Raw genomic sequence first — 105,327 nt, forward strand, 5'->3', positions numbered from 1 at the left:
ACTGCCTTCGCCGCGATGAAATGGCAGTCCGACCCCCTCATCGTCGTCCTTGGCGCGATCGGCATGGCGCTGGTGTTCCTGTTCATACGGGTTTTCCTGGCGCGCAATCCGGTCAGGGAAGACGCTCACGACCATCACTAAAAAGAGCTTGAGCTTCCAACGGCTGGAGGCCGCAAGCTGAAACGAGAGACCGAAAGGCTGGCAGACCATGGAGCATGATCATCATCACGCGGCACCCGACATTCCGGCGGGGACAGAGACGGCGAAGGATCCGGTGTGCGGGATGACAGTCACGGTCAAGCCGGACGGGAGGCACGCGGAGTTCCAGGACAAAACCTTCCATTTCTGCTCGGAGAAGTGCCAGACGAAGTTCAAGGCGGATCCGTGGTTCTATGCCTCGGGTCGCGCCGCCGGGCAGAAGAAGGCCGCTCCGGCCAACGTCCAGTACACCTGTCCGATGCATCCCGAGATCGTGCGTGACGCGCCGGGGGCCTGCCCGATCTGCGGCATGGCGCTGGAGCCGATGGTGCCTTCGGATGAGCCTAGCGAGGAGCTAACCGACTTCACGCGGCGGATGTGGATCTCGGCGGCTGCGGCTGTGCCGCTCATCATACTCACGATGGGCGAGCTGGTCGCCCTGCCGGTGCGCGACTGGATCGGGCACCAGACCGCAAGCTATCTCGAGTTCTTACTGGCCACACCCATTGTGCTCTGGGCGGCGCTGCCCTTCTTCAAGCGCGGCTGGGAGTCCATCGTGAACCGCAGCCCCAACATGTGGACGCTCATCAGCCTTGGCGTGGGGGCAGCCTATCTCTATTCGATCGTCGCCACCTTCCTGCCGGGTGTTTTTCCGGAACAGTACCGGATGGGCCATGGCGTCGGGACCTACTTCGAGGCGTCCGTGGTGATCGTGGCGCTGGTCTTCGTGGGCCAGGTGCTGGAACTGCGGGCGCGTGAACGCACCGGTGACGCGATCCGCGCGCTTCTCGATCTCGCGCCCAAGACCGCGCGGCGCATTCTGCCAGATGGCACAGAATACGACGCGCCGCTGGAGAACATCATGGAGGGCGACCGGCTCCGGGTACGACCGGGCGACGCGGTCCCGGTCGACGGCACGGTGATCGAGGGCCGCTCGTCTCTGGACGAAAGCATGTTGACCGGCGAGTCGATGCCAGTCGAAAAAGGCCCTGGCGACGCAGTGACCGGGGCCACCATCAACAAGAACGGCTCTTTGGTCATGGAGGCGGGCAAGGTCGGGGCCGATACGGTGCTGGCACAGATCGTGACCATGGTGTCGAACGCGCGCCGCTCGCGCGCACCGATCCAGGGACTGGCGGACCGGGTCTCAGCCATATTCGTGCCGACGGTGGTGGGCACCGCGATCTTTGCCTTCATCGTCTGGATGATCTTCGGTCCGGAACCGGCGCTGGTCTTCGCCATCGCCTCGGCGGTTTCGGTGCTGATTATCGCCTGCCCCTGCGCACTGGGTCTCGCGACACCGATCTCGATCACCACGGCGGCGGGACGCGGAGCGCAGGCGGGCGTGCTGATAAAGGACGCCGAGGCGCTGGAACGTATGGCGTCTGTCGATACGCTGATCGTGGACAAGACCGGCACGCTGACGATGGGCAAGCCGAAGCTGACGGATACGGTGACGCTGGGGGATGTGGCAGAGGCGGACCTGCTGTCGTTGGCCGCTGCGCTGGAACGCGGGTCCGAGCATCCTCTGGCCGAAGCGATCGTGGAGGGGGCCGAAGCGGCGGGCGCCGCCCGGCAGGAGGCCACCGAGTTCGAGGCGGTCACTGGCAAGGGTGTGCGCGGACAGATTGGCGGGCGCGCCGTCGCGCTCGGCAACACGGCGATGATGCAGGAGCTGGGCCTGGACGCGACGGAGGCCGAAGCAAGGGCGGATACCCTGCGCGCCGAGGGCAAGACGGCGATGTTCATCGCGGTTGATGGGGCGCTGGCGGGCATCGTGGCGGTTGCCGACCCGATCAAGGACAGCACCGCGCAGGCAATCAAGGAACTGCATGCCCAAGGGCTGCGAGTGATCATGGCGACAGGCGACAACGAGCGTACGGCGCAGGCGGTCGCGGGCAAGCTCGGTATCGACGAGGTGCGCGCGGGCATCCTGCCCGAGGCCAAGAAGGACCTGATCGACCAGTTGCGCCGTGACGGCCACAAGATCGCCATGGCAGGTGATGGCGTGAACGACGCCCCCGCGCTGGCCGCCGCCGATGTCGGCATCGCCATGGGCACCGGGGCCGACGTCGCGATGGAAAGCGCCGGGATCACCCTCTTGGGCGGCGACCTGATGGGCATCGTGCGGGCGCGCAAACTGGCCCGCGCCACGCTGCGCAACATCAAGCAGAACCTGTTTTTCGCCTTCGCCTACAATTCCCTCGGCGTGCCGATCGCAGCGGGGCTACTCTACCCTGTCACCGGACTTCTGCTCTCGCCGATGATCGCGGCGGCGGCGATGAGCCTGTCATCTGTGTCGGTAATCACGAACGCGCTGCGGCTAAGGCGCTTGGATCTCTGACCTGCCTTCCACAATGCAAACTCGAAAGGATAAATAGATGAACCAAGACACTTTTTCCCGCCGCACGCTTCTGGTCGGCGCAGCTGCGCTGGTGGCTGCGTCGCCCCTGAGGGCTCTGGCGCAAGGCGCCGGACCGGCGATCCACGTGATGAAGGACCCCAACTGCGGCTGCTGCTCGGCCTGGATCGAAATCCTCGAGAACGACGGTTTCTCCGTCACGACCGAGGCGAGCGCCGGGACGCTTCTGATGCGCTACAAGCTGGACAACGAAATCCCGCAGGAGATGGCCTCCTGCCATACAGGCCGCATCGAAGGCTACATGATCGAGGGCCACGTCCCCGCTGCCGATATCCGGCGTCTTCTGGAAGAGCGTGCGGACGCGGTCGGCCTCGCAGTGCCCGGCATGCCCTACGGCTCGCCCGGAATGGGACCGGAAAGCGAGCGAGAGGCCTTTAACGTGTTTCTGATCCGAGGCGACGGATCGACCGAGGTCTTCACCAGCTATGCTTCTGCGTGACGTTGAGGCTGCAATTCGGTTCTTGATCAGTGGCGAGAAGATATACGCGCCTGATCCCGCATTACAGCGTAGTCCGCCAGCATCTCCGCGACCGCCGACCCCTCCGGCAGCAGTGCCAGTTCCTCAGCCGCTCGCGCCTGGAACTCCCGGCTGTACTCGACGACGGGCGGACACGCCCCGAGGCTGCCGACGTCAGAAGCGCCCGTCGCGCAGCCGCTCAGCCAGATCGTTGCGAGAACGAGGGCGACGCGTCGCGGCCTCGAGCATCTTGCGTTGGACATCATTGGCCTTCTCCGTAGTCTCAAGGCGTTCGGCGAGGCGTCCCACTCGCTCACCGGACCCCCGGAGCGAAAGCAGGAACAGGAGCACGGCGAGCGCGATGGCGCCGTAGCGCAGCGCCACCCGCATCCACGGGCTGGCGGCAATTCCGCCGAGCAAGACGGCTATCATCGCTGGCCCCGGCGCCAGTCATCGAGGCGGGCGTAGATCGTGACCGCGATGCCGCCGAGCGCGACGGCGATGAAGACCCAGCGAAGCGTGTCGAGATACGGCACCAGCGGCAGGATGGCGGATTGGGTCTCGGCCAGGACGCCCTGCGCGACCTCCACCCCGGCCGCACCCAGCGTCGCCACGCCTGCCGCGCCGCCGCCCTTCATCGTGCGGCTGTTGGCCAGCACTTCGCGCGCGGGCGGCGTCTCGGGTGCAAATGCCGTCGCCCGGACCGGGAACCGCTGGCCCCACTGACGCGCGGGGCCGATGTCGACATGGATGAACCCCGAGCGCGGGTAGAACCCGAAGCCGAGGAACCCGACCTCTCGCGCCGCCGCCTCGAAGGCCACGGGGTCTTGGTTCGCCATGCCGATGTCGAAGGCGGCGCCGTCGAGATGCTTCGACCGCGTGGCACCGCCGACGGCGCGGTTGTGCTCGGGGCTGCGATAGGCCGAGCGGACGATCAGCGGCTTTTCTCCGTGAGATGAGGTGATCGAGGAGGCGCATCACGCGGCCTCGCGGACGTCGGGCGCGGGCTCGGCGACGTAGATCGCCAGCAGTGGCGTCCCGTCGGCGTGGGCGCCGGCGTCCTCGATCTGATAGTTGCGGTTGGGCTCGCAGACCTCGGTCAGCTCCCAGCGGCGATAGAGCCCCGGAAGACGCCTGAAATCCTCGAGCGACAGATCGGCAGTGCGGTTCATGCGTGTCTGCTTTCGGTTGGAGGGAAGGCGCTCTGGGCGCTCGATTGGGAAAAGCCACAAGCGGCACAGGATCGGGACATCGGTTCAGGGGATTTCATCGAGGGCGTCGTTCAGCCGGCGGATGGCGCGCTGGTAACGCTTGCGGGCGGCGGCCTCGGTCAGACCCAGTTCGACCGCGACCTCGGCCTGCGAGAAGCCCTCGATCGCCACGCGGATCACCAGCAGGGCGTCATCGCCGAGAAGCTTCCGCACCGCGCCGTTCAGCCGTGCGTACCCGGTCTCGCCGATCCCGCTGTCGCTGCTGTCCGCAACCTCGTCGGGATCGGCGCCGCTGGCGAGATGTTCGCGTGCCTGGTCGCGCTGGCGCACGCGGATCATGTCGCGCTCGACATTCCGCAGCACCGTGGCCGCGATCCAGTTGACGCGCCCGAGGTCGAGGCCGCGGACAGCCTCGGTGGTGCGCGCCAGAACGTCGGACGCGACCTCGTCGGCGGTGCCGAGCCTGCGCCAGATCGACCGGCGCCGGATCGCGTCGAGGCCGGGCCAGAGCGCCAGCAACAGCAGCGTCAGGGCGCAGTCGGACGCGGGCCCGCCGCCCTGCGCCGCCCTGACCAGCGCGGCGAGGATCACGTTCTTCCGGGCCGGATCGCCGGTCGTGCGATGCAGCCCGTCCAGCAGGGCCGCCGGATCCCGGAACGGCGCGAGGGGGGCCTGCGCCCGCCGGACGGCGTCGAAACTGCGCTGGAAGTGAAGGTTCGTGGATGAATGCATGAGGTGATCACGGATCTCGTGCCACGCGAAGGACATCGGACGCCTGCCTTGCGGCCAGGCGTCCGGCGCCTTCTCGTGGCCAGGTCAGGACGTCGCGCGTCTCTGCGATTTCAGGGGGTTGGGTGAATGCGCGCGTCAGCGCGCGGGCGCGGTCGCGTGGTTCAGCGTGCCGCAGCCGCGGCAGGTGGCCTGGACCGGGAAGCCCACGAGATACTCGTGCCCCCGCGCGAAGCGCAGGTGCATGCGGCCGTCCCGGCAGACGCCGAGCAGCTTGTCACAGCGCGTGCAGCGCCATTCCGAGTTGAGGGTGGTGGGCTTGGTCTTCGCGGCGCCGGACCAGCTCGTCTGGGCTGCCTGGCGCGAGGGGAAGGGAGTCGGCATCGAAGTGCTCCTCTGATGTGGAGCACTCCCATTGGCCCGGAGAATCGGAGCTAGTCAGACCCCCCAATCGGAGCCGGATCGGAGCCAGCCGTCAGATGGCGATCTCCCATTGCCCTTTTCCGGGGCTTCGCAGGAAGTCGGCCGTCAGCTTTTTCCAGAGAGGCTGCTTGAAAATGTTCGCCAACGACTGGTCCTCCGCGATCCCGCTGATCAGGTCTGCTGTCGCCATTCGCATCGGGCCGGCGTTGTGCGCATCGACCAGCCGCTGGATGACATCAATGCGGTTCTCGCCCTTGATGTCGATGCTGCCTTTCCCCGGAACAAACAGAGTTGCCATGTTGTCCCCGACCCGGGTGAGTTCGACAGCCTGGCCGCCGCGGGCCAGTATCCGATGGCGTCGAAGCACGGACCGGAGCTTGTCTCCGACCAAAGCGATTTCGGCTTGCTGCGTGTCGATCTGATCAACAAGCGGCGTCAGAACATTGGCCGCCAGGCACGGTCCGGGAGCGCTGCCGGCCTGCAGGACAAGACCTATTCCGAGGTTGTGGCGCGCCCGAAGCTCAGTATCGACGGCCGAGCGGACCTTCTCCCGGTCGAGACCGCGCGCGAGATAAATCGGGACGTCCCCGCCATCGACATTGAGCGTTCCAAGGTAGAGAAGGTGGTCGGTCAGCTTCTCGATTGCAGGCGCATCGAGCACTTGTTCGAGACGTTCCTTCAGGTGTTGCACGACCCAGCCGTCGCGCACCCGATATATCCTGTAGCGATCCGGGTTGCCCGCAGACGTCACCTGTCCCTCGGCGACCTTGAGGTCGGCCACCTTTCGGTGACTTTCCTCCGCATCTCCCTCATCGACCCGAACGACCACTTCGGCTGCGACCGGTCCGACCTCGTCTTCATCGTCGATCAGGTCGTCCCCCTCCCAGCCGGCGGGCACGAGGAAACCCAGATCGGTCAGGAGGCCAGGATCGACACCACGAGCTTGGAGCCATGCACCGGTCACCCTCTCAGCTCCGATGTCCCAGATGGCCAGCAAGGCGGGCATGACCGCCATGCTCTCCTCATCGCCCGGTGCGCGACCATCACGAAGGATGTTCCAGTGTCTGAGCAAGCGATGCCCCAGAACGCGCTCGAACGGGTCGTCGATGCTGAGAAGGCTGCTCGTGTTGCGGTCGGTGAGCGTGAAGTTGAGGGTTTGCGCCTCATCCCGTCCCGCGCGGGAGTACCGGACCGCAATCTCGACAAAACGGATTGCGAGCGCTCGCTCGAAAATCCTTGGAAGGCCCGGCTGGTTGTCGATGATCTCTGAGATGTCCTGGTCGATCGTGGTGGAAAGCGAGAGACGGTTGGCCAGATTACCGATGCTGATGTCAGCGCGGATCACCTGTGCGCGGTCGATCACGACGTCGTCGAGTTCCGGCGGTTCAAGATCGAGTCCTTGCAGGAACTGCGAAATGTCGTAGGCCTGAAAGTCTACGGGCTGGTTGGAGTAGGTCTGCTCGAGAGCAGTCTCGATGAAGCGTTCGGCGACCGTGTGCCTGAGCTTTCGGTTGCCAGCGCGGACATGGACCCGCCCGGTCGATGGCGTGTAGACGATCATCGCCTCTCCGGGCGGCCGAAAATAGATGCTCGACCGATTGCCATCGTCATCGATCTCCCGAACGCTCGTGGGGGGATCGGGATGGAACAGCAGGTACATCTCCGCCGCCGGTTCATCTCCGTCCTTGGGGATGTCGAACTTGTCGATGCTGTAGCCGTCGCCGCGATCGAGACGCTTGTTGAGGTCGACCAGAAGCTCGTCGAGCAATGCACTGCCGGCGTCGGGGCCCCCGTCGACCGAAGGCTCGGCCATGAAGGTCTGGTAGTGCTTGTCGTAGCGCCGGTAGAGACGCAGGTGCAGGCTGTTCTCCGCCGCTTCAAATAAGCCGTGTTCGTTGGCGTAAGCCCACAGGCTTCGCGCGAGCTTGTCCCGCCGGTTCAGAAGTTCCTTGGCGCGGTCCGGTTCAAGCGTAGTCGTGGCGAGACCTTGGAGGACATATTCGCCGCGGTCGCTCGCAATTGTGACGATCCGGGCTGCTTCAGCTTCGAGCGGGCCCAGCCGGTCCTTCTTTTCCTTCGGCAGCATATTCCTCGCTGCTGTCGGACCGTCCGGATCGTCGGGGTCGAACTTGTAGGTCGCAAGCCAGGCCAACCTCTCGAAAGCCTTGCTGTTGAGAAATCCGGACAGCAATTCGGGCTCTGCATCATCGAAAAGCCGAGAAAGATTGGGGCAGGTTTTAGCCGGGACGCGTACCATTGAAGTCTCCGAGAGTTTTGACTTGCGCTACTGAAGGCGATCGTGGCGCCGTGCTCAGAGCTTGATACCGCGATGTCGCCTCTGGAGACCGAGGGCGACGCCGCCATTTCGCCGGAAAGTTACGTCCACAGAGGCGAGAACCACGCGCGCGTCCTCGATCTGCTCCAGGAGATTGGGACCGATCGGAGTTGCTTTGCGCGTCATGAACTTACCTCAATGAACTACTGCTCTCGACTGATTCAACTGGCGATTGTCGCGGACAAATCGGTGATCGGCAAGTCCCGATGTTCTCCACCTGTTCGCAACCCTGAATCCTGTAGGGAGTGATGTCCCGTCACGGCCAGTGGGGTGGCTTTTGATCGGTAAGTACCACCGATCACGGCTACCGAAACATGAAGCGCCCGAATCCGCTGCCGCCCGACCAGATGACGCCCGCAGAGCGCCGCACTGAGCTGTGCGGCCTGCTGGCGCTCGGGCTGGTTCGGTTGCGGATGCGAAAGACGGACGAAGTATCTGACGATACTGGAGAACGTTGCCTACACTATCCGCCCGACCAATGCCGTCATGCAACTCCAACTCACCGGAGAAATGCATGAACAAGCCCGATCCCATCCCCGCGCGCCTGGCCGCGCTGAAGACCACGCCAACGCCGGACCTGAAGAAACAGTGGCGCGACCTGTTCGACAGCGAGCCGCCCCCGTTCAACCGACGCTACCTCGAATCCCGGCTGGCGTACCGCATCCAGGAACTCGCCTATGGCGGGCTGAAACCGGAGACAATCCGGCGGCTGGAACGGCTGGGCGAGGAACTGGACGGCGGCGACACGACGAAACGCAGGATCCGCGCCGACCGCGACCGCCCGATCAACGGCACGCGGCTGCTGCGCGAGTGGCAGGGCGTCGAACAGGTCGTCACCGTCACCGCCGATGGCTTCGAGTGGCAGGGTCGGCCGTACAAGTCGTTGTCCGCCATCGCGCGGGCCATCACCGGCACGCGCTGGAACGGCTGGGTGTTCTTCGGGCTCAAGAACCACAGGGGGCGGAGATGATGAAGCCGCCGGATAAAACGAAGCTCGTCCGCAAGCTGCGCTGCGCGGTCTACACCCGGAAATCCTCCGAGGAAGGGCTGGAGCAGGAGTTCAACAGCCTCCACGCTCAGCGCGAGGCCTGCGAGGCGTACATCGCCAGCCAGCGTTCCGAGGGCTGGGTGCTGGTCCGCGATCAGTATGACGACGGCGGCATCTCCGGCGGCACGCTGGAACGGCCCGGACTGAAGCGGCTGCTTGAAGACATCGAGGACGGGCTGGTCGACGTGGTGGTGGTCTACAAGATCGACCGCCTGTCGCGCTCGCTCGCCGACTTCGCCAAGCTGGTCGAGGTGTTCGACCGGAACGGCGTGACGTTCGTCTCGGTCACGCAGTCGTTCAACACCACCACGTCCATGGGGCGGCTGACGCTGAACATCCTTCTCAGCTTCGCCCAGTTCGAGCGGGAGGTGACAGCCGAACGCATCCGCGACAAGGTCGCCGCCAGTCGGAAGAAGGGCATGTGGATGGGCGGGGTGCCGCCCTACGGCTATAGGGTCGAGAAACGGAAGCTGGTGGTCGACGAAGAAACCGCTGCGCATGTGCGCTGGATCTTCGCCCGCTTCCTCGAGATCGGGTCCTGCACGGAACTGGCGCGGGAGGTTGACAACGCTTCGATCAATACCAAGTACAACAAGGAGGAGGTCACAACCACAAATAGGTTGATCCGGGAGCTTCTGAACATTTTTCACCGGAGTTGCTATGTCGGCTACACCGCAACTCCTTTCGCGAATATCTTCATCGACCCTGATCAAGACGATGAAATGCTGGCGGAAGACTTGTTTCCGAAGGACTTCATCATCGGCCTCGATGCGCCATCCAATTATTTCGGCGGCAAAAAGGTCTTTGTCGAAGGCTTGCCCGATGATGAGGAGCCAACTTGGTTGAGGTATGTCGACGACAATGAAGATGTGCTTCCCGTTAAACATCCACAAGACTTTGTCGTGGAAGCACTCCCGGACTCGTTGGTGAAAGCTGTTCGCGCCTTCGTGCTGACTGCGGCTACCCTCATGCAGATGGGGCGTTGGTTCGGGTATCGGACCGGATACGAAGATCTTTGCCGTATCTGGATGCCAACCGAAGCTATTGGATGGTACGCATACATTGCGAACGCGACAGAGGAATTGCACTCAGAAATTCACGAAATGGCGGCTGTTCCGACAGCCACTCCCAGGGATTTCGGTCTGGCGGTGCGAAGTCATCCAGCTTCGTTGCTCATCACAGCACGCAACAAGATGGGATCGGGAACAAAGGTCACGACGCTGATCGGACTCTCCAACAAATTTGTCGAGACATCGAGAGTAAGCATTAGATCAGGCGATCTTTCTGCAAATATTGATGCGGCCAAGTCTTTGTTTTTAAAGCTCAAGGGCGCGGGCTTGGAGGAGGAGCGCTCGTCTTGGGGAGCGTTGTATCGCGGCGTACCGGTCCAGTTCATAGACGAATTTCTTGCCGTGTGGCGAAACGCCGAGCAGAGCGTAACGACTGACCCGGACCCGGTCAGAAAATACATAAATGCGCGAAGTGCAGACGAGTTGCAAACTTGGGACGTATTAGTGCCCAGCCTAACCAAAGGCGAGTCCGACAGAACGCTACCCGGACGGCACGAAGTTCGTAGTGATGGGCGTGACCCGTGCCGAGCGAGGACAGATCCTCCATCAGCATCTCGAAGACCAGTCGGCTCTCGACTGTGGACGAAAGCATGCCCTTGACGTTTTCCATGACGAAGGCGGCCGGGCGAAGCTTGTCAAGGACCCGGATGTATTCGCGAAAGAGGTAGTGCCGCGCATCCTCCTCCGGGACATAGCCGACCTTGCCTCTGGAGCGGACGCGCCCCACGAGGGAATAGGCCTGACAAGGCGGACCGCCGATCAGTATCGTGTCGTCGTACTTTTGTTTCAGCGTCGCGATGGCGCCATCAATGGCGGTTGCCGCAGCCTCGGTGCCGAGCTCCAGCGCGCGAGCTTCGTCGATGGCATGCTGCCACGCTTCGGCGTCGACGGCTGACCAGTCCGGTTCGGATACCAGCCCGGCATGGAAATCGACGAACTCTTTCGGCAAGACGCAATGACGCGCAACGTAGTCGCGGAGGAACGCGCGCAACGTCAGGGTCCGATGGGCCGACGCCTCCTTCTCGACCGAAATGCCGATCCGGAACGGCGCACGACCGTCCTCGACGAGGGAAGCGAACCCCTCGCCAAGTCCGCCCGGGCCGGCAAACAGATCGACAATGCCGAAAGTGGAAGGCAAATCAGGCTCCTGACGAATTTCATTCAGCCGGTGTATACTAGGTTCAAGGACGAAAACCAGGGCGGATGTGACCGATATCGTGGACCAACAGACCCGTTCCCGGATGATGTCGGGAATAAGGGGAAAGAACACCAAGCCCGAGCTGGCTCTCAGGCGGGCATTGCACGCGCGCGGTTTCCGCTTCCGGCTTCATTCCAGCAAGGTTCACGGTCGACCGGACCTTGTTCTTCCGAAGCACTGCGCTGTTGTCTTCGTACATGGCTGCTTCTGGCATCGACACGAAGGGTGCCGCTACACGACCGTCCCGGCAACCCGGCCGGAGTTCTGGCGGGCGAAGTTCGATGCGAACGTCGCTCGAGACAGCGCCGTTCGCAAAAAACTCCTCGAAGACGGGTGGCGCGTGGCGACGGTATGGGAGTGCGCCCTGCGGAAAACGGGTCAGGTTAGCGCCACGACTGATCGTCTCGCGGCCTGGCTGTTCTTGGGTTCGGTCAGCATGGAGATCGGTGAAAGCGATATACTGCAAAGCGGGATCGTCGCTACCCACTAGAACGCGGCGGCTGAACCGTAACCCCACCGCTTTACCGACATGGACATTGTTCGATTTCAGTCCCTTCTCGAAGCGCGTCCCTGAAATCGAAGTGTTCAGCGGAGCAAGCAATAAGTTTATTTGGTTTCAGATGCTTGGCAAGACTTCACCAAATCCGCGCAGTCCTCAGGTCCGGAGAATATCGGCCCTCAGAGACCACTTCTGGGCCGCCTGGCGCCGCCGCCGGTGCTCAGTCCCTCCCGCATAACCCTCGAAAACAACGGAAAAATCCGGCCGCAGCCGGATGGGGAGAACGCTTTCGCAGGGGCAAGTGGCGGAGAGACAGCCCGCCATGATAGACGCTTTTCCGTTTACAATCATATGCATGCGATATCATGTCGCCTTGGAAATAAGGCGCCTACCCCACATCATACACATGCAACCTTGTACAATCCGATGCGCCCAGATACTCTTTTGATGTGGGGTAGTATGTTGGATCGTCGTCATGCCCAAGATCGCCGAAGAACTTAGCGCGCTCGACGTGAAGCGCCTGGCGCATCCGGGCGGCAAGCGGAATGTGCTGTTCTCGGTCGGGGGCGTTCCGGGGCTACACATGCAGATCACGCCCAACGGCGGGCGGTCATGGGTCTTGCGTGCTAAGGTCGGCACACTGCGCCGCGATATCGGGCTGGGGGGCTTTCCGGGGGTGACGTTATCTCAGGCCCGCGACAAGGCCCGTGAAGCCCGCGCCAAGATTGAAAGCGGCGTCGACCCCGTAGAGGAACGCAAGGCCGCCAAGGCAGCACTGGTGGCCGCACAGCGTCGGGGCCTAACCTTCGCCAAGGCGGTGGAGAAATGCCTTGCGGCCAAGCTTGATGCCTTCAAGAACGCTAAGCACCGCCAGCAATGGGAAAACACCCTTGCCGCCTATGCCACCCCCGAATTGGGCAAGATGCTGGTGCAGGATATCACGACGCAGGACGTCTTGCGGGTTCTGCAACCCCTCTGGGCCGACCGGACAGAAACGGCCAATCGGTTGCGCGGGCGCATCGAGGCGGTTCTGAGCTGGGCCACGGTCGCGGGGCATCGGCACGGCGACAACCCGGCGCGCTGGGCGGGGAACTTGAAAGAGCTTCTGCCCGCGCCGTCAAAAGTCGCCTCCGGAGACAATCACCCCGCCTTGGCCTTGGATGATGCGCCCCGGTGGTTTGCAGCCTTGCAGTCGCGGGAAGGGTCCGGCGCGCGGGCGCTGGAGCTTCTGGCCCTGACCGCCACCCGGTCGCAAGAGGTTCGGGGCGCACTCTGGGAAGAAATCGACTTGGACAATGCGCTATGGGTCATTCCAGGCGCGCGCATGAAGATGGGCAAGGAACATCGCGTGCCGCTGTCCAACAGGGCTATGGCGCTGTTGCAGGCGCTTCCCCGGCTGGAGGGCAACCCGCTGGTGTTTCCGGCTGCACGTGGCGGGATGCTTTCCGACATGACGCTTTCCGCCGCCATGAAGCGGATGCACGAGGCCGAGGCTGCGCAAGGCCGCTCCGGGTTCATTGACCGCACATCCAAGCGCCCTGCCGTGCCGCACGGTCTGCGCTCGACCTTCCGCGATTGGGTAGCCGAGCGGACTGCCTATCCCGGCGACATGGCAGAGGTCGCGCTGGCTCATAAAATCAGCAATGCGGTGGAGGCAAGCTATCGGCGCGGCGATATGATTGAAAAACGGCGGCGGATGATGGCGGATTGGTCCAATTTTATGGATGGCAAGGTTTGGGGCGGTCAGGTTGTGAGGATTGGATAATGGAGTTTGAAGACGATGACTTTTGGCGACTCTATGAACACAATGCTGATCACTGGCGTCTGAGCGAAAGTCTATCGGTAACAAACGCGGCGATGCTGGCCGCAGGGATTGATCCCGGTTCAACGGAATCGACCGACCCAGATGCGCCGCACCACGGGCACTTTCATCGCCGAGGAGCCTCCAATGGAGTCAAAAACTACACTCAGTCGGGTTCGTTCATCGCGGTCTTCTCGGCGATCCGAAACGCTATTCTTGAAGACCGGATTCGGGCCAATATAACGCACCTCGCCAGGAATGCATCGTATGTTTGGTATGGCAGTGACGCGGTTCCGGAGGCGCCAAGAGACGACGAAACTGAAGTTCCATACACCGCACTTTTTAGAACTGAGGGTATGAGCATTAAGACAAATGCTGGAAATAGATTTTGGGAGCAATATAGCAAAATCTATATCATCAAGGAGCCTGCTTGGAGCCAGACCACGGTAATGGTTGAAGACCTTAGGGAGTGGATGGCGAGTAGGAACTTTCTACCCCCTTTCTTTTTTCCTGAGGTGAAGCCGCAAGAGTTCATGGACAAAGAGCATAAACGGTATTCTGCTAAACTTGCGGCTGCCGTCTCGGCTTGGGAGGCAATTCAGGAGGCAGCCCCTAACCGGACAGTAAAACAAACGCTGGAAAGATGGTTGAACGCCAATGCCGCAGCTTTCGGTCTGATTGACGATGACGGTCGCCCGCGTTCAACTGTGGTGGAGTCCCTTTCTGAAGTTGCCAACTGGGAGACACGCGGCGGAGCGCCAAAGACTAGCGCGCCAAAAGACGAGATTCAGCAGGTCGAACGCAAGCCGATTAGTAACTTTCACGCGCTGATCGCTCCGTCGATGCCCCCTGATGATTCAGAAATTCCGTTCTAGGGGGTAGATTCAAAGAATCTGCGGGGAGGTTTAAGGCATTGTTATATAATAGCTTTCTTTCTAATTTCTTCCTGTATGCGGTTATCGTCTGTGAACTGACAGTGGTCAGATGAACTACTCGGGCGGGAGTTTTTCCAACCTGGTTGAGTTTTCTTGCTCTACGGCAGAGGTCCAAAATGCACTCAATCGTAACCCGATGGAGTTCACTCGATGGCCCTGCATTTATCCGAAACCTACCTGACTGATCGCCAAATTGGCGAACGCTTTGGTGTTCATCATCTGACCCCGCGTCGCTGGGTGCGTGAAGATCCGTCATTTCCGCGCCCGGTAAAACTCTCGCCGGGCTGTACGCGCTGGAAACTCTCTGAGATCGAAGCTTGGGAAGCCCTCAAGTCCCAAGGCAAGGGCGAGTGATCGTGCCCCATTGCTGCCCTTTTTTAGCGGGGCTTGGCCATGGCTAAACGGCCCAGCGCCCGTCGAATCCGCGCCGCACGGACTTACACGATAGAGGAAGCCGCGCAGGCGCTGGGCGTATCTACAGGGACGATCCGCGCTTGGGTCAGGGACGGCCTGCCCCTGATGAAGGCGCGGCGGCCATTTCTGATACTTGGCGATGCGTTGCGCCAATTCCTCACTGCACGGGCCACGGGAGCGAAGGTCGCGCTGCAACCGGGGCAGCTCTATTGCTTCAGCTGCAAAGTCGGGCGGGAACCGATGGGGCGTATGGTCGATTGCATCCCGCAAACGGCCAGAACCGCCCGCCTAGTGGGCCTGTGCGCCCACTGCGGAGGCACCTGCAACCGGATGGTGAGCCGCACGAAAATCGACCAATTGGCGGGAATCTTCGACCTCGCCTTGAAGGACGGAAGCGAACCCTAAGGGATACCTGCAACCCCCTCTGAAATCATCACTTCGAAAGGGCATCCTGATGGTGCGGAAACACAACGAAGAAAACGAGCGGATAAAGAGGCGCTACCTGCTATTTCTGCGGGAAGCTAAGCGCAGCGATCCGGCGACGGTGGACAAGGTCGCAGAGGCGATTCTGCGGTTCGAGAGCGGCACCGGATTCAGGCCGTTTAAGCGGTTCCACATTGAACAGGCGGTGAAGTTCAAGGCTCAACTCGCGGCGGCGAAAAACGAGCGGACGGGCGCGCCACTGTCGAAGGCCACGATTGACGGTACGCTGCGCGCGGTGAAGGCGTTTGTCCTCTGGCTGGCGGGGCAGCCCGGCTATCGCTCGCGCATCGCCTATGCCGACGCCGAGTATTTCAACCTTAATGCGAAGGACGTGCGCATTGCTCATGCTCAGCGCGATATGCCGTTCCCAAGCATGGAACAATGCCGCCACGCCTTCAGCCTGATGCCCGAAGCCACGCCGCTGGAACGTCGCGACCGGGCGCTCTTTGCCTTCCTGATGCTGACCGGGGCACGGGACGGGGCGATAGCGTCCTTGAGACTGCGGCACATCGACCTTTTTCAGGGCTGCGTCTATCAAGACGCCCGCGATGTGAAGACGAAATTTGCCAAGACCTTCACCACCTGGTTCTTCCCCGTCGATGCCGTCTACTTGCAATGCTTCCACGACTGGGTGGAGTATCTGCGCACCGATCAGCTTTTCGGCGCGGCGGACGCCCTTTTCCCCAAGCCCCTGATGGGCCTGAAGGACGGCGGGTTTGCCTGTCTCGGGCTATCGCGCGACACTTACGGCAACGCGGGACGCATCCGTGCGGTAATCAAAGACGCCTTCACTTCTGCGGGCCTGCCGCCCTTCGGCCCCCATAGTTTCCGCAAGACGCTGGGCATTCTGGCGAACGAACATTGCCGCACGCCCGAGGCGTTCAAGGCTTGGTCGATGAACCTTGGCCACGAGAACATTGCCACCACGCTCAGCGCCTATTGCCCGGTTTCGACCACCCGGCAGGGCGAACTGATCCGGGGCATGGCCTGACGCCTACCATGCCGTAATGCCTGCTTGCCCTTCCGGCCCGCAGACTGTCTTATCGCGGCAAAACTGGAGGGTGACCGTGACTGAACTGGTGTTCAAGGGCAAGGAATTCGTCTGGAACCACCACCTTGCGGTGCCGTTCCGGCCTTTGGAGGTGCACGCAGACAAAGGCATTGGCCCAGCGCGGCTGGACGGCAACCTGATCGTGCAGGGCGACAACCTGCACGCGCTGAAGGCACTGTTGCCGATGTATGCGGGCCGCGTGGACTGCATCTTCATCGACCCGCCCTACAATACCGGGAACGAGGGCTGGGCCTACAACGACAACGTGAACGCGCCGATGATCCGGGAATGGCTGGACGCCAACCCCATCGGGATCGAGGACGGGCTGCGCCACGACAAATGGTGCGCGATGATGTGGCCCCGGCTGCGGTTGCTTTTTGACTTGTTGTCAGAAGATGGAATCATTTTTATCTGCATCGATGACAACGAGTTGTATAATCTTCGTCTGATGCTTGACGAGATTTCAGGCGATCCATCCCATTGGATTGGAACAATTATTTGGAAGAATGTCACGGACAACAACCCGACGCGGATTGCCGTGGAACACGAATACATTCTTTGTTTCTCCAAGAACAAGAATTCAGTTGAGAAAATTTGGAAGTCTCAATTTTCGGATGTAAAAGACCTTCTTGTGCGCGTTGGCCAAGAGTTTGCGCGGGATTTTCCCGATCCACACGCGATGCAATCCGCTTACACTCAGTGGTTTCGAGAGCACAAAAGCGAACTATGGCCGCTCGACCGATACAAGTACATCGACAAGGACGGTATCTACACAGGAAGTCAGAGCGTCCACAACCCAGGTCGGGAAGGCTATCGATACGATGTGATACACCCGGAAACCGGCAAGCCCTGCAAACAACCGTTGATGGGATACCGCTTCCCTGAAGAAACGATGCGGGGCCTTCTCGAACAGGACAAAATTTTATTCGGTGATGACCATGACAAGATTATTGAACTGAAGGTCTACGCCAAAGACTTCTTGGATAAACTTCCAAGTGTAATCGAACTTGACGGGCGAACAGCCGCATACGAATTGCGTGATCTTTTTCCTGACAGGAAGAAGGCATTTGATACGCCGAAGCCGACGCAATTGGTCGAAAAGATCCTTTCTTACGCGACACGCCGAGACTCACTCGTTCTCGACAGTTTCGCCGGGTCAGGAACTACGGCACACGCGGTCATGAACCTCAATGCCAAGGACGAAGGTCAGCGACGCTTCATTCTTGTTGAGGGTGAGAGCTACGCGGACGAACTGACGCGCGAGCGAGTGGCGCGGGTCCAAGTAGGTGTTCCGGGGGCAAAAAACGAACCGCTTAAATCTGGACTTGGCGGCGATTTCACCTATTGCACGCTGGGCCAGCCTGTGGAGCTGGACCACATCCTGACCGGCGAAGACCTGCCCGCCTTTGACGCGCTGGCTGGCGTGCTCTTCCACATGGCGACATCGCAACCGTTGAACCCCGCCAAGCTGGACGAGAGCAAGGCTTATGTGGGCGAGGCGAACGGCACCCATGTCTGGCTGATCTACCGCCCCGACCTCGACTGGCTGAAATCGCCCGACGCGGCGCTGACCCTCAGCTTTGCGCGCAAGCTGGCCGAGGCGCAGCCCGACGCGCGCCACCTTGTCTTTGCCCCCGCCCGCTATGTCAGCCAGCGGATGCTGGACGCCGAAGGGTTGCCGGTGGAATTCGTGCCGCTTCCCTTCGCGCTTTACCGGGTGGAACGGACCTGATGCGCACGCTCGATTATCAGGCGCGAGTGCTGGACACGCTGGATGCATATCTGGACGAGTTGAAGGCGCGCAAGGCCGAGGCCGATCAGATCGACGCGCTGCGCGCCTCGAACCCTAACCTGCCCATCCCGGCGATGGACTTCTCCGAAACCGCTTGGGCGAACCTGAAAGGCGCTGGGCGCTTGCCCTCGTCGCGCGCGACCGTGCCCTTTTCCCCGCGCAAGGATGGCGTGGGCCGCGCGGTGCCCAACGTCACGCTGAAGGTGCCCACGGGCGGCGGCAAGACATGGCTGGCGGTCAACGGGGTCAGCCGGATCATGGGGCGGTATCTGGCCAAGAACACCGGCTTTGTCCTGTGGATCGTGCCGAACGAGGCGATCTATTCCCAGACGCTGAAGGCGCTGAAGAACCGCCAGCACCCTTATCGGCAGGCGCTCGACCGGGCGGCGGCGGGGCGCGTGAAGGTGATGGAGAAATCCGACCGGCTGGACGCTCGGGATGTGGACGCGAACCTTTGCGTGATGATTCTGATGCTGCAATCCGCGAACCGGCAGACGCAGGACGCGCTGCGCATGTTCAAGGACCGGGGCGACGTGCACGGGTTCTTTGCCCCCGAAGGCGATCAGGCGGCGCACGCGCGGGAATTCGCGGCGGTGCCGAACCTCGACGGATATGCCGACTTGTTCCCGATGGTGAAGGACTCGCTTGGCAACGCGCTGCGCAAGATCAGGCCGGTTGTGGTGATGGACGAGGGGCAGAAGGCCACGTCCGAGTTGGCGCATGACACGCTTTACGGTTTCAATCCGATCTTCGTTCTGGAACTGACCGCCACGCCCAAGGATGTGGCCGCGAGGGGGGCCAACCCCGGCCGCGCTGCCAACCTGTTGGTGGAGGTGACGGGGCGCGAGTTGCACGCCGAAGACATGATCAAGATGCCGCTGAACCTCGACCCCCGGCAGGGCACAGACTGGCGCGGGACGCTGACGGCGGCGCTGGGCAGGTTGAACACCCTGGACGCCGAGGCACGCGCCTACGGGGCAGACAGGGGGGCGCTGGGCTATATCCGGCCCATCATGCTGGTGCAGGTGGAGCGGACGGGCAAGGATCAGCGCGACGGGCAGCACATTCACGCAGACGATGTGAAGGAATGGCTGCTGGCGGCGGGGCTGGACGACGCCGAAGTGGCGATCAAGACCGCCGAACAGAACGACCTCAATCAACCCGAGAACCAGGACCTGTTGTCGCCCCAGAACCGGGTGCGGGTGATCGTGACCAAGGCGGCGCTGCAAGAGGGCTGGGATTGCCCATTCGCCTATGTGCTGTGTTCGCTGGCGGCGGCGTCCAACCGTTCCGCCATGACGCAGCTTGTGGGGCGCATCCTGCGCCAACCCTATGCGCTGAAGACAGGCGTGGCGGCGCTGGACGAATGCTATGTGGTCACGCATCACGCGGCGACGCGCGACGTGGTGGAGGCGATCAAGACCGGGCTGGAACGCGATGGCCTTGCCGATCTGGTGATCGAGGTGCCGCAAGAGGGCGGGACCACTGGTGGCGGTGAGGCGCGCAAGGTGGAGCGGCGCGCGGCGTTCAAGAGCCTGCAAATCTACCTGCCCAAGGTGCTAAAGGTGGAAGCGGGCGAGGTGCGCGACCTCGATTACGAGACGGACATTTTGGCGGCAATCGACTGGCGGGACTTTTCCCCGGCTGGCGTGGTGGCCGACATACCGGACAACCCGGCCCAGGTGGCGGCACAGTTGCAGCGCATCGCTCTGACCGACGCCGGGGAGGACGAGTATTTCCGGGGCGAGGTTGTCGCGGCTGCGGCGGAAACGCTGCGGTTTGACGCGACCTACGCGGTGCGCGTGATCTCCGATCTGGTACCCAATCCTTTCGTGGCGCGCGGGATCGTGGCCGATCTAGTGAAGGGGCTGGAAGTGCGAGGCTTCGACGCGGCCAAGTTAGGCGCTGCATCGGGCGTCATCATCGACCGGCTGCGGGTGGCGTTGACCAAGGAACGCGATGCTCGAACAGAAGCCCTTTTCCGCGCGGCGGTGAAGGCCGGTGACATTCAGTTCCGGCTGCGGCTGGACGGGAACAACTGGCAGATGCCCGACCACATGCTGACCACGGAACTGGCGAACTCGCCCCACTTGACCGGGGCAGACGGCGGCGCTTTGGAGCGAAGCCTGTTTTCCCCTGTCTTCCGAAACGAGTTGAACGGCGAGGAACAGAACGTCGCCGTGCACCTGGACGGGGATGGAACGGTGAAGTGGTGGCACCGCAACGTGGCCAAGGCCAGCTACGGCATGGGTCTGCAAGGTTGGAAGCGCGGGCGCATTTATCCTGACTTCATCTTCGCCACAGGCGGCAAGGTGGGCGCTGGGCGGATCGTGGTGCTGGAAACCAAGGGGGACCACCTGCAAAACCCCGACACCGACTACAAGCGTGAAGTGCTGGACTTCCTGACTCAGAACTTCTCTTGGGATCAGGCTGTGCCTGCCGGGCAGCTACAGATCGGTATGACCGGCGAGACCGTAGAGTGCGCTTTGGTGCTGATGGAGGACATGCCGATGGAACTACCGAAGCTGATCGCAAGAGCGGTCTAATCGTGCTCCCCGTATGAGCAACGATTCTCAAGCACCAAGCGTTTTTTCTATGTTGGGCTGTTTGTGGGGTGGCGAGCGGCTATTACCATAAAATGGAATAAAATCAAAGGCAAGTGGCGGAGAGACAGGGATTCGAACCCTGGGTGGGCTCACACCCACAACGGTTTTCGAGACCGCCCCGTTCGACCGCTCCGGCACCTCTCCGCATCGGGGGTCGTCGTAGGGCGGGGATTTAGCCTTAGGCGATGGGCAGCGCAACCCCGATTTTCGGCGGGCGGTTTCGGTCGGCAGTGTCGGCGGGCGGGCGCCGTGGGCGCGCGGGGCGACGCTCGGTGCTTGGCAGGGCCGGGCGGGGCGGGTAGGACTGGGGCAGCCGAATTCGGGGATGCCCATGCGCCTGTCTTTTCTTGCCCCCGCCCTTGCCGCCGTGAGCGTGGCCTTCGCCGCGCCGGTCGTCGCCAGCCAGACCGATGAGATCATGTCGGTCCTGCGCCTGCCCGAGGTCTTCAGCGTCCTGAGCGCCGAGGGCGAAAGCTATGGCGAGGAACTGGACGCCAACATGCTCGACGGGGCGGGGGGCGCGGCCTGGACCGAAGCGGTGCGCCAGATCTATCAGCCTGACCGCCTTCTGCCGCAGTTCGAAACCGCGTTGCGCAAGGCTGTCGATGCCTCTGGCACCGATTTCACGCCGGTGCTGGATCGGTTTCGCTCTGACCTTGGCGTGCAGGCGACCTCGCTGGAAATCTCGGCCCGGCGCGCGATGCTTGACCCCGATGTGGAGGATGCAAGCCGCCTGACGCTTGAGGACCTGCGCGCCGAAGAAGCCCCGCGCCTTGCGCTGATCGAGGAGTTTGTCAGCGTCAACAACCTGGTCGAGGATAACGTGACCAGCGGCCTCAACGCCAATCTTGCCTTCTATCAGGGGCTGCGCGACGCGGGCGCCATCGGGCCTGAGATGGGCGAGGGCGACATGCTGGCCGAGGTCTGGTCGCAGGAGGATGCGATCCGGGCCGAGACCGACACCTGGGTCAACGCCTATCTGGCCATGGCCTACGCGCCCTTGTCGGATGATGAGTTGCGCCGCTATACCGACATAACACGCGGGGCAGAGGCGCAGGCGCTGAACCGCGTGATTACAGAGGCTTACAATGCGGTCTTCATGGATGTCTCACGCCAGCTGGGCCGCGCCGCGGGGGCGGTGCTGGCGGGGCAGGACCTGTGACGCGGAAGCGGGCGGCCCTGTTGCGCGGTTGGATGGTGAGGCATGAGGGGTGAGGTGGGCGTGACGGTGCGGCGGCGGGTCTTCTACATTCCCGGCTACGACCCCTTTCCGCCCCGCCGCTACCGTGAGCTTTACCGCAGCGAGGCCGCCGCGCAGGCCGAAATCAGCGGCTACCGGATCGCGGTCACGGCCCGGCCCGGCGGCGATGGTTTTGGCTGGCGCGCGGAGGGCGTGATGGAGGGCGCGCGGGCCGCGGCCGAGATCGAGGTGCTGCTTTGGTCCGACATCGTTCAGCGCTCGATGCGGCAGGGGATCTTCGACACCTACCGGCAACTGGCGCGGACGGCGTGGCACTATGTCGGTTCGGGTGCGATCTTCCGGCTGGTGCGGCTGCGCAAGGGGCCGGCGATCGCGGCGCTTTACCCGATCGCGATGCTTCTCGCGCAGCTTTGTGCCGCGTTGCTGGCGGGCGGGGCGGTCGCGGTGGCACTGGGGATGCTCCTGCCGTCGGGCTGGGCCTTTCGCGGGCTGGCCATCGCGGCGGGGATCGGGGTGCTGTGGGCCGTTCTCTGGCAGTTCCGGCGCTGGGACAACCGGCTTTACGCCTATTACCTGATGCATGACTACGCCTTCTCGGCGCTGGAAAACGGCGCCTATCCGGCGGTGCTTGAGACGCGGATGGACGACTTCGCCGCCCGGATCGCCGGGGCTTTGGCCGAGGATTGGGATGAGGTGCTGGTCGTTGGCCATTCCTCGGGCGCGCATATCGGCGTTTCGGTCCTGTCGGATCTGATACGCGCGGGGCAGGGGCCGCGGCCGGGCGGGCCGGTCCTGTCGCTTCTGACGCTGGGCCATGTCGTGCCGATGGTCAGCTTCCTGCCCCGCGCGCAGCGCTTGCGCGGCGATCTGGCCTATCTCTCGGCGCGCGGCGACCTGACCTGGGTCGACGTGACCGCGCCGGGGGATGGCTGCACCTATGCGCTTTGCGACCCGGTCAAGGTCACGGGCGTCGCGCCGGAGGATCAGCGCTGGCCGCTGATCCTGTCGGCAGCGTTCACGCAAACGCTGAGCGCCGACAGGTGGAAGGCGCTGCGCTGGCGCTTTTTCCGGCTGCATTTCCAATATCTTTGCGCCTTCGACCGGCCGGGGGATTACGACTATTTCCGCATCACCGCCGGGCCGATGACGCTGCCCCGGCGCTTCGCCGGGCGCCAACCCTCGCGCGCCATCATCACCCGCGCGCTCAACGCCTACAGGGATGTTGCATGATCCCGCCAAAGCCGCAGCCCCGGCCCGACAAGGTTTCGCTCTGGCAGTATTTTCGGCTGTTCCGGCGTGACATCCTGTCGGCCCAGCCCGCGCGGCTTTACCGCGCCTGGATGGCCGAATTCCGCACGCCCTTCTTCCGCTCCTACCTTTGCAACGATCCCGACCTGATCGCGAAGGTCCTGACGGAACGCCCCGGCGACTTCCCCAAAAGCGACCGGGTGCGGGAGGGGCTGGCGCCGCTTCTGGGCCGGTCGGTCTTTGTCACCAACGGCGCGGAATGGGCGGCGCAGCGGCGTATCATCGACCCGGCCTTCGCGCGCGGGCGCCTGCATGACGCCTATCCCGCGATGCTGGCGGCCTCGCTCGCCGCGCGCGACCGGCTGCTGGCCTGCACCGGGCAGGAGGTTGAGGTTGAGGCCTTCGCATCCCACGCTGCCGCCGACGTGATCTTTCGCACGCTCTTTTCGATCCCGATCGAGCATGACATCGCCCATCAGGTCTTTGCCGAGTTCCGCGCGTTCCAGCGCGCCCAGCCGCTTTTGAACCTTGCCGCCCTGCTGCCGCTGCCGCGCTGGATGCCGCGTTTCGTGCCGCGCCGGGCGCGCAAATCCGCCGCCGTGATCCGGGGCCTGATCGCCCGGCTGGTCGAAGACCGGCGGGCGGCGATCCAGGGTGGCACCGCGCCCGACGATCTGGCGACCAAGATCATGACGACGCCGGACCCCGAAACCGGCCGCCCCTTCACGCCGGCCGAGATGGTCGATCAGGTGGCGATCTTCTTCCTTGCGGGGCATGAGACTTCGGCTTCCGCGCTTGGTTGGGCGCTTTACCTTCTCGCCCGCGACCCGGACGTTCAGGCGCGCGTAGCGGAGGAGGGCAGGGGCTTTGCCCCGGAAGCGGGGCTTTCCGCGCTTTCCGCCCTGACCCTGACCCGTGATGTCTTCCGCGAGGCGCTGCGGCTTTACCCGCCGGTGCCGATGATGGTGCGCGAGACGACGCAAGCCGAACATTTCCGCGACCGCGACGTCCCCAGGGGCGCGCAGATCGTGCTGTCGCCCTGGCATGTCCAGCGCCACGAACGGCTTTGGCAGGACCCCGACGTCTTCGATCCCGACCGCTGGCGCAGCGAGGCGGGGCGGCAGTCGGCGCGCGGCGCTTACCTGCCATTCTCCGCCGGTCCGCGCGTCTGCCCCGGCGCCGGTTTCGCGATGATCGAGGGGCCGCTGATGCTGGCCGTGCTGCTGCAATCGGTGCGGATCTCGGTGCCGGACGGCGCCGATCCGGTGCCCGTGGCGCAGCTTACGGTGCGCTCAGAGGCCGGCATCCGCCTGAAAATCTGGCAGCGTGACGTGACGTCATTGCCGCAAAAGCAGAGAAATAGCGGGACTCCTGCAACCGGGAATTGATCGCGGATCGGAAACAAGCCAGTTTTGCAAGATGGGAAAAACGATTCGAATTTCCCGTGGCGAGTTTCGGCCATTATCCGCTCATATGGCCATAGTCTGAAGGGGCCGAAGCTGCTCTTGGCCCGTAAGGTTCCTTGGGGGGTGCCTGACCGATGAAAGCACTGGCTGTTTCCCAGTCGTCACTTGGCGCGTCGATCTTTTCGGCGCCCAGCTTCCTGCGCATCGCGATCCCGTCCTGGCGCGCGATCGGCATAGGGTACCGCCCCGATGGGGACGCGACGGAATCCCTGTCGCGTGAGGAAATCCAGCGCCTGTTTCATGGCGATCTTGATCCCTGGGCGCGCAAGCGGCCGCCGCTGACCGATCGCGAAAAGCAGGAAAAGTCGCTGGCCGACAAGATGCGGGCGGCGCTTTACCCCGATCCGGCGTCCCGTCACTGACCCGTCACTGATCGGCGCGCGCCCGGCCCTCGGCCGCGTCAAGCCGCGCTTGCAACCTGTCCAGAACGAACAGGCGTATCGCCGTGGCAAGGCCCGTGTCGGGGTCGCGCGCCGCGTCGATCTCGGCCGCAAGGGCGTTGATCGGGCGGCCCTGATCCTCGGCGATCTGCCGGAACGCGCGCCAGAACGGCGCTTCCAGCGACACGCTGGTGCGGTGGCCGTTCAGCGTCAGCGAGTGTTTGGCCGGGCGGCTCACTCCGCGCCGCCATCGCGGCGATGGGCGTCCAGCCGCGCCGCCTCGCGCGTGTTGCGCGTCTCTTCCAGCGCCTTCAACGCCTTGGACCGCCCGTGACGCGCCGCGTTTTCTTCCCCGGCCGCGCGCTTTTCGGCGCGCGACCGTGTCTTGCGGACCTGCCTGAGATTGATGATCTCGGCCATCGCGCCGCTCAGCCCTTCGGCCCGATCATGTCCTCGGGCCGGACGATCCGGTCGAAGGTTTCGGCATCGACAAGGCCAAGGGCGATCGCCTCTTCCTTCAGCGTGGTGCCGTTCTTGTGCGCGGTCTTGGCGACCTTGGTGGCGTTGTCGTAACCGATGGTGGGCGCCAGCGCCGTGACCAGCATCAGGCTTTCCTTCATCAGCTTGTCGATCCGCGCGGTGTTGGCTTTCGTCCCCACCACCATGTTGTCGGTGAAGCTGCCCGCCGCGTCGCCCAGAAGCTGCATGGATTGCAGGACGTTATAGCTCATCATCGGGTTGTAGACGTTCAATTCGAAATGCCCCTGGCTGCCCGCGAACCCGATGGCGGCGTCATTGCCCATCACATGCGCGCAGACCATGGTCAGCGCCTCGGCCTGGGTCGGGTTGACCTTGCCCGGCATGATCGAGGAACCGGGTTCGTTTTCCGGCAGGATCAGCTCCCCCAACCCCGAACGCGGGCCGGAGCCCAGAAGCCGCAGGTCGTTGGCGATCTTGAAAAGGCTCGCCGCCACGGTCTTCAGCGCGCCCGAGAACATGACCATCGCGTCATGCGCCGCCAGCGCCTCGAACTTGTTCGGCGCGGTGACGAAGGGCAGGCCGGTGATCTTCGCGATCTCCGCCGCGACGCGGGCATCCCAGCCGACGCGGGTGTTCAGCCCCGTGCCGACGGCGGTGCCGCCTTGCGCCAGTTCATAGATGTCGGGCAGGCACATCTTCACCCGCGCGATACCCTTGTCGACCTGGGTCGCGTAGCCGGAAAACTCCTGCCCCAGGGTCAGGGGTGTCGCGTCCTGCGTATGGGTCCGGCCGATCTTGATGATGTCCCTGAACTCCTCCGCCTTGGCCCAGAGCGCTTTCGACAGCTTCTCAAGCCCCGGCAGCAGCACGTCGCGCGCCTGCATCCCGATGGCGACATGCATCGCGGTCGGGAAGGTGTCGTTCGAGGACTGGCCCATGTTGCAATGGTCGTTCGGGTGGACGGGCTTTTTCGTCCCCATCGTCCCGCCCAGCATCTCGATCGCGCGGTTCGAAATCACCTCATTCGCGTTCATGTTCGACTGTGTGCCAGATCCGGTCTGCCAGACCACGAGCGGGAAATTGTCGTCGAACTTGCCCTCGATCACCTCCTGCGCCGCCGCGGCAATGGTCTCGCCCAGCTTCGGGTCGATGTCGCCCTGGGCGATGTTGACCAGCGCGCAGGCCTTCTTGATGACGCCAAGCGCGCGGATGATCGCCACCGGCTGGCGTTCCCAGCCGATCGGGAAATTCATGATCGACCGCTGGGTCTGCGCGCCCCAGTACTTGTCGGCGGGTACGTCTAGCGGGCCGAAGCTGTCGGTCTCGGTGCGGGTCTCGGTCATGGAAAGGGCCTGTCAGTAGCGTGTCTGCGACCCTTCCCTAAGCGATTCCGACCCCTGTCACAAACGCGAAATCGCGGCTTAGTGGCTGGTTGCGCAAACGTCGCCGTCGCGGCGGTAATGGTAGACGCGCGCGGGGGGCAGGTTCTGCCAGACCACCGGCCCGGCTCCGACCGTCAGCTTGAGGCGCCGGGCCAGCGTTTCGGGGACCGGCGGGCGCGGGCCATAGGTGAACTGGACATAGACGCCGCCGGGGCGCAGCACCGCGAAGGCCGCCCTGAGGATCGCGATCTGGATCGCGGGCGGCATCGACAAAAGCGGCAGGCCGCTGATGACGGCGCCCACGCCCGGCGCCTCGGTCGCGGCCTCCTGCGCGGGCGCGTTGACGACGCGGACCCCGTGGAATGTGTCCTTCAGCAACCGGCTGAATTCGGGGTTCATCTCGAACAGCGTCAGGTCCCGCGGCGCCACGCCCCGGTCGAGGATCGCGCGGGTGATCTTGCCGGTGCCGGGGCCGAATTCGATTACCCGGCCGGTCTCCGGCCCGACCTCTTCGGCCATCGCCGCCGCCAGCACGCGCGACGACGGGAACACCGCCGAGATCTCGCGCGGGTTGCGCAAAAGCTGGCTCACGAAGACGGTGAGGTCATTGGCCATGGCATCGGTCCATCCGGGCTTGCGGGCCGGCGACCGGCCACGGGGCTGTGCGTCTGGCGCGGCGCTTACTTGCGCCACTTGTCGAGGCTGACGACCTCGGCCTCGGTACGGGGTTCGGCCGCGTCGATCTCCATCGCGGCGTCTTCGTCCTCATCCTCCTCATCATCGTCGTCGCCTTGCGATTCGAAGCGCAGGCCGAATTCGACCGAAGGATCGACGAAGGTGACGATGGCGGCGAAGGGGATGTAAAGCGGTTCCGGCTGATCGCCGAAGTTCAGCGTCACGGCAAAGCCCTGTTCGTTCACCGACAGGTTGTCGAACCAGTGCTGCATGACCACCGTCATCTCTTCGGGATAGCGTTCTTGCAGCCAGTCGGCCATCTCGACGCCGGGATGGCGGGTGTCGAAGGTGATGAAGAAGTGGTGATCGCCCGGCAGCCCCTCTCTCTCGACGCCGCGCAGGACCTCCATGATAAGGGTCCGCATGGCCTGATGCATCAGCGTGCCGTAGTCGATGGATTTCGTCATTCTGTCGCACTTTCGGGGGCTGTCCGGGGGTGCAGCATAAGCCATTTGCCGGGGATTGAAAGGGGCGTTGGGGCGCTGTTGGCGCAACCCTTCAGCCGGTCGCGACGGCGCGCGCCAGAAGGCCGAAGGCGGCGCTTGCGGCGATCACCGCCACAACCGGCAGGCGCAGGCGGAACAGAAGAAGCGCCGCGAAAGCGGTGGCCGCCAGCGCAAGGGGCGACAGGCTGCCGGGATCGGGCAGCGGAAAGTCGAACGGCCCCCGGATCACGCGGCGCGTTGCGGTGAAGGCGAAATGCAGCGTGAACCAGAGGCCGAGATTGGCGATCACGCCGACCACCGCCGCCGTGATCCCCGCCAGCGCCGAGGACAGCCTTGGCCGCGCGGTCAGCGTTTCGACAAACGGGCCGAAGGCGAAGATCCAGAGGAAACACGGCACGAAACTGACCCAGAGGCAAAGAAGCGCTGCCGCAAGGGCCAGTGGCAACCCGCCTTCGCCTGCCCCCGCGAGGAAGGCGGTGAACTCGGTCACAAGGATCAGCGGGCCGGGTGTCGTTTCCGCCAGCCCCAGCGCGTCCATCATCTGGCCCGAGGTCAGCCAGCCATGGCCCACGACCATCGTCTGCGTCATGTCGCCCAGCACCGCATAGGCGCCGCCGAAGGTCACCACCGCGAGGCGGGAGAAATAAAGCCCGATCGACAGAAGAAAGCCTTGCCCCGTGGCCCAGAGCGCCAGAAGCGGCGCGAGCCAGAGCGTAAGGCCCGTGGCGAAGGTCGCGGCGAGGCTGCCGGGCGTGGCGGCGGGTCTCGCGGGGGCGGGGGCCGCATCCTTGCGGATCAGCCCGACCCCGGCAAGCGCGGCGGCGGCAAGGATCAGCGGGAAGGGCAGGGAAAGGAAGAAGATCGCGACGAAAGCGGCCAGCGCGATCCCCCGCTGCGGCCAGCCGGGCAGGGCGCGGGCGGCCAGCCGGATCAGCGCCTGAAACAGGATCGCGACGACGGCGGCCTTCAGGCCAAGAAGCAACCCCGCCATCAGCGGCAACTGCCCCAGCGTGACATAAAGAAACGCCAGCAGCAGGATCAGCGCGGCGCCGGGCAGGACGAACAGCCCGCCCGCGATCAGCCCGCCGGGAATGCCCCGCAGCCGCCAGCCCGCATAGGTCGCAAGCTGCATCGCCTCCGGCCCCGGCAGAAGCATGCAAAGGCTGAGCGCGCGCAGGAACTCCGCCTCGGTCAGCCAGCGGCGGTCGTCCACCAGCACCCGGTGCATCAGCGCGATCTGCCCGGCCGGCCCGCCGAAGGAGATAAGCCCGATCCGCCCGAAGCTGCGCGTGATGTCGCCAAGATCCGTCATGTCCCGCCCCTGTTTCGCGCCGATCCTAGCCCAGCGGCCTGGCCGTTTCGCGAAGCAGCTTTTCGCGGATCGCGCGGGGGTAGTCCATCAGGCCGCGCGCGGTGACGACAAAGCCCTTGGGCGTGATGACGGCGCGGCGGTAGAATTCGGTGATCGGGATCGACCGGCCGACATCCTCGATCGCGATGGCGTTGATGGTGATGCCCGCCGCCAGCGCGCGCGCGCGTTCGGGGCCAAGCGGGCGGCCTGCGTTCAGCGGCCCGTCGCCGGAAATGTCGATCACGCGGCGGCGGCAGTCAGGGACGGCGGCGAACTGGTCGGTGGCAAAGCCGATCGCCTCACCCACGGCCGTGTCGGAACCGTCGAAGGCGCGGTCCTGATCGCCGGCGGCACGGGCAAAGGCCGCCACCGCGCGCGGGCTGAGCATCCGCTGCCAGCCCAGCGTCACCCGCTGCTGCCCGGCGCCCGACCATTGCACCACGGCCAGCGCGACCTGCCCGCGCACCAGCGCCTCGGCCACGTCCGGGTCGGCCAGCGCATCGGCCAGCCCCTGCACCTGAAGCCGGTATTCCCCCCGGTCGATGGAGCCTGAGGTGTCGATGGACAGCAAAAGCGCGGTCTCGCAGCCAAGCGCCGCGACCGGCGCAAGGCCCAGCGACAGAAGCGCAAGCAGGGGGCGAAGGACGGCTGTCATGCGCCATCATCGCCGCCCGGTCCCGCCCCGGCAAGCCCCGTCAGCCGATCCCGTCCGCCGATCCCGTCAGCCGATTCGTTCACCCGAGAGAAGCAGCAGGAACGCATCCTCGGGCAGAAGCCCCGCCTGTTCGAAGAAGGTGATGAAATCGAAGGCGTTATAGGCCTCGACGATCTTGTCGCCCTCGATCCGCATCATGATCTGTCCGCTGGCGCGGATGTCCTGCACGCCCTGCGCATGGGTCGCATGGACGGTGATCTGCGCCCAGAGCCAGTCGTCGGTCTCGATGCTGCGGTCGACCTCGATGCGCAGGTTGCGCACCAGCGACAGAAGCGCCGGTACCAGCGCGCGAAAATCCTCGGCCGAGACCTGACCGTCGGGCATCAGCCCGTCGGCGCCCGCGCGGGGCGCGAAATAGTCGTCAATCGCGTCAGGGTCGGCCTCGACCCAGACACGGCGGTACCAGTTGCCGAGCAATTCAAGCTTCGTCACCGGAAGTCTCCCATGCCGTCCGTCACGGAGAAGGCTAGGGCGCGATGCTTGATAAAGCGTGAATGGCAAAGGGGAAGTGCAGGCTTCTGTTGCCAGGTGCCTGCGAACCCCGCCTTGCGCGGCTAAGCGCAAGGACTTAGTTTCGGCGACCCGAACTGCTTACGCAGCCAGAGCCATTGCCGGAGCACGGTTGTTATTGGCAACTGTACTTTGCGGACCGATAACGGTGGTACCTCACCGGGACAAAGCAAACCCCTTTAGACGTTCGTCGATCCTGTTTCGGCCCCATGTCCCGCCAATAACGGGTGTTTGGTGGAGCCGCCGGGTACCGCCCCCGGGTCCGATCCGCTTATTACGAGCGCGTTTATGTCCATAGTCCGGGCGAACCCGAACGGGGTGAATATAGGGCCTGGCCGGGGGCGCTGCAAGTTCGGCACGGGCTTTGGCCATGGGTTGTTGAACACCGCCCCGCAGAGTAGCGTAACGGCAGGCAAAAACAGGTTTCCCCATGTCCCGCTCCATCCCGCTTTGGTTCTTTCTTCTGTGCCTGATCCTGTGGCTGGTGGTGATGGTGGGGTTCGGCTGGACCGTCAAATCGGTGATGGCGGGCAGCGACCGGACAGGGGCGGCGGGAACGGTGGCGCTGCGCATCGCGTCCTTCCCGTCGCTGGCCAAGGACGTGTTCAAGACGCTGGGCGCGCAGGCCACCGGCGATGCCGACGATCAGGACGTGCGCACCGCCCGCGACCCCGGCGCGGATTATTCCGCCTATACCCCCATCGCCACGGCGCCCGGCATCGCGCTGGACGGGCTGTTGATCCGGGCCGACGCTGAGGCCATCGCGCCCGGCTGGCGGCTGCTGACCGGCGCCTTCGGGACGCCGGAAGGGATGGAGAACATGGCGCTTCTCCTGTCGCCGGACCTGACTGTCGTGAACCAATGGGTGCTGGATGAGGTCCGGCTGGGCGACACCGAACCCCAGGCGGCGGGGCGAAAGCTGGTCCATGGGGTCGATATCTTGCCCGACGGGTCTATCATCTTCGTCTTCGACGGCGGCGCCTCGATCCAGCGGTTCGACGCTTGCGGCAAGCGCATCTGGGCCACGGCGGGCGATTTCAACCATACCGTCAACCTCGACGATGACCGGGCCTATGCCTGGACCGTGCGGGGCGGAGAGAAGGTGGTGAAGGTCGCCGTCGCCGATGGCACCGTGGCGCGGGAAATCACCATGCAGCAGGTCATCGACGCCAATCCCGAGATCGACATCCTTGAACTCAGGCGCGAACATTCCAACGATCTGGGCGCCAACAGCCGCAATACGCAAGGCAAATGGGGCTTTGACGCCTTCCACCTGAACGACGCGCAACCCTTGCCCGCGGCGATGGCGGCGGCTTTCCCGCAATTCGCGCCGGGCGATCTTCTCATCAGCGCGCGTTCGCTGAACCTGATCTTCGTGATGGACGCCGAGACGCTGAAGGTGAAGTGGTGGCGCATGGGCGTGACCCAGCGCCAGCATGACCCCGACTGGCTGCCCTCGGGCCGGATCATGGCCTTCGACAACCGGATGAGCCGGGACTACAGCCAGATCGTCACCATCGACCCGAAAACCATGGCGGCTGACGTGATCTATGACGGGCGCGCGGACGGGTTCTATTCGCGCATCCGGGGCAAGGTGCAAGAGCTGGACGGCGGCACGCTGGAAATCACCAGCCCGCAACAGGGCGAGGCGTTCGAGGTCGCCCCGGACGGATCGCGGCCCTTGCGGTTGGCCGATACCAAGCCGGGAAGTGCCACGCAGAACTACACCATCTCTGAAATGCGCTGGCTGCCGGTGGATTTCTTCGCCCCCGGCACGGCCTGCATCCCGGCGCCCTAGGCGCGGGGGTCGATCTGCCAAGGCGGGATCGCGCCACCTGACGCCCTTTCGCGGACCCTGTCCGGGCGTGGAAATGGGGTATTCACCTGATATGCCCCCGACGCGGCGGGGGGTAGCATCAGGGCGCGAAACACCTCTTCTCAAGGATTGAACGATGAAAAATTCCTTTAAGGTTCTGGCGCTTGCCGCGATCCCCCTGTCTCTTGCCGGTTGCGTCGATGTCGGCGATCTGATGGATCAGCCGCAATCGCAGGAAAAACCGATCTACGTCCAGAATTCCCTCTCCCTCGGCGGGCAGTCGCAGGCGGTCTCGGTCCAGCGTTCCGGCGGCGCCTATCCCGACCAGGTCGAGGTCTGTCTGTTCAACAGCCGGGGCTGGGACAAGCAGTTCTCGGTCGAAAACTACCCGGCCAAGCGCGCCGCCGCGGGCAGCACTGCCTGCACCAACGTGAACGCCGCCGCCTATACCTTCCACTTCCAGGCGGCCGGTTTCCTTGGCGCGATGGAACACAAGGGCAGCCATGTCATCAACCTGACCAACCTCGAAGGCGGCAAGGTCACGGTAAGCTGGGGAACCGACTGAGGCGGCCGATCTGCCCCGATTCGTGCCGGAAAGCGCGCCTGAAGAGTCGCGGATGGTTGGACAACCTTTCCGTGCAATGTTCTAGTGGCGCCATCGGGCGTCGCAAACGGCGCGTCCGATCGGTGGTCGTTGCGTGTCGGGGGCCCGTTGCCCCGTCCATCCGCGGCCTTGGCCCGGCGGTGCCGCAGGCCGGACCGTCCGCCGGTTCGCCCCTGCGCCCCCGCCGACAGAACAGGAGGGGCAAGTGTTCACGAAAATCATGGTGCCGATAGACCTCAGGCATCTGGAACGGCTTGGCAATGCGCTGGGCGTCGCGGCCGATCTGGCCGGTCATTACAAGGCCGAGGTGGTCTATGTCGCGGTCTCCGGCCGCGAGCCGAGCGATCTCGGCCACAGCGCCGAAGAGGTCGCCGCCCGGCTTGCGGCCTTTGGCAAGGATCAGGCGGCGCGCCACGGCCACGCCGCCACAACCCACCTGTTCGTCAGCCACGACCCTGCCGTCGATCTCGACAAGCAGCTGCTTGCCGCCGAGGGCGACATCGGGGCCGATCTTGTCGTCATGCAAAGCCATGTTCCCAATGTCGCGGATTACATCTGGGCCTCGCATGGCGGGACTCTGGCACAGCATTCCAGGGTCTCGGTGATGCTCGTGCGCGGCTGAAACGCCCGCGCCCGACACAAAATTCCAACAACGCGACAGGAGGTGGCCAGATGGCCGATACCGACGACACCCAGGGCATTCCCTTGCCGGAAGGGGCCGCAGACATCATCGACACCGATTACACGATCGGTCAGGACAACCTTGAAGGCAATCTGGGGCCTTTCGGCTTCGACGTTCACAACCCGGTCTTCCTGATCTCGGCGCTGACCATCGTGGCCTTCGTCTTTTACGCGCTGGCGCTGCCGGAACAGGCGACGGCCTTCTTCGGCTGGCTCAGGCCATGGCTGACCTCGACCTTCGACTGGTTCTTCCTTGGTGCCGCGAACATCTTCGTCCTTTTCTGCCTGTTCCTGATCGTCAGCCCGCTGGGTTCGGTCCGGCTGGGCGGGAAAGAGGCGACACCCGATTACACCTATGTCGGCTGGTTCTCGATGCTCTTCGCGGCCGGGATGGGGATCGGGCTGATGTTCTTCGGGGTGCTTGAGCCGGTCTATCACATGGCAATCTCCCAGCCGCTTGGCGTGCCGTCGCCGATTGCCGAGGATGGCAGCATCATCGCCGCGAATGTGGAGGCGGCAAAGCGGATGGGCCTGGCCGCCACGATCTATCACTGGGCGCTGCACCCCTGGGCGATCTATGCCGTCGTCGCGCTGGCGCTGGCGCTTTTTTCGTTCAACAAGGGGCTTCCGCTGACCATCCGCTCGGCCTTCTACCCGATCTTCGGGGAACGGATCTGGGGCTGGAGCGGGCATGTCATCGACATCCTCGCCGTCTTCGCCACGCTCTTCGGGCTTGCGACATCGCTCGGGTTCGGGGCGCAGCAGGCCAATGCGGGCCTGACCTATGTCTTCGGGGTGCCGACCTCCACCACGGTGCAGATCGTGCTTATCACGGTCATCACCGGCATTGCGCTGGTCTCGGTCCTGCGCGGGCTGGACGGTGGCGTGAAGGTGCTGTCCGAGATCAACATGGGCATCGCGGCGCTGCTTCTGCTGTTCGTGCTGTTCGTCGGGCCGACGATGACGATCTTCAGCGACTTCATCGCCGGTCTTGGCACCTATGTGGCCGAGCTGATCCCGCTGTCGAACCCGTTCGGACGCGCGGATACCGACTACATGCACGGCTGGACCGCCTTCTACTGGGCCTGGTGGATCAGCTGGTCGCCCTTCGTCGGCATGTTCATCGCCCGCGTCTCGCGCGGCCGTTCGGTGCGGGAGTTCATCATCTGCGTGCTGATCATCCCCTCCATCGTCTGCGTGTTGTGGATGGCGGTCTTCGGCGGGACGGCGATTGACCAGGTGCTGTCCGACCCGGCGGCAAGCGCGGTCAAGGCCGAGGTGATCGACAGCTACAACCCGCCCTTGTCGCTGTTCGCGATGCTGGAGGGGCTGCCGCTGGCCTCCATCACCTCTGTCATCGGCGTCGTGCTGGTGATCGTGTTCTTCGTGACCTCGTCGGATTCCGGTTCGCTGGTGATCGACACGATCACGGCGGGCGGCAAGGTCGACGCGCCGGTGCCGCAGCGGGTGTTCTGGTGTACCTTCGAAGGCGCGGTGGCGATCGTCCTTCTGGTCGGCGGGGGCCTTAGCGCCTTGCAGGCGATGGTGATCTCCACCGGCTTGCCCTTCACGGCGGTGCTGCTCTTGATGTGTTGGGCGATCTTCCAGGGGCTGCGGTCCGAGGCGCGCTGACACCTCGGGCGGCGAACGACAAAGGCCCCGGTAGTCCAACCGGGGCCTTTTCGCGTCAGGCGGCCTCGTGCGCGATCAGGCGGCCCAGCCGCGCGATGCCTTCGTCGATCGTCGCCGCATCGGCGCAGGAAAAGCTCAGGCGCAGCGTGTTGCCGTTCGATCCGTCGGCATAGAAGGCGCGGCCCGGCACGAAGGCCACCCGCTCGGCCTCGATGGCGCGGGCCAGAAGCGTGGCGCCGTCCATCCCCCTGGGCAGCGTCACCCAGATGAACATGCCGCCCTCGGGCCGGGTCCATGTCACGCCGCCCGGCATGTGGCGCGCCAGCGCCGCCAGCATCGCATCGCGCCGCGCCTTGTAGGCGGCGCGGATCGTGGCGACATGGGCGTCGAAACAGGCCCGCGCGACGCGGTCGGTGACGATCTGGTTGAAGGTGGCGGAATGCAGGTCGGCGGCCTGTTTCATCAGCACGAGACGCCCGATCACCTCGCGCGCGCCGCAGACCCAGCCGACCCGCAGGCCCGGCGCGAGTGTCTTCGAAAACGACCCGCAGTAAAGCGTGCGCGTATGCTCGATCCCGCCGGACCGCGCGATGTCGAGCGCGAGGATCGGCGGCACCTCCGCGCCGTCATAGCGCAGCGCCTGATAGGCGGCATCCTCGATGATCGCGATGTCGAGGTCGCGGGCGAGGTCCAGAAGCGCCTCGCGCCCCTGAAGGTCCACCGTCTCCCCCGTCGGGTTGGCGAAATCGGCGGAGAGATAGGCGAACTTCACCCGCCCGCCATGCCCTTCGGCGCGGGCGCGGTAGTCCGCGGCGCCCTGATTGCCGTTGACGACAAGCTGGTCATAGACCGGCTCATAGGCGTTGAAGGCGCCAAGCGCGCCCAGATAGGTCGGCCAGCCGACCAGCGCCGTGTCGCCCGGTGACAGGAAGAGCTTGCCGAGATAGTCGAGCGCCTGTTGCGAGCCCGAGGTGATGAGGATGTTGTCGGCGTCGCAGTCGATGCCGTTCCTGCCCATCTCTGCCGCGATCCAGTCGCGCAGTGGCCGGTAACCTTCAGAGATGGAATATTGCAGCGCGGCGGCGGCGGACCCGGCCGAAAGCGCCTCGGCCGCCGCAGTACGAAACGCCTCATCCGGGAAAAGCCGCGCGTCGGGGATGCCACCGGCGAAAGAGATGATATCCGGCCGGTCGAGAAGCTTCAGAAGCTCCCGGATCTCCGATGCCTTCAGCCGCGCGGTGCGATCCGCCAGAACGTCCTGCCACTGCATGCCTGCCTCCTCCGCCTCGATGCGCGGCGGAGGAGGTCATGGGCGTGCAATTAAGTCAATAGTCCTGACCTTGCTGCAATCAACTGTGATTGCACCCGCCTTTCGCCCGTGCCTAACTGGCCCGACCCGTAACCAGAGGTTTCCATGACTGCGCTCGACCTGTCCTTTGTCCGCTCCATGTTCCCCGCCTTTTCCACCCCCGGCCTGGCCGACAAGGCGTTCTTCGAAAACGCCGGCGGCTCTTATGCCTGCGCGCCGGTGATCGACCGGCTGACGCGGTTCTACCGCGAGCGCAAGGTGCAGCCCTACGCGCCCTATGAGGCGGCGACCCTCGGCGGGGCGGAGATGGATGAGGCACGCGCGCGGCTGGCGGCGATGATGGGGGTCAGGACAGAGGAGATCAGCTTTGGCCCCTCGACCACCGCGAACACCTATGTGCTGGCCCAGGCCCTGCGCCGCTGGCTGAAACCGGGTGAGGCGATCGTCGTCACCGATCAGGACCATGAGGCGAATTCCGGCCCCTGGCGGCGGCTGGCCGAGGACGGCGTCGAGGTCCGGGAGTGGAAGATCGACCCGTCGACCGGGCATCTGGACCCCGCGCGGCTTGAGGGCCTGCTGGCCGATGGCAAGGTGCGGCTGGTCTCATTCCCGCATTGTTCCAACGTCGTGGCCGAGATCAACCCGGTGGCAGAGATCGTGGCGCTGGCCCACAAGGCGGGGGCGGCGGCCTGCGTGGACGGCGTCAGCTATGCGCCGCATGGAATACCCGACGTGGGCGCGCTGGGCGCGGATATCTACCTGTTTTCCGCCTACAAGGTCTATGGCCCGCACCAGGGGATCATGGCGATCCGCGAGGAGCTTGGGATGAAACTGCCGAACCAGGGGCATTGGTTCAACGGCGACACGCTTTACAAGCGCTTCACCCCCGCCGGGCCGGATCACGCACAGGTCGCGGCCTCGGCCGGGATCGCCGATTACTTCGACGCCTTGCATGCCCATCATTTCGGCGCGGGGGCAGAGGCCCGTCAGCGCGGGAGGGAGCTGCATGACCTGATCCGCGCGCATGAGGTGGCGATCTGCCAGCCGCTGCTCGATTACCTCGCCGACCGCAACGACCTGCGCCTGATCGGCCCGAAGCAGGCCGCGGCTCGCGCGCCCACCGTGGCGGTCGCGCTGAACCGCGCGGCAGAGCCGGTGTCCGAGGCGCTGGCGGCCGAGGGGATCAACTGCTGGGCGGGGGATTTCTACGCCCTCCGCCCGCTTGAGGCGATGGGCGTGGATCTTTCCGAGGGCGTGCTGCGTTTGTCGATGGTGCATTACACCAGCGCCGAGGATGTGGCGCGGCTGATCGCGGCGCTGGAGGTGGTGCTTTAGCGGCGGGGTGCCGGGGGGCCAGCCCCCCGGACCCCCCGGAGTATTTGGGCCACAATGAAAGGGATGGGATGAGCGCTGCGCCGGTGATCGTGTGGTTTCGCCGGGATTTGCGGCTGGCCGATCATGCCGCGCTGGCTGCGGCGGTGGCGACCGGGCGGCCGGTGCTGCCGGTCTTCATCCATGACGAGACGGTCGCGACGCTGGGTGCTGCGGCGACGTGGCGTCTGGGGGTGGGGCTGGAGGCCTTCGCTGCGGCCCTGTCGGCGGCGGGATCGCGGCTGGTCTTGCGGCGCGGGCAGGCGCTTGAGGTGTTGCGGGCGCTGATTGCCGAAAGCGGGGCCGGGGCTGTCCTCTGGCAACGGGTCTATGATCCGGCGGGCATCGCGCGGGACAGGGCGGTCAAGGCGGCGCTGAAGGCCGACGGGATCGCGGCGGAGAGCCACCCCGGCGCGGTGCTGTTCGAACCCTGGACGGTAAAGACCGGGCAGGGCGGCCCTTACAGCGTTTATTCCCCGTTCTGGAAGGCGGTGCGCGGGCGCGATCCGGGCGGGGTGCTCCCACCGCCCGCGCGGCTGGCGGCGCCTGCGGACTGGCCGGAAAGCGACCGGCTTGGGGACTGGCGGATGGGGGCGGCGATGAACCGGGGCGCGGAGATTGTCGCGCATTACGCGGTGGTGGGCGAGGGGGCGGCGCGGGAGAGGTTGGCGCGCTTTGTCGCCGAAGACCTTCCCCGCTACCGCGAGGGGCGCGATTATCCCTCGCGCGATGTCACCTCGGGCCTCTCCGAAAACCTCGCCTGGGGCGAGATTTCGCCGCGCGGGGTCTGGTGGGCCGGGCGGCAGGCGCTGGAGGCGGGCGTTCCGGGGGCGGAGAAGTTCCTGTCGGAACTCGTCTGGCGCGACTTCGCCTGGCATCTGATGTACCACCACCCGAAGCTGGCGGAGGCGAACTGGCGCGACGGCTGGGACGGTTTCCCCTGGCGCGGCGATAGTGCGGATGCCGCGTGCTGGCGGCGGGGCCGGACCGGGGAGCCGTTCGTCGATGCCGCGATGCGGGAGATGTTCGTGACCGGGCGGATGCACAACCGGGCGCGGATGATCGTGGCCTCCTACCTGACCAAGCATCTGATGACGGACTGGCGCGTCGGGCTGGCGTGGTTTCAGGACTGCCTGACCGACTGGGACCCGGCCTCGAACGCGATGGGCTGGCAATGGGTGGCGGGGTCGGGGCCGGATGCCGCCCCCTATTTCCGCATCTTCAACCCCGCCACGCAGGCCGAAAAGTTCGATCCCGACGGCGCCTATCGCGCCCGCTGGATCGCCGAGGGGCAGGCGGAGCCGCCGGACACCGCGCGCGACTATTTCCGCGCCGTGCCGGTGTCGTGGGGCCTGTCGCAGGACACACCCTATCCCGAGCCGATGATCGCGCTGTCTACAGGCCGGGCGCGGGCGCTGGAGGCCTATGCCGCCCGAAAAACCTGAATTCTTGCCGGATCGGCCGGAGTCGCGTTAACCTTCCCTTTCGGGAGGGATGGCCATGCTGACATCGACCGAGGGGCAGCAGAACCTGCCACGCTACTTTGCCCAGGTGTTCCGGGTCGCCGGAACGCTTGCAAACGGGCAGCTCGACTTCGTCCTGCGCGACGGGCGGCGGTTCCGGGTTCAGGGCGCTGGCCCCGGCCCGGTGGCCGAGATCCGGGTCGAGGATGACGACATCTTCGCCCGCCTGATCCGCGAGGGCGATCTGGGGTTCTGCGAGGCCTATCTGGAAGGCGGATGGACCACGCCCGATCTTCAGGCGCTGATGGATCTGGTCCATCAGGACAATGAGGGGATCTATGACGGCTTTCCGGGCCTGGGGCTGGTGCGCGCCTATGAACGGCTGCGCCACTGCCTGCGCGCCAACAGCAAGGCGCAGGCGAAGAAGAACATCGCCCATCACTACGATCTGGGGAATGCCTTCTACGAGATCTGGCTTGACCCCAGCATGACCTATTCCTCGGCCCTGTTTCAGACCGGGCAGGAAAGCCTCGTCTCTGCGCAGCGGGCCAAATATGCCTCTCTGGTCGACCGGATGGACGTCGCGCCCGGCGATCATGTGCTGGAAATCGGCTGCGGCTGGGGCGGGTTTGCCGAATATGCGGCGGCAGAGCGTGGCCTGAAGGTCACGGGGCTGACAATATCGCGCGCGCAATACGCGTATGCGCAGGAGAGGATCAACCGCGCGGGGTTGTCCGACCGCGTGACCTTCAAGCTTCAGGACTACCGGGATGAGCGCGGGATCTATGACGGCATCGCCTCGATCGAGATGTTCGAGGCGGTCGGCGAACGCTACTGGCCGGTCTATTTCGACACCGTGCGTGAGCGGTTGAAGCCGGGCCGCAACGCCACGCTCCAGATCATCACGCTGCAAGACAAGCGCTTTGAGATATACCGGAAAGGTGTTGATTTCATTCAGAAATACATCTTTCCGGGCGGTATGCTTCCGTCGCCCACCGTGCTGCGGCAGGAAATCGAAAAGGCGCGGCTGTCGCTGGTGGGGTCCTTCGAGTTCGGCGAAAGCTACAGCCAGACCCTGCGGCGCTGGCATGAGATCTTCAACGCGCGCTGGGACGAGATCGCGCATCTTGGCTTTGATGCCCGTTTTCAACGCATGTGGAATTTCTATCTGACCTCTTGCGCGGGGGCGTTCCGGGGCGGAAACTGCGACGTAACGCAGATCACCGTATCGAGGCCAGCCGTCTGACATGCCCACAGCCGCAAAGCTATTCGCCGCCGTCGCTTTCGCGCTGCTGGCCTTTTTCGTTGCCGAGATCCTCAAGCCGCATATGCAGCAGGGGACGCAGTTCGGCTATTTCTCCTTCTACTGCATGCTGATCGGGCTGGCGGTCGGCTGGCGCGTGATGGGGCCTGCGGCCGGGCGCGGCTGGTGGGAAGCGGTCAATGCCGGGGTCAGGACGGCGGCGGTGATGCTGGCGGTCGCGCTGCTGATCTTCTCGATCTACAAGATGCTGGAACTGGCCTTCCTGAAACGGTTCGACGGGCCGATGGATGCGGTCGTGGGCATCTTCGGCGTTGGCGTCGATTACCTGATGCAGATCCTCGCCTGGGACGTGATCGCGGTGCTGGTCGTCGGCGGCGCGCTGGCCGGGATCCTGGCCGAATGGGCCGCGCGACGCTGGAAGTAGCGGATTTGGCCGAGTTTTTCTTTTACGGGACGCTGTGTCACCCGCCGCTTCTGGCCGTGGTGCTGGGGCGTAAGGTCGCGATGGAACCCGCCCGGCTGGCGGGGTTTTCCGCCTTCCGGGTTCAGGGGCGGGCCTTTCCGGTGCTGGTCGCCGATGGTGGCGGCGCCGAGGGCGTCGTCGTGCGCGGGCTGGGGGATGAGGACATCCGGCGGCTGAATTTCTATGAGGGCGATTTCCGCGCCGAGGCGCATCGGGTGACACTTGCGGACGGCAGCTTGACCGCGCAGGTCTACCTGCCGCCTGAAGGCCACTGGCAACCGGCAGAGCCGTGGTCGCTGGCGGACTGGCAGGCGCGTTGGGGCGCGACGGTGACGGCGGCGGCGGATGAGGCGATGCGGCTTTATGCCGAAGGGGTGGACCCGGCCCGGATGCACGGGCGCTATCCGATGATGCTGGCCCGCGCCGGGGCGCGGCTGCGCGCGGGGCAGGGCGGGCCGGTCACGGTGCGGCGGCGGTCGGGCCCCGGTGACGTGGCGATCGACCGGCATTGGCAGCCCTATGGCAATTTCTTCGCGGTCGAGGAGTTCGACCTGCGCTTTCGCCGCTTCGACGGTACGATGAGCGGCCCGGTCAACCGCGCGGTCTTCATTTCCGGCGATGCCTCGGTCGTGCTGCCCTATGATCCGGTGCGCGACCGGGTGCTGTTGATCGAGCAGTTCCGCATGGGGCCGGTCGGGCGCGGCGATGGGGAGCCGTGGATGCTTGAGGCGATCGCCGGGCGCATCGACGGAGGCGAAAGCCCCGAAGAGGCTGCCCATCGTGAGGCCTTTGAGGAAGCCGGGCTGCGGCTCTCCCGGCTGTTGCCCGCCAATCACTATTACCCCTCGCCCTCGGCCAAAAGCGAGTTTCTCTATACCTTCGTGGGCCTCGCCGACCTGCCCGACGGCATCGCGGGCCTGGGCGGCGTTCCGGGTGAGGCGGAGGATATCTGCGCCCATCTTCTGCCCTTCGACGACCTCGTCGCGCTGGTCGAAAGCGGTGAGGTGACGGCGGGGCCGCTGGTCATGCTTTGCTGGTGGCTGGCGGCGCGGCGCGACGGGCTGCGGCGCGGGGCTTGAGGTCTGCCCCGGCGCGCCCTAGGAATGGGCAACGCACCAGGAGGACCGCGCATGACCATCCACCGCGATCTGGCCGATACGGTCGGAAACACGCCCCTGATCCGGCTGAACAAAGCCAGCGAGATGACAGGGTGCGAGATCCTCGGCAAGGCCGAGTTCCTGAACCCCGGCCAGTCGATCAAGGACCGGGCGGCGCTTTACATCATCCGCGATGCCGAGGCGAAGGGTCTCTTGCGTCCGGGCGGGACCATCGTCGAGGGGACGGCGGGCAATACCGGCATCGGCCTTGCGCTGGTCGGCGCCTCGCTGGGCTACAAGACGGTGATCGTCATCCCCGAGACGCAGAGCCAGGAAAAGAAGGACATGCTGCGCCTCGCCGGGGCTGAGCTGGTCCAGGTGCCTGCTGCGCCCTATTCAAATCCGAACAATTACGTCCGCTATTCCGGCCGTCTGGCCGAGAAACTTGCACAAACCGAACCAAACGGTGCGATCTGGGCCAATCAGTTCGACAACGTCGCCAACCGTCAGGCGCATCTTGAGACGACCGGGCCGGAGATCTGGGACCAGACCGGCGGCAAGGTCGACGGCTTCGTCTGTGCGGTCGGCTCGGGCGGCACTTTGGCGGGTATCGCCATGGCGTTGCAGCCGAAGGGCGTGAAGATCGGTCTGGCCGATCCCGAGGGCGCGGCGCTTTACAGCTTTTACACCACCGGAGAGCTGAAATCCGAAGGCTCCTCCATCACCGAAGGGATCGGGCAGGGGCGCATCACCGCCAATCTGGAGGGCATCCGCCCCGACATGGCCTGGCGCATCCCTGACAGTGAGGCGCTTCCGGTGGTCTTCGACCTGCTGACCGAAGAGGGGCTGTGCCTTGGCGGTTCCTCCGGCATCAATGTCGCGGGCGCGATCCGCATGGCGCGCGAGATGGGGCCGGGCCACACCATCGTCACGGTGCTGTGCGACTATGGCAACCGCTATCAGTCGAAGCTGTTCAACCCCGATTTCCTGCGGGCCAAGGGCCTGCCGGTACCGGAATGGCTGGACCGCGCCCCGCGCGCCATCCCCACGGCGTTCGTCGACTGATGCGGCGCCGCGCCCTTCCGCTTCTCATCCTTGCCGCCTGGCTTGTGGCGGCGCTGGCGGGGTTTGGCCCGGCCCCTGCCGCATGGGCGCAGACGGCCGCGACGGAGACGGCGGCGCAGACCGCGCCCGATTACGCGACCTGGGAAAAGGACGCCAGCGACGCCGAGAAGGTGCTGGCGGACGACCGCGCCTCGAACACCGCGCTCGACGAGATGCGCGCGCGGATCGTGACCTGGCGGGCGAAATTCCTTGCCGCGCAAAGCGCCAATGCCGCACAGATCGAGACGGTGAAAAGCCAGATCACCGCGCATGGCCCCGCGCCCGCCGAGGGCCAGAGCGAGGCCGAAGACATCGCCACCCGCCGCGCGGCCCTGAACGAACAGCTGTCAAAGCTTCAGGCCCCCGGCATCAAGGCGGTTGAGGCCTATAGCCGCGCCGACGGTATCATCCGCCAGATCGACGGGCGCATTCGCGCGCGCCAGGCCAATGAGCTTCTGAAGATCTGGCCCTCGCCCATAAACCCGATCAACTGGCCAGCGGGCTGGGCGGTCCTGCAACAGGGCGTCAAGACGCTCTGGCGCGAGACGTCGGGCGCCTGGGACAACCCGGCCCGGCGCGACCAGTTGCGCAACAACCTGCCCGCCATCGCGCTCTACCTCGTTTTCGCGGGACTGCTGCTCGCCAAGGGGCCGTCGGTGATGGAGCGGCTGACGACGCGGCTGCAACGGCGCCTGTCGGTGCGCGGGCGGACCTTGGTCGCGGCCATCGTGTCGCTGGGGCAGGTGCTGGTGCCGGTCTTCGGCATGATGCTTCTGGTCGCGGCGGTCCATAGCAGCGGGTTGGCCGGGCAACGCGCGACGGCGCTGATCGAGGCGCTGCCCGCGGTCGCCCTCATCTTCTTCTTCGCGCGCTGGCTGTCGGGCTGGATTTTCGGCCCCGCCGCGGTTCATGCCGGGGTCTCGAAAGGCAACGCCGAGGCGCGATTCCATATCACCATCATCGGCCTGATCTTCGCGCTCGAGATTTTCCGCCGCGCCTTCACGGTGGAGGTGCGCCCGCCCCTGTCGATGGCCGCGCAATCGGTCTGGGGCGCGCCCTTGGTCTGCCTTGTCGCGGTCTTCCTCTTCCGGCTGGGCCAGATCCTGCGCCGGTCGGTCGAGGCCCGCAGCGAAAAGGAGGCCGCCGCCTTCCGCGACAGTCTTGTCAAGCTGATCGGCACGGCGCTGATGGGGGTGGCGGTGGTCGGCCCGGCGATGGCCGTGATCGGCTATGTCAACGCCGCCAACGCGCTGGTCTGGCCGACGGTGGTGTCGCTGGCGCTGCTGGGCTTCACGATCCTGATCCAGCGTTTCGCGACGGACATCTACCTGATGATCACCCGCGCGGGCGAGGAAGGGCGCGAGGCGCTGGTGCCGGTCCTGATCGGCGCGGTGCTGACGCTGGCCGCGCTGCCGCCGCTGGCGCTGATCTGGGGCGCGCGGACGGCGGACCTGTCCGAGATATGGACCCGCTTTTCCGAAGGCTTCGCCATCGGCGAGACGCGGATTTCGCCGTCGATCCTGTTCACCTTCGTGCTGGTCTTCATCTTCGGCTACATGCTGACCCGGCTGGTGCAGGGGGCGCTGAAATCCTCGGTCCTGCCGCGCACGCGGCTTGACAAGGGGGCGCAGAACGCCGTCGCGGCGGGGGTCGGCTATATCGGGCTGTTCCTCGCCGGTCTGGGCGCCATCACCGCCGCCGGGATCGACCTGTCGGCGCTGGCCTATGTCGCGGGCGCGCTGTCGGTCGGTATCGGTTTCGGCCTGCAAAACATCGTGCAGAACTTCGTCTCCGGCATCATCCTCTTGATCGAACGCCCGATTTCCGAAGGCGACATGATCGAGGTCAACGGCCAGTTCGGCACCGTCAAGGGCATCTCCGTCCGCTCCACCTGGATCGAGACCTTCGACAAGACCGATGTGATCGTCCCCAACGCCGACCTGATTTCCGGCGTGGTGACGAACCTGACGCGTGGCAACCTGACCGGGCGGCTTATCATTCCGGTGGGCGTCGCCTATGGCAGCGATACCCGCAAGGTTGAGGCGATCCTGCGCGAGATCGCCGAGGCGCAGCCTCTGGTTCTGGTCAACCCCGCGCCGGGGGTGGTCTTTTCCGGCTTCGGCGCCGACAGCCTGAATTTCGAGATCCGCGCGATCCTGTCGGATGTGAACTTCAAGCTGGTCGTGCAGACGGAGATCCTGCACCAGATCGCCGAACGCTTCGCCGCCGAGGGGATCGAGATCCCCTTCGCGCAGCGCGACATCTGGCTGCGCAACCCCGAGGCGCTGGCCGATGCCGCCGCCGGGCGCAGGCCCGCCGCCGCGCCGCCCGTGCCGCCCAAGCCCGAGGCCGCGCCCGCCGAGGTGCGCCCCGGCGACATCCACAACGATCCCTATGACGAGGATGACCCGCGATGACGACCCGGCCGCTGTTCCGCGACGCCTATCTGCGCGAAGCCACGGGGCTTGTCCGCGCCCATACCGATGAAGGCGGCATCGTGCTGGAGGAAAGCCTCTTCTATCCCACCGGCGGCGGCCAGCCCGGCGACAGCGGCCGGATCGCGTGGGAGGGCGGCGCGGCCGGCATCGCGACGGCGGTGAAGGGGGAGGGCGGGGCAATCGTCCTGGTCCCCGACGCCCCGGTCAGCCTGCCCGCACCGGGAACCGTCCTGCGCCAGACGCTCGACTGGGACCGGCGCTATCGCCACATGCGGATGCACACGGCGCTGCACCTTCTTTCCGTCGTGGTCCCGCTGCCGGTGACGGGCGGGCAGGTCGGCGCCGAACGCGGGCGGCTTGATTTCGACATGCCGGAGCCGCCGGGGGACGCCGCCGCGCTGGAAGAGGCGCTGAACGCCCTGATCGCGCGCGACCTTGCCGTCACCGACGACTGGATCACGGATGAGGAGCTTGCGGCCAATCCCGGCCTCGTGAAAACCATGTCGGTCCGCCCGCCCACGGGGCAGGGGCGGGTGCGGCTGGTCAGGATCGGCGCCGGGGCGGATCAGGTGGACCTGCAACCCTGCGGCGGCACCCATGTGGCCCGCACCGCCGAGATCGGCCGCGTCCGCATCGCCAAGATCGAGAAGAAGGGCCGGCAGAACCGGCGCGTCTCGATCGAGCTTGTCGACTGACCGCTACCCGCGCGGCCCGATCCGTGCTATCCTGACCGCAGTTATTTCAGTCAGGTATTTGTCATGCGCGTTCACAGTGGGGCGTTTTCCGTCCGTGCCGTGGCGGGAACCCATGCCATCATTTTCGGCTTTGACTGCCCGCCGGACGCCGCGCGGGGGCTTCTGGGCTTTGCCCTTGGCCGCAGGCGCGCCAATGGTCGCATCGACTGGCTGCGCGGGTTCAAGTTCTTTGCCGAAACCGTCCCCGACCCGCAGCCCGGCGAACGCCGGTCCACCCGCGACCACCCGATTCAGGACTTTCAGTGGGGCGATTACGCGGTCACGCCGGGGGCGGCCTATGACTATGTCATCCAGCCTTTGTTCGGCACCCCTTCCGCCATCGACGGCGGGCCGGAGATCGACATCCGCGTGACGGCGCGGTCGGGGCAGGGCGATCATGAGGTCTTCTATAATCGCGGCGCGATCCCCAGTCAGGCCTTCGCCGACCGTTTCGGCAATGTCGGCCCGACGGAAGACGAACAGAACGACCCCGGCAATGACAAGACCCGCTGGCTGTCGCGCGGGCTGCTTGAGGCGATGCTGGACTTCATCGGTCAGGCGCGCGGGCCGGGGCAGGCGCTGCATGTCGCGGCCTATGAATTCACCTATCCCCCGGTGGCGCGGGCGCTGGCCGAGGCTGCGGGGCGCGGGGCGGAGGTGCATCTGCTCTATGACGCGGGCGAGCGAAAGCGCGACGGCACGCTGGTCCCGACCCATACGAGCGGCCCGAATGCCGAGCTGATCGCCGAGGTGGGCCTTGACCGGCTGGCCCATGCCCATCTCTATCCCCGCACGCGCTATGGCAACATCACCCACAACAAGTTCATGATCCTGTCGGATGCGGGCCAGCCGCTTGCCCTCTGGACCGGGTCGACCAACTTCACCCCGTCGGGGTTCCTTGGCCAGTCGAACCTCGCCCATCGCATCGTCTCCCCCGATCTTGCCACGGCCTACCGCGCCTATTGGGACCTTCTGGCGGGCGACCCCACGACCCGCACCCTGAAACGCGCCATCGCGCTGACCTCACCCGACCCCGACCGGCCCTTGTCGGAAAACCTGATCGTCCCGGTCTTTTCACCACGCGCCGTGGGGATGCTCGACTGGTATGCGGGCGCGATGGGGGCCGCGCAATCCTCGGTCATGTTCACCGCCGCCTTCGGCGTGACCGAGGCGCTGGCCGAGGTCTTCGGCCGTGACGCCGATTACCTGAAACTGATCCTCGCGGAACGGGATGAGCCGAACGCCGAACGCCGCGCGCTTCTGCGGCGCGACCGCGACACCCGCATCGCCCTTGGCGCGCGGCTGAACAGCGACACGATCCGCGCGGGCCTGCCGGGCCATCGCCTTGACCGCTGGTTCCGCGCCGAGGAACATTTCCGCAGCCGGGGCCATATCTACTATATCCACACCAAGCTTCTGGCGCTCGACCTCCTGGGCGAAATGCCGCAGATCTTCACCGGATCGGCCAATTTCTCCGCCGGGTCGGTCGGCTCGAACGATGAAAACATGATCCTGATGCGCGGCCCGGCCTTCACCGCGCAGGCCGAAACCCACGCGACCGAATACCTGCGGCTTTGGAACCACCTCTATTTCCGCACCGTGGCGCTGCGCCGCGCGGGCCGTCCGCCCACCGGCACCCACCCCGCCATGCTCGACCCCGACGACCGCTGGGTCGCCCGCCACTTCCGCCCCGGCACCTATCACGACCGCATGCGCATTCTCTTTCGCTGAGGGGGCTTGAACCGGACGCGGCTTCACCGTATTCACCCCCGCACGGAGAGGTGGCCGAGTGGTCGAAGGCGCACGCCTGGAAAGTGTGTAGGCGGGGAACCGTCTCGAGGGTTCGAATCCCTCTCTCTCCGCCACCGCATAACGCATTGATATTAAAAGATTTTATGCCTCACGTATTGTGTCGCGTTTTCCGCGACCTGTGCGGGGCGTTGGCCTCTAGAGACTTGAAATTGCAGGCGAAATAGCCGCCCAAAACGACCCGAGTCTCTGTTTGGCATTTGGCGCGATACGGTTTTCGGATGGCGCTTCGGGCGCCGGTCTTGACTTTGGGTCATTTCGAAGCTGGTGCGGGGCTGAATTCGTGGCGTTCAGCATAATGTGACGACTAACAGCGGCAGAAGTGCCTGCGAGCGCAGCCACCTGAAAGCCCTGATGACAAAGGAACTTCTCGCCTTTAGCCTGGCGACATGTCGAACGGGACGTGGACGGACATCGAGAACGATCTGATTGTCGCGGACTACTTCGCGATGCTCGCCGACGATGTTTCCGGGCGCCCTTATAGCAAAGCTGAGCATCGTCGCGCACTCCTGCCTCTGCTAAACAATCGGTCTGAAGGATCGATCGAGTTCAAGCATCAGAACATCAGCGCGGTTCTTGTAGGCCTCGGCGAAGATCGGATCCCAGGTTACAAACCTGCATTCAATTACCAGATGGCTTTGGAAGATGCGGTGGACCGCTGGCTGGCTGAGAACCCTTCCTGGCTTGCACGTGTGGTAACTGGGCCTCAAGAAAACGAACTTCGTGAAGCGCCGCAAATCTGGGTTGGACCGCCGCCTACACTCTCAAACCAACCTCCACCTCAGGAACTGGAGCAGGTGCTGCGCGTTGCGCGCAAATTCGACGTCGCGGCTCGGGACGAGCGAAATCGAGCGCTTGGCCGCGCCGGCGAAGAGCGAGCGCTGAAACATGAGCGGGCACAACTCCGATCGGCCGGCCGTGATGACCTCGCGCGCAAGGTGATCTGGGTTTCCGAAGAAGAAGGCGACGGTGCGGGCTACGACATTGCGAGCTTCGAACCCGACGGGCGGCCGCGGCTGATCGAGGTGAAGACGACGAACGGATGGGAGCGCACGCCCTTCCATATCACTCGTAACGAACTGGCTGTCGCGGAGGAGCGGCGTTCGGAATGGTGCCTGTTCCGGCTCTGGAATTTCTCACGCGAACCCAAGGCCTTTGAGCTTCGCCCGCCACTGGATGCTCACGTGTCTCTTACAGCGACAGCGTTTCAGGCAAGTTTTCACTAGGTTCTGCCGTGCCGCAGGGCCTGACGATTGCCTCTTTCAGGGATACCTGATTGAACTCAAGAGTATTTTTGATCGCACAGGTTTCATCATGCCGAAGTCCAATCAACCCAGCTTGGCGGAAAAATATCTCGTCGATGATCTACCCGGCGCCGCGCTTATCGGCGCGCGGCTGAACGGTATCCTGCAGAAAATTGACCAGGGCGACACTCTAACACCACTCGCCAGATCATTTCTTTCCGAAAACGGATTGGCGGCTCTGTTGGCCTTCACGATGGATGAATTGGATCTACAGGCCTTTCAACAGGTTGCCGCACAAGAACGATCAGAGCGTATTCGAAGGGAAAAAGCCAAGGCAGAAGAAGAGGCTGCAGAAAGTGCCAAGCGGGCTGAGGCCATGGATGCGGCAATCAAGGCGCGATTTGCAGCCATGGAAAATGATCCGGTCTTGCGCCGAAAGCGGGAGGCCCGGGAATTGCGAAATCGCTTCGACATCGGTTTTGTCGACGAAGAGCACTACCCGCGTGTGATGCGCCTGCTCAAACAAGTTGCTGCCGAAAAACGGATTCAGCCGGAGGACGTTGCCTGGTTGTCAACGGAGGCGCCGGATTGCTGGACTGAAAAACTGCAGCAGGCTTGGCATCGTGTGGAAGCCTTGGCTCTGTCGGAGGAATGGGAGCGAACCAGTGACGTTTGGGCCGCCGTGAATGCCAGTGGGCATTGGCGAAAGGCCGATCAGCCTGGAAAGGCTTTGGAATTGACTGATGCTGCACTTGCGATTTCAGGTATCGCCGGAAAACCAAAATCGGCACTGTCGACAACTCGTGGAGGCGCGATGCGTGATGTTGGTCGTCTCGCTGAAGCGAAAAAGTTGGGTTTGGATGCACACATGCTGACACCGACAGATTTCAGACCGTGTACGCTGATCGGCGCTGTGTCGATGGAACTCGGCGATCTGGCTGCCGGTCACGATTGGTACACGAAGGCTGAAGAACTGGGTGCAGAACGCGGCGCAATCGACCACGAACTGAGGTCGTTGCTCGTCCGCTCGAACCCAGACGCGCAAGAACGTCTTCGTGCATTTCTGCTTGCTCAGGATCCGGAGCGTTTCCGCTGGCTGAGGAGTTGGGGCAGAAAAACTACTACGCAGGCGCGTTCGACGCCGACCGGGTAGATTGGTACGTGGCTGTTCGACTCGAACTTCGGCTACTTTTGGACTACGGAGTTAGCCAAGGGTTTAGCCCGAGCTTTGTGCCTAAAAGTCGTTCAAAATCAACCGTCTACCCCAATTTCTACGCTGGAATTGTGCCGTGTTTTCCGGGGGTTAGAAAATGGAACATATCTCTGGTTCGAATCCAGAGTGCTCCGCCACCACATAATCCATTGATTAAAAACAAGTTTTTACGGCACGCATTGTGGCGTGATTTGCGTGGCTTGCAGGCCGCATCGCCCCTTAGAGACTTGAAATTGCAGGCGAAATAGCCGCCCAAATTGGCGCAAGTCTCTGTTTGCCATTTGGCGCGATACGGTTTCCGGCCGTGGCTACGGGCGCTGGACTTGACTTCAGGGCACCAGCAAGCTGGCGTGGACTTTGAGCAGCTACGGTCAGTCTCGGAAGGTTTCAGGCCATCGCCCGTTCCAGCCTCTGCTTCCGACGTTCCCAGTCAGGCATTACTTTGTCGAGGAGTTCGAAGAACGCCGTTCCGTGATGGGGCTCCGCCACGTGACAGAGCTCGTGGGTGATCACGTAGTCTATGGCATCGACCGGTGCCTGTACTAGGCGGCGATTGAGCAGCAAGCGTCCGGCCGACGACATGGACCCCCATCGCTTCCTGGTCTGACGCACGATGAGACCTTTCGGCCGAAATGCCTCGGGGTTCGGGAAGTGGCCGAGACAGAGTTTAATGCGCTCTGGAAACTTGATGTGGGCCCGGTCCCGGTACCATGCCTCGACAAGTTCGCGCGTGATCTCAGGCCGGTTAGGCCGGTGAGTCTGCACGACGATGTAGCCGCGGATCAGCTTCACGCTCTCTTGGACATGCGGGACGACCTTCAGCCGATACTGCCGCCCCAGGTAGAGATGCGTCTCCCCGGCGACGAACCTGCGCTCCGGCGTCCGCGGCAGGAACTGGGAGAAGTACCGCTGCTGCCTCGTCACCCAAGCCGCCCGCTTCCGCAGCTTGGCTTCGATGGCGTCGAGCGTCGAGTCCTCCGGGGCCGCGATCACCACCGATGCATCCGGCTCGACGGAGATCTCCAGTGTCTTCCTCGGGCGGCGGACGATCTCGTATTGGATCTCCTGCGTGCCGTACTGCAGGTAGTGCAACTCCCGTGTCATGCCGCGAACCTGGCCCGGGCGAGATCCATGATCTTCAACTCGAGCTCGTCGAGCACCTCCACGGGCAGGTCGACGCTCTTTTCGTCGCGCAGGACGTCGAAGAAGTAGTCATCGATTGCATTCCGCAGATTGTTTTGGGCGACCTCGTTCGACCAGATGTCCACGATCAGGTGCGACTTGATGATGTCGATGATCTGTTGAGCGATGTTTGCTGCATCCTCGCCTCCAACCAGCACGTCTCCTGCGGTCTTCAGCTGACCGTCCAGAATCCCGAAGAACGCCTGTGCATCCTCATCGCCCCGGATGCTTTCCGGAACATCCCGGCCCCGGTCCTTGCGTCCGACCTTGCTCGCGAGGTTCACGACGCTGTTCAGGTAGTCGCGCTCGGACAGCCGCTTCTCGCGATAGGCGCGGATGGTTTCTTCGAGCAGCTCGGAGAACTCTTTGTAGAGCGTCGGGTCCTCATCCATCTTCTCGGTGATTGCCCGCCGGGTTGCGCTGGCGATGCGGTCTGCCCTCGAGGCTTCTGAGACGCCAGTCTCCTCGACGACAGCCTTCAGCGCGTCGGGATCGTTGATGTTGACCACCTCGATGATGGTTTCCGCCGGCATTGCCACAACGTGGTCATCGAGCAGCTTCTGGATCTTTGGCTCGAACTCGCGAACGTCCACCGTCTCCTGGTAGCGGAGCTGGACCGAGCGCTTGAGTTCGGAGAACTGCTTCCAGTCCCGCTTCAAGGCATCGACCTTGGCCTCGTCGAAGACATCGAACAGCTTGTCGGATGAGAGCGAGATATGCAGGCACCGGCTGAATGCCTTGAGGCGCGCGTAGAACTCGTGGCGCAGCGCCTCGTCAGCGAGGTGCTGCTCGAACTGCTCCATGTCCTTTTTGTTACGGACAGGCTTGAAGAGGTCCCAGAGCTGGTCGTGCAACTGGGGTAGCTTGCGGATCTCCTCCCGGACATCGTGCACCGTCCCGGCGAGGTCGGCCGCCTCGTAACCCTCAAAGGCGCTGTACGTCGTCAGGGCGCTGTCCAACTCACCCAGCAGCCCTTCGTAGTCGACGATGAAGCCGAACTGCTTCTCTATGCCGCCGTCCTCATAGAGCCGGTTCACGCGCGCAATCGCCTGCAGGAGATTGTGTTCCTTCAGGGACTTGCAGACGTAAAGCACCGTGTTCCGGGGTGCGTCGAAGCCGGTGAGCAGCTTGGAGACGACGATCAGGATCTCCGGATCGCCGGAGCCCTTGAAGGCATCAATGATCTGGCGGTTGTACTCATCCTCGGTCTTGTACCGCGCCATCATCTGCGACCAGAAGCGGCGCACGAGGTCCCTGGACTCCTGGTCGACCTCCTCGTTGCCTTCGTTCTCGTCCGGCGGCGAAATGACGATCGCGCTCGAGACGTGGCCGATCTCGTCGAGAACCTCCTTGAAGCGGACGGCCGCCGCCTTCGACGGGGCGACGAGCTGCGCCTTGAAGCCGGTCCCCTGCCAGTGCTGGCGATAGTGCTCGGAGATGTCGAACGCCTTGGCTCGGATGGCCTGGTCAGTCTTGGCCAGCGCGTCCATCCGGGAGAACTTGCGTTTGAGGTCGGCCTTCTGACTGTCAGTCAGCCCCTCGCTGATCTTCTCGAACCAGCGGTCGATGACGGCGCCCGAGACCTGCTGCTCGACAAGCCGTCCCTCGTAGAGCAGCGGCACGACGGCACCGTCGGCGACCGCCTCATCGATGGCGTAGCGGTGGATCAGCCGCCCGAAGGTCGACAGCGTGTTCTTCTCCTTCTTGAGCAGGGGCGTGCCGGTGAAGCCGAGGTAACAGGCCTTGGGCAGGAGGCGCCGCATCTTGGCCGCGAACTGGCTGTGGCCGCCGTAGCGCCCGGTCTGCGTCCTGTGGCTCTCGTCCACCAGAACGAAGATGTTCGGATCGTCGTCCACCAGCTTGCTGTTCTTCAGCGCCGTGTCGAACTTGTTGATGATCGTGGTGACCAGCGGTGCCTTGTTGTGGACAAGCTCCAGAAGGTGAGCCCCGCTCGTCGCGCGAACCGGCTCGAGGTCGCACGACTTGAAGGTATCCTTGATCTGCTTGTCGAGATCGTCGCGGTCAGTGACGATGAGGATCCGCGGGTTCTCGATGCTGCGCTCGAGAGCGAGCGAGCGCCCCAGCATCACCATCGTCAACGATTTGCCCGATCCCTGCGTGTGCCAGATCACGCCGCCCTTGCGAGCGCCGCTGACATCATGCTGCTTGACCGTCTCGACCGCGCGCCGGATCCCGAAGAACTGCTGATGGCGTGCCACCTTGCGGACGCCGCCGTCGAACACGGTGAAGCGGCGGACGAGATCGAGCAGCCGCTCGGGGCGGCACAGCGCGTACACCGTCCGGTCCTGAGCCGTGACCACGCGCTCGCCCTCGGCGGCCATTGCGTCGAAATAGGCGCGTGCGCCTGCGAAGTCGCCGGAGAAGATGGCGTCCTTCTCCGCTGCGGTGAGCACGCGGTTCGCGAAGGGCGTGATGGCCTCGTCGGTGTCTTCCTCGTCGCGCCAAGTCTGCCAGAACTTCCGCGGCGTCCCGACCGTCGCATAGCGTGCCTCGTTGCGGTTCATGCCGATCAGCAGCTGGGCGAAGTGGAAGAGCTGCGGGATGTTGTCCTCGTTCTGGTAGCCGATCAGCTGGCTGTCCGCCTTCTTCAGGCTTTCGGTCGGCCGCTTGTTCTCGATCACGAGGATCGGGATGCCGTTCACGAACGCCACGATGTCGCAACGCTTGGTCTGGCTCGACGCCGTCCTCTCGACCGAGAACTCGACAGTGACGTGAAAGACGTTGTTCTCCGGCCGCTCCCAATCGATGTAGCGGAACGAGTAGCTCTTCGAGTCGCCATCGATGGACTTCGTGATGGTCGTGCCGAGGACGAGCGTGTCGTAGATGTCCTGGTTCGTTCCCCGCAGGCCCTTCAGACGGTCGGGCGTGGGCTTGAGCCGGCGCATCGCCTCGTGTGCGTCCTCGAGGTCGAAGGCATACTCGCGGCCGCGATGCGTGAAGCCGTTGATGCGCATGAGCTGCTCGGCGAGCACATCGTCCAGCACCACGTTCCGCAGGCGCCCGCCACGCAGGCGAAGGGCCTCCTCCTGCGAGAGCGGGGTGAACCCGAGCGCAACCAGAAACTGCAGTGCTGGCACTTGGGACTGGTGTTTCTCGGCGGCGTTGAAGGTCATTTCCCGGTCACCACGAATTGCTTGAAATCCGCGACGACCTTTTCCGCCTGCTTCTGGGTTAGACCCCGTCTGCAGAACTGGGTGACGCGCTGAGTATTGCCCGAGACCACATTGCGCTTGCTGCAGGTCACGTCGAACATCCCGCCTGCCACAGGCGAGACCGAGTGAGAGAACTCGCATGTCCCGCATTTGCCGACCTCATTGCCGGCAGCGTCGACGGTCCAGTGCCCGGGATAATCCAGCTTCTCGAGCGCGCGCCGCATCTCGAGCGCGCTAGTGTACCGTTTGGCCGGATCGGGATGGACGGCCTTCAGGATCACGCGCCGAACTGCCGCCGGGATGTGGCACCCGAAGTCCTTCGCCTGAAGCAGCTTCCCCGACGCAATGTCCTGATCGTACTGCGCCGAGCCGATGCTGGCGCGGACTGCACGCAGGTGGTCCAGGTGAATCAGCAACCTCGCAAGGGTCATCCCGACCTGGAAGATGTCCGAACTGACACCGATGTTTCCGGTCGCGAGGACTTCCGGTGCACGGTGGAGAACGTAAGCGTTCGGGGCCGCCACGGGGGCGCCGTTCGACGAAACGCCCGTTATCCCGTAATCGGACAGCATGGCCTGCTGCTGGGGCCCAAGCAGGATGTTTCCCGGCTTAATGTCGTTGTGATAGAAGCTGCGGGCATGGAGATACTCTAGCCCCTGTAGGATATCCCGCGCGATCCGCAGGACGGCAGGAAGCGGCAGATAGCCGGCCGGATTCGCCAAGGTCTCGACCGAACCGTTTGGCTGGTAGTCCATGGCGAGGATGACAGCATGCTCGCCCGACACCGGCACGACATCGGCCTGGTGAACGTACACGAGGTTGTTGTGCTCGAGCCGGTTGCCGATCTGGGCTTCACGCAGCCGCTCGTCCACTGACACCCCCGGCTGGAGGATCTTGACCGCGTACTCGCGCTGCACGGCAAGATCATGCGCCAGCCAGACCTCTCCAAAGCTGCCTGCGCCGATCTTGCTGACCAATCGGTACTTGTAGAGGGTCATGCCGGGCGTGAGGGTGACAAGGACAAGCTGGTTCATGGCCGGCGCAGCCCCCACCATGCCGCATTCACGGCGTCCGCCATCTTGTTGTCCCAGTACTTGTCGGTCTTGCCGACCCGGGTTTCGGCGTGCTGCTTCGTGTCCCTGCTCGTCGTGGGCATGGACGAGTAGATCTTCAGTTCGACCGGGATGCCGCGATGCGCACAGGCGAGCACGACGGCGGCATCTGCATGAGCCGACTTCCGCTTCGCCTTGGTATCATTCTGTGTGTATTCGTTCTGCTTGATCATCACCTTGGCGATGCCGGGGTGGGCATCGAAGATCGCGAGGATTTCGTGGTACAGCCAGTCCAGCCGCTCGGCATCGGCGTCCTCCCCGATAGGAGCAGGGACGGACAGCTTGTTGTCGCTGGCGGCGTTCTCCAACGTGTAGGCGCCGCCCACCTCCGACACGACGGCGTAGCGAGGCGCCTTCGGGTCGCCGCGAAATCCCAAAACTTTCATGCCAGTTCCTTCTCTGAATTCACCCGCCATTCGCCCGTCAGCAGCTTCTGCATGAGGCCACGTTTCTGGCGGGTCAGGGCTTCGATCTCGGTTTCGAAGCCAGCGCATTCGGTGTGCGAGGCGGTCACGATGGCGGCGATAGCAGTCTGTTCCGCCGGGTCCATCGGGAGGCAGAGTTTGCCTTCGAGGAACTGGCTATTGGTAACGGCAATCGTGTTCTTGGCGCCCTTCTGGACGAGGGGATGGAGGTAGTTGCGCGCGGCCAGCGGAGACTCGAAGAGCGCGTCGAGGATCACGCCGAGCGCGTAGGTCTGCGGGGTGAAGACCCCGTAGAGCGGCGAGACGATGACCTCGCGGTCGATCTTGCTCTGCTTGATGATGCCGAGCGGGAAGTCGCCCGTGGGGCTTTTGGTGTAGACAATGTCGCCGGGCAGGACGCGGTTGTAGTGGTCGGTGTTTGCGGCCGAGAACGACCGTCCGAGATGTTCGACCTGGTTCACCAGCCCTTTGTGGACCGAGACCGAGTAGACCTCCTCCGCGCCGGTCGATTTGGAGCCGTGCTCGTGGAGAACCGCGCTCAGGGGGACTTCGCGCCACTCGCCCGTAAAGCCGGGCAACCTGACCTTGCCGGTGAACAGATGGGTCCGGAACCAGACGCGGCGACGGATGTTCAGCGCGCGGAGGGCAGTGAGCTTTTCGAGCGCCTCGTCCCACGTCCGCAGGATCTCGGCGATCTTGCGCTGTTCGGGGAGTGGGGGGATCGGGATTGGGCAGTGCCGGCGGAACTCCGTTGGATTGATGTTCGCTTGGCTCACACCTCGCGTGGAGAGGCGCTTCAAAGCGCGTTGTGCGATGTCGCTAGTGAGCCAAGCGGCAACATATTCAGCGTCCGCGCGCTGTGGATCGACGTGCAGGCGGACCAGATAGGATGCGAATACGGCGTCAAAGTCTTCGCGGACATAGCCGACTTTACCGACCAGATCGGGGCTGTTGGTGCGGTTGAGAAGGATGTCTCCACGGCGAAGACGGAACGCCGACCAGTCGGTGCCGCCGCTGTCGACGGTGGCAAGTTCTTCGAACCTTACGACGCCGTCGACAAGGTCCCGCATTCCGACAATGGACGTGTCACCAGCAGAATCGCCAGGCTCGCTGAGGCCATACTCTGTCCCGCTCAAGACGTCATCCATTACGCCGATTGCCCAGTCGGTCGGGAGATCGCCGTCGAACAGTGACGCCGCGAAGGCGGTCCTTGCAGTCGGCGTCGGTATTGAAAGATCATCCATCGACACCGAGCTCCCTCAGATACCCGGCCATCTTCGCCCGTACCTCGGCCAGCTCGGCCTCGATCCGCAGGATGTCCATTTGCACCGCGGCGACGTCGATCTCTTCCTCCGGTTCGAAGGTGTCGACGTAGCGGGGGATGTTGAGGTTGAAGCCGTTCTCGGCGATCTCCTCGGGGCTGGCTCGGTGCGAATACCGCTCGACCTCGGCGCGGGTGCCGTAGGTCTCCAGCACCTTTGCCACATGCGCATCGTCCATCACGTTCTGGGTCTTGCCCGGTATGAACTCCTTGCTGGCGTCGATGAACAGCACGTCGCGCCGATCCGCATTTGCGCCGCCTTCCTCGCGCGAGCGGTCGAAGATCAGGATGGCGACTGGGATCCCCGTGGTGGTGAACAGGTTGGCGGGTAGGCCGACGACGGCGTCGAGCAGGTTTTCCTCGATCAGTTGCTGGCGGATGCGCCCCTCGGCGCCCCCCCGGAACAGCACGCCGTGCGGCACGATCACCGCCACGCGGCCGGACTGGCGTTTGGCGATCTCGATCATGTGGGTGATGAAGGCGTAGTCGCCCTTGGACTTCGGCGGCACGCCGCGCCAGAAGCGCTTGTACTGGTCGCTGTCCGCATCCTCCGCGCCCCACTTGTCCAGCGAGAAGGGCGGATTGGCGAGCACCACGTCGAAGCGCATGAGGTGATCGCCTTCCACCAGCGCGGGGCTGTTGAGCGTGTCGCACCATTCGATGCGGGCGGCGTCCTTGGCGTGCAGGAACATGTTCATCCGGGCCAGCGCCCAGGTCGCCCCGTTCACCTCCTGCCCGTAGAGGGCGAAATTCTCGGAACCCACCTCCTGCGAAGCCTGGATGAGCAGCGAGCCGGACCCACAGGCGGGATCGCAGATCGTGTTGCCGGGCTGCGGCGCCGCCAGCTTGGCCAACAGACGCGACACGGCCGTCGGCGTGTAGAACTCGCCGGCCTTCTTTCCGGCGTCCGAAGCGAAGCGCGAGATCAGGTAGATGTAGCACTCGCCGATGATGTCCTCGGTCACCCGCGACGGGCGCAGGTCGAGGGCGGGCTTGGCGAAGTCCTCGAGAAGGTTCTTGAGGCGGCGGTTGCGATCCTTCGGGCGGCCGAGGTTGGCCTCGGAGTTGAAGTCGATGTTGCGGAAGACGCCCTCGAGCTTCGCGCGGTTCGCGTCCTCGATCTTCTCCAGCGCGATGTTGATCAGCTCGCCGATGTTGGCCTCGTTCCGCTGGGCGTAGAGGTCGTAGTAGCTGGCGCCCTCGGGCAGGATGAACCGCTCGCGCTCGAGGCGGCGTCGAATGCGGGCCTCGTCGTCTCCGTACTGCTTGCGGTAGGTTTCGAGGTGGTCGTTCCAGAGGTCCGAAATGTACTTCAGGAACAACATCACGAGGATATAGTCCTTGTACTGGCCGGCATCGACGGCGCCCCGGAAGGTGTCGCAGGCCGCCCAGGCGGTCTGGTTGATCTGCTGCTGGGTGATCTGGTCGGTCATCGGGCAATTTCCTTTTGGTCGGCGGCCTTAGCGGCATCGACGAGAACGGCGCTTACGAGTGTTTCCCTGCGAGCGGCGAGTTGCCGGAGCAATTGCCCCTCCTGCCGGGCGAGAGCAGCGAGGTCGATGATGCGTCTCTGCGTCAGCAGGTCGGGCACGGCGATCTCGAGGCCTTCGAGGGCCACCATCGGGATCATCCTGAGGCTCGTGCCCTGTGCCTCCGCGCAGAGCCTGCGCTGCGCGTCGGGCTGGTTGATGGCCCATGCCAAGTATTCGGGGAGAACGCGGTCCCTGTTGGGGCGAATGATTACCAGCGGGACGATGACCACGACGGGTTCCGGCAGCGGATCGGGAATGGCCGCTGCAGCGTTCGGCTCGCCACGCGAGCGAAAGACGACCTCGCCGCCGCGTACGAGGTATCGGTCGGACAGCTTGTCCAGGTCGTACCTCTGGAAGTCCGGGCCGGGCGCCTCACCGCTAGCCCCGACGTCACGCAGCTGCAGCGCCGGCACCCCACCCTCCGGCAGCGGATCGAGCCTGCCGCGCGCCGTGTAGCCGGAGTGAATGTCGGAGAGCTCCGCGAGCCTCATGGGGAAATCCTCTGTAAGTCATTTACAGAGATTTAGGTTAGTTTGCCCCGTGAGTCAATCCTATGAAATGCAGTTTTCGCCCTACAGAGAAAAAGTTCCAGTTTGCTGATTTCATGTGACCGGAGATGGACCCGGCGCCGGCCCAGTGACGCCTCCGGCCGCGGCGCGCTGTCCCGGTTCAGCTAGACACATCTTCTCTGCTCGGGCTCTGACGCCGGACGAGCGATATACATTAGCGAGCAATGAGAAGAGATCGGCGTTGCAGTCCAAGCTGTTATTATTATGCGATTTTGCAGGGTAATGAAGAGTCAGAGATTGCCAAAAACTCGCTGCTGCATATCCCATTCCAGGGGCAGCTGCCTTCGCTTGAACCATTCCGATGTGAAGGCAACGGGCTGGCTACCCGCAGCCACCTGATCCAGAATATCTGGGGCGAGGAAGGCGAGACTGATCATCTGCTGGATGCGGCTCGAGGTGGTTTTCTCTCGAGTAGCAAGGTCGCCGAAGGAGGCACCGGCTTTGATGGCCGCATACCATTTCTGTGCCGTCAGGATGTTCTTCGCCAGCACCGGATCGACCTGTGGCACGGCGGCACCAAGGATGATGCGGGCTTCGACACCTCGGCGCTGCATCTGGAATGATGCGGGAATCCGACGGGCCGCACTGTCGATCCGATCCGGCGCGATGCCGAGCCGGTCCGCCATGACTTTCCGGTCGAGCCGCAAGAGGATGCTACCCTGTGCGAGATCGGCGCGGCGTAGCAGCGGAGCCCAGAGGTCGGCGGCACCCTCGGCGTCACAATCACATGCGATCTGTCGAAGCTTCGCTTGTAGATCGGGAACCTCGGAGGCCGTGATGTCCCGGACCAGATCGGTCACCACAGTGGGTTTGCGCAGGTGATCGCGGAGGACTCGGGCAATGCCGGTCTCAAGATCCCGTGCCGGCAACCGCCATGCATCGGCGTGTTTCTCACGCCGGTCGGTGACTAGCCTGCGCGAGATGTAGTAGCGCAGACGCTTTCCGTTTTTCCGAGAATGGCTCGGGGTCAACCGATCTCCGATCTCATCGAAAAGCTTGCCGACCAGCGGCGAGCGTTCTGCCGCGTTCGGCCGTCCGCGGCTGCGGGCCGCTTCGGCGGCCAGGCGCTCCTGCAAAGTATCCCACGCTGCGGGGTCGATGATCGCCGGATGCTGCCCGTCGTAGGTCTTATCCCGGTGCCGGATGCGGCCGGCGTAGAGCGGGTTGGTCAGGATCTGATAGATGTGCCCGCGGCTGAATCGTGTTCCGCCGGTCGAGGTGCCCGTAGCGAACGACCGCAGTCGCGTTCTGTAGCCAAGTTCGTCCGCATGTTCGGCGACTGCGCGTACCGAGCCGACATCGTGATAGAGGTCATGGATGTGGCGGACAATTGATGCTTCGGTCTCGTCGATCTTCAGGCTGCGGCCGTCAGGCTGGTAGCCGAAGGGCACTGTGCCGCCCATCCAGAGCCCCTTCTTCTTCGAGGCGGCGATCTTGTCGCGGATCCGTTCCGCCGTCACCTCGCGCTCGAACTGCGCGAAGCTGAGGAGCATATTCAGCGTTAGCCGTCCCATGCTAGTGGCGGTGTTGAAGGACTGCGTGACCGAGACGAAGGAGGCGCCGGCTGCATCAAGCCGATCGACAATTTTCGCGAAGTCGGAGAGCGAACGGGTCAGCCGGTCGATCTTGTAGACGACAATCTGGTCGACGAGGCCCGCCTCGATATCCGCGAGCAGGCGCTGGAGCGCTGGCCGCTGCAGGGTCCCTCCGGACAACCCTCCGTCATCGTAGCGGGTCGGGATGAGCACCCAACCCTCCGCCTTCTGGCTCGTCGCATAGGCAGCGCATGCCTCGTGCTGGGCGTCGAGCGAGTTGAAGTCCTGATCAAGTCCTTCTTCGGAGGATTTCCGGGTGTAGATTGCACAGCGTATCCGGCGCGCCATCTTAAGCTGCCTTTCCTCGCTGAGACGGCTTGGTGGGCTGTGCATCCCGTCCGGCGTCGCCCGTCAGCCCGAAAAACCGTGGGCCCGACCAGCGGGCACCGGTTATCTTCCTAGCAATGGCGGAGAGCGACACATACCGCTCCCCGCCCATCAAGAACCCGCCGTCGATCACCTCGACGGTCCAAGTGCGGCCCTGCCATTCTCGGACCAGCTTCGCGCCGGGGGGCAGCTTGGTGCCAACGGACGCCCGAGATGCGGAACCCGCGGCGATGCGGCCTAGGTCCTCGATCGTTCGGGCCTTGGGCCCCCCGAGCGCCTGACACTGCAGTTCAAAGGCGAGCGCGCGGCGCAAGAACGGTAGCGAGAGGTTCTTTGGGGGAGGTGCCCCGATCACCTCGCGCCAGAGATCGAGCAGGCCGGCGCGATCTGCGGTTTCGACTGCAGCAAGAGCCTCAGGCAGGTCTCTTGGCGCAACTCGCTGGTCGGCCGAATTCATTGGCGCGCCTCCGCGTCGTTCCCGGTTTTCGCACGGGCATCGGGCTTGAGCGGGATCCGGTAGATCAACCCGGAGCTGCCGTCAGCCGGCTTCGCCGTTTCGACCTTGTGGCCCGTCTTGCGCAACCCGGTGATGGCCGCGCGCGTCGTATGGGGCTGCCAGCCGAGTGCTGCGCTGATCGTGGTGATCGTGCTGCCGTCGTCCTTGTGCAACATTTTTATCAGTCGGGTCTTCTTACTCTCGGCGCGGGCCGAAGGTGTGGTCTTGGCCGGCAGCTTCGTCGCTTTGGTGGTTTCGGGATTGGTGCTAGGCTTCTTCGTCATTGTCGGTCTCCTGGTTCGGGCAGGATCCATTCCGGCCCTTCTACCAAGCAGAGCCCGGAATTCCGGGTGGCGATGCCGAGCGAGAACGCTGTGTCGGCGTCATCCGACTACCGCTTGCGGGGCCAAGGAAGTCCAGCGAGAAATTGTAGTTGGGCAGAAGGGGCGGAAAGCGGAAGTTCGCTGCACCGGCGAACACGTCCTCTGCGAACTGTAGGAGCGGACGTTCAACTACCACCTTGGCCAATTTTGTTTGCGAACAGGATCAAACCGTCGAACGCCTGGCCAGTTAAATGCCCGCGAGTGTTGCGTTGCTCGTCGTCTGCAATAGGTAGCCCCCGCGTGTGTCTCCCCAGTAATAGGGACCCCGGACGGGTCGGATGGCGCAAACAAGTTCGGTTGGCGTTTCGAAATCCCTGGCCCCCTTGAGTCGCCACAGGTTGGCTAAATACTTCCCTTTGTGCGACCCGATTTGGGGTGGCATCCATGCCCGTTCAGGGAACGTCCGAAGCACGGCGCGAAGGCCAAGGTGGGCTGGCACTGACTTCACCCGACCAAGATACGACAGCATTCTCCAACTATCATTGAACAATTCACAACCATGATCTTTTCAATATCAGAAGATGATATGAGTCAGTAAACGCTTCGCGTCCCACGACGATGGTGGTGAACTTTACTCGGAGGAGATCCGAACCGTCGCAAAAACACTTTGGAGAAATGTGACTTCGTGTTGAATCCCGTTGCGGCGGCCACCTCGAAGAGCGTCATATCGGTTTCTGCTATGAGACTTCGGGCATGATCCAGTCGGAGGCCGAGGTAGTAGCCCATGGGGGTCTGGCCAATGCAACGCTGGAATTGCCGCTCGATATGGCGCGCGGTGTAGCCCACTCTTTGCGCGAGCTCTGCCATTGTCAGTGGATATTCGATGTTGTCGATCATGATCTTCACGATTTCGATCAGTGCCGGGTTCCGTGTATGAAGTGCCGTGCCGATCGACGATCTCTGACTAAGGTTTGCTCCGGCATCGTCTCGTAGCAAACACATGTCCGCCACGATCGCGGCGAAGTCGTCTCCGTAGTCTTGCCGGATGATCGAGATGGCCATATCGGCGGCCGCCGCGCCGCCGCCGCAGGTCATGACGCGCCCATCAATTTCGAACCGGCGTTTGGTTGGCTCAAGGCGGGGGAATAGTTCAAAGAAGCCGGGGTGGCATTCCCAATGCAACGTGAAGGCATGTCGCCCAAGCAGTCCGGCCCGCGCCAGCGCAACCGCACCGGCACAGATTCCCCCGACCGATCCGCCCGTCCGGTAATGGTGATGCAAGAAGGCAAGCGTCGGCTTTGCGGGATGGCCCGTCATAAGATTGCCGGCGCAGACCAGAAGTGTGGTATCCCGCTCAACCGACCGAAGGTCTCGAACGGCTGCAACCTCAACGCCTGAGGAACTGCGAGCCGGGCGGCCATCTTCGGAAACGACGGTCCAGCGATAAAGTGGTTTTTGCGATAACTGGTTGGCGATGCGAAACGGCTCAATCGCCGAACTGAAGGCAAGAAGAGTGAAATCACGCAAAAGAAGGAAGGCGAAGCTTCTGGTCTGTTTCAATTCGCAGACCGGAAAATGGACTGCGCCAACGGGGACGAGCGCGTCGGACGCGTCGAGCATTATTGTCTCCTCTTCTCATGTCGCCGAAATGCCCGACAACCGCAGCGTTCATCGCAGATCAGGACGCCCGAGGCCGTCGATCCTTTGACGCCTCAAGACCCTCGCGAAGAAGTGCCGCAGCGGCATTGCGAGAATCGCGATCAAGGTCCGGAAGGTCACATCGCCAAGCGGTGTGTTTTCGATCTGCCTTTGACTGAGGCCGGCGGTCGTGACGGAATAGACGACCGCGTCCACGTCGCGTCCTGCCGTAGCAAGAGCCAAGGGAACGAGCCGCCCGGCCTGTGGCGGAACTACCCAGCGCGTCCGAGTCGAGGCAGCTTCGTCGGATCTGACCGAGGTGCGACGGGACATGGCTGACCTACGCCTCCATGACGAGGTGGCCATCTTCAAGGGGCCAGTGGGCAACCAGTTCCTGACCGATCTGCAACGGCAGGTTCGCGAGATCCTCATGGCTTTTCTGGACGCGGATTTCGTGCCCGTCGGAGGCCTCGAGATAAATGGTCGCCGTGGCGCCGATGAATTCCTCACCGATCATACGCACGGGAAGCGCGTTAACGTTGCCCGCGGGCGCCCTCGTTGCGAGGTGGGTCTTGGTGTCCAGTACGGTCAAGGTCGCCGTCTGACCGACTGCGACCGGCCCGGGCAGGTCTGTGGCGCCAAGTCGCAGCGCCCCCGATGGCGTGTCGAGCGTTACCACACCTCCGTCAATCCCGGTCACCTTGCCGGTGAACATGTTCGAAGACCCAAGGAAACCGGCCACGAACCGCGTGCGCGGCGTGCGGTAAATCTCTTGCGGGGTGCCTATTTGCTCGATCTTGCCGCGGCTCATGATCACCACGCGGTCCGCCATCGAGAAGGCTTCGGACTGGCTGTGGGTTACGTAGACGAAGGTGATGCCCGTCTCTCGCTGAAGGTTCTTCAACACCGACTGCATCCGCACCTTTAGCGCGGCATCAAGCGCAGAAAGGGGTTCATCGAGAAGGAGGATCTCGGGCTCGACGACTAGTGAACGGGCGAGCGCCACGCGCTGCCGCTGGCCGCCTGAAAGCTGCGAGATATTGCGGCTGGCGAATTCTGTGATCTGCATTCGGTCGAGCCATTGTTCGGCGCGCCGCCGCCGCTCGGTCTTGCCGATGCCCCGCATTTTCAGCGCGAACTCGACATTCTCGATCACATTCAGGAAGGGGAACAGGGCTAGGCTCTGCCACACCATCGGGGTGTCGCGGCTCCAGGTCGGCAGGTCATTGATCGGTTTGCCGGAGAGGCGGATCACACCCTCGCTGGGCGCTTCGAGGCCTGCCAGCATGCGGAGCGTCGTCGTTTTGCCGCAGCCTGACGACCCCATGATTGCCAAGAATTCTCCCTTCGCGATCTCGAAGTCCATGCGCTGGACGGCAAGGAAATCACCGAAGCGCTTGACCACGCCCTCGAAGGAAACAAGCGTGTTGTTCTTCATTGCCTACTCCTGTTCGTCCGCGACGGGACGGACTTTGGCGCTGCGTCCGGTCAGAAGAATCTGTGCGAGGATCACCAGCGTCATTGACGTGACGAAAACGAACGTACCGATAGCGTTGATGCGCGGGCTGACCTGACCTTGCAGGAAGCCCAGCACCTTGACCGGCAGCGTCTCGTTCAGGCCCGAGACGAACCAGGCAATCGCGAACTCATCGAAGGAAACCGCCATGGTGATGAACAGCGCGCCAAGGATTGCGGGTTTGGTAAAGGGGATAATCACGTGCCGCATCGCCGCCCATTCGGATGCACCAAGATTCCACGCGGCGGCTTCCAGATCGGGGTCCATCTGGCTGAGGCGAAGCCGGATGATCGCCATCGCGAATGGAGCACAGATCACGACATGGGCGATGATCACAGACAGCGAATTGCCCGACAGATTGATCCGCGAAAGATAGGCGAGCATCGCAAGCCCGAGGATTACCACTGGAATGGTCGGCGGCAAAAGCGCCAGCGCCAGATAGATCTGCTTGCCGAAGAACCGATAACGGAAATCGGTATAGGCTGCCCCAAATCCAAGCCCGGTTGAGACAATCCCGACGATCACCCCGACGAACAGCGTGTTACGCAGCCCTTGCCAAGCGAACGGGTCCGAGGCCACCGCCTCGTACCATTCGAGCGAGAAATGTCCGAGCGGGATCGAGGGGAAGCGGTCCGAGTTGAACGAGAAGACGAAGCTTGCGGCAATCGGCGCGAAGACGAAGGCGAAGCCAAGGATGATGTAGATCTTTAGCGAAAGGTCGACCAGGCGGCTGCGGTTCATGTTTGCGGAACTGTCGCTCATTTCGAACGCCCCTTGTAGGCAAAGCGGACGGCGACGAAGGCTACGAACAGCAGCGTTGCGATCATGGTCAGGGCGATCACTGCCGCGCGCGGCCATTGCTGGCCCGATTTCGTGGTGTCCGTGATCAGGATCGACAGCGTCGTCGGATCACCACCACCAAGATAGATCGGGCTAACGAAATCGCCGAAGCTGAGGATGAAGGCGAAGAGTGCCGCGATCACAAGGCCCACACGCGCAGAGGGGATGATTACTGCGAAGACCGTGCGCAGGCGGCCACAGCGGAGGTTGTGCGCCGCCTCGATCAGCGTGCGGTCGATGAAGACGAGGCTGAAAAGCTGCAAGAGTACGACCAAGGGGTATGTCAGCGTCAGATAACCGACAATCGTCGCGCCTACCGTATTCAGAAGCCCGAATGGACCAAGACCGATCCAGCCTAGCATCACGTTGATGATGCCGGCGTCGGAGAGAAATATCTGCCAAGAGTAGACGCGGACAAGATAGCTGGTGAAGAACGGGATCACCATGAGGAAGATCGCCCAACGCCGCGCCGTCTCCGACAGCTTGAAGGCAATCGCGTAGGAGCACGGGAAAGCAAGAATGCTGACCAGCACGGAAGCGGCTGATGCCATCGCCAGCGTCGTGCCATAGGCCTGCCAGAACACCGACCGGCCGTACATCGTGGCCCAGTTCACGGTGTCGAGATCCGCCTGCATACGGAAGTTCTTGACGGTCCAGAAGCTGAGCGCGACGAGAAAGACGAGCGGAAAGACGAAGAACAGCAACTGCCAGATCAGAAGCGGCAGCGAGAAGGTCAAACCATATAGAGTCAAGGATCGACGCATACGGAATAGCTCCGGGTCCAAGAAAAGGGGAGAGGCCGGCGGGGGAGCTTCCACCGGCCCTGGCGCAATCAGGCGCCCTTGTATTCGGACCAGAAATCGTTCCAGTCTTCGAGGCCTTGCTGCACCGGCCACTGCCGATACTTGATGCGCCCTGCACGGATCATGTCGATGACGTTGCCTGCGTCCTTGGTCATGCCCTGACGCTTGGCTTCCGCGGGGTTTTCCGCCTGAAGGACTTCCCAGCCCTTCTGGTTCGGGATCAGCGCGGGATAGGCCGCCATCTGTGCCGACTTTGCCTGCCCCTTGGCCGAGGTGATGTACTGGATCCATTTCTTCGCAAGCTCGGCCTTCTGCGATCCCTTGCCGATCGAGAAGCATTCGGACCACTGCAGGCCGCCCTCTTCCGGAACCACGGATCTCACTTTGGCGCCGTTCTTTTCCAGAACACCGGTGATCCAGTCGCCGATGCCAGCGAAGGCCAGCATCTGACCATCGTTGAGCGATGAGAACGTGCCGCCGTAATCGAAGAATCCGCCGATCTGCGGACGCAGCGACATCGTCTTGTCCTGCACGCCCTGCCAGCCGGCATCATCGATGTCATAGGGGTTAGAATTGCCGTTCAGCAGGCTGATCTGGCCCAGGTTCGGCAGGTGCCAGTCGAAGTGACCTACCTTGCCCTTCAGATTTTCTTCCCAATAGACGTTATAGGTCGAGGCGTCGGCCTCGGTCAGGGCGTCGGTGTTGTAGGCGACACCGAGGAAGCCGAACCGGGTGACGAGCGAGAAGAGCTTGCCGTCGCTCCAGTTTCCGGGGAACTGCTGGAACTCGGGGAAATAGTCGGAAATGGCGTAGTCGTTCGGATCGAGCTCTTCGACATAGCCGGCCTCGTTCAGAGCCTGAACGTATTCGGCATCCGAGAGGATCACGTCATAGGTGCCCGCGGGAGACTGCGAGATGAGGCCCAGCATGTTGTCGCCGCCGGTGTAGTATTTCGGGACGAACTTGACGTTGTTCTCGGCTTCGAACTCGGCAACGATGTCGGGTTCCGCATGGCCGTACCATGCAAGCATGGTCAACTCGACCGGTGCAGCATTTGCGCGGCGCGAAAGCATCGGTGCCGCGAGCGCGGCGACGCCCGTGGCGAGCAGCGCCCTGCGTGTGAGACCTGCTTGTCCTTGTGCGATCTTTGACATTTCCGACTCCCTGATGTGTGCAATGCTGCGTTGTTTCGCGCACGCTAGGCGATGGCACCTTCAGCTCAAAATCGGTTATTGAAATCTCTGGATTTGCGGCCCTTATTGCACCCTTGGTCGAGCGTCGGACAGGAGCGCGTGGAAATCCTCTTGCGGACAGAACGGGCGGCAGGGCCGGTATCGGGCCCTGAGATCAGGTCGGCACCTGCCTGACACTCGCGCCGACACTGTCGAGACCGGCGACAAGTTCGCTGACAAGCTGCAACCCGGCTGCCGAAAGGCGCGGATGCTTGTACAAAAGGCCCACCCGCAGCGGTTCAAGAGGCGGAAATCCCTCAGCTTCGTCGAGCGCGCGCATGCCGGGCAACATCGTGGCCTTGGTCAGGGCGGTGACGCACAACCCGTTAAGAACGGCGTTCTGCAACCCGGAGATACCGGGCCCGGTATAGACGATGCGCCAACGCCTTTCAGCGGTGTCCAATGCTTGGATCATCCGCGCCCGGTAGTCGCATCCTTCCGGATGCGCGCCGAGCGGCACGGGACGGTGGGCCAGATTGCGGAACCCTTCGGCAGCCGCCCAGATCGGCTGCTCACCCCAGGCACGCGACAGGTAGGGCATGCGGGTGTTGGGCATCACAGCGACGATCACGTCGAGATCGTCCGCGCGCAGATGTTGATGCAATTCACGGCTGAGATCGCAGTTAACCTCAAGCTCAACATCCGGATTTTCCTGGCTGAATCTGGTGATCGCGCGTTGCAGGAAGGCAACGGCGTAATCCGTGGGCAGTCCGATTCGAAGGACACCGGTCTTGTCGGACCGGTGAAAATAGCTCACCGCCTCATCGTTGATCCGGATCATCTCGCGCGCATAACTAAGAAGCGCCTCTCCTGCCGAGGTGGGCTGAATCGTTCTACCTTCCTGCGAAAGAAGCGGCGCCCGTATAAGCTCCTCAAGTCGGCGGATCTGAAGTGATATGGCTGGCTGGCTTCTCCCGAGAAGAGCGCCCGCTTTGGAATGCCCGCCTAGCTCAACCACCGCTATGAAGGTCCGAAGCAGATCGGTGGGCAGGTTGGTGAGGGCGGCCATGCATTTGCGCCTGCAATTTAAGTATTGGGACAATCTATTTTTCTTATGCAACCCCGGCAACGTATTTTTCGATGAATCCCTATTCCAGGAGTAGACATGTCTCTCAGCAGCGCCTTCGCCTCCGAACTGACCTGGCCGGACTACGATGCGGCCGTACAGAATGGACAAACTCCGATCCTGATCCCCATCGGATCAATGGAGCAGCACGGACATCACATGCCGCTGCATGTGGATGTGCTGCTGCCCGCGGAGTTCGCGCGCCGCGTCGCGGTCGAAATCGGCGCCCTCGTCGCGCCGCCGTTCACCTACGGCTACAAGTCGCACCAGAAGTCGGGGGGCGGAAACCATCTGCCGGGCACGACGAGCCTTGACGGGGCAACGCTGGTTTCGGCGCTGAAGGATGTCGTCAAGGAATTCGCCCGTCACGGTGTGCGCAAGATTTGCCTCGTCAACGGGCACTTCGAGAATTCCTGGTTCATCGTCGAAGGGATTGATCTTGCCTTGCGTGAGCTGCGCTGGGATGGCGTGACCGACGTAAAGGTGGTCGTGCTCTCTTATTGGGACTTCGTCCACAAGGAGGCGATTGAGAAGCTTTATCCAGCCGGTTTCCAGGGCTGGGACGTGGAACACGGCGGGGTCTTGGAGACGTCGCTGATGTTGGCGCTGTATCCCCATCTGGTGCAATTGGAGAGGGCAGTTGACCATCCGGCCGCAACCTTCCCGCCGTATGACGTCTATCCGGTCAAGCCGGAATGGACCCCTTCTTCCGGGACGTTGTCATCGCCGAAAGAAGCGTCGGTCGAAAAGGGACACATCCTGCTCGACGTGTGCACCGAGGGGATCGTCAACGCCCTGCGCGCCGAGTTTGGCTGACAATTGGAAGTCGCAAGACCACCGTCACGGGGCCGTTCGCGGCCCCGTTCTCTTTGATCGTATCCTTCCGGTCGTACACGAACTCGATGAATCAGACCTCACACGAACATCTGACGATTGTCCAAACGAAAGGGCCCGGAGATCTCCGGGCCCTTCATCGGCGCTGTTTTGGGGATCAGTTGCGGATCACGTTGTGCTCGGGACCGAAGGGGAAGCCGGTAATGTTCTCCGCTCCGTCCTCCGTCACAATCAGGATATCATGCTCGCGGTAACCGCCCGCACCGGGCATTCCTTCGGGCAGCATGACCATCGGTTCCATCGATACGACCATTCCGGGCTTCAGCTCCGTCTCGATGTCCTCACGAAGTTCCACCCCGGCCTCGCGCCCATAGTAGTGGCTGAGCACACCGAAAGAATGGCCATAGCCGAACGACCGGTATTTCAGCAGGTCCCACTGCCGGTACATGTGGTTGAGTTCCTGCGCGATTTCGTTGCATTTCGCTCCCGGCTTGATCAGTTCGAGGCCCCGGCGGTGAACGGCCACGTTCTTCTCCCAGACGTCGAGGCTCGCATCGTCCACGCTGTCGCAGAACAGCGTGCGTTCAAGTGCGGTGTAGTAGCCGAAGATCATCGGAAAGGTGTTGAGCGACAGGATGTCGCCCGACTCGATCTTCTTGTTGGTGACCGGGTTATGGGCACCGTCCGTGTTGATGCCGGACTGGAACCAGGTCCAGGTGTCCATCAACTCGACGAAGGGGAACGAATTGGCGATCTCGCGGATCATGGCATTGGTCGAGGCAATCGCCACCTCGTGCTCGGGCACGCCTGCGCCGATCGCGGCAGCGCAGGCCGCGCCGCCGACGTCACAGATGCGCGCGCCTTCGCGGATGAGCTTGTGCTCTTCGGCCGACTTGATCGAGCGCATCCACATGGAGGGTTGCGCGATGTCGACGAATTCGACGCCCGGCAGCGCGGCTTCCAGCGCCTTGCGGTAGTCGACGTTTACATGGTCGAACTCGATCCCAAGCCGCTTGACGCCCGGGGTCAGTTGGCGAACCGCGCGATAGAAGTTGTCACGCCGCCAGTCTGTATAGGTGATGTTGTTGCCAAAGCTGCGACGCCAGGGCTGGCCGCCGTCGATCCCGGCAGAAATCGTGGTCGCGTTGTCCTGCGTGATGACCATTCCGTACTTGCGGCCAAAGTAACAGTAGAGCCAGCCGGAATAGTAGTTGATGCAATGGTAGGACGTGAACAGCGCCGCATCGACGTTGTTGTCGGCCATCCACTTGCGCACATCGTCCTGCCGCCGCTTCATCTCGGCGTCAGAGAAGGGCGAATAGTCTTTATCGCCATTGTGCCATTCCATAACGTGAAGCATGTCGTCTTTCATATGCTTGATCTTTCCTATGGTCTAATCGCTAATCGCTAATCGGAGCGTAGCGACTGCGGCGCGACGACAGAAATTTGTTCTCGCAATCGTTCCATTTACGCTTCTTGGCGATTTGTCGGAGGGAGGAGTTCCGGGACATCTTTCTGAGCGGACCGGTCAGATGGATCGCCGCCCAGGTGTGTGAAAAGCCCTGATCTGTATGAGGAACTTGTTGTCGTTTGGTGAAAGCCGTCCGGAGTGGAACAAGGAGGTATACAGATAGTAGCTGTCGTCTAGATAGCTTTCTAGGAGGAGGAAACGGGCGAGATCACCGCCGTCACCCAAGGCTTCAAAGAGGCCTTCGACTGCCTGCTCAATGGGGCGCAGCAGGACATTAAACTGGCTCGTTCGGATGGCTTTGATCTCATTTCTTAGGCGAGCGATCTCCCGGAACCGACCGAATGGTTTCTTAGAAAACGTCCAGTGATTGGGCACCCGGTCGGTCGGATCAACACGGCAAAACCAGCGATACGCCAGGTTCAGATGCAACTCCTCGCAGAGCCGACGCTCGGACCGGATGCCGAAGCCGTAACCCACCAGAAACATGCGGATCAGCAGATAAGGATCGACAGAAGGGCGGCCCGTGAGGCTGTAGAAATCCGCCAGATGCTGCCGAATGCTGCCGAGATCTTCCAACCGGTCAATCGGACTCAGCAGGTGGTCCCACGGGACGTTGTCTTCCAGTGAAAACTCATAGAATAACGACGCTGGCGCTTCCTACCTCAGTCCCATCATCGCCTTTAACCCCTGCCTGCTCGCGGAAATTGAATCAACGATCAAGCCTCCAAACAAGCAAAGCTTTTCAACGAAATTAGCCCAAAACCGCACTCTGTGCTCGCCGCGGCATGCGCCAAGCGCTCCGCGCAACCTCCTACGCCATCTCAAGGGAGACTTCCCTGATCGACGCCGGGCAAAATGCCGCGCCAAGCGCAAGAGGTGGCTCCGAAACCGCAAACATGGCAATCTCCCTCGCTCCATTTCTTAGGCCCGGCCCGCCGATGGCTGGCCGGGCAAATAGTCAGTACCAAATCGGTTTCAGAGATCTTCCCGGCCGACGCTTTGCGCGCTGAGACTATCTGCACTCACCCTATCGAACCGACCTTGGCCGAGATATGCCCAGCTCATGCCTTCGGACGTGGCGAGGTAGTCACGCCCATTGCTGGTCCGCACTTCGGCCTGCTGATGAAAGGGGAGTACCATCGACTTCATGAGTACGAGGTAGATCACGAAGCCGAGCGGGAACCCGATGATGAATGCGTATTGCGAGTACCACGCCGCGATGGCGCCAGCGATGAACCAAGCCGCGAGCCCCGCGATGTTGAATCCACCCGAATAGCGGTATTGCCCATTGGACGCATAGAGGTCAGGTACGTTCAGCCGACGGCGGCGAATGACGTAATAGTCGGCCACCATGATTCCGCCGATCGCCGAAAGGAAGGCGCCATAGTAGCCCAGGAACACGAAAAGGTTGTTCAGTATCTGCCACGGGAAGCACAGCGTGCCGACAATCCCTGCGAGTGCGACAGCGGATTTATAACCAATGAAGCGCGGGGCGAGGTTGATGAAGGTCAGCGCAGCGGGAATGAGGTTCGCCGAGTTGTTCGTCGACCATTGCGCGAGTACGACTAGAAGCAGCAGCACGACCAACGACAGACCCTGCGCATCGCCCTGGATCACCTCGATCGGGTTCCAGTTGCCGGTGGCGATGAACGACACCCCGCCGATCCCGGCGATCAACGCCTGCGTCACCGGCAGCGCGACCAACTGGGCGAGAAGTATGTTGCGGTTGCGCTGAAAGAAACCCTTCGCGCCTGCTTCCGTCTTCACGAAGCGCGTCAGGTTCGGAATGTCGATCGCGAGCGTCGACCAGAAGCCCATGTTCGCTATGAAGAGCACCATCAGCGACATCTGGCCTTCAGCGCGGAACGTCCAGATATTGACCCCCTTGGTCTCTGCAAGACCTTCGAGGGTGAAGTACATCCAGACCGTGATCGCGATGATCGCCGGCGCCGCTAGCGCGGCCAGCCGTTCAACTGAGCGGATGCCAAGCGCCGTCTGTCCGACCTGCAGAAGGCCGAAGACGACGTACCAGACGACCCAGTTGGAGAAGCCGAAAAAATATTCGCCGATCCCGTTTAGTGCGAGCGCGCCCAGATAGGTCTGGATGCCGAACCAGCAGGCGGCAATGATGCCGCGCGAGATGGCTGGCAGATGGGTCCCGTGGATGCCGAAGGGCGCTCGCAGGTAAACGGCAAAGGACAGCCCGTGTTCGGTTCCGATATCGGCGGTCAGCACCATGAACGCGCCAATCGCGATGTTGGCGAGAAGGATCGTCAGGATCACCGCGCCAAGGCCGACGCCGCCGCCGACTCCCGCGGCCCCGAGCGAGTAGGTGGCGATGATAACGGCGATGCCGACCCAGATCCAGGCATAGCCCATGAACCCGAGTGGGCGCTGATTGATCTGCGTAGGCAGGATCGATTCTTCTATGAGCGACGTCCGCTCGTGTTCGGCGATTTCCATTCGATTGGCGAGTGCCATTTCAGGTCCCCTGTTGGTATAATTTTTCCCGAGCGCCCCCGCGATCGGGGGGCGCGAGGCTTGGATGTAAGCGATTTCAGATGGCGCTGAGGGCTATTCCCCGCGCATCGAGGCGCGCAGTCTTCCGGTGGCGTCAATATCGACGGTTTCAGCCTTGGCATCCACGACGACTCCATAGACCGCACGGGCGTGGCCGGCGTCGTAGAAACCGTCGAGCACGTCCTCGAGCACCTTCATTGGCGGCCGCTTCAACGGGTCACCGTAGCCACCACCGTTCGGACTGTAATAGGTCATGGTATCGTTGGCCTCGACGGCGAGCCCCGAGAATTTCGAGTACATTTCGCGCTCATCGCCCGGACGGCCGGGATTGGTGATCGTGCACTTTCCGACCGCACCTTCGGTTCCGCCGAAGATGCCCCAGGGTGCCTCATGATGCCGTTCAGATTCATGCGTGATGAAGGCTGGTGTCAGCACTCGTTGGGCTTTGACGACGCCGATGCCGCCGCGGAACTCGCCCGCTCCGGGCGGCACGTCGTCGCGCAGCTCGTAGCGGTCGCAGATCATCGGGATATGCATCGCGAGGTCTTCCAGCGGGTTGTTGCGGGTGTTGGCCATTAGGTTGTCGATGCTGTCCGGCCCGTCGGAATGCGGCCGGCCGCCATAGGCGCCCTCGTTGACTTCGAGGAACACCCAGTAGTCACCCGAGGGCCGCACGCCGGAATAGGCCGCGAAGCTGATCGATGCGGACGAGCCGGCGATCACCTGTTCCGGCATCACCGGGGCCAGCGCACGGATGATGAGGTCGATCATCCGGTTGCATTGGGTGAACCGCGCCTCGGCGGATGCGGGCGCCTTCGGGTTGAAAATCGACCCCAGGGGCGCCGTCACCTTGATCGGGCGGAACGAGCCTTCGTTCGAGGGCACGCGGGCCTCGGACGTGGAGGCATCGAGCAGCAGCTTGCGGAACCCGGCAAACGCCGCGACCTTGGTCGAGCCTTCGAAGGGCACGTTGTAGGCGGTCGGCGTCTGGTCGGCCGAACCGGTCAGATCGACCTCGACCTCGTCGCCGCGTACCTTGACCGTGACCTTGACCTTCAGCCGTTGGTCGCGGTTCCGGCCATCGTCATCGAGGTAGCCTTCCGCGCAGTAGTCACCGTCAGGAATCTCGCTGATCTTCTGCCGGGTCATGCGCTCGGCGTAGTCCATGAGCTGGTTTGCCGCGGCGAACACCGTTGCTTCGCCGAACTTTTCCAGAAGTTCGGCGAACCGCTTCGCGCCGAGACGGGCCGAGGCGACCTGCGCCTCGATGTCGCTGACCAGCTGCTGCGCGGCCCGGCTGTTGCGGCGGATAAAGTTCCATATCGCATTGTTGGGCTCGCCCTTGCGATAGAGCTTGGTGCCCGCGAACAGCATACCCTCGGCGAAGACATCCGGCACGTCGATGATCAGGCCCGGCGTGGCGGCTCCGATATCGACATGGTGCGCGGTGTTGCCGGCAAAGCCGACAAGGCGCCCTTGGTAGAAAACGGGAACCACGATCGCGAGATCGGGCGTGTGCGACGAGCCGAAATATGGGTGATTGTGAACCACCACGTCGCCTTCGTACCATTCGTCATCTTCCAGCGTCTCGGCAATGCCGCGCAGGTAACCTGGGATCGAGCCGATATGCATCGGCGTCGACTCGGATTCGCAGAGCGTGTTGAAATCCGTGTCGAAGAGACCTGCGCCAAGATCCTGACTTTCACGGATGATCGAAGAAAAGGACATCCGGTAAAGGACATGCCCCATTTCCTCGGCGATGGTTTCGAAGCTGCCGCGGATCACCTGAAGGGTGATGGGGTCGATCTCGCCGGCGGCGGCGTTCAGAGCGGGTTTGGTCATCTGGTTCATCTCTGCCTCTCCCTTCATGCACCCACGGGACGGATGCGCGTGTTGCCATAATCGAGCGTCTCGGCCACCCAGCCGGGCGGAACGAGGGTTGTCGCGTTGTGCTGGTGAAGGATGGCCGGTCCTTCGATGCGATCACCCGCCAGCAGCTTCGTGCGGTCATAGCGCGGCGTTTCCAGCGTGCGGCCGTCGTCGAAGGTCGTCGTCCGCACGAACATCAGCGCGCGGTCCGTGCTGGAACCGTCTGTCGCGTCGATCGTGGGAATGTCGATCCGCCGCACCGAGGCCGAAGCGATGGCCCGGAGTGTGATCAGTTCCACCTCGGCGTCGCGGTAGCTGTAGCCGTAGTCCAACTGGTGCTGGTCGTGGAAGCTGTCGGTGATGATGTGGCGGTTGTCGGCCGTGACCGGCCCGTCCGGCATGTCGGCGCGCAGCTCGAATCCCTGGCCGTGGTAGCGGCATTCGGCAACGACGGTGACGTTTTGCTGGTCGCGCGGGATGCCATCGTTGTCGAGTTCGGCCTGGACCTGCCCGCGCAGGGCGGCAACCGCCGCGTTGATCCGGTCGAACTGGTCGGGCGTCGCTTTGTTCAGTTCCACGATCACCGCCTCGGTGTGTTCGTATTGCAGGTCGGTCTTCAGCAGCCCGACCGCGGCGGTGATCCCCGGCGCGACCGGAACGATGACGTCCCTGGCCGACATCGCCTCGCACAGGGCGACCCCGTGCAGCGGGCCGGCCCCCCCGAAGGGCATGATTGAGAAGCCGCGCGGGTCGATGCCGCGCGCTACCGAATTCGAGCGGATCGCTAGCGCCATGTTGGAATTGATAATCTTGATGATGCCGAGCGCGGCGTCGCGCACGCTCATCCCGAGGGGCCCGGCGATCTTCTCCTCGACAGCCTTGTAGGCAAGATCGGCGTCGAGCTTGAGATCACCGCCGAGCGCCATGTCGGGGTCGAGCCGGCCGAGAACGATCTGCGCGTCCGTGACCGTCGGCTCGGTGCCGCCACGGCCATAGCAGGCCGGGCCGGGTTCGGAACCGGCGGAACGCGGGCCGACATGGAATGCGCCGGCCTCGTCGATATAGGCAACCGAACCGCCGCCCGCGCCGATGGTGACAAGGTCGATCATCGGGGTCAGCACCGGGTGGCCGCCGACATAGGTGTCGCGCGGGTTCATGATCTTTACCACGCCCCCCGGGATCGTCGAGATGTCGGCCGAGGTGCCGCCGATATCGACGGTGATGACATCGCCGACGCCCGCCATCACGCCTTCGGATGCGCCCCCGATGACACCGCCCGCCGGGCCGGACATGAGAATGCGGATCGGCCGCTTCGCGCAGGCCTCGACGGTTGAGACGCCGCCGTTCGACTGCATGATGCGCAGTTTCGATGTCACGCCCGCCTCGCGCAGCCGCGAGTCGAGATCGCGCAGGTAGTAAGACGTCTTCGGCCCGACATAGGAGTTCATCGCAGCGGTCGAGAACCGTTCGTATTCGCGCATCACGTTCGCCACTTCGGACGACAGCGTGACATAGGCGTCCGGCAGTTCGTCGAGCACGATCTCCTTCGCGCGACGCTCATGCGCGTCGTTGAGGAACGCGAACATGAAGCCGATGACGATGGAGTTGATGCCCCGCTTGCGGAACAGCGCACAGGCGGCGCGCACCGCGTCTTCGTCGAGCGGCACCACGACTTCTCCGGTGGGGGGCAGGATGCGCTCGGCAACGGCGATGCGGTTGCGGCGCTTCACCAGCGGCTGGCTTTGCCACGGAACGTCGAAATGCAATGAGAAATTGTAGGGCCGTTTGTGGCGGCCGATATGGAGGATGTCGCGGAACCCCTCGGTCGTGAGCATCCCGCATTCCGCGCCGTTATGCTCGATCGTGATATTCGTTGCGGTCGTCGTGCCATGCACGATCATCTCGACCTCGGCCGGGTCGATATCGGCGAGCCGGCAGATGCCTTTCACGCCCTCGACCACCCCGATGGACTGGTTTTTCAGCGTCGTCGGCACTTTGTGATAATAGACGCCCTTCGCGCATTCGAGAACGAGGTCGGTATTGGTGCCGCCGACGTCCACTCCTATTCGAGCCATGATTTCCTCCTCCGGGTATCAGTCCGCCTTCGCGGTATGGTTGGTGTGTTCGCGGTCGGTCAGCCGAACGTGTCCGGCAGCCAGGTCGCGATCTCAGGAAAGACGAGCAACGCCGCGATCATCAGAAGCATGGCCACGACAAAGGGCAGTGCGCCGAAGATGACATCGTTGATCGAGCCGGTTCCGCGCACCCCTTTGATGACATAGAGGCTAACGCCGATCAGCGGGGTGATCAGGGCGGTCTCCAGCAGCAGCATCACGATGCCGAACCAGACGAGGTCGAAGCCAGGCAAGCCACGCCGAGCGCCTCCTTCGCCTCGGCATTTGCCCAGCCGTTATACTCCAGCTGTTTGAAGGCAGCCGTCATGGTTGCGCGTGTCTCTTCGTCATGCCCGTACCAGAGCGTTGCGTTGATCGCCGAGAACGTGATCGAGTAGGCGTCGGTGATGGCGCGCATTGTGGCGAAGTCCGGCGCGATGGACGAAAGTTCGACCCCCTCGATGGCCGGATTTTCCGCGGCAACGTAGCTGCCAAGGCCGTGGGCCACTTCAAAGACGTCGAGATTGAGCAGGCGCATCACCTCATTGCCCTTGAGATCGACCTCGGTGAGCGGGATCGCGTCGTCGGCAAGCTTGCCGCCGGAGGCCGCGGGCAGTTTTTCAGACCAGAACGGCTGTTCGAGCTCCTGCCACGAGGCGAAGTTGCTCCAGGTGCCGACGGCCTTGAACGTGTGCGCGGGCGTCTCGGCGAAAGTGGGGCCCGCAGCAAGCACGGCGAACGTGGTCCCGCAAAGAAGAGAATTGACCATTGGATTTACTCCCTTGCCCATTGTTGCTCTTAGGGCGTCCACCGGCGCCTTTCGCGCCGGCGGACGGGATGCAAACTTATTCGGCAGCGACGCGTGCATTGGCGAGGCCGTCGATATAGGCCACGCATTCGTCAACTGTGTGGACGTCGCCGAACTTCGCGTCGATGTCGAAGAGGTTCCATGCGACTGCGCCCGGAACCCGATCCCCAATCGCCTCTTTCACCGCGATGGTGCGGAAGCCGTCGGCGATGCCATCACAGATCGTCTGCCGCACGCAGGCGCAGGCGGTGACGCCGGTCACGAGGATCGTATCGACATTGTTGGCGCGCAGGATGCCGGCCAGCTCGGTGCCGTGGAACGACGAGGCGCGCTTCTTCAAAAGCGTGTATTCGCCCTCGACCGGAGCAATGCGGCTGTCGATCGCCCAGAGATCCTTGTTCTTGAGGTCGACGACATCGACCGGGATCTTGTTGTGCCACAGGCCCATGTCGGTGAAGGGCGCGTTGCGATCGGTGATCTCGTAGGCCGTGGTGACATGGACGACCGGCAGATTCTGGGCACGGAACGCCTTCAGCAGCTTCTGCATGCCGGGGATGATCTCGTTGTCCATCTTCTCCTGGTCGCAGGTGAAGGGGTTGCCCGGCCGGGTCCAGGCATTGGCGAGGTCAACGCTCACCAGCGCCGGGCGCTTGCCGAAGCCGACGCGGCGCTGGAAGCCGCGCTGCTGGTAAAGCTTCGATGCCGTGTCGAAGGCCTGCTGCAGCAGGCGGTCCAGTTCCTTGGTGTCAACTTCGCTCATTCTGTTCTCCTGTCTGTCCCGGTACCCGGAACATCGGGCCGGATTGGTTCGAGCTTCTGCGGTGGTCACGGGAGCGAGGTGCCGCACCGCACGGGACACATAATTCCGCCGGTTCCGCGTCAGGGGAATGGACGGTTCGACGCATATTGATGCATGATGTGCATCAAACGATCGCCGCGGATTCGGGGGGCATGTCATGCAGCAGGTGGCCGGTCTGGACCTGATCCAGTCCTTCCTCATCGTCGCCGAGGAACTCAATTTCCGGCGCAGTGCCGAGCGGATGAACCTCGACCAGTCAGCACTGACGCGACGCATCCAGAAGCTGGAGGACAGCCTCGGGTTCAAGCTCCTGGAACGCACCACCCGTGAGGTCACGCTGACCAAGGCCGGACAGTCCTTCTATCAGGACAATGCCAACCTGCTCTCGCGGTACGAACAATCCGTCGAAGGCGCGCGCCGGATTTCAGACGGCAAGACCGGCATTCTGCGCGTTGCCTATATGGCGTTTGCCGCGACCGAACTGATGCCCCTGGCCGTTGCACGGTTCCGTCAGGTTCATCCGCATATAGACGTGGCGCTTCAATACATGCGCACGCAGGGCCAGAAGCTTGCGCTCGCGAATGACGAGATCGATATCTGCTATATGATCGGCCCCTTCGACCATAGCGAGTATCACACTATTACCCTCGCCACGGATCCGCTCTACGTTGTCACGCCCAAGAACCACCCATTTCTGCGCAAGCTAGCTATCGATCCTCACGATCTGGCAAACGAGGATCTGATCCTTGGCGACATGCGCGAATGGGGCGAGTATCGCTGGCGGCTCAACGACATGTTCAGCAGCGAAGGCATTCCCCTGCGTGTCGCGCTCGAAGCCTCTAATACTCTTGCGTTGATCGGATTGGTGTCGGCGGGTCTCGGTATCACGATTTATCCCGAGAGCCTGATCGGCTTTCTCGGAAGGAATGTCGAGGTTCGGCCGATCCGCCACGACGCCTTCAACAGCCGAACCATTCTGGTCTGGAAGCGCACAAACCGCGACGTCCAGGTGCGATCGTTCGTGGAGGTGGCCAAGCACCTGCCTGTGCGGATGTAATCAGCGTTGTTGCGCAAATCAGCGCTCGGGCTGAAGATGCCCGTTCCCGTGGCCTTTCAGGCGATGGCCTCGTTCTCGGCCCTGCTGAGGGCGGTGTAGCCGTTCAGGACGGCGATGCGGACCTGGAGTTCGGCGACCTGGCGGTCGAAGTGCCGCGCCATGAGCCGTTGCCCCAGAAGCTTCAGGCAATGCATCTTGGTTTCGACGCGGCTCCGACGGTGATAGCCACTCCATCGTCGCCACAAAGCGCGGCCGAGGTATTTGGATGCCCGAAGGGCCTCGTTTCGGGCGATGGCTCCGGCGGTGACAGATTTCCACGGCTTCGCATTCTTGCGGGGCGGGATGACGCCATGGGCGCCACGATCGGCGATCGCATCATGGCATTTTTCAGGTATCGTAGGCACCGTCGGCGGTGACGCTGCCGATCTCCTGATCCGCCGGGATCTGGTCGAGCAGATCGGGCAGCACCGGCGCATGACCGATTTGGCTCCCGGTGATCTCGACGGCCCTTACTTCCAACGTTTGTTCGTCGATCCTGAGGTGGATCTTACGCCAGACCCGCTGTTTTGCACCGCCATGGTTGCGGGCGTGCCATTGGCCTTCCACCTTGATCCCTGTGCTGTCGATCAGCAGATGTAACGGGCCCTTGGAGCCACGGTAAGGGATGTTCACCGCCAAGGTCTTCTGACGTCGGGATAGTGTGCTGATCTCAGGCACGGTCCAGTCAAGACCGATCAGGCGCAACTGGCTCTCGACGAAGCCGCCTCGCCATGGTTGCTCGAACCAGTTGCGCAACATGGCTCGATCTGCCTGAGCGCCATGCCGAACCACACCGTCATGGACAGACACGTCTGGATGGCGGCATCGCTATAGGTCTGCTGTCGGCCACGCCTGACCGCATCTCGAAGGCCTGGGTTGTTCGCCAGCCGGAGCACTTCGAACGCGGCAAGCCGTGGTGGGAACGCCACAAGCTGCTTTTGATCGGGATTGCCACCTTTCTGGGCCTTATCGTCCTTGCGCAGGGGGTGTCGCTTCTCGACCAGATCGACCGCAGGCAGGCGCTGTCGATGGGGTCACCGCTCGACGACGTCACCCTCCGGGCATGACGGACGGACTGCAAATGGTGCGCCAACCAGGAATGGCCAGACCCGGATCAACTGGCAAACGGTGAGACCCGTGGGTACGCGGCTTATGCGGTCGAAGTGGGTGTCGCACTTCGCGCGCCCATCGGGAGCGCGAAGTCCTAGGGAAATATTTCGAGATCGATGGGGATAGACTCTGGCGCCACCGAGCTAGGATATCCGAGGCTCCCCTGCCGCGCTGCAACAAAGAGCTTTTCAACAGCATGGGCGGAAGAGGCCATTCGCCGCGATTGGCGCGAGCGTCCGCTATTGGGGGGACATCGGACCCGCAAGACCTCTGGGCAGCGGCGGATCTTGCCGCCGCTGCCGGGCTCGGAATGCAGTGCCGGGCCTTACCAGGGCTGGTTCGCCGGACCCACGGTGAATTCGTTGACCGTGGTGTCGGCGGGCAGCGAGATCGCGAAGGCGACAACGTCTGCGATGCGCTCCGGCGAGATCCCGAATTGGTCGTAGAGCGCCTTCATCCCTGCGGCGGTGCCGGCATCGCTGATCGTGCTTAGCAGTTCGGTGTTGATCGCCGCCGGATACAGGGTCGCGGTGCGGATATTGCTGCCTTCCATCGCCGCTTCCATCCGAAGCACCTCCATGAAGTTCTTCACGAACCACTTGGTCCCGCCGTAAACGGCGGCGCCCGGATAGGCCTTCAGCCCGGCGACCGACGAGGTTGCGATCACATGGCCGGACTTCTGTTCGAGGAAGGTCGTCATCGCCGCCGCGACGCCGTTCAGCACGCCCTTGATGTTCACATCCACCATCTGGTTCCACTCGTCGGTCTTCAGCGCCGAGACCGGCGACGACGGCATGAGTCCGGCGTTCAGGAAGATCACGTCGAGCCTGCCGAAGCTGTCCTTCGCAAGTTTGACGATGGCATCGTTGTCGGCCTGGCTGGTGACGTCGAGTGCCTTATAGACAGCCTCGCCCCCCGCCTCCCGGATCTCTTGCGCGATCCGCTCGAGCTTGTCGGTGCGGCGCGCCCCGAGGACGACTTTCGCGCCCTTGGCGGCAAGCAGCTTTGCCGTGGCTTCACCAATGCCGCTGGAGGCGCCAGTGATGATGACGACCTTGCCGCTGATGTTGTCGGTCATGATGGTTTCCTTCTTGTCATGTGGCCGCATGCGGCGAGCGCACCACCCGAAGGGGCGGTCCGTTGCCGATGCGACGGGTTGAGTTTGGTCAGTCGGCCAGTCTGATACGGACCGGTCCGTCTTTCAGGCGGCCCGCAATGGGCGCATCGAACTTGCCAAGCGGGACGAGCCCCGCCGAGTCCCGGAACCGCTTGTGGAAGATCGCCAGATTGCCCCAGGGAGCATAAAGCGTGATGTCTCCGGCTACGGGCGCGTAGCTTTTCGGCGCCCCCGTAGTGTCGAGCTTGCGCGGCAGGTCCGAGATCTTCTCGGTCCCGTTATGGTCGCGCAAGATCAGCTCCAGCGGCAGCATCGCAGCGAAGTCGCGCGCAGCGGGCGTGTCGTTCAGTGTCGCCTTCAGCGTCTCGTTTCCCGCGATCAACTCGATCCTGGTCATGGCAGGTCCTTTCCCTTGTCCGAGTTGCGTTTCGCCCCAGGCGGCGGCGACCGTCAGCGCGGTCGGCAGGATCGTCGGGATCAGAGACAGGCGCATCGAAAGCCTCCTGCGCGTGGCGCGCCAGTCAGGCGCCGTATTGCTCGTCGGAGACCTTCTCCATCCAGTCGACGGCCTTGCAGTCCTGGACTTCCTGTATCGCCGTGTGCGTCATGGCCGCGTCCGGCGCCGCGCCGTGCCAGTGCTTTTCGCCGGGCGCGAACCAGACGACGTCGCCCGGGCCGATCTCCTCGATCGGGCCGCCCCAGCGTTGCACACGCCCGTGGCCCGCGATCACGAGAAGGGTCTGGCCGAGCGGGTGGGTGTGCCACGCGGTGCGGGCGCCCGGCTCGAAGGTGACGTTGGCGCCCTGGACGCGCTCCTTGTCGAAAGCGTTGAAGAGCATCTCGACCTGAACCGAGCCGGTGAACCAGTCGGTGGGCCCCGGGCCCGCCATCCGGCTTTCCGCACGAACGATTTCCATGGGTTCGTCCTTTCCTGTTCCGTTGCGTATGCCGGCAATGTAGAGGGCTGTGCGCCATCTGATTAGCTGCTATAATTCGCATGAACTACTGAGCAGGATTCATTAATGGCGCGCGACGAGCTGAGCGAACTGAGGGCCTTCATCGCCGTTGCTTCCGAAAGCAGCTTCACCCGGGCGGCGGCCAGGCTGGGCCTCTCCGCGTCAGCCCTCAGCCACACCATTCGCGGCCTCGAGGAACGGCTGGGCCTGCGCCTGCTGACACGGACTACACGGAGCGTGGCGACGACCGAGGCCGGCGAGCGACTCTACCGTTCCATTGCGCCGCACTTCGATCAGATCCATGCCGAACTCGATGCATTGAGCGAATTGCGCGACAAACCGTCCGGCACGATCCGGATCAGTTCGGGCGTGCATGCCGCGGAGATGATACTACGACCGAAGGTGGCGGAATTCCTGCCCGAATACCCTGACGTCAGCGTCGAAGTCTCCATCGACGACGGGTTCGTCGACATCGTCGGCGGGCATTTCGACGCCGGTGTCAGGCTGGGCGAGTCGGTCAGCAAGGACATGATCGCCGTGCGGATCGGCCCGGACTGGCGTTTCCTGGTCGTCGGTGCCCCTGGCTACTTCGCGCGACGGTCCGAGCCCGAGCACCCGCGCGACCTGACCAATCATCTTTGCGTCAACCTGCGCATGGCCTCGGCGGGCGGGCTCTATGCCTGGGAGTTCGAAAAGGACGGGCGCGAGCTGGAGGTCCGGGTCGGCGGGCAGATCACCTACAACAGCATCTTCCCGGTGCTGGATGCCGCCGTCGACGGCCTCGGGCTCGCCTATGTCCCGGAAGACCTGGCGCGACCGCATATCGAAGCCGGCCAGCTGCGTGTCGTCCTGGGCGACTGGTGCCCACCGATCCAGGGCTATCACCTCTATTACCCGAACCGCCGTCTGGCTTCCCCGGCATTCGCCCGCTTTATCGATGCGCTCAGGTATCGGGCCTGAGGGCCTGCCTCACGGCCCCAAGACGGAAAGCGGAACTTCGCTGCGCACGTGCTGAAGGTCGGCCTTGGGCCGATTGCACGTAGTCTGCTACCGGCCCAAAGCTTACGGTGAGGCAATTCGCCGGGCGCCATCGCACCCGGCCCAGAGCAGACATTGGTGCCAACGGCGGCGAATGGCTGCTCCTACTCTGGCCTTCCAGCGAGCTCTGACGGCCTTGATGTTGATCAACGCTCAACTGCTCATGCCCGTTTATCTTAGCTAGGCGAAATGGGACCCACAATGGCCGGTGAAGCTCAGACTGTCTTCCGCGCTAAAGGGCTGACCAAAGTCTACCGCACGGGCGCGCAGGAGGTGCACGCACTTCGCGGTATCGACTTCGAGGCAAGACGCGGGGAATTCGTCGTCATCCTCGGACCGTCGGGTTCGGGGAAGTCAACCTTTCTGAACGTGATCGGTGGGCTAGACCAGGCGTCCGGAGGAGAAGTCTGGTTCGAGGACCATCAACTGACGGCGATGAACGAGCGTCAGCTCACTCAGTACCGGCGCGACCACGTCGGTTTCGTCTTCCAGTTCTACAACCTTGTTCCAAGCCTGACTGCACGTGAGAACGTCAAGCTGGTTACCGAGATAGCCCGCCGGCCGATGGCAGTCGATGACGCGCTAGCATTGGTAGGGCTCTCTGAACGTCGCGATCACTTTCCAGCCCAACTTTCGGGCGGCGAGCAGCAGCGTGTTGCAATCGCCCGGGCCATCGCCAAGAATCCTCAAGTGCTCTTGTGCGACGAGCCTACCGGGGCGTTGGACAGTGCAACCGGCGTGATGGTTTTAGAGGCGCTGACCGAGGTGAACCGTGCCGTCGGCGCGACGACGCTGGTCATCACCCACAATATGGCCATCGGCGATATCGCCGACAGGGTGGTGTACTTCGCGGACGGGCAGATCTCCCGGGAAGTGATCAACACGACGAAGAAAGCGCCATCGGAGGTCACATGGTGATCTCTCCGCTCCGCCGCAAAGTCTTGCGCGACATCGTTCGGCTGTGGCCGCAGATACTGGCCATCGCGCTAGTGCTCGCCGCGGGCGTGGCGACGATGATCCTTGGGAACGGTGCCTATTCCTCACTGTCGGAAACACGGACGCGCTACTACGAGCAAAATCGCTTCGCCGATGTCTTCGCCGACCTGACGCGTGCGCCGCTGGCGCTCCTGGGTGAGATCAAAGCGATCGACGGGGTTCTCGACGCCGAGGCGCGGATCGTGAAGCTTGGCCTGCTGGACCTTCCGACGTTGGCCGAGCCGGGGACAGTCCTTTTTGTCTCTCTGCCGCTCGATGAGCGGTCAGGACTGAACCGGCTCTATCTGCGGCAGGGACGGCTGCCGGACCCGCAGTCGGCCGACGAGATCGTCGTCTCGGACGGTTTCGCTCAAGCTAACCAACTTGTGCCGGGGGACAGGCTTCCCGTGCTGATGAACGGGCAGCGGCGCGAGTTGAAGATCACCGGGGTCGCGCTATCGCCCGAGTTTATCTACGCGCTCGGCCCCGGGGAGATCATGCCTGATCCGCGACGGTTCGGCGTCGTCTGGGCGCCGCGCGCCGGCCTTGCGGCGGCCTACAACCTTCAAGGTGCCTTTTCAAACGTCGTGCTGAAGCTTGCTCCCGGCGCCTCGGAGGGCGGCGCGATCACCGAGTTGGACCGAAGCATTGCGCGCTATGGCGGCGTCGGAGCGATCGGGCGTGCGGACCAGATCTCACACGCCTTCCTCGATGCCGAACTGATGCAGCTCAGCGCCATGGTGAAAGTGCTGCCGCCGATCTTCCTGCTGGTGGCGGCTATGCTGGTCAACATGACGCTGTCGCGCCTGATCACGCTGGAGCGAGAGCAGATCGGACTTTTGAAGGCGATCGGCTACAGCTCTCGGGCGGTGGCGCAGCACTACATCGAGTTCGTCTTGCTGATCGCCATTATGGGTATCCTAATTGGCTTCGCGGCGGGAGCCTGGCTTGGCATGGGTTTGGCGCAGATGTATGTGCGGTTCTTCTCATTCCCGTTCCTGATCTTCACGCGCGACCCGCTGATTTACGGCGTGGCTGCGGTCGTCGCACTTGCGGCCGCGGTCGCGGGGGCGCTTTACGCAGTCCGCTCAGTCGTGGTCCTTCCTCCTGCCGTCGCCATGCTTCCGCCCGCGCCGGTCGACTATCGGCGGCGTTTCGGATCCTCCGGCCGGACGTTGGGCCTACGCATGACCAAAATGATGACGGCGCGGCACCTGATCCGATGGCCGTTCCGCACGCTTTCAAGCATCTTCGGGGTCGCCATGGCGGTGGCGATCCTCGTGGCCTCGCTCTGGTCCACAGGCTCGATCGACTGGATGATCGATGTGACTTTCTTCCGTTCGGAACGCCACGACGCCGCAATCATCTTCGGCGCGCCGGAACCGCAGAGCGCTATGCTGGATGCCCTGCATATGCCCGGCGTCATGGTGTCAGAGCCGTTTCGCTCGGTCGCGGCGCGGATCAGCCACCTGAACCTGTCCAAACGGCTCAGCATCGTCGGGCGGCCCAAAGACCCGGTCCTGTCGCGAGTGCTCGATCCTGAGCTGCGGCCGATGTCCATGCCTGAGGCCGGCCTGATCCTGTCCGAAGCCTTGGCCGAGGCGTTGCAGGCGCGCCCCGGAGACCGCGTTACGGTCGAGATTTTCGAGCGCTCACGTCCGACGATTGACCTGCCCGTCAGTGGCCTGTCGCTCGGCTACGTGGGGTTGAGTGCGGCGATGGAGATCAGTGCTTTGAACCGCCTGATGGGCGAAGGGGCGATGGTGTCAGGGTTGAACCTGACGATCGACGCATCAGAGACCGCCGCATTCTACGACGCGGCAAAGGCCGCCCCCAAGACGGAACTGATCTCGATCGCGGCGCTGACGGTCAAGCGCTTCCGCGAGACGCTTGCCGAGAACATCAACGTAATGATCACCGTCTACGTTGGCCTTGCGGCAATCATCGCATTGGGTGTGGTCTACAACTTCTCGCGGATCATCCTTTCGGAACAGGGCCGCGAACTGGCGAGTCTCCGCGTCCTTGGTTTCACCCGGGCCGAGGTGGCGGGCGTCGTCTTCGGTGAACTCGCCGCGGTGGTCTTGCTGGCGCAGCCACTCGGCTGGCTCATCGGCTATGGCATTAGCTGCGGCCTGGTGGCTGCATTTTCCTCGGATCTATACCGCGTACCCTTGGTGCTCGGACGCGAAGTCTATGCGACGGCGAGCCTCGTAGTATGCCTCGCCGCGCTGGTGTCCGCCATGGCAGTGTCCGGGCGGATAAATAACCTCGACATGATCGAGGTTCTGAAAACGCGGGAGTGACAGATGCGCCGATTGATACCCGTATTCATCCTGCTCGTGCTCATCGCCTTCGTGGTCTGGGCCTTTGTGCCTCGGCCGCTCGACGTCGAGGTGGCCGCAGTAACCACACGTGACCTTGAAGTCGCCGTTGAAGAGGAAGGGGTTGCGCGAATCCGCGAGGTCTACACCGTGTCGGCGACGATTGCCGGCAAGCTGCAGCGGATCAGCCTGCATGCAGGAGACAGCGTAACCGAGGGCCAGACTGTCGTGGCCTCGATTGGCCCGGCGGCGCCCGCGCTGCTGGACGCGCGCGCGCGGGCCGTGGCCGGGGCGAGCGAAGCCGCCGCCCAAGCGGCGGTGGACCTCGCTCTCGCGCAGCTCAGCCAGGCTGAGGCGATGCTGGAATATTCTACGTCCATGGCGAACCGCTCAATAGCTCTCTATGAGAAGTCCGCGATTTCGACGCAGCTCTATGACAACGCGATCCGCGATCAGCGAAGCGCTCAGGCCGCAGTGGACAGCGCGCGGGCCAACCTTTCGGTGCGCCAGCAGGAGTTGAAAAGTGCCCAAGCGGTTCTCCAGGCAGGAGATAATCCCGGCCCCGAGAGTTGTTGCGTCAAGATCGTCGCGCCGACCTCCGGCATGGTACTGCGGACGCTGACCGAGAGCGAACAGGTGGTGCAGCCGGGTACACCAATCCTGGAAATCGGGGACCCCGAAAGCCTCGAGATCGCCGTCGATCTCCTCTCGCGCGACGCTGTGCATGTGAAGACCGGAACCGCCGCGACGATCATCGGATGGGGGGGAGCGCCGATTTCAGCGCGGGTCGAGCGGGTGGAACCCTCGGCGGAGACCAAGGTTTCGGCTCTCGGTATCGAGGAACAGCGCGTCAAGGTGATCCTGAACCTGACCGCGTCCTACGAGACATGGAAAGAGCTCGGCCATGGTTTTCGTGTCGTCGCTCGGATCGTTCTGTGGCGCGGATCGGATGTGATGACCATTCCGGTTGGCGCCCTCTTTCGCGACGGGAGGGACTGGGCGACCTATCTCGTCCGCGACGGAAAGGCGAAGCTGCAACGCATCACGATCGGGAAGCGGAACGAGGACTACGCCGAAGTGCTCGACGGGCTATCGGCGAACGACCAAGTGATCCTTCACCCCAGCGATGTCATAGCTGATGGCGTAGCCGTCGAGCCTGCGCGGCAAGACGGTGGAGAAACGACGGCACGGTGAAATGCAACGAATTGTCAAACGCGAAAGAAGGAGTGATTGCCATTCAAACATGCGGCTAGACCCTATGGACTGACCGTCCGCATCCGAAGCAGCCGTTGTTACGTGATGCAGCGAACTTCCGCTTCACGCCGTCCCTTCCGCATGACTTCGCAGATGCGGCTTAAAGTGAGCATGTGCAGCGAACGGCGGTAAGGTCCCGCACTGCCGACTTCCATCTTGATGGTGGGCTCGCACATGCAGCGAATGACCGATCTGGGGATGCTGCGCCGCGGCGTCGGACCGAGGCGCGAACGGCGGCAATGGGCCGGACTCGGTCCGCAGCGTCCGCCTTCGAGTTAATGTCCGCCATCCAGATATTCTTGGACCAGGGACAGAGACCGTCTCGTCCGCTTCGTGATACCCCTGATCTCGCGAAGCAGCCCGGCGGCTCTTGCCTGGCTGAGCTCAGCCCGCTGCCCTTCGGCCGCCAGAGCCGCGCAGTCCTCGAACTGTGCGGTCAGCCGGGCGAAGAGCTCCTGCATTTCGGTGTCCTGCACGTTCCGGCTCCAATCCCTGTCGGGCAAGGACCGCTTCCGGCGGAGCAAAAGTCCAGTTGTTTCTGCCGTCCGGCAGAGAAACTCAGGCCGTTCCGACGCTTGCGCGCAGAGCCCGCTGATACTGCCAGATCGCATGATCGAGGCTGAGCGGTGTCCAGCGGTACCCGCGCCGGGTCAGTTCACGGGCTGCCAGCCGAACCAACACCGCTGCCTGCCGCGGCTCAGGTTCTTTTTCGGTCCCCAGCGCGCAGGCGACGAAGCGCTGGATCATCCGGTCGGGCTTGATGAGGTCATCGTCACCGGCCAGCATTCTGAAATAGTCGAAAGCGATCCCGCTTCCTTGGCCCGGCAGGCCCAGAATGATCGCTTCGGCAAGCTCCAGTCGGTCCGGCGTGATGTCTGTGAAGGTGTCGATGTCACATCGCAGCAGGGCGTCGGCGAACAGCTTGACCGCCTCGGCTTTCAATATCCCCGAAGTCGTCGATGTACGCTGGCGGTTCCCGAAGAGCACCTGGGCCGCGGCCTCCGAGGTCAACCCGTCATAGAGCGCCAGCAGATCCGAGAGGCTGCGGGTTCCGGCGCCACGATCTTCGCGCAACGTCGCAAACCGCGGCCAGCCGGTCTTGTCGCAGAAGCGCGCAACGGTCGCTTGTGTGGATGTGTATTTCACGCCGATCGAAAATACCGCGTCGATCACACAAAGCGGCAGGGAGGCATAGCGGTATTCTTGCGAGACGCCGACCGGCTCCAGCCCGATCTCTTCAATATGGTCGGCGAGTATGGCGATGGGATCGCCATATGCCCGAGGTTTCTTCGCACTCGCCCCGTTTGCCCCTTCCGCTTCCATCGTCGTCATAACCTCGCATTGTCGTCGATCAGTGACATGACCAACGCTTGCGCGGCGGCTGAGGTCAAGCGCGAATGTCACTGTTCGTCTGTAGACGGATCGGCGACATGACCGGCCTTTGGGCGGCATGGAGATCCGTGAACGCCTGAGCCTCAACATGCGCCGTCTGCGCCAGTCGAAAGGCTGGTCGCAGGAGGAATTTGCGCATCAGGCCGGGCTGCATCGGACCTATGTCAGCGACCTGGAACGCGGGGCTCGCAATCCGACGATCACCGTGGTCGACAAGCTGGCGGTGGCGCTGGGCGTGCCGGTCGGCGCCTTACTCGACGAACAGCACTCCGCCGCGAGTTAGAGATTCGTCTGGTCAGTCGTTGGCGTGAAGACCATGTTTTAGGGCCTCGATGACCCCGAAAACCGCCCCGGAATGCAGATTCTATATAAACCATTTATACATCGGGGCAGATAACCCTTGCGGTCTTGGGCAAGCGCACCAATGTAGGATCCGAGCCGCAGACAGCTGCCGGCTCTGAAGTAACGGATCGTGGATAGCATCGGACTATCACACGGGTCGGGCCGAAATCCCGGCAACTCTGCAGCAATCCACCGGGTTGCCTGCGTATCAACGGACCAACGGTGTTTAGCGGCGCCAGATCGCCGCGAATGAGATTGGAAGTCCCCGGAACGGTCTGGGGGCAAGTTGGTATGCAGAGGAGAACATCTGATGACCAACATCACCCAGGGAACCGACGTTCCCAACCTGAGGGATGAAACCCTCGCGAAGGTCGCCCGGTATGATCCGGATGAGCTTGACTATCTCCCGCTCGACGAGCGTGAACATAGCGACGCCGAGATCGACCACTTCCAGCGGACGATCTACGACTACACCGGGGCCCAGCCGATCGTGATCGATGACGAGTGCAATATCGTCGCCGGCCGCGGGCGCGTCGAAGCCGCCCGGCTGCTCGGTATCGAAGAGATTCCGGCCATTCCCCTGTCGTCGCTCTCGTCGGATGATCTCGATCACTACATCGAGACGATGATCCGCTTCGGCGCCTATGTCGGCTGGAGCGCCGAGATGCTGGAAACCGACCTGCAGCATCTGCTCGTGATCGAAGCGTTGATGAAGGCGGGCCGGGGCGACACTGCGGCCAAGATTCAGTGACGATCCGGTGAACCTGACCCGGGCACCGCAAGGTGCCCGACCAAGAGATGCGAAGTGATCGGTGGGGGGCCTGCCGATCTTGTGCCGGGAGACCGGCCCTTCGCAAGGACCCGACGGTCCGGCCTCTCCCTGAAACAGCGCTGACCGGATCGCCCTTTTGGGCGCTGGTCCCTGTCACGGCGAGCCGGCAGCGCGAACCCGAAAGGCCCCAGAATGGCTGATATCAAGACCCTGCCGGAAAGCACCCGGCTCAAGATCACCTATCGCAAGACCGGCGATCTCATTCCCTACGCGGGCAATGCCCGGACCCATAGCGAAAAGCAGATCGCCCAGATCGCGGCGTCGATCCGCCAGTTCGACTTTACCAACCCGGTGCTGATCGACGAGAATGGCGGCATCGTCGCCGGCCACGGGCGCGTGGCTGCGGCAAAGCAGCTCGGTATCGCCGAGGTGCCGACCATCGTGCTGGGCCATCTCACGCCGGCCGAGCGGCGCGCCTATGTCATCGCCGACAACCGCCTGGCCGAGCTCGCGGGCTGGGATCGCGAGATCCTCAAGATCGAATTCCAGGCGCTGGCCGAACTGGATCTCGACTTCGACCTGGAGATCACCGGCTTCGAGACCGCCGAGCTCGACCTGCTGCTCGACGACAGCGCGGGCGAAGATGCCGCGGACCCGGCCGATGAGATGCCCGAACCCGAGCCGGGGCCGGCAGTGACCCAGCCGGGTGACGTCTGGCTCCTGGGCAAGCACAGGCTTATCTGCGGCGATGCGCGCGACCCGGCGACCTACGCCGCACTGATGGGCGCCGAACGCGCCCGCGCGGCGTTCACCGATCCGCCCTACAATGTGCCAATCGACGGCCATGTCTGCGGCTCCGGCGCGGTGAAACACCGCGAGTTCGCCATGGCCTCGGGCGAGATGGATGCCGGCACCTTCACCGCTTTCCTCGAAGAGTCCCTTGGCGCCATGGCCGCGGTCAGCCTCGACGGCGCGATCCACTTCACCTGCATGGACTGGCGCCACATGCCTGAGCTGCAGGCGGCGGGCTCACGCGTCTACAGCGAGCTGAAAAACCTCGTCGTCTGGGCCAAGACCAATGGCGGCATGGGGACCTTCTACCGCTCTCGGCATGAGCTGATCTATGTCTGGAAGGTGGGCACCGCGCCACACACCAACACCTTCGGCCTCGGTGAACATGGGCGCTATCGCACCAATGTCTGGGACTATCCCGGGGTAAACAGCTTTGGTGGCAATCAGAAGGATCTGGCGCTGCATCCGACGGTAAAGCCGGTGGCGCTGGTGGCCGATGCGATCAAGGACGTCACCCGCCGCGGTGAGATCGTGCTCGACGGCTTCGGCGGCTCGGGCACCACGCTGATCGCGGCCGAGCGCACCGGCCGTGTCGCGCGGCTGGTCGAGCTCGACCCGATCTACTGTGACCTGATCTGCCGCCGCTACGCAGCACTCACGGGCGTCGAGCCGGTGCTGGAGGCCACGGGCGAGACTTTCGAGGCTGCGGCCGAGACGCGCGCCATGGAGGCCAAGGCGCCCGAAGCGGAGGCTGCAGAATGAGCGAGAATGCCAAACACCCGGTGGGCTATTGCAGCCCGCCGGTACAGCACCGCTTCAAGAAGGGTAAGTCCGGTAATCCCCGGGGTCGGCCGCGCAAGCAGGATGATCTCTGGAGCCACATGAACCGGGTGCTGAGCCGCAAGGTCAAGCTCCAGGGCAGTGACGATCAGATTCCGATCCGCGAGGCTCTGATCCGCCGTCTGCGGGAACTGGCTCTGGCCGGTGACCGCCGCGCGCTGGAGCTGCAGCGCCGGATCCTGGCCGAGGCGGCGGGTGCCGCCGATGTCGACCGGTTCGATCCGGAAGAGGAAAAGCGGAAGGTGGTGGAAGTGCTCCGCCGCATCGCCGCGGCGATGAAGAAAGACGGAGGCGGCGATGCCTGACGATTACGATATCGGCTATGGCAAGCCGCCCGAAACCAGTCGGTGGCGGAAGGGGCAGTCGGGCAATCCGAAGGGTCGGCCCAAGACCCGCGCGGACCATCTCAGGGATGCCGCAGCGATCCTGTCAGAGCCGGTAACGGCCCGGACGCCCGACGGGCGCCCCGTGTCCCTCGCCGGGCTGGAGGCCGCCTATCTGGCGCTTTGCCGCAAGGGGCTGAAGGGCGATGTGCCAGCGCTCCTCCGCGCCATCACTATCATGCTGGAGGTCCAGCCGGCCGTCGAAGCCAAGGCCGACGACAAGCGCCGGAAGCGGGAAGAGCTGATCGCCCGGCTCGATCGGCTCGGCCTGCCGACCGAGGCCCTGCGCAACCGGCCGCTGGAGGACGATTGAGGCCGGGAGGGCTCTCTCACCGCGGGCGGGTGAAGGCCGCACAAGCGACGCCCAGAGGATGGCCCGGAGCCGCTCCGGGGAGCATCCGTTCATGCCTCCCGCCACCATTCCGCGACAGTGGCAAGCTCCTCGAAAATCGCAGTTGAACCGGCCCGCAGCGGGTCGCGAGCCTCGATGCGGTCCTCCAGCCAGGTAATCCAGTCGGAGAGGCTACGCCCGTCGATTAGGGCGCAGGGCTCATCGGGACGGGCCTTCACCTCGGCCAGGAAGGCCCGCATCCGGGCAGCGGTGTCCCATTGGTCAGCCAGTTGACCAAACCGGCGCAGGCGATTGTCTGCGATCTTGCCCTGGCGCTCCGCCTCCCGGCGCCGGGCCTCCTCCTCGCGCCAGCGAGCCTCGCGTTCCTCTTCCACCAGCCGTTCGGCCTCCAAAAGCGGTGCCGCGGCCTGCATGGTGGCGAAGATTTCGCCGACCATGTCCTCCATCCGCCTGGTATCGGTTTCCAGCCAGCTGGATCTTAACTGGCCCGGCAGCCGGGACTGGATCTCGAAGATCAGGAACCCGCTGCCGACGGTTTCGGTGCGGTAGCCCTTCTTGGCATAGAAGCCCCAACGCTTTTCGTCATCGGTCAGCGGGCGCTGCACCTGCTTCAGCTTTTCGCGCAACCGGAACGAGATCGATTTGCCTCCGAGCCTGACCTCTAGACTACCGCGCCTAGGCTCTGTGACGGGATGGTTGCCGGCTTCCAGCGCCCGAAACAGGGCATTCAGGATCCGGTGGCGCCGGTGGTCCTCCGCCGAGAAATCAGGAACCGTCGCGCGACCATTGCCCCAGCGCCGGTGTCGCGAGGCCTCCCGCTCACCGTTGCGGGCGTCGATCCAGGCCGCGACGACGGGGTGGGGCTTGTTCAGCCGGTCCGGCACGACCAGCGCGCCGTCTTTCACCCCGGCGTGCGGATTGTCTACCGGCACCGGCACAGGGGCGGGTTTCTCCTTTGGTGGTGTCGGGTGGATGACAACCGAAAGCGGCGTGTTGGCCGTGGGCTTCAGAAGCCTGAACTGTACGACTGGCTGCCCCGCCTCCTTCTTGGCCCAATAGCCTCGCGGCGGAACAGGTACCTCGAGCCGGTTACAGATCTTCTTCAGGCCAGTCCCCGAGATCCCGTAGCCGGCAGCGAGGCGGGTGATCGGAGTTTCCCAGACAAGACGATAGAGATCTTCGCGCGTGACAGTCGTGGCAGGCATGGGAGGCTCGCGTTGTTGGTATTCAGATGTTGGTAGCGGCCGATCTATTTGGCCTTTGTAGCCGCCACCAGCTCTAGGTGCCGAATAATCCCCGAGCGAATATCCCGGCTGGGGTGAGAAGACGTACCAGATACCTGTAGCGAGCGCGGGGGAGATCAATGGCGCGAAACTTTCCGACCTATCGTTGACCAAAGAGCCGAAATACCTGCATTTTCTGTTTTGATGAGAGTGCGGACCTGATCGACCGCGTCGACAAGGTGAAGTTCTGGTTACATCCATCAGCTCAGGAGAGATTCTGGCTCGTTACGGACCTTACAATCGAGATTGGGATAGGTATCAATTGAAGCGAAGACCTATTTTACGGCACGAGGGAAGGCGAATTTATTGATCCGGCTTAAGAAGCGCCCCTTGGTCGGATTTTTGGCCGACCCCTTCAACAAGTCCGCGCGCGCAATAGAGCTGGACGGGGATCAAATCCTGATCACTCGTCGCGGGCGGGTTGCCACCATGCCGCTGCAGTCCATTGCGAGCGCACCTTTCCTTCGGAAGGGGATATTGGGAACCGCGCTGACCATCCGATCGGGCGACTCCCGCGATGTCACACTGAAGGGCGCGGGAGACCACGCAGCCCATGACTTTTCAGAGCAGGTCTCGGCGGCTTGGACCCGCGTCAATCTCGAGGCTCTCGAGAGCGAAGCGGCGAGGTTGGACCGGATTCTCGCCAGCGTGCTGTCGCTGGCAGCACCGTCTCGATACCCCGCCGCGTGTAAGATTGCGCCCTTGCTTGAAGAGGCCCGTGCGTTGGATATTTCGCTGCTGACGAAGCTGAATACCGAAGCTATCGGCCCGGAAGCCGTCGCGCGCATTGCACCCGTCCGAGAATTCGCGGCCAATCCGCAATTAGCACGGGCCAATGCCGTATCCGCCTTCGTCACCGCGGAACTGGATCGATGGAAGGGGTTCTTCGACACAATCGAGAGTAAGCCGCTGACGCCGGAACAGCGCCTATCGGTCGTCGTCGACGAGGATGCGACGCTGGTCCTCGCCGGGGCGGGGTCAGGCAAGACCAGCGTCATCACCGCCAAGGCGGCCTATCTCGTCAAGGCGGGCATTCGACAGCCGGAAGAAATCCTGCTTCTGGCCTTCGCAAAGAATGCGGCCGAGGAGATGTCGGAACGGGTCGAGGCCCGATCCGGCGTGCCCATCGTCGCGCGAACCTTCCACGCGATTGCCTATGACATCATCGGGATTGTCGAAGGGGCAAAGCCCGCTTTGGCCGACCATGCCACCGACGACATGGCCTTCACCAACCTGATCAAGCAGATCCTGAAGGACCTGGTCTACCGCCTTTCAGAAGTGTCCAAGGCGATCATCCAGTTCTTTGCGCATTTCCTGGTCGAGCCGAAAACCGAATGGGATTTCAAGACCAAGCACGACTTCTACACGCATATGGAAAGCCAGGACCTTCGGACACTGCAGGGCGAAAAGGTCAAGAGCTACGAAGAGCTGCAGATCGCCAACTGGCTTTACGAAAACGGCGTCGATTACGAATACGAGCCGGTCTACGAACACAAGATCGCGGAAACCGGCAGGCGCGATTACCAGCCGGATTTCCGGCTGACCGAAAGCGGCATCTATATCGAGCATTTCGGCGTGCGGCGTGAGAAGGCCCGAGACGGCAGCGAGCAGCTGATCACGGCGCCCTTTGTGGACCGCGACGAATATCTTGCGGGCATGGACTGGAAGCGGAAAGTCCACGCCGAGCATCAGACGATGCTGATCGAGACCTATAGCTATGAACGGCAAGAAGGCCGCCTGCTGACCGGCCTTGCCGAAAAGCTGGCGCCGCATGCCACCCTGAAGCCTCGCCCGGTCGACACGATCTATGACCGGATCGTCGAGCTGAAGCAGGTCGATGACTTCTCGAAGCTGCTCGGAACCTTCCTGCGCAAGTTCAAGAGCGGCGGCTACAGCCTGCAGGACTGCGAGACCAAGTCAGATCGGATGAAGCTGGGCAAACGCGCCCGGGCGTTCCTCGACGTCTTCGCGCCGGTCTTCGAAGAATATCAGAAGCGTCTGGAGGGCCGGATCGACTTCGAGGACATGATCCTGCGTGCCGCGCATTATGCCGACACTGGCCGTTACGTCAGCCCGTTCCGCCATATCCTCGTCGACGAATTCCAGGACATCTCTCAAAGCCGGGCCCGGCTGGTGAAGGCGCTGAAGGCCCAGCATCCCGACGTGCGCGTCTTTGCCGTGGGTGACGACTGGCAATCGATCTTCCGCTTCGCCGGATCCGATATCCACCTGATGCGCCATTTCGGGCGGGAGTTCGGGGGGCGCTTCGATGGTGAGACTGGCGTGCACAGGACCGTCGATCTCGGCCGCACTTTCCGTTCGGTCGACCAGATCGCCTTTGCCGCCCGAACCTTCGTTCTGCAGAACCCCGCCCAGATCGACAAGAAGATCGTCCCGGCCGGGACCGCCACCGAACCGGCGATCAGGGTCGTCACGGTGTCCAAAGGCGAGGACGAGGGGAAGCTGAACGAAGTGCTTGCCGCCCTGTCTGCCGCCGCTGCGCTCGAGGCCAAGCCCGCGACAGTGCTGATCCTCGGCCGCTACCGTTTCAACGAGCCAGACATGCCGGCTCTGCGGCGCCGATTCCCGCAGCTGAAGATCAGCTTCAAGACCATCCATGCCTCCAAGGGTCTGGAAGCCGACCATGTCATCCTGCTGAATGCTGACAGCGGGCGCATGGGATTTCCGTCAGAGATCGTCGACGACCCCCTCCTGTCTCTGGTTTCGCCCGAGGAGGAGGCGTTCCAGAACGCTGAAGAGCGACGCGTCATGTATGTGGCGATGACACGGGCCCGCCAGACCCTGACGATCCTTGCCTCGAATGCCCGGCCGTCGTCCTTTGTGACCGAGCTTCGCAAAGACCCCGCCTACGGAATATCGACAGCCCCCGGAGCTGAACCCGAGGCTCACATCTGCGGCGAATGCGGCGGGCGATTGCTGGGCGTGACTGGGCAGGATGGCCGCATCTGGTATCGCTGCGAGCATCTCCAGCACTGCGGAAACTTGCTGCCTGCTTGCCCATGCTGCGGCACCGCTCTGCCACGCCGCGCGGACGGAGCGACCGAGGTTCGATGTAGCTGCGGTGCCAGCTATCCAACTTGCCCTGAATGTGAGGATGGCTGGTTGGTCGAACGAAGCGGCCGCTATGGCAAGTTCCAAGGCTGCGTTCGTTACCCTACCTGCAGCGGGAAAGCGAAAATCTCAAACGGTGATCAGCCGGCCATCCCCAAGCCGCGGCGCCGGAATAGAGTCTGACACCGGGAGCGGATTGTCTTGGCTTTCACCGGCACGCTCGCGCCGGGTCGCGCAGCACGGCGTAGACGGCAACCAACTAGCCGAAACCTATGTCTATGCCCAGCAACGGCTGATGTTTGCTGAGTGGGCACGACGCCGGGCAGCCCCGTAATGGCTATGCACTGCCTAGGACCCGCAGTTTCATCGCGCGTGTCTCCAGCAAATATGTCTCGACTCCCGCGAGTAGGTGCAGCCCTTCCTCGGTGATCGCTGCCCGCGACAGGCCCGGCTGAATGATGCGGACGTTAAATTCGTAGCGATAGTCCTGCCAGCTCGCTTTCAGCCGCTTCAGGAACGCGGGGTTCCCATGTTCGAAGCGCGAGCTTTGTCCCTTGTCGAGGCGCAGTTTCTCGCGCCTGAGCATATGTGTGAACATGCGGCTGGGACGGTCACGCCATCGGGCAGATTTTTGGGCCTGTCCGCACACTTCGTAGAGATCTTTCACACGGGCGCCTGGCGTGTCGGCGCTCGAAAACTTGCAATGATGGAGCGTGACCTGGACAAGGCCCTCGGTGACGCGGAGCGTCACCACATCGGCGATCTCGCCAGCTCCATCGTCGTCGAAAATCAGGTCGTAGGCATCCACGTCGGCGAGCAGGGTTTCGATGACGCGCCGCTGGACGGAATCGGCTCGTTTTTCTGATCCTTGCGATTCTGTTCGGATATTTGTCCCCGACCAGTCCCAAGCCTCGATCCGATCTGAAGGATAAGGCTCGGCCCGGACACCATCGGGCAAGGCATAGAGATGGCTGTAGATCAGCAGAGAGCCGTCTCCGAAATCAATCTGCGGGGAGTCTTCGCCAAAGGATTCCGGCAGCGTCTTCACCTTGCCGCCGACCTTAATCGTCGCCTTCGGCCCTGATCGTTGCGGATAGCGGGCGCCGCCTTCCGCGAACACGATTTCGAACTCGGCGATCTGGGTATTGCTGCGCACCGCGAAGCGCAGCGGCGCGGTGGCTTCGTTGTCCACGAGTTCGATGTCGCATTCCGCGAACGGTGTGGCGATGTCGTCGAAGCTGATCTCGATCCGGTCCTCGATCTGTGTCAGCAGAGATTCCGGCCAGTGAATTGCGACAGGTGGAACGCTCGGCCGCTCATTGAGCTGGCGGGGGCGCATTGCGCTCTTGAAGACGCCATCGGTGGTGATGCCTGGATCGTTGACGGCTGTGCCGATGTCGCTGCACCACTCGACCCAGTCGGTGAGGTCGCGAACGGGAGAGATCGACCAGAACTTTCCTTTGGCCGAGCAGCCGCGCGAGGCCGGCACGCCATCGAGGAAGCCCGTCGCAAAGACGTTGTTCTTGATACGGGATTGCGATTTCGCGGTATCCAACCCGTCGGCGACATCCACGCCCATATACATCGAATAGCGCACGCCGCGGCCCTGATGGTGCGTGAGCCCAAGGTTGCGCAGGATGAGGCGATTGAAGCCATGAAGACTGCGAAAAACTTCCTCTCCTTCGACGCGCCGCGTCGTGTCACCGCAGACGGCCTTGGCCAGACGGTCATAGGGGCCTTTGGCCGAGCTACTGATATAGAGGAGCTTCTTGTCGGGGTCCCAGTGCATCATATGCAGGTCCCAGACGACGTTGGTGGCGTGCTGCGCGGTCGTCCAGCCCGCCTGCTCCTCCGAGCGGGTGACGAAGATGGCAACCCGCTGATGCGGGTTGATCTTCATGCCGAGATAGACGCCGGGGTTATACAGGTCTTCGGCGCGTAACGGCTCCCAGGCGTCGCAAGCGGTGCGATAGACCACGGCATTCATCTTCGGTTCGAGCGTTTGCAAGGGAATGTCGCTGAGATCGCCGACAAAGCCCTTGAACATCTCGGCGCGCCGAACCTGTCGGTCGATTTTGGCTGTGCTCAGCGCCTCGACCAGGGCGTTCCAGTCGGCGTCCTCGGCATAGAGTTTGGCGAGCGACCGATCGATGTCGTCCACGCCGGTATTGGCGATGACGGCCGCGTCGCCCAAGCGCGGGTCCTGCCGGGTGAAGCGGCCGACGAACTGGATAGTGACGGCGATGCTTTTGTGCGGATCATGCAGGCCCGCGATCTTCAGTTCTGGGAGATCGAAGCCTTCGCCCAGCATGTCGACGCACACGATGATCCGGCTCTCGAAACGCCGCAGCGCGGCAAGGTTCGCGCGGCGCTCTCGGATCGACTGCTGGCTATGAACGATGACCGGACGGAACTCGGGGAACATCGTGCTGTAGAGCTGGTGGAGATACTTAGCGCGCTCGATCGTCTGGCAACGCGCCATGGCGAGATGATTGAGACCAACCTCCAGATCGGCCTGGAGGACTTCGCCGAGCTTTTCGGCGATCGCCAGGTCGGCATCGGGCTGATCGAGCCCGAACACCGCCTCGAATCGGATCGGCTTGAAATAGCCCTCTGCCTGCGCCTTCTTGAGCGGGTAGGTATAGATAAACTCTCCGTCGACGCGCCGGCCGTCCTCACGGAAGGGGGTAGCGGTGAACTGGACGATCGGAAGCGGTGGGTCCCGGTCGATGAAGAGGCCGCGGAATCGCGACCAGGTCGGCGCGCCAATATGGTGGGCCTCGTCGATGAACAACGCCGATGCACGGGCCGCCATCCGCTCCTGAACCGGGGCGCCCGCCCGGCCGGCGATCTGCATCGTGGTGACGACGACATTGGCGTTGTCGAAGATTTCATCGACTTCGGTCGGGCTGGTTGGGATATGCGAGAGCCGCATGACCAGAGGGAAGGCCGCCGTTTCGTCGAGGCATTTCTGTTGTCTCAGGACGCCGAAAGTCTCGAATTTGCTCGCGATCTGCTCTCGCAGCGCGTCGGTAGGCACCACCACCAGCAGGCGCTCGAACCGCTGGTTGGCATTAAGCGCCAGCATTGTCTCGGTTTTGCCCGTCCCCGTCGGCATGACGATGGTGGCCGGATCAGTCGATCGCGTAGCGTGGGCAAGCGCGGCATGAAGCGCGCCGATTTGTGGGCGTCGCAAGCCAGGCTGCGCCGTCCGACCGTCTGTTGCGGCTCGTCCTTCGCGCAGATGAACCGCATCGATCCAGGAAGCGGAGACAGCCTTCAGGCGCTCGGCGCGCGCGGAACGATCCAGCGTGTCGATGCTGGTCGGCGGTGCATTCATCCACCGGCCTTCACCGAGTTCCAGTGCTTCGGCGATCCGTTCCGGCGCCGTTGCGCCGGGCGCAAGGAGAATGAGATCGGCTTCCAGTGGCGTCGCCGTCTTCGCACTGATGATTTTTAGAGTCTCGCCGGATTCCAGGGCCGTCTCGTAGCCATTGACGCGGCGGATGGCGAAGGGGCGTAGCCGGCAACGCACCCGTCTCGCCGGCATCGCCAGCTGGCGCACTGAGCTTCCCAGCACCTTGCCGTCGATGGCGAGCCGGGCTGGCAGTAGGAGCTCGACCGCGGGGTCGAAGAGATCGTCCTGGTTGGAGCTGGTCGGGTGCTTACGGGAGGCCATCGTGTCTCCCTCCGTCAGGCCGCCACCGTCTGCGACGAGGGCGAAATGGCAATCGCCGTTCCTCTCGTCATCAGAACGATGAGTCCGCGCTCGGCGCCGGTCATATCGAGATAGCCCCGGACCTTAGCCCTATAGTGGTCGAGCGTCTGAGCGTCCGGATTCACATCGCTTTTCCAGTCGACGACCACGATTGGCCGGCCATCCTCGCCGACAGTCAGGGTGTCTGCGATCCCGGCCGTTGCGGGTTTCACGCCGTCAGCCGCCTGTGCGGAATAGACGGGAAATTCGGCCAGAAGGCCCGGCCGCAGCGCCGCGATGTCTGGCAGAGCCACGATCCGGGTCACACAGGCCGCCAGTCCCTGCGCCGACAGCCCCGCCGCCGGGTCGGCAACCGGAGACTGGCCCAGGGCAAGGATGAGGTGGTCGGCCTGTTCGGTCAAGGCGGCTTCTGTTTCCGGGATTTCGCGGGTCAGCGCCTCTTCCATGAGCTTGTGGAGGATCAGCCCGCGCTCGCGGCCATCCTGCATGAGGGCGGCAGCTTCAATCTCAGGGGTGTGATCGTCGGCCGATCCCTTCCAGAGCGCGGCCTCTTCTTCCCGCAGCATGGTCCCGGTGGCGTTTTCGTCACGGCTGGTGCGAGCCAGCTCAACCAAGTCTGCGCTGCCGCAATGGCTTCGGCTTCGGCGGCGAAGCGCGCGCGTCTGGGTGTTGCCCGCGCCCGCTCCTGAGGCCGCCAGGCTGGAACGTAGGTGAGAGACGTCCAGGTCAGGTAGGTCGGCGAGCGAGAGATCAACGAGACCGATCCAAGCCGATTTCGACGGTGTGGCGTCGAGCCAGGGCAAGACGAGGAGTTCACGGGTGCGGGTGAACCTTTGCCACAGGGCCTTGTAGACCTTCTTCTCTTTGTCCAACGCGACAAGCTTGCCGAAGAAATCCAGAAAGGCCGCGCGTTCACCCGGCGCGATCGACTGGAACTCGCGCTCATCGGCATAGGCCGCATTGAAGGCAATCCAGAGAAACAGGAAGCGTGCGTCGTCGTCCCCATCACAGGCCTCGGACCTACCGACCCAGCTGATGGCGCGGTGGACGCGCAAGCCCATCGTTTCAGGGAAGCCGGCCCGAATGGCGCGCTGTTTTTCCTTGAGCGCGCTGAATTTCAAACTGCCGTCCATCAAATATCTCCCTTGAAAATCGCCATCACGGCATCGCCCCAAAATCGGACCGACGATAGTCCTCCACCATGGCGCGTAATCCCTCTGGGGCGATCACCTCGACCTTGTCGCCCCATTGATAGAGATGCCAGGTCATTTCGAGCCATCCGGCCGCATGGAAGCGAACAATCAGGCTGCCATCATTTTGCGGTTCGAGGACCTGATCCGGGTGAAATCGAAAACCCGCCGCTCGCTGCGCCGCCTCGGGCGCAAAACGCCAAATGACCTCTCCATATTGTTCCGGGTCTTGCCAGACGCCGAAGGACTGCGCGGCATAGTCCGCAATGGTGAACCCTTCCTTCAGCGCAAAGCTCTCGTCGAGCGTTGTTGCCTCGCGAATGAGATCGATCCGGAAATTCCGAACCTCATCGGCCTTGGCTGGATCACGGGCAGCAAGATAGGTGCGATGCCCCAGCAGGACACCATGCGGCTCGAGGATGCGCGACGTCGTGTCTGCATTGTAGAGAACGCGCAGGCGGAAGGGGCCGCGCAACGCCTCGATGATCGCGTCGAGAATGTCCGGGGATACGCTGACGCGTGGACCGGGTCGTGTCACCTGGCCCATTGCCGTCAGAACCGCTTCGGCATCGGCTTCGACGCGGGCTGCGCTGCGTGAGGACAGCCTGGCGAGGAGCCCGTCGCGAAGATCGGTGAGAGCCTGTGCGTGTCGAAGGCGTCCATCGGCCTCGGCGCCGCGTGCCGCGATCTCCAGCGCCTCGATCCCGGTCTCTTGGCGCAGCTGAAGCCGATCGAGGTGCGGATCGGAGAGGCGCCAGCGACGTTTTCTGTCTTCGCCGTCCTCCGCAGTGACGTTGCCGAACGTCTCTTCGAGAGCGTCGGTCATGCGCTGTGCCGTTCGGTGTGAAACGTCGAACTCGGCGCAAATGTCTTCGAGGCTGATGCCATACCGCCGCGCCGCTGCCATTTGAGCGAGGCGGATCAGATCCTG

General features: G+C 63.3%; 90 protein-coding genes, 2 tRNA genes, 1 other RNA gene and 7 pseudogenes (1 of these 100 running past the window's edge). 47 read left to right on the forward strand and 53 right to left on the reverse strand.

Going from position 1 to position 105,327, the window contains the following annotated elements:
- The 3 genes from LX70_RS08215 to LX70_RS08225 form a co-directional block, all read left to right on the forward strand.
- On the forward strand, nt 1-141 hold the final stretch of the coding sequence (locus LX70_RS08215; protein WP_105514054.1) for an APC family permease. The gene continues 1,170 nt to the left of window position 1, outside the view; 141 of the gene's 1,311 nt are visible here — the last part of the coding sequence; the start codon falls outside the window, past its left edge; its stop codon occupies nt 139-141.
- A gap of 67 nt (nt 142-208) precedes the next feature.
- Entirely contained in the window at nt 209-2,542 is a 2,334-nt protein-coding gene (locus LX70_RS08220) for a heavy metal translocating P-type ATPase (RefSeq protein ID WP_105514055.1), read from the forward strand.
- A 37-nt stretch (nt 2,543-2,579) separates the two neighbouring features.
- Nucleotides 2,580-3,059: a DUF411 domain-containing protein gene (locus LX70_RS08225; RefSeq protein ID WP_105514056.1), complete on the forward strand. Its 480-nt coding sequence runs from the start codon at nt 2,580-2,582 to the stop codon at nt 3,057-3,059.
- Nucleotides 3,060-3,251: 192 nt separating this feature from the next.
- On the opposite strand, the gene LX70_RS08235 is transcribed toward LX70_RS08225, so the two are convergent.
- From LX70_RS08235 to LX70_RS08260, 6 genes and pseudogenes are all read right to left on the reverse strand, one after another.
- Nucleotides 3,252-3,509 (reverse strand): hypothetical protein, encoded by a 258-nt coding sequence (locus tag LX70_RS08235; protein ID WP_105514058.1) that lies wholly within the window; start codon nt 3,507-3,509, stop codon nt 3,252-3,254.
- A pseudogene (locus tag LX70_RS08240) lies at nt 3,506-4,021 on the reverse strand (YcbK family protein); the annotation flags it as partial. The pseudogene LX70_RS08240 and the gene LX70_RS08235, both read right to left, overlap by 4 nt.
- Before the next feature lie 33 nt (nt 4,022-4,054).
- A complete protein-coding gene (locus LX70_RS08245) occupies nt 4,055-4,249 on the reverse strand; it encodes a hypothetical protein (protein ID WP_018303655.1) in 195 nt (64 codons plus the stop codon).
- Nucleotides 4,250-4,333: 84 nt separating this feature from the next.
- Complete coding sequence (locus LX70_RS08250) at nt 4,334-5,020, reverse strand: RNA polymerase sigma factor (RefSeq protein ID WP_245884994.1); 687 nt, start codon at nt 5,018-5,020, stop codon at nt 4,334-4,336.
- Between the two features lie 135 nt (nt 5,021-5,155).
- Nucleotides 5,156-5,401: a hypothetical protein gene (locus LX70_RS08255; RefSeq protein ID WP_105514061.1), complete on the reverse strand. Its 246-nt coding sequence runs from the start codon at nt 5,399-5,401 to the stop codon at nt 5,156-5,158.
- 91 nt (nt 5,402-5,492) lie between these two features.
- Nucleotides 5,493-7,697 (reverse strand): hypothetical protein, encoded by a 2,205-nt coding sequence (locus tag LX70_RS08260; protein ID WP_146111568.1) that lies wholly within the window; start codon nt 7,695-7,697, stop codon nt 5,493-5,495.
- A gap of 592 nt (nt 7,698-8,289) precedes the next feature.
- Here LX70_RS08260 and LX70_RS08270 point away from each other — a divergent pair.
- The 3 genes and pseudogenes from LX70_RS08270 to LX70_RS21165 all read left to right on the forward strand — a co-directional run.
- Nucleotides 8,290-8,745 (forward strand): DUF2924 domain-containing protein, encoded by a 456-nt coding sequence (locus LX70_RS08270; RefSeq protein WP_022699190.1) that lies wholly within the window; start codon nt 8,290-8,292, stop codon nt 8,743-8,745.
- Nucleotides 8,742-9,407 (forward strand): annotated as a pseudogene (locus LX70_RS20920) (recombinase family protein); the annotation flags it as partial. The gene LX70_RS08270 and the pseudogene LX70_RS20920, both read left to right, overlap by 4 nt.
- Before the next feature lie 384 nt (nt 9,408-9,791).
- Nucleotides 9,792-9,983, forward strand: a pseudogene (locus LX70_RS21165) (Z1 domain-containing protein); the annotation flags it as partial.
- 298 nt (nt 9,984-10,281) lie between these two features.
- Here LX70_RS21165 and LX70_RS08280 read toward each other — a convergent pair.
- Entirely contained in the window at nt 10,282-11,031 is a 750-nt protein-coding gene (locus tag LX70_RS08280) for a DNA cytosine methyltransferase (RefSeq protein WP_245884995.1), read from the reverse strand.
- A gap of 67 nt (nt 11,032-11,098) precedes the next feature.
- Here LX70_RS08280 and LX70_RS08285 point away from each other — a divergent pair, with 67 nt between their 5' ends.
- From LX70_RS08285 to LX70_RS08320, 8 genes are all read left to right on the forward strand, one after another.
- Nucleotides 11,099-11,581 (forward strand): very short patch repair endonuclease, encoded by a 483-nt coding sequence (locus LX70_RS08285; protein WP_105514064.1) that lies wholly within the window; start codon nt 11,099-11,101, stop codon nt 11,579-11,581.
- Between the two features lie 484 nt (nt 11,582-12,065).
- On the forward strand, nt 12,066-13,355 hold the full coding sequence (locus tag LX70_RS08290) for a tyrosine-type recombinase/integrase (RefSeq protein WP_105514065.1): 1,290 nt from the start codon (nt 12,066-12,068) through the stop codon (nt 13,353-13,355).
- Nucleotides 13,355-14,266 (forward strand): hypothetical protein, encoded by a 912-nt coding sequence (locus LX70_RS20850; protein WP_146111569.1) that lies wholly within the window; start codon nt 13,355-13,357, stop codon nt 14,264-14,266. Before LX70_RS08290 ends, LX70_RS20850 begins: the two co-directional genes overlap by 1 nt.
- A gap of 210 nt (nt 14,267-14,476) precedes the next feature.
- On the forward strand, nt 14,477-14,680 hold the full coding sequence (locus tag LX70_RS08300; RefSeq protein ID WP_105514067.1) for a helix-turn-helix transcriptional regulator: 204 nt from the start codon (nt 14,477-14,479) through the stop codon (nt 14,678-14,680).
- Between the two features lie 39 nt (nt 14,681-14,719).
- A complete protein-coding gene (locus tag LX70_RS08305; RefSeq protein WP_105514068.1) occupies nt 14,720-15,145 on the forward strand; it encodes a helix-turn-helix domain-containing protein in 426 nt (141 codons plus the stop codon).
- A 49-nt stretch (nt 15,146-15,194) separates the two neighbouring features.
- On the forward strand, nt 15,195-16,214 hold the full coding sequence (locus LX70_RS08310; protein WP_105514069.1) for a site-specific integrase: 1,020 nt from the start codon (nt 15,195-15,197) through the stop codon (nt 16,212-16,214).
- Nucleotides 16,215-16,290: 76 nt separating this feature from the next.
- Nucleotides 16,291-18,006 (forward strand): site-specific DNA-methyltransferase, encoded by a 1,716-nt coding sequence (locus LX70_RS08315; protein WP_105514187.1) that lies wholly within the window; start codon nt 16,291-16,293, stop codon nt 18,004-18,006.
- Nucleotides 18,006-20,612, forward strand: coding sequence for a DEAD/DEAH box helicase (locus LX70_RS08320; RefSeq protein ID WP_105514070.1), 2,607 nt, complete (start codon nt 18,006-18,008; stop codon nt 20,610-20,612). The genes LX70_RS08315 and LX70_RS08320 overlap by 1 nt, the downstream gene beginning before the upstream one ends.
- 114 nt (nt 20,613-20,726) lie before the next feature.
- Here LX70_RS08320 and LX70_RS08325 read toward each other — a convergent pair.
- Nucleotides 20,727-20,816 (reverse strand) — tRNA-Ser (locus LX70_RS08325).
- Between the two features lie 187 nt (nt 20,817-21,003).
- On the opposite strand from LX70_RS08325, the gene LX70_RS08330 reads away from it, so the two are divergent.
- The 4 genes from LX70_RS08330 to LX70_RS08345 all read left to right on the forward strand — a co-directional run bounded on the left by LX70_RS08330 (nt 21,004) and on the right by LX70_RS08345 (nt 24,949).
- Nucleotides 21,004-21,834 (forward strand): hypothetical protein, encoded by an 831-nt coding sequence (locus LX70_RS08330; RefSeq protein ID WP_146111570.1) that lies wholly within the window; start codon nt 21,004-21,006, stop codon nt 21,832-21,834.
- Between the two features lie 42 nt (nt 21,835-21,876).
- Nucleotides 21,877-23,103 (forward strand): hypothetical protein, encoded by a 1,227-nt coding sequence (locus tag LX70_RS08335; protein ID WP_105514072.1) that lies wholly within the window; start codon nt 21,877-21,879, stop codon nt 23,101-23,103.
- A complete protein-coding gene (locus tag LX70_RS08340) occupies nt 23,100-24,509 on the forward strand; it encodes a cytochrome P450 (protein ID WP_105514073.1) in 1,410 nt (469 codons plus the stop codon). Before LX70_RS08335 ends, LX70_RS08340 begins: the two co-directional genes overlap by 4 nt.
- Nucleotides 24,510-24,661: 152 nt before the next feature.
- Nucleotides 24,662-24,949, forward strand: coding sequence for a hypothetical protein (locus LX70_RS08345; protein ID WP_105514074.1), 288 nt, complete (start codon nt 24,662-24,664; stop codon nt 24,947-24,949).
- Nucleotides 24,950-24,953: 4 nt separating this feature from the next.
- Here the strand turns inward: LX70_RS08345 and LX70_RS08350 are convergent, their stop codons facing one another.
- The 9 genes from LX70_RS08350 to ssrA all read right to left on the reverse strand — a co-directional run bounded on the left by LX70_RS08350 (nt 24,954) and on the right by ssrA (nt 30,940).
- A complete protein-coding gene (locus tag LX70_RS08350; protein WP_105514075.1) occupies nt 24,954-25,205 on the reverse strand; it encodes a ribbon-helix-helix domain-containing protein in 252 nt (83 codons plus the stop codon).
- A complete protein-coding gene (locus LX70_RS08355; RefSeq protein WP_105514076.1) occupies nt 25,202-25,387 on the reverse strand; it encodes a DUF4169 family protein in 186 nt (61 codons plus the stop codon). Before LX70_RS08355 ends, LX70_RS08350 begins: the two co-directional genes overlap by 4 nt.
- Before the next feature lie 8 nt (nt 25,388-25,395).
- Complete coding sequence (gene fumC / locus LX70_RS08360) at nt 25,396-26,790, reverse strand: class II fumarate hydratase (RefSeq protein WP_105514077.1); 1,395 nt, start codon at nt 26,788-26,790, stop codon at nt 25,396-25,398.
- A gap of 78 nt (nt 26,791-26,868) precedes the next feature.
- Nucleotides 26,869-27,444: a class I SAM-dependent methyltransferase gene (locus tag LX70_RS08365; protein WP_105514078.1), complete on the reverse strand. Its 576-nt coding sequence runs from the start codon at nt 27,442-27,444 to the stop codon at nt 26,869-26,871.
- Nucleotides 27,445-27,509: 65 nt separating this feature from the next.
- Nucleotides 27,510-27,971, reverse strand: a complete 462-nt coding sequence (locus LX70_RS08370) for an SspB family protein (protein WP_105514079.1) — start codon at nt 27,969-27,971, stop codon at nt 27,510-27,512.
- 91 nt (nt 27,972-28,062) lie between these two features.
- Entirely contained in the window at nt 28,063-29,322 is a 1,260-nt protein-coding gene (gene chrA, locus LX70_RS08375; RefSeq protein ID WP_105514080.1) for a chromate efflux transporter, read from the reverse strand.
- A gap of 25 nt (nt 29,323-29,347) precedes the next feature.
- The gene (locus LX70_RS08380; protein ID WP_105514081.1) at nt 29,348-30,016 is read right to left on the reverse strand and encodes a DUF1194 domain-containing protein; all 669 of its coding nucleotides are present in this window, start codon (nt 30,014-30,016) and stop codon (nt 29,348-29,350) included.
- 66 nt (nt 30,017-30,082) lie between these two features.
- On the reverse strand, nt 30,083-30,508 hold the full coding sequence (locus tag LX70_RS08385) for an ester cyclase (RefSeq protein WP_170076149.1): 426 nt from the start codon (nt 30,506-30,508) through the stop codon (nt 30,083-30,085).
- Nucleotides 30,509-30,583: 75 nt separating this feature from the next.
- Nucleotides 30,584-30,940, reverse strand: a transfer-messenger RNA (tmRNA) gene (gene ssrA / locus LX70_RS08390).
- A 76-nt stretch (nt 30,941-31,016) separates the two neighbouring features.
- Between ssrA and LX70_RS08395 the strand changes: the two genes are divergently transcribed.
- From LX70_RS08395 to LX70_RS08410, 4 genes are all read left to right on the forward strand, one after another.
- Entirely contained in the window at nt 31,017-32,384 is a 1,368-nt protein-coding gene (locus LX70_RS08395) for an arylsulfotransferase family protein (RefSeq protein ID WP_105514083.1), read from the forward strand.
- Between the two features lie 154 nt (nt 32,385-32,538).
- Complete coding sequence (locus LX70_RS08400; RefSeq protein WP_105514084.1) at nt 32,539-32,967, forward strand: hypothetical protein; 429 nt, start codon at nt 32,539-32,541, stop codon at nt 32,965-32,967.
- Nucleotides 32,968-33,211: 244 nt separating this feature from the next.
- Nucleotides 33,212-33,628 (forward strand): universal stress protein, encoded by a 417-nt coding sequence (locus tag LX70_RS08405; RefSeq protein WP_105514085.1) that lies wholly within the window; start codon nt 33,212-33,214, stop codon nt 33,626-33,628.
- A 50-nt stretch (nt 33,629-33,678) separates the two neighbouring features.
- Nucleotides 33,679-35,319 carry a BCCT family transporter gene (locus LX70_RS08410; RefSeq protein ID WP_105514086.1) on the forward strand — a complete coding sequence of 547 codons (1,641 nt, stop codon included), beginning with the start codon at nt 33,679-33,681 and terminating at the stop codon, nt 35,317-35,319.
- 55 nt (nt 35,320-35,374) lie between these two features.
- Here LX70_RS08410 and LX70_RS08415 read toward each other — a convergent pair whose 3' ends face one another.
- On the reverse strand, nt 35,375-36,589 hold the full coding sequence (locus LX70_RS08415; protein ID WP_105514087.1) for an aminotransferase-like domain-containing protein: 1,215 nt from the start codon (nt 36,587-36,589) through the stop codon (nt 35,375-35,377).
- Nucleotides 36,590-36,733: 144 nt separating this feature from the next.
- Between LX70_RS08415 and LX70_RS08420 the strand changes: the two genes are divergently transcribed.
- From LX70_RS08420 to LX70_RS20415, 12 genes are all read left to right on the forward strand, one after another.
- On the forward strand, nt 36,734-37,963 hold the full coding sequence (locus LX70_RS08420; protein WP_105514088.1) for an aminotransferase class V-fold PLP-dependent enzyme: 1,230 nt from the start codon (nt 36,734-36,736) through the stop codon (nt 37,961-37,963).
- A gap of 68 nt (nt 37,964-38,031) precedes the next feature.
- Nucleotides 38,032-39,444, forward strand: coding sequence for a cryptochrome/photolyase family protein (locus tag LX70_RS08425; RefSeq protein WP_105514089.1), 1,413 nt, complete (start codon nt 38,032-38,034; stop codon nt 39,442-39,444).
- 49 nt (nt 39,445-39,493) lie between these two features.
- Nucleotides 39,494-40,708, forward strand: a complete 1,215-nt coding sequence (locus LX70_RS08430) for an SAM-dependent methyltransferase (RefSeq protein WP_105514090.1) — start codon at nt 39,494-39,496, stop codon at nt 40,706-40,708.
- Between the two features lies 1 nt (nt 40,709).
- A complete protein-coding gene (locus LX70_RS08435) occupies nt 40,710-41,150 on the forward strand; it encodes a TrgA family protein (protein WP_105514091.1) in 441 nt (146 codons plus the stop codon).
- A 5-nt stretch (nt 41,151-41,155) separates the two neighbouring features.
- On the forward strand, nt 41,156-42,268 hold the full coding sequence (locus LX70_RS08440) for an NUDIX domain-containing protein (RefSeq protein WP_245884997.1): 1,113 nt from the start codon (nt 41,156-41,158) through the stop codon (nt 42,266-42,268).
- A gap of 51 nt (nt 42,269-42,319) precedes the next feature.
- Nucleotides 42,320-43,351 carry a cysteine synthase A gene (locus LX70_RS08445; RefSeq protein WP_105514093.1) on the forward strand — a complete coding sequence of 344 codons (1,032 nt, stop codon included), beginning with the start codon at nt 42,320-42,322 and terminating at the stop codon, nt 43,349-43,351.
- Nucleotides 43,351-45,807 (forward strand): DUF3772 domain-containing protein, encoded by a 2,457-nt coding sequence (locus LX70_RS08450; RefSeq protein WP_211301682.1) that lies wholly within the window; start codon nt 43,351-43,353, stop codon nt 45,805-45,807. Before LX70_RS08445 ends, LX70_RS08450 begins: the two co-directional genes overlap by 1 nt.
- Entirely contained in the window at nt 45,804-46,523 is a 720-nt protein-coding gene (locus LX70_RS08455) for an alanyl-tRNA editing protein (RefSeq protein WP_105514095.1), read from the forward strand. The genes LX70_RS08450 and LX70_RS08455 overlap by 4 nt, the downstream gene beginning before the upstream one ends.
- 63 nt (nt 46,524-46,586) lie before the next feature.
- On the forward strand, nt 46,587-48,293 hold the full coding sequence (locus LX70_RS08460; RefSeq protein WP_105514096.1) for a phospholipase D-like domain-containing protein: 1,707 nt from the start codon (nt 46,587-46,589) through the stop codon (nt 48,291-48,293).
- A gap of 44 nt (nt 48,294-48,337) precedes the next feature.
- Nucleotides 48,338-48,427: transfer RNA gene (locus tag LX70_RS08465), tRNA-Ser, on the forward strand.
- Nucleotides 48,428-48,760: 333 nt separating this feature from the next.
- A complete protein-coding gene (locus LX70_RS08470) occupies nt 48,761-49,597 on the forward strand; it encodes a protein NO VEIN domain-containing protein (RefSeq protein WP_105514097.1) in 837 nt (278 codons plus the stop codon).
- An 88-nt stretch (nt 49,598-49,685) separates the two neighbouring features.
- A complete protein-coding gene (locus tag LX70_RS20415; protein ID WP_146111571.1) occupies nt 49,686-50,768 on the forward strand; it encodes a tetratricopeptide repeat protein in 1,083 nt (360 codons plus the stop codon).
- 447 nt (nt 50,769-51,215) lie between these two features.
- Here LX70_RS20415 and LX70_RS08480 read toward each other — a convergent pair whose 3' ends face one another.
- The 17 genes from LX70_RS08480 to LX70_RS08560 all read right to left on the reverse strand — a co-directional run bounded on the left by LX70_RS08480 (nt 51,216) and on the right by LX70_RS08560 (nt 69,921).
- Nucleotides 51,216-51,932: a M48 family metallopeptidase gene (locus LX70_RS08480; RefSeq protein WP_105514099.1), complete on the reverse strand. Its 717-nt coding sequence runs from the start codon at nt 51,930-51,932 to the stop codon at nt 51,216-51,218.
- Nucleotides 51,929-55,144 (reverse strand): type I restriction endonuclease subunit R, encoded by a 3,216-nt coding sequence (locus LX70_RS08485; protein WP_105514100.1) that lies wholly within the window; start codon nt 55,142-55,144, stop codon nt 51,929-51,931. Before LX70_RS08485 ends, LX70_RS08480 begins: the two co-directional genes overlap by 4 nt.
- Nucleotides 55,141-56,217: a serine/threonine-protein kinase gene (locus LX70_RS08490; RefSeq protein ID WP_170076150.1), complete on the reverse strand. Its 1,077-nt coding sequence runs from the start codon at nt 56,215-56,217 to the stop codon at nt 55,141-55,143. Before LX70_RS08490 ends, LX70_RS08485 begins: the two co-directional genes overlap by 4 nt.
- On the reverse strand, nt 56,214-56,681 hold the full coding sequence (locus LX70_RS08495; protein WP_105514102.1) for a hypothetical protein: 468 nt from the start codon (nt 56,679-56,681) through the stop codon (nt 56,214-56,216). Before LX70_RS08495 ends, LX70_RS08490 begins: the two co-directional genes overlap by 4 nt.
- Nucleotides 56,678-57,964, reverse strand: a complete 1,287-nt coding sequence (locus LX70_RS08500; protein WP_211301683.1) for a restriction endonuclease subunit S — start codon at nt 57,962-57,964, stop codon at nt 56,678-56,680. Before LX70_RS08500 ends, LX70_RS08495 begins: the two co-directional genes overlap by 4 nt.
- On the reverse strand, nt 57,957-59,474 hold the full coding sequence (locus LX70_RS08505; protein WP_105514103.1) for a type I restriction-modification system subunit M: 1,518 nt from the start codon (nt 59,472-59,474) through the stop codon (nt 57,957-57,959). The genes LX70_RS08500 and LX70_RS08505 overlap by 8 nt, the downstream gene beginning before the upstream one ends.
- The gene (locus LX70_RS08510; protein WP_105514104.1) at nt 59,471-60,064 is read right to left on the reverse strand and encodes a restriction endonuclease subunit S domain-containing protein; all 594 of its coding nucleotides are present in this window, start codon (nt 60,062-60,064) and stop codon (nt 59,471-59,473) included. Before LX70_RS08510 ends, LX70_RS08505 begins: the two co-directional genes overlap by 4 nt.
- A 308-nt stretch (nt 60,065-60,372) precedes the next feature.
- Nucleotides 60,373-62,025 carry a recombinase family protein gene (locus tag LX70_RS08515; RefSeq protein WP_105514105.1) on the reverse strand — a complete coding sequence of 551 codons (1,653 nt, stop codon included), beginning with the start codon at nt 62,023-62,025 and terminating at the stop codon, nt 60,373-60,375.
- A 1-nt stretch (nt 62,026) separates the two neighbouring features.
- Nucleotides 62,027-62,521 carry a DUF2924 domain-containing protein gene (locus LX70_RS08520; RefSeq protein ID WP_105514106.1) on the reverse strand — a complete coding sequence of 165 codons (495 nt, stop codon included), beginning with the start codon at nt 62,519-62,521 and terminating at the stop codon, nt 62,027-62,029.
- A complete protein-coding gene (locus LX70_RS08525) occupies nt 62,518-62,844 on the reverse strand; it encodes a DUF3489 domain-containing protein (RefSeq protein ID WP_170076151.1) in 327 nt (108 codons plus the stop codon). Before LX70_RS08525 ends, LX70_RS08520 begins: the two co-directional genes overlap by 4 nt.
- 630 nt (nt 62,845-63,474) lie before the next feature.
- Complete coding sequence (locus tag LX70_RS08530) at nt 63,475-64,503, reverse strand: GlxA family transcriptional regulator (RefSeq protein ID WP_105514108.1); 1,029 nt, start codon at nt 64,501-64,503, stop codon at nt 63,475-63,477.
- A gap of 48 nt (nt 64,504-64,551) precedes the next feature.
- Complete coding sequence (locus tag LX70_RS08535; protein WP_105514109.1) at nt 64,552-64,737, reverse strand: hypothetical protein; 186 nt, start codon at nt 64,735-64,737, stop codon at nt 64,552-64,554.
- A 124-nt stretch (nt 64,738-64,861) separates the two neighbouring features.
- Nucleotides 64,862-65,959, reverse strand: coding sequence for an ABC transporter ATP-binding protein (locus LX70_RS08540; protein WP_105514110.1), 1,098 nt, complete (start codon nt 65,957-65,959; stop codon nt 64,862-64,864).
- A gap of 3 nt (nt 65,960-65,962) precedes the next feature.
- Nucleotides 65,963-66,799: an ABC transporter permease gene (locus tag LX70_RS08545; protein WP_245884999.1), complete on the reverse strand. Its 837-nt coding sequence runs from the start codon at nt 66,797-66,799 to the stop codon at nt 65,963-65,965.
- Nucleotides 66,796-67,641, reverse strand: a complete 846-nt coding sequence (locus tag LX70_RS08550; RefSeq protein ID WP_105514111.1) for an ABC transporter permease — start codon at nt 67,639-67,641, stop codon at nt 66,796-66,798. The genes LX70_RS08545 and LX70_RS08550 overlap by 4 nt, the downstream gene beginning before the upstream one ends.
- Nucleotides 67,642-67,709: 68 nt before the next feature.
- Complete coding sequence (locus tag LX70_RS08555) at nt 67,710-68,834, reverse strand: polyamine ABC transporter substrate-binding protein (RefSeq protein ID WP_105514112.1); 1,125 nt, start codon at nt 68,832-68,834, stop codon at nt 67,710-67,712.
- A gap of 193 nt (nt 68,835-69,027) precedes the next feature.
- Nucleotides 69,028-69,921, reverse strand: coding sequence for a LysR substrate-binding domain-containing protein (locus LX70_RS08560; protein WP_105514113.1), 894 nt, complete (start codon nt 69,919-69,921; stop codon nt 69,028-69,030).
- Between the two features lie 96 nt (nt 69,922-70,017).
- Between LX70_RS08560 and LX70_RS08565 the strand changes: the two genes are divergently transcribed.
- Nucleotides 70,018-70,794, forward strand: a complete 777-nt coding sequence (locus LX70_RS08565) for a creatininase (protein ID WP_105514114.1) — start codon at nt 70,018-70,020, stop codon at nt 70,792-70,794.
- Between the two features lie 175 nt (nt 70,795-70,969).
- On the opposite strand, the gene LX70_RS08570 is transcribed toward LX70_RS08565, so the two are convergent.
- The 9 genes and pseudogenes from LX70_RS08570 to LX70_RS08605 form a co-directional block, all read right to left on the reverse strand.
- Nucleotides 70,970-72,184, reverse strand: a complete 1,215-nt coding sequence (locus LX70_RS08570) for a M24 family metallopeptidase (RefSeq protein ID WP_105514115.1) — start codon at nt 72,182-72,184, stop codon at nt 70,970-70,972.
- Between the two features lie 174 nt (nt 72,185-72,358).
- Nucleotides 72,359-72,613: pseudogene (locus LX70_RS21170) on the reverse strand (hypothetical protein); the annotation flags it as partial.
- Nucleotides 72,593-72,907: pseudogene (locus LX70_RS08575) on the reverse strand (transposase); the annotation flags it as partial. The pseudogenes LX70_RS21170 and LX70_RS08575, both read right to left, overlap by 21 nt.
- Nucleotides 72,908-73,258: 351 nt before the next feature.
- Nucleotides 73,259-74,764: an NCS1 family transporter gene (locus tag LX70_RS08580; protein ID WP_105514116.1), complete on the reverse strand. Its 1,506-nt coding sequence runs from the start codon at nt 74,762-74,764 to the stop codon at nt 73,259-73,261.
- A 93-nt stretch (nt 74,765-74,857) separates the two neighbouring features.
- On the reverse strand, nt 74,858-76,654 hold the full coding sequence (locus tag LX70_RS08585; protein ID WP_105514192.1) for a hydantoinase B/oxoprolinase family protein: 1,797 nt from the start codon (nt 76,652-76,654) through the stop codon (nt 74,858-74,860).
- 14 nt (nt 76,655-76,668) lie between these two features.
- Complete coding sequence (locus LX70_RS08590) at nt 76,669-78,747, reverse strand: hydantoinase/oxoprolinase family protein (protein ID WP_105514117.1); 2,079 nt, start codon at nt 78,745-78,747, stop codon at nt 76,669-76,671.
- A gap of 59 nt (nt 78,748-78,806) precedes the next feature.
- Nucleotides 78,807-79,034 (reverse strand): annotated as a pseudogene (locus tag LX70_RS08595) (TRAP transporter large permease subunit); the annotation flags it as partial.
- Nucleotides 79,004-79,555, reverse strand: coding sequence for a type 2 periplasmic-binding domain-containing protein (locus LX70_RS08600; protein WP_105514118.1), 552 nt, complete (start codon nt 79,553-79,555; stop codon nt 79,004-79,006). The gene LX70_RS08600 and the pseudogene LX70_RS08595, both read right to left, overlap by 31 nt.
- Nucleotides 79,556-79,631: 76 nt before the next feature.
- The gene (locus LX70_RS08605; RefSeq protein ID WP_105514119.1) at nt 79,632-80,354 is read right to left on the reverse strand and encodes an isochorismatase family protein; all 723 of its coding nucleotides are present in this window, start codon (nt 80,352-80,354) and stop codon (nt 79,632-79,634) included.
- 196 nt (nt 80,355-80,550) lie between these two features.
- Between LX70_RS08605 and LX70_RS08610 the strand changes: the two genes are divergently transcribed.
- Nucleotides 80,551-81,450 (forward strand): LysR family transcriptional regulator, encoded by a 900-nt coding sequence (locus tag LX70_RS08610; protein WP_105514120.1) that lies wholly within the window; start codon nt 80,551-80,553, stop codon nt 81,448-81,450.
- A gap of 56 nt (nt 81,451-81,506) precedes the next feature.
- Here LX70_RS08610 and LX70_RS08615 read toward each other — a convergent pair.
- Nucleotides 81,507-82,343, reverse strand: a pseudogene (locus LX70_RS08615) (IS5 family transposase); the annotation flags it as partial.
- Between the two features lie 84 nt (nt 82,344-82,427).
- On the opposite strand from LX70_RS08615, the gene LX70_RS21035 reads away from it, so the two are divergent.
- Entirely contained in the window at nt 82,428-82,556 is a 129-nt protein-coding gene (locus LX70_RS21035; protein WP_281260437.1) for a hypothetical protein, read from the forward strand.
- A 368-nt stretch (nt 82,557-82,924) separates the two neighbouring features.
- Here LX70_RS21035 and LX70_RS08620 read toward each other — a convergent pair whose 3' ends face one another.
- The 3 genes from LX70_RS08620 to LX70_RS08630 all read right to left on the reverse strand — a co-directional run bounded on the left by LX70_RS08620 (nt 82,925) and on the right by LX70_RS08630 (nt 84,633).
- The gene (locus tag LX70_RS08620) at nt 82,925-83,677 is read right to left on the reverse strand and encodes an SDR family oxidoreductase (RefSeq protein ID WP_105514194.1); all 753 of its coding nucleotides are present in this window, start codon (nt 83,675-83,677) and stop codon (nt 82,925-82,927) included.
- Nucleotides 83,678-83,765: 88 nt separating this feature from the next.
- A complete protein-coding gene (locus LX70_RS08625) occupies nt 83,766-84,209 on the reverse strand; it encodes a cyclophilin-like fold protein (RefSeq protein WP_245885000.1) in 444 nt (147 codons plus the stop codon).
- A 28-nt stretch (nt 84,210-84,237) separates the two neighbouring features.
- On the reverse strand, nt 84,238-84,633 hold the full coding sequence (locus LX70_RS08630; RefSeq protein ID WP_105514121.1) for a (R)-mandelonitrile lyase: 396 nt from the start codon (nt 84,631-84,633) through the stop codon (nt 84,238-84,240).
- Nucleotides 84,634-84,738: 105 nt separating this feature from the next.
- Between LX70_RS08630 and LX70_RS08635 the strand changes: the two genes are divergently transcribed.
- The 4 genes from LX70_RS08635 (at nt 84,739) to LX70_RS08650 (ending at nt 90,200) form a co-directional block, all read left to right on the forward strand.
- Entirely contained in the window at nt 84,739-85,632 is an 894-nt protein-coding gene (locus tag LX70_RS08635) for a LysR family transcriptional regulator (protein ID WP_105514122.1), read from the forward strand.
- Between the two features lie 279 nt (nt 85,633-85,911).
- On the forward strand, nt 85,912-86,628 hold the full coding sequence (locus LX70_RS08640) for an ABC transporter ATP-binding protein (RefSeq protein WP_245885001.1): 717 nt from the start codon (nt 85,912-85,914) through the stop codon (nt 86,626-86,628).
- Entirely contained in the window at nt 86,622-88,988 is a 2,367-nt protein-coding gene (locus tag LX70_RS08645; RefSeq protein WP_105514124.1) for an ABC transporter permease, read from the forward strand. Before LX70_RS08640 ends, LX70_RS08645 begins: the two co-directional genes overlap by 7 nt.
- Before the next feature lie 3 nt (nt 88,989-88,991).
- Nucleotides 88,992-90,200, forward strand: coding sequence for an efflux RND transporter periplasmic adaptor subunit (locus LX70_RS08650; protein WP_105514125.1), 1,209 nt, complete (start codon nt 88,992-88,994; stop codon nt 90,198-90,200).
- A gap of 618 nt (nt 90,201-90,818) precedes the next feature.
- Here LX70_RS08650 and LX70_RS08660 read toward each other — a convergent pair.
- Nucleotides 90,819-91,592: a hypothetical protein gene (locus tag LX70_RS08660; protein WP_105514127.1), complete on the reverse strand. Its 774-nt coding sequence runs from the start codon at nt 91,590-91,592 to the stop codon at nt 90,819-90,821.
- Nucleotides 91,593-91,710: 118 nt separating this feature from the next.
- On the opposite strand from LX70_RS08660, the gene LX70_RS08665 reads away from it, so the two are divergent.
- The 5 genes from LX70_RS08665 to LX70_RS08685 all read left to right on the forward strand — a co-directional run bounded on the left by LX70_RS08665 (nt 91,711) and on the right by LX70_RS08685 (nt 95,094).
- Complete coding sequence (locus LX70_RS08665; RefSeq protein ID WP_105514128.1) at nt 91,711-91,935, forward strand: helix-turn-helix domain-containing protein; 225 nt, start codon at nt 91,711-91,713, stop codon at nt 91,933-91,935.
- Nucleotides 91,936-92,304: 369 nt separating this feature from the next.
- Nucleotides 92,305-92,745 (forward strand): ParB N-terminal domain-containing protein, encoded by a 441-nt coding sequence (locus LX70_RS08670; RefSeq protein WP_105514129.1) that lies wholly within the window; start codon nt 92,305-92,307, stop codon nt 92,743-92,745.
- Between the two features lie 213 nt (nt 92,746-92,958).
- A complete protein-coding gene (locus LX70_RS08675; protein ID WP_105514130.1) occupies nt 92,959-94,320 on the forward strand; it encodes a site-specific DNA-methyltransferase in 1,362 nt (453 codons plus the stop codon).
- Nucleotides 94,317-94,703: a DUF5681 domain-containing protein gene (locus tag LX70_RS08680; protein ID WP_146111573.1), complete on the forward strand. Its 387-nt coding sequence runs from the start codon at nt 94,317-94,319 to the stop codon at nt 94,701-94,703. Before LX70_RS08675 ends, LX70_RS08680 begins: the two co-directional genes overlap by 4 nt.
- Nucleotides 94,696-95,094: a DUF5681 domain-containing protein gene (locus LX70_RS08685; protein WP_105514132.1), complete on the forward strand. Its 399-nt coding sequence runs from the start codon at nt 94,696-94,698 to the stop codon at nt 95,092-95,094. Before LX70_RS08680 ends, LX70_RS08685 begins: the two co-directional genes overlap by 8 nt.
- Before the next feature lie 89 nt (nt 95,095-95,183).
- On the opposite strand, the gene LX70_RS20715 is transcribed toward LX70_RS08685, so the two are convergent.
- Complete coding sequence (locus LX70_RS20715) at nt 95,184-96,338, reverse strand: hypothetical protein (RefSeq protein WP_170076152.1); 1,155 nt, start codon at nt 96,336-96,338, stop codon at nt 95,184-95,186.
- 507 nt (nt 96,339-96,845) lie between these two features.
- Here LX70_RS20715 and LX70_RS08700 point away from each other — a divergent pair.
- Nucleotides 96,846-99,671 (forward strand): UvrD-helicase domain-containing protein, encoded by a 2,826-nt coding sequence (locus LX70_RS08700; RefSeq protein WP_245885009.1) that lies wholly within the window; start codon nt 96,846-96,848, stop codon nt 99,669-99,671.
- 154 nt (nt 99,672-99,825) lie between these two features.
- On the opposite strand, the gene LX70_RS08705 is transcribed toward LX70_RS08700, so the two are convergent.
- From LX70_RS08705 to LX70_RS08715, 3 genes are all read right to left on the reverse strand, one after another.
- The gene (locus LX70_RS08705) at nt 99,826-103,167 is read right to left on the reverse strand and encodes a DEAD/DEAH box helicase (RefSeq protein WP_105514135.1); all 3,342 of its coding nucleotides are present in this window, start codon (nt 103,165-103,167) and stop codon (nt 99,826-99,828) included.
- 14 nt (nt 103,168-103,181) lie between these two features.
- The gene (locus LX70_RS08710; protein WP_211301685.1) at nt 103,182-104,339 is read right to left on the reverse strand and encodes a hypothetical protein; all 1,158 of its coding nucleotides are present in this window, start codon (nt 104,337-104,339) and stop codon (nt 103,182-103,184) included.
- A gap of 25 nt (nt 104,340-104,364) precedes the next feature.
- A partial coding sequence (locus LX70_RS08715; RefSeq protein ID WP_105514198.1) for a helix-turn-helix transcriptional regulator occupies nt 104,365-105,327 on the reverse strand: 963 nt, incomplete at its 5' end.

Origin of the sequence: Albidovulum denitrificans (assembly GCF_002973535.1) — a bacterium.
GTDB lineage: Bacteria > Pseudomonadota > Alphaproteobacteria > Rhodobacterales > Rhodobacteraceae > Albidovulum > Albidovulum denitrificans.

Coding starts and splice junctions, on each gene's coding strand:
- LX70_RS08505 (WP_105514103.1), bottom strand. CDS start 59,474: ATGACCGACCAGATCACCCAGCAGCAGATCAACCAGACCGCCTGGGCG.
- LX70_RS08560 (WP_105514113.1), bottom strand. CDS start 69,921: ATGGCCGCCCTCACCAACCTGCCCACCGATCTGCTTCGGACCTTCATA.
- LX70_RS08590 (WP_105514117.1), bottom strand. CDS start 78,747: ATGGCTCGAATAGGAGTGGACGTCGGCGGCACCAATACCGACCTCGTT.
- LX70_RS08645 (WP_105514124.1), top strand. CDS start 86,622: ATGGTGATCTCTCCGCTCCGCCGCAAAGTCTTGCGCGACATCGTTCGG.
- LX70_RS08255 (WP_105514061.1), bottom strand. CDS start 5,401: ATGCCGACTCCCTTCCCCTCGCGCCAGGCAGCCCAGACGAGCTGGTCC.
- LX70_RS08480 (WP_105514099.1), bottom strand. CDS start 51,932: ATGACACGGGAGTTGCACTACCTGCAGTACGGCACGCAGGAGATCCAA.
- LX70_RS08710 (WP_211301685.1), bottom strand. CDS start 104,339: ATGGACGGCAGTTTGAAATTCAGCGCGCTCAAGGAAAAACAGCGCGCC.
- LX70_RS08225 (WP_105514056.1), top strand. CDS start 2,580: ATGAACCAAGACACTTTTTCCCGCCGCACGCTTCTGGTCGGCGCAGCT.
- LX70_RS08400 (WP_105514084.1), top strand. CDS start 32,539: ATGAAAAATTCCTTTAAGGTTCTGGCGCTTGCCGCGATCCCCCTGTCT.
- LX70_RS08245 (WP_018303655.1), bottom strand. CDS start 4,249: ATGAACCGCACTGCCGATCTGTCGCTCGAGGATTTCAGGCGTCTTCCG.
- LX70_RS08460 (WP_105514096.1), top strand. CDS start 46,587: ATGCGCGTTCACAGTGGGGCGTTTTCCGTCCGTGCCGTGGCGGGAACC.
- LX70_RS20715 (WP_170076152.1), bottom strand. CDS start 96,338: ATGCCTGCCACGACTGTCACGCGCGAAGATCTCTATCGTCTTGTCTGG.
- LX70_RS08270 (WP_022699190.1), top strand. CDS start 8,290: ATGAACAAGCCCGATCCCATCCCCGCGCGCCTGGCCGCGCTGAAGACC.
- LX70_RS08545 (WP_245884999.1), bottom strand. CDS start 66,799: ATGAGCGACAGTTCCGCAAACATGAACCGCAGCCGCCTGGTCGACCTT.
- LX70_RS08580 (WP_105514116.1), bottom strand. CDS start 74,764: ATGGCACTCGCCAATCGAATGGAAATCGCCGAACACGAGCGGACGTCG.
- LX70_RS08490 (WP_170076150.1), bottom strand. CDS start 56,217: ATGAACCAGCTTGTCCTTGTCACCCTCACGCCCGGCATGACCCTCTAC.
- LX70_RS08500 (WP_211301683.1), bottom strand. CDS start 57,964: ATGGATGATCTTTCAATACCGACGCCGACTGCAAGGACCGCCTTCGCG.
- LX70_RS08650 (WP_105514125.1), top strand. CDS start 88,992: ATGCGCCGATTGATACCCGTATTCATCCTGCTCGTGCTCATCGCCTTC.
- LX70_RS08485 (WP_105514100.1), bottom strand. CDS start 55,144: ATGACCTTCAACGCCGCCGAGAAACACCAGTCCCAAGTGCCAGCACTG.
- LX70_RS08495 (WP_105514102.1), bottom strand. CDS start 56,681: ATGAAAGTTTTGGGATTTCGCGGCGACCCGAAGGCGCCTCGCTACGCC.
- fumC (WP_105514077.1), bottom strand. CDS start 26,790: ATGACCGAGACCCGCACCGAGACCGACAGCTTCGGCCCGCTAGACGTA.
- LX70_RS08330 (WP_146111570.1), top strand. CDS start 21,004: ATGCGCCTGTCTTTTCTTGCCCCCGCCCTTGCCGCCGTGAGCGTGGCC.
- LX70_RS08665 (WP_105514128.1), top strand. CDS start 91,711: ATGGAGATCCGTGAACGCCTGAGCCTCAACATGCGCCGTCTGCGCCAG.
- LX70_RS08305 (WP_105514068.1), top strand. CDS start 14,720: ATGGCTAAACGGCCCAGCGCCCGTCGAATCCGCGCCGCACGGACTTAC.
- LX70_RS08415 (WP_105514087.1), bottom strand. CDS start 36,589: ATGCAGTGGCAGGACGTTCTGGCGGATCGCACCGCGCGGCTGAAGGCA.
- LX70_RS08370 (WP_105514079.1), bottom strand. CDS start 27,971: ATGACGAAATCCATCGACTACGGCACGCTGATGCATCAGGCCATGCGG.
- LX70_RS08410 (WP_105514086.1), top strand. CDS start 33,679: ATGGCCGATACCGACGACACCCAGGGCATTCCCTTGCCGGAAGGGGCC.
- LX70_RS08640 (WP_245885001.1), top strand. CDS start 85,912: ATGGCCGGTGAAGCTCAGACTGTCTTCCGCGCTAAAGGGCTGACCAAA.
- LX70_RS20415 (WP_146111571.1), top strand. CDS start 49,686: ATGCCGAAGTCCAATCAACCCAGCTTGGCGGAAAAATATCTCGTCGAT.
- LX70_RS08320 (WP_105514070.1), top strand. CDS start 18,006: ATGCGCACGCTCGATTATCAGGCGCGAGTGCTGGACACGCTGGATGCA.
- LX70_RS08235 (WP_105514058.1), bottom strand. CDS start 3,509: ATGATAGCCGTCTTGCTCGGCGGAATTGCCGCCAGCCCGTGGATGCGG.
- LX70_RS08585 (WP_105514192.1), bottom strand. CDS start 76,654: ATGAACCAGATGACCAAACCCGCTCTGAACGCCGCCGCCGGCGAGATC.
- LX70_RS08355 (WP_105514076.1), bottom strand. CDS start 25,387: ATGGCCGAGATCATCAATCTCAGGCAGGTCCGCAAGACACGGTCGCGC.
- LX70_RS08565 (WP_105514114.1), top strand. CDS start 70,018: ATGTCTCTCAGCAGCGCCTTCGCCTCCGAACTGACCTGGCCGGACTAC.
- LX70_RS08470 (WP_105514097.1), top strand. CDS start 48,761: ATGTCGAACGGGACGTGGACGGACATCGAGAACGATCTGATTGTCGCG.
- LX70_RS20850 (WP_146111569.1), top strand. CDS start 13,355: ATGGAGTTTGAAGACGATGACTTTTGGCGACTCTATGAACACAATGCT.
- LX70_RS08365 (WP_105514078.1), bottom strand. CDS start 27,444: ATGGCCAATGACCTCACCGTCTTCGTGAGCCAGCTTTTGCGCAACCCG.
- LX70_RS08605 (WP_105514119.1), bottom strand. CDS start 80,354: ATGAGCGAAGTTGACACCAAGGAACTGGACCGCCTGCTGCAGCAGGCC.
- LX70_RS08625 (WP_245885000.1), bottom strand. CDS start 84,209: ATGCGCCTGTCTCTGATCCCGACGATCCTGCCGACCGCGCTGACGGTC.
- LX70_RS08660 (WP_105514127.1), bottom strand. CDS start 91,592: ATGACGACGATGGAAGCGGAAGGGGCAAACGGGGCGAGTGCGAAGAAA.
- LX70_RS08340 (WP_105514073.1), top strand. CDS start 23,100: ATGATCCCGCCAAAGCCGCAGCCCCGGCCCGACAAGGTTTCGCTCTGG.
- LX70_RS08635 (WP_105514122.1), top strand. CDS start 84,739: ATGGCGCGCGACGAGCTGAGCGAACTGAGGGCCTTCATCGCCGTTGCT.
- LX70_RS08600 (WP_105514118.1), bottom strand. CDS start 79,555: ATGGTCAATTCTCTTCTTTGCGGGACCACGTTCGCCGTGCTTGCTGCG.
- LX70_RS08530 (WP_105514108.1), bottom strand. CDS start 64,503: ATGCTCGACGCGTCCGACGCGCTCGTCCCCGTTGGCGCAGTCCATTTT.
- LX70_RS08420 (WP_105514088.1), top strand. CDS start 36,734: ATGACTGCGCTCGACCTGTCCTTTGTCCGCTCCATGTTCCCCGCCTTT.
- LX70_RS08525 (WP_170076151.1), bottom strand. CDS start 62,844: ATGACGAAGAAGCCTAGCACCAATCCCGAAACCACCAAAGCGACGAAG.
- LX70_RS08425 (WP_105514089.1), top strand. CDS start 38,032: ATGAGCGCTGCGCCGGTGATCGTGTGGTTTCGCCGGGATTTGCGGCTG.
- LX70_RS08455 (WP_105514095.1), top strand. CDS start 45,804: ATGACGACCCGGCCGCTGTTCCGCGACGCCTATCTGCGCGAAGCCACG.
- LX70_RS08520 (WP_105514106.1), bottom strand. CDS start 62,521: ATGAATTCGGCCGACCAGCGAGTTGCGCCAAGAGACCTGCCTGAGGCT.
- LX70_RS08430 (WP_105514090.1), top strand. CDS start 39,494: ATGGCCATGCTGACATCGACCGAGGGGCAGCAGAACCTGCCACGCTAC.
- LX70_RS08220 (WP_105514055.1), top strand. CDS start 209: ATGGAGCATGATCATCATCACGCGGCACCCGACATTCCGGCGGGGACA.
- LX70_RS08620 (WP_105514194.1), bottom strand. CDS start 83,677: ATGACCGACAACATCAGCGGCAAGGTCGTCATCATCACTGGCGCCTCC.
- LX70_RS08310 (WP_105514069.1), top strand. CDS start 15,195: ATGGTGCGGAAACACAACGAAGAAAACGAGCGGATAAAGAGGCGCTAC.
- LX70_RS08290 (WP_105514065.1), top strand. CDS start 12,066: ATGCCCAAGATCGCCGAAGAACTTAGCGCGCTCGACGTGAAGCGCCTG.
- LX70_RS08260 (WP_146111568.1), bottom strand. CDS start 7,697: ATGGTACGCGTCCCGGCTAAAACCTGCCCCAATCTTTCTCGGCTTTTC.
- LX70_RS08670 (WP_105514129.1), top strand. CDS start 92,305: ATGACCAACATCACCCAGGGAACCGACGTTCCCAACCTGAGGGATGAA.
- LX70_RS08395 (WP_105514083.1), top strand. CDS start 31,017: ATGTCCCGCTCCATCCCGCTTTGGTTCTTTCTTCTGTGCCTGATCCTG.
- LX70_RS08570 (WP_105514115.1), bottom strand. CDS start 72,184: ATGAAAGACGACATGCTTCACGTTATGGAATGGCACAATGGCGATAAA.
- LX70_RS08450 (WP_211301682.1), top strand. CDS start 43,351: ATGCGGCGCCGCGCCCTTCCGCTTCTCATCCTTGCCGCCTGGCTTGTG.
- LX70_RS08250 (WP_245884994.1), bottom strand. CDS start 5,020: ATGCATTCATCCACGAACCTTCACTTCCAGCGCAGTTTCGACGCCGTC.
- LX70_RS08700 (WP_245885009.1), top strand. CDS start 96,846: ATGCCGCTGCAGTCCATTGCGAGCGCACCTTTCCTTCGGAAGGGGATA.
- LX70_RS08300 (WP_105514067.1), top strand. CDS start 14,477: ATGGCCCTGCATTTATCCGAAACCTACCTGACTGATCGCCAAATTGGC.
- LX70_RS08610 (WP_105514120.1), top strand. CDS start 80,551: ATGCAGCAGGTGGCCGGTCTGGACCTGATCCAGTCCTTCCTCATCGTC.
- LX70_RS08515 (WP_105514105.1), bottom strand. CDS start 62,025: ATGGCGCGCCGGATACGCTGTGCAATCTACACCCGGAAATCCTCCGAA.
- LX70_RS08345 (WP_105514074.1), top strand. CDS start 24,662: ATGAAAGCACTGGCTGTTTCCCAGTCGTCACTTGGCGCGTCGATCTTT.
- LX70_RS08335 (WP_105514072.1), top strand. CDS start 21,877: ATGAGGGGTGAGGTGGGCGTGACGGTGCGGCGGCGGGTCTTCTACATT.
- LX70_RS08540 (WP_105514110.1), bottom strand. CDS start 65,959: ATGAAGAACAACACGCTTGTTTCCTTCGAGGGCGTGGTCAAGCGCTTC.
- LX70_RS08550 (WP_105514111.1), bottom strand. CDS start 67,641: ATGCGTCGATCCTTGACTCTATATGGTTTGACCTTCTCGCTGCCGCTT.
- LX70_RS08680 (WP_146111573.1), top strand. CDS start 94,317: ATGAGCGAGAATGCCAAACACCCGGTGGGCTATTGCAGCCCGCCGGTA.
- LX70_RS08675 (WP_105514130.1), top strand. CDS start 92,959: ATGGCTGATATCAAGACCCTGCCGGAAAGCACCCGGCTCAAGATCACC.
- chrA (WP_105514080.1), bottom strand. CDS start 29,322: ATGACGGATCTTGGCGACATCACGCGCAGCTTCGGGCGGATCGGGCTT.
- LX70_RS08705 (WP_105514135.1), bottom strand. CDS start 103,167: ATGGCCTCCCGTAAGCACCCGACCAGCTCCAACCAGGACGATCTCTTC.
- LX70_RS08435 (WP_105514091.1), top strand. CDS start 40,710: ATGCCCACAGCCGCAAAGCTATTCGCCGCCGTCGCTTTCGCGCTGCTG.
- LX70_RS08380 (WP_105514081.1), bottom strand. CDS start 30,016: ATGACAGCCGTCCTTCGCCCCCTGCTTGCGCTTCTGTCGCTGGGCCTT.
- LX70_RS08685 (WP_105514132.1), top strand. CDS start 94,696: ATGCCTGACGATTACGATATCGGCTATGGCAAGCCGCCCGAAACCAGT.
- LX70_RS08510 (WP_105514104.1), bottom strand. CDS start 60,064: ATGAGGCTCGCGGAGCTCTCCGACATTCACTCCGGCTACACGGCGCGC.
- LX70_RS08555 (WP_105514112.1), bottom strand. CDS start 68,834: ATGTCAAAGATCGCACAAGGACAAGCAGGTCTCACACGCAGGGCGCTG.
- LX70_RS08445 (WP_105514093.1), top strand. CDS start 42,320: ATGACCATCCACCGCGATCTGGCCGATACGGTCGGAAACACGCCCCTG.
- LX70_RS08630 (WP_105514121.1), bottom strand. CDS start 84,633: ATGGAAATCGTTCGTGCGGAAAGCCGGATGGCGGGCCCGGGGCCCACC.